Annotated in this window: 110 protein-coding genes, 1 tRNA gene and 1 pseudogene (2 of these 112 only partly in view); 80 read left to right on the top strand and 32 right to left on the bottom strand. The window is 63.7% G+C overall.

Annotated elements, in window-relative coordinates; genetic code table 11:
• Both IVB31_RS04005 and IVB31_RS04010 read right to left on the bottom strand, forming a co-directional pair.
• On the bottom strand, positions 1–1,051 hold the start of the coding sequence (locus tag IVB31_RS04005) for a molybdopterin cofactor-binding domain-containing protein (protein WP_247318769.1). The gene continues 2,480 nt to the left of window position 1, outside the view; only the first 1,051 of its 3,531 coding nucleotides appear in the window; it begins with the start codon at positions 1,049–1,051; its stop codon lies off the left edge, out of view.
• A complete protein-coding gene (locus tag IVB31_RS04010; RefSeq protein ID WP_247318770.1) occupies positions 1,051–1,533 on the bottom strand; it encodes a (2Fe-2S)-binding protein in 483 nt (160 codons plus the stop codon). The genes IVB31_RS04005 and IVB31_RS04010 overlap by 1 nt, the downstream gene beginning before the upstream one ends.
• Before the next feature lie 233 nt (positions 1,534–1,766).
• Between IVB31_RS04010 and IVB31_RS04015 the strand changes: the two genes are divergently transcribed.
• The 8 genes from IVB31_RS04015 (at position 1,767) to IVB31_RS04050 (ending at position 9,956) form a co-directional block, all read left to right on the top strand.
• Positions 1,767–3,224, top strand: a complete 1,458-nt coding sequence (locus IVB31_RS04015) for a 6-hydroxynicotinate reductase (RefSeq protein ID WP_247319421.1) — start codon at positions 1,767–1,769, stop codon at positions 3,222–3,224.
• Positions 3,221–4,117 carry a UPF0280 family protein gene (locus IVB31_RS04020; RefSeq protein ID WP_247318773.1) on the top strand — a complete coding sequence of 299 codons (897 nt, stop codon included), beginning with the start codon at positions 3,221–3,223 and terminating at the stop codon, positions 4,115–4,117. The genes IVB31_RS04015 and IVB31_RS04020 overlap by 4 nt, the downstream gene beginning before the upstream one ends.
• Before the next feature lie 27 nt (positions 4,118–4,144).
• Positions 4,145–4,729 (top strand): amino acid synthesis family protein, encoded by a 585-nt coding sequence (locus IVB31_RS04025; RefSeq protein WP_195798716.1) that lies wholly within the window; start codon positions 4,145–4,147, stop codon positions 4,727–4,729.
• A gap of 23 nt (positions 4,730–4,752) precedes the next feature.
• Complete coding sequence (locus IVB31_RS04030) at positions 4,753–5,955, top strand: ABC transporter substrate-binding protein (RefSeq protein WP_247318776.1); 1,203 nt, start codon at positions 4,753–4,755, stop codon at positions 5,953–5,955.
• A gap of 152 nt (positions 5,956–6,107) precedes the next feature.
• Positions 6,108–7,997, top strand: coding sequence for an ABC transporter permease (locus IVB31_RS04035; protein ID WP_247318780.1), 1,890 nt, complete (start codon positions 6,108–6,110; stop codon positions 7,995–7,997).
• Entirely contained in the window at positions 7,994–8,785 is a 792-nt protein-coding gene (locus IVB31_RS04040) for an ABC transporter ATP-binding protein (protein WP_247318783.1), read from the top strand. Before IVB31_RS04035 ends, IVB31_RS04040 begins: the two co-directional genes overlap by 4 nt.
• Entirely contained in the window at positions 8,782–9,486 is a 705-nt protein-coding gene (locus tag IVB31_RS04045) for an ABC transporter ATP-binding protein (protein WP_247318786.1), read from the top strand. Before IVB31_RS04040 ends, IVB31_RS04045 begins: the two co-directional genes overlap by 4 nt.
• A 14-nt stretch (positions 9,487–9,500) precedes the next feature.
• Positions 9,501–9,956, top strand: a complete 456-nt coding sequence (locus IVB31_RS04050) for a MarR family transcriptional regulator (RefSeq protein ID WP_247318788.1) — start codon at positions 9,501–9,503, stop codon at positions 9,954–9,956.
• Between the two features lie 101 nt (positions 9,957–10,057).
• On the opposite strand, the gene IVB31_RS04055 is transcribed toward IVB31_RS04050, so the two are convergent.
• A complete protein-coding gene (locus tag IVB31_RS04055) occupies positions 10,058–11,254 on the bottom strand; it encodes an amidohydrolase family protein (protein WP_247318791.1) in 1,197 nt (398 codons plus the stop codon).
• A 156-nt stretch (positions 11,255–11,410) separates the two neighbouring features.
• Here IVB31_RS04055 and IVB31_RS04060 point away from each other — a divergent pair, with 156 nt between their 5' ends.
• The 7 genes and pseudogenes from IVB31_RS04060 (at position 11,411) to IVB31_RS04090 (ending at position 14,571) form a co-directional block, all read left to right on the top strand.
• On the top strand, positions 11,411–12,184 hold the full coding sequence (locus IVB31_RS04060) for a ferredoxin--NADP reductase (protein WP_247318796.1): 774 nt from the start codon (positions 11,411–11,413) through the stop codon (positions 12,182–12,184).
• Positions 12,185–12,289: 105 nt separating this feature from the next.
• Positions 12,290–12,613 carry a hypothetical protein gene (locus IVB31_RS04065; protein ID WP_247318798.1) on the top strand — a complete coding sequence of 108 codons (324 nt, stop codon included), beginning with the start codon at positions 12,290–12,292 and terminating at the stop codon, positions 12,611–12,613.
• An 89-nt stretch (positions 12,614–12,702) separates the two neighbouring features.
• Positions 12,703–13,464 (top strand): annotated as a pseudogene (locus IVB31_RS04070) (cytochrome P450).
• 137 nt (positions 13,465–13,601) lie between these two features.
• Positions 13,602–13,787 carry a hypothetical protein gene (locus tag IVB31_RS04075; RefSeq protein WP_247318800.1) on the top strand — a complete coding sequence of 62 codons (186 nt, stop codon included), beginning with the start codon at positions 13,602–13,604 and terminating at the stop codon, positions 13,785–13,787.
• Positions 13,788–13,814: 27 nt separating this feature from the next.
• Positions 13,815–14,015, top strand: a complete 201-nt coding sequence (locus IVB31_RS04080; protein ID WP_247318803.1) for a hypothetical protein — start codon at positions 13,815–13,817, stop codon at positions 14,013–14,015.
• 16 nt (positions 14,016–14,031) lie between these two features.
• On the top strand, positions 14,032–14,295 hold the full coding sequence (locus IVB31_RS04085; RefSeq protein WP_247318804.1) for a hypothetical protein: 264 nt from the start codon (positions 14,032–14,034) through the stop codon (positions 14,293–14,295).
• Positions 14,296–14,331: 36 nt separating this feature from the next.
• On the top strand, positions 14,332–14,571 hold the full coding sequence (locus IVB31_RS04090) for a hypothetical protein (protein ID WP_247318806.1): 240 nt from the start codon (positions 14,332–14,334) through the stop codon (positions 14,569–14,571).
• Between the two features lie 50 nt (positions 14,572–14,621).
• Here IVB31_RS04090 and IVB31_RS04095 read toward each other — a convergent pair whose 3' ends face one another.
• Positions 14,622–15,872: a DUF763 domain-containing protein gene (locus tag IVB31_RS04095; RefSeq protein ID WP_247318808.1), complete on the bottom strand. Its 1,251-nt coding sequence runs from the start codon at positions 15,870–15,872 to the stop codon at positions 14,622–14,624.
• Between the two features lie 126 nt (positions 15,873–15,998).
• Here IVB31_RS04095 and IVB31_RS04100 point away from each other — a divergent pair, with 126 nt between their 5' ends.
• On the top strand, positions 15,999–17,144 hold the full coding sequence (locus IVB31_RS04100) for a mechanosensitive ion channel family protein (RefSeq protein WP_247318810.1): 1,146 nt from the start codon (positions 15,999–16,001) through the stop codon (positions 17,142–17,144).
• Positions 17,145–17,159: 15 nt separating this feature from the next.
• Here the strand turns inward: IVB31_RS04100 and IVB31_RS04105 are convergent, their stop codons facing one another.
• Positions 17,160–17,954: an ABC transporter substrate-binding protein gene (locus IVB31_RS04105; RefSeq protein WP_247318812.1), complete on the bottom strand. Its 795-nt coding sequence runs from the start codon at positions 17,952–17,954 to the stop codon at positions 17,160–17,162.
• A 10-nt stretch (positions 17,955–17,964) separates the two neighbouring features.
• Entirely contained in the window at positions 17,965–18,945 is a 981-nt protein-coding gene (locus tag IVB31_RS04110) for a tripartite tricarboxylate transporter substrate binding protein (RefSeq protein WP_247318815.1), read from the bottom strand.
• 116 nt (positions 18,946–19,061) lie between these two features.
• On the opposite strand from IVB31_RS04110, the gene IVB31_RS04115 reads away from it, so the two are divergent.
• The 7 genes from IVB31_RS04115 to IVB31_RS04145 all read left to right on the top strand — a co-directional run bounded on the left by IVB31_RS04115 (position 19,062) and on the right by IVB31_RS04145 (position 25,253).
• Entirely contained in the window at positions 19,062–19,772 is a 711-nt protein-coding gene (locus IVB31_RS04115) for a TetR family transcriptional regulator (protein ID WP_247318817.1), read from the top strand.
• 28 nt (positions 19,773–19,800) lie between these two features.
• Positions 19,801–20,685: an amidohydrolase family protein gene (locus IVB31_RS04120; RefSeq protein WP_247318819.1), complete on the top strand. Its 885-nt coding sequence runs from the start codon at positions 19,801–19,803 to the stop codon at positions 20,683–20,685.
• Entirely contained in the window at positions 20,682–21,980 is a 1,299-nt protein-coding gene (gene dctA / locus IVB31_RS04125) for a C4-dicarboxylate transporter DctA (protein ID WP_247318821.1), read from the top strand. Before IVB31_RS04120 ends, dctA begins: the two co-directional genes overlap by 4 nt.
• Positions 21,981–22,047: 67 nt before the next feature.
• Positions 22,048–22,761 (top strand): PIG-L deacetylase family protein, encoded by a 714-nt coding sequence (locus IVB31_RS04130; protein WP_247318823.1) that lies wholly within the window; start codon positions 22,048–22,050, stop codon positions 22,759–22,761.
• Positions 22,758–23,441, top strand: coding sequence for a 4-carboxy-4-hydroxy-2-oxoadipate aldolase/oxaloacetate decarboxylase (locus tag IVB31_RS04135; RefSeq protein WP_247318825.1), 684 nt, complete (start codon positions 22,758–22,760; stop codon positions 23,439–23,441). The genes IVB31_RS04130 and IVB31_RS04135 overlap by 4 nt, the downstream gene beginning before the upstream one ends.
• Positions 23,442–23,460: 19 nt before the next feature.
• On the top strand, positions 23,461–24,330 hold the full coding sequence (locus IVB31_RS04140) for a hypothetical protein (protein WP_247318827.1): 870 nt from the start codon (positions 23,461–23,463) through the stop codon (positions 24,328–24,330).
• On the top strand, positions 24,330–25,253 hold the full coding sequence (locus IVB31_RS04145; RefSeq protein WP_247318829.1) for an NAD(P)-dependent oxidoreductase: 924 nt from the start codon (positions 24,330–24,332) through the stop codon (positions 25,251–25,253). Before IVB31_RS04140 ends, IVB31_RS04145 begins: the two co-directional genes overlap by 1 nt.
• 12 nt (positions 25,254–25,265) lie before the next feature.
• Here the strand turns inward: IVB31_RS04145 and IVB31_RS04150 are convergent, their stop codons facing one another.
• Both IVB31_RS04150 and IVB31_RS04155 read right to left on the bottom strand, forming a co-directional pair.
• Entirely contained in the window at positions 25,266–25,577 is a 312-nt protein-coding gene (locus IVB31_RS04150) for a hypothetical protein (protein ID WP_247318831.1), read from the bottom strand.
• A gap of 212 nt (positions 25,578–25,789) precedes the next feature.
• A complete protein-coding gene (locus IVB31_RS04155) occupies positions 25,790–27,031 on the bottom strand; it encodes an amidohydrolase family protein (protein WP_247318833.1) in 1,242 nt (413 codons plus the stop codon).
• 144 nt (positions 27,032–27,175) lie between these two features.
• Here IVB31_RS04155 and IVB31_RS04160 point away from each other — a divergent pair, with 144 nt between their 5' ends.
• From IVB31_RS04160 to IVB31_RS04180, 5 genes are all read left to right on the top strand, one after another.
• Complete coding sequence (locus tag IVB31_RS04160; RefSeq protein ID WP_247318834.1) at positions 27,176–27,595, top strand: nuclear transport factor 2 family protein; 420 nt, start codon at positions 27,176–27,178, stop codon at positions 27,593–27,595.
• 152 nt (positions 27,596–27,747) lie between these two features.
• The gene (locus IVB31_RS04165) at positions 27,748–28,656 is read left to right on the top strand and encodes an amino acid ABC transporter substrate-binding protein (RefSeq protein ID WP_247318836.1); all 909 of its coding nucleotides are present in this window, start codon (positions 27,748–27,750) and stop codon (positions 28,654–28,656) included.
• Positions 28,657–28,919: 263 nt separating this feature from the next.
• A complete protein-coding gene (locus IVB31_RS04170; protein ID WP_247318838.1) occupies positions 28,920–30,971 on the top strand; it encodes an FUSC family protein in 2,052 nt (683 codons plus the stop codon).
• Positions 30,968–31,174 carry a DUF1656 domain-containing protein gene (locus IVB31_RS04175; protein WP_247318840.1) on the top strand — a complete coding sequence of 69 codons (207 nt, stop codon included), beginning with the start codon at positions 30,968–30,970 and terminating at the stop codon, positions 31,172–31,174. The genes IVB31_RS04170 and IVB31_RS04175 overlap by 4 nt, the downstream gene beginning before the upstream one ends.
• Entirely contained in the window at positions 31,171–32,037 is an 867-nt protein-coding gene (locus tag IVB31_RS04180; protein ID WP_247318842.1) for an HlyD family secretion protein, read from the top strand. Before IVB31_RS04175 ends, IVB31_RS04180 begins: the two co-directional genes overlap by 4 nt.
• Before the next feature lie 21 nt (positions 32,038–32,058).
• On the opposite strand, the gene IVB31_RS04185 is transcribed toward IVB31_RS04180, so the two are convergent.
• Both IVB31_RS04185 and IVB31_RS04190 read right to left on the bottom strand, forming a co-directional pair.
• A complete protein-coding gene (locus IVB31_RS04185; protein ID WP_247318844.1) occupies positions 32,059–33,270 on the bottom strand; it encodes an acyl-CoA dehydrogenase family protein in 1,212 nt (403 codons plus the stop codon).
• A gap of 43 nt (positions 33,271–33,313) precedes the next feature.
• Positions 33,314–34,939 (bottom strand): long-chain fatty acid--CoA ligase, encoded by a 1,626-nt coding sequence (locus tag IVB31_RS04190; RefSeq protein WP_247318847.1) that lies wholly within the window; start codon positions 34,937–34,939, stop codon positions 33,314–33,316.
• 177 nt (positions 34,940–35,116) lie between these two features.
• On the opposite strand from IVB31_RS04190, the gene IVB31_RS04195 reads away from it, so the two are divergent.
• The 14 genes from IVB31_RS04195 to IVB31_RS04265 all read left to right on the top strand — a co-directional run bounded on the left by IVB31_RS04195 (position 35,117) and on the right by IVB31_RS04265 (position 49,554).
• Positions 35,117–36,970: an NAD(P)/FAD-dependent oxidoreductase gene (locus IVB31_RS04195; RefSeq protein WP_247318849.1), complete on the top strand. Its 1,854-nt coding sequence runs from the start codon at positions 35,117–35,119 to the stop codon at positions 36,968–36,970.
• Positions 36,971–37,007: 37 nt separating this feature from the next.
• Positions 37,008–37,841 carry a lytic murein transglycosylase gene (locus IVB31_RS04200; protein ID WP_247318850.1) on the top strand — a complete coding sequence of 278 codons (834 nt, stop codon included), beginning with the start codon at positions 37,008–37,010 and terminating at the stop codon, positions 37,839–37,841.
• Between the two features lie 112 nt (positions 37,842–37,953).
• Entirely contained in the window at positions 37,954–38,175 is a 222-nt protein-coding gene (locus tag IVB31_RS04205) for a hypothetical protein (RefSeq protein ID WP_247318852.1), read from the top strand.
• Positions 38,176–38,187: 12 nt separating this feature from the next.
• Complete coding sequence (locus IVB31_RS04210; RefSeq protein WP_247318858.1) at positions 38,188–38,610, top strand: hypothetical protein; 423 nt, start codon at positions 38,188–38,190, stop codon at positions 38,608–38,610.
• A gap of 379 nt (positions 38,611–38,989) precedes the next feature.
• Positions 38,990–39,436, top strand: coding sequence for a MaoC family dehydratase (locus IVB31_RS04215; RefSeq protein WP_247318860.1), 447 nt, complete (start codon positions 38,990–38,992; stop codon positions 39,434–39,436).
• Positions 39,437–39,528: 92 nt separating this feature from the next.
• Positions 39,529–40,041, top strand: coding sequence for a hypothetical protein (locus IVB31_RS04220; protein WP_247318862.1), 513 nt, complete (start codon positions 39,529–39,531; stop codon positions 40,039–40,041).
• Between the two features lie 305 nt (positions 40,042–40,346).
• Entirely contained in the window at positions 40,347–41,507 is a 1,161-nt protein-coding gene (locus IVB31_RS04225) for a LuxR C-terminal-related transcriptional regulator (RefSeq protein ID WP_247318864.1), read from the top strand.
• A 231-nt stretch (positions 41,508–41,738) separates the two neighbouring features.
• Positions 41,739–42,713, top strand: a complete 975-nt coding sequence (locus tag IVB31_RS04235) for a helix-turn-helix transcriptional regulator (protein WP_346730848.1) — start codon at positions 41,739–41,741, stop codon at positions 42,711–42,713.
• Positions 42,714–42,810: 97 nt separating this feature from the next.
• Positions 42,811–43,059 carry a hypothetical protein gene (locus IVB31_RS04240; RefSeq protein WP_247318867.1) on the top strand — a complete coding sequence of 83 codons (249 nt, stop codon included), beginning with the start codon at positions 42,811–42,813 and terminating at the stop codon, positions 43,057–43,059.
• A 222-nt stretch (positions 43,060–43,281) separates the two neighbouring features.
• A complete protein-coding gene (locus IVB31_RS04245) occupies positions 43,282–45,657 on the top strand; it encodes an autotransporter outer membrane beta-barrel domain-containing protein (protein WP_247318868.1) in 2,376 nt (791 codons plus the stop codon).
• A 144-nt stretch (positions 45,658–45,801) separates the two neighbouring features.
• A complete protein-coding gene (locus IVB31_RS04250) occupies positions 45,802–46,920 on the top strand; it encodes a helix-turn-helix transcriptional regulator (RefSeq protein WP_247318869.1) in 1,119 nt (372 codons plus the stop codon).
• 112 nt (positions 46,921–47,032) lie between these two features.
• Positions 47,033–48,151, top strand: coding sequence for a helix-turn-helix transcriptional regulator (locus IVB31_RS04255; protein ID WP_247318870.1), 1,119 nt, complete (start codon positions 47,033–47,035; stop codon positions 48,149–48,151).
• Between the two features lie 230 nt (positions 48,152–48,381).
• Entirely contained in the window at positions 48,382–48,639 is a 258-nt protein-coding gene (locus tag IVB31_RS04260; protein ID WP_247318871.1) for a hypothetical protein, read from the top strand.
• A 186-nt stretch (positions 48,640–48,825) separates the two neighbouring features.
• A complete protein-coding gene (locus IVB31_RS04265; protein WP_247318873.1) occupies positions 48,826–49,554 on the top strand; it encodes a sulfite exporter TauE/SafE family protein in 729 nt (242 codons plus the stop codon).
• Here IVB31_RS04265 and IVB31_RS04270 read toward each other — a convergent pair.
• A complete protein-coding gene (locus tag IVB31_RS04270) occupies positions 49,551–52,751 on the bottom strand; it encodes a multidrug efflux RND transporter permease subunit (RefSeq protein ID WP_247318876.1) in 3,201 nt (1,066 codons plus the stop codon). The genes IVB31_RS04265 and IVB31_RS04270 overlap by 4 nt on opposite strands.
• Positions 52,752–52,902: 151 nt before the next feature.
• Complete coding sequence (locus tag IVB31_RS04275) at positions 52,903–54,147, bottom strand: efflux RND transporter periplasmic adaptor subunit (RefSeq protein ID WP_247318879.1); 1,245 nt, start codon at positions 54,145–54,147, stop codon at positions 52,903–52,905.
• 200 nt (positions 54,148–54,347) lie between these two features.
• On the opposite strand from IVB31_RS04275, the gene IVB31_RS04280 reads away from it, so the two are divergent.
• Positions 54,348–54,953: a TetR/AcrR family transcriptional regulator gene (locus tag IVB31_RS04280; RefSeq protein ID WP_247318881.1), complete on the top strand. Its 606-nt coding sequence runs from the start codon at positions 54,348–54,350 to the stop codon at positions 54,951–54,953.
• Positions 54,954–54,989: 36 nt separating this feature from the next.
• Here the strand turns inward: IVB31_RS04280 and IVB31_RS04285 are convergent, their stop codons facing one another.
• Positions 54,990–56,486, bottom strand: coding sequence for an amidase (locus IVB31_RS04285; RefSeq protein WP_247318883.1), 1,497 nt, complete (start codon positions 56,484–56,486; stop codon positions 54,990–54,992).
• A gap of 160 nt (positions 56,487–56,646) precedes the next feature.
• On the opposite strand from IVB31_RS04285, the gene IVB31_RS33515 reads away from it, so the two are divergent.
• Both IVB31_RS33515 and IVB31_RS04290 read left to right on the top strand, forming a co-directional pair.
• On the top strand, positions 56,647–56,781 hold the full coding sequence (locus IVB31_RS33515) for a hypothetical protein (protein ID WP_256464283.1): 135 nt from the start codon (positions 56,647–56,649) through the stop codon (positions 56,779–56,781).
• Positions 56,782–56,800: 19 nt separating this feature from the next.
• Positions 56,801–57,703 (top strand): ribonuclease Z, encoded by a 903-nt coding sequence (locus IVB31_RS04290; protein WP_247318885.1) that lies wholly within the window; start codon positions 56,801–56,803, stop codon positions 57,701–57,703.
• Between the two features lie 15 nt (positions 57,704–57,718).
• Here the strand turns inward: IVB31_RS04290 and IVB31_RS04295 are convergent, their stop codons facing one another.
• Complete coding sequence (locus IVB31_RS04295) at positions 57,719–58,552, bottom strand: IclR family transcriptional regulator (protein ID WP_247318886.1); 834 nt, start codon at positions 58,550–58,552, stop codon at positions 57,719–57,721.
• Positions 58,553–58,718: 166 nt separating this feature from the next.
• On the opposite strand from IVB31_RS04295, the gene IVB31_RS04300 reads away from it, so the two are divergent.
• From IVB31_RS04300 to IVB31_RS04325, 6 genes are read left to right on the top strand one after another with little or no spacing between them, the layout of a single operon-like run.
• Positions 58,719–59,603 carry a dihydrodipicolinate synthase family protein gene (locus IVB31_RS04300; protein ID WP_247318888.1) on the top strand — a complete coding sequence of 295 codons (885 nt, stop codon included), beginning with the start codon at positions 58,719–58,721 and terminating at the stop codon, positions 59,601–59,603.
• 24 nt (positions 59,604–59,627) lie between these two features.
• The gene (locus IVB31_RS04305; protein ID WP_247318889.1) at positions 59,628–61,073 is read left to right on the top strand and encodes an FAD-binding oxidoreductase; all 1,446 of its coding nucleotides are present in this window, start codon (positions 59,628–59,630) and stop codon (positions 61,071–61,073) included.
• On the top strand, positions 61,070–62,176 hold the full coding sequence (locus IVB31_RS04310; RefSeq protein ID WP_247318891.1) for a four-carbon acid sugar kinase family protein: 1,107 nt from the start codon (positions 61,070–61,072) through the stop codon (positions 62,174–62,176). The genes IVB31_RS04305 and IVB31_RS04310 overlap by 4 nt, the downstream gene beginning before the upstream one ends.
• Positions 62,173–63,207 (top strand): 4-hydroxythreonine-4-phosphate dehydrogenase PdxA, encoded by a 1,035-nt coding sequence (pdxA, locus tag IVB31_RS04315; protein ID WP_247318892.1) that lies wholly within the window; start codon positions 62,173–62,175, stop codon positions 63,205–63,207. Before IVB31_RS04310 ends, pdxA begins: the two co-directional genes overlap by 4 nt.
• A 16-nt stretch (positions 63,208–63,223) precedes the next feature.
• A complete protein-coding gene (locus IVB31_RS04320; RefSeq protein WP_247318895.1) occupies positions 63,224–64,354 on the top strand; it encodes an iron-containing alcohol dehydrogenase in 1,131 nt (376 codons plus the stop codon).
• Positions 64,355–64,412: 58 nt separating this feature from the next.
• The gene (locus IVB31_RS04325; RefSeq protein ID WP_247318898.1) at positions 64,413–65,384 is read left to right on the top strand and encodes a tripartite tricarboxylate transporter substrate binding protein; all 972 of its coding nucleotides are present in this window, start codon (positions 64,413–64,415) and stop codon (positions 65,382–65,384) included.
• 48 nt (positions 65,385–65,432) lie between these two features.
• On the opposite strand, the gene IVB31_RS04330 is transcribed toward IVB31_RS04325, so the two are convergent.
• The 3 genes from IVB31_RS04330 to IVB31_RS04340 form a co-directional block, all read right to left on the bottom strand.
• Positions 65,433–66,413: a G1 family glutamic endopeptidase gene (locus IVB31_RS04330; RefSeq protein WP_247318901.1), complete on the bottom strand. Its 981-nt coding sequence runs from the start codon at positions 66,411–66,413 to the stop codon at positions 65,433–65,435.
• Positions 66,400–67,233 (bottom strand): phosphatase PAP2 family protein, encoded by an 834-nt coding sequence (locus IVB31_RS04335; protein WP_247318908.1) that lies wholly within the window; start codon positions 67,231–67,233, stop codon positions 66,400–66,402. The genes IVB31_RS04330 and IVB31_RS04335 overlap by 14 nt, the downstream gene beginning before the upstream one ends.
• 131 nt (positions 67,234–67,364) lie before the next feature.
• Positions 67,365–69,566, bottom strand: coding sequence for a BTAD domain-containing putative transcriptional regulator (locus IVB31_RS04340; protein WP_247318910.1), 2,202 nt, complete (start codon positions 69,564–69,566; stop codon positions 67,365–67,367).
• Positions 69,567–69,975: 409 nt separating this feature from the next.
• Between IVB31_RS04340 and IVB31_RS04345 the strand changes: the two genes are divergently transcribed.
• From IVB31_RS04345 to IVB31_RS04365, 5 genes are all read left to right on the top strand, one after another.
• Positions 69,976–70,296 carry a hypothetical protein gene (locus tag IVB31_RS04345; protein WP_247318912.1) on the top strand — a complete coding sequence of 107 codons (321 nt, stop codon included), beginning with the start codon at positions 69,976–69,978 and terminating at the stop codon, positions 70,294–70,296.
• A gap of 129 nt (positions 70,297–70,425) precedes the next feature.
• A complete protein-coding gene (locus tag IVB31_RS04350) occupies positions 70,426–72,516 on the top strand; it encodes a hypothetical protein (RefSeq protein ID WP_247318915.1) in 2,091 nt (696 codons plus the stop codon).
• Complete coding sequence (locus IVB31_RS04355) at positions 72,513–73,208, top strand: hypothetical protein (protein ID WP_247318917.1); 696 nt, start codon at positions 72,513–72,515, stop codon at positions 73,206–73,208. The genes IVB31_RS04350 and IVB31_RS04355 overlap by 4 nt, the downstream gene beginning before the upstream one ends.
• 149 nt (positions 73,209–73,357) lie before the next feature.
• A tRNA-Gln gene (locus tag IVB31_RS04360) sits at positions 73,358–73,431 on the top strand.
• Positions 73,432–73,598: 167 nt separating this feature from the next.
• The gene (locus IVB31_RS04365) at positions 73,599–73,961 is read left to right on the top strand and encodes a DUF1428 family protein (RefSeq protein WP_247318919.1); all 363 of its coding nucleotides are present in this window, start codon (positions 73,599–73,601) and stop codon (positions 73,959–73,961) included.
• Positions 73,962–74,123: 162 nt separating this feature from the next.
• Here IVB31_RS04365 and IVB31_RS04370 read toward each other — a convergent pair whose 3' ends face one another.
• A complete protein-coding gene (locus tag IVB31_RS04370) occupies positions 74,124–75,179 on the bottom strand; it encodes a hypothetical protein (RefSeq protein ID WP_247318921.1) in 1,056 nt (351 codons plus the stop codon).
• 229 nt (positions 75,180–75,408) lie between these two features.
• Here IVB31_RS04370 and IVB31_RS04375 point away from each other — a divergent pair, with 229 nt between their 5' ends.
• The 4 genes from IVB31_RS04375 (at position 75,409) to IVB31_RS04390 (ending at position 77,406) form a co-directional block, all read left to right on the top strand.
• Positions 75,409–76,338 carry a polysaccharide deacetylase family protein gene (locus IVB31_RS04375; protein ID WP_247318932.1) on the top strand — a complete coding sequence of 310 codons (930 nt, stop codon included), beginning with the start codon at positions 75,409–75,411 and terminating at the stop codon, positions 76,336–76,338.
• A 107-nt stretch (positions 76,339–76,445) separates the two neighbouring features.
• Complete coding sequence (locus IVB31_RS04380; protein ID WP_247318934.1) at positions 76,446–77,054, top strand: hypothetical protein; 609 nt, start codon at positions 76,446–76,448, stop codon at positions 77,052–77,054.
• Positions 77,051–77,236 carry an ATP-binding cassette domain-containing protein gene (locus tag IVB31_RS04385; RefSeq protein WP_247318937.1) on the top strand — a complete coding sequence of 62 codons (186 nt, stop codon included), beginning with the start codon at positions 77,051–77,053 and terminating at the stop codon, positions 77,234–77,236. The genes IVB31_RS04380 and IVB31_RS04385 overlap by 4 nt, the downstream gene beginning before the upstream one ends.
• A complete protein-coding gene (locus IVB31_RS04390) occupies positions 77,197–77,406 on the top strand; it encodes a hypothetical protein (protein WP_247318939.1) in 210 nt (69 codons plus the stop codon). Before IVB31_RS04385 ends, IVB31_RS04390 begins: the two co-directional genes overlap by 40 nt.
• Here IVB31_RS04390 and IVB31_RS04395 read toward each other — a convergent pair.
• From IVB31_RS04395 to IVB31_RS04405, 3 genes are all read right to left on the bottom strand, one after another.
• Complete coding sequence (locus IVB31_RS04395) at positions 77,399–77,965, bottom strand: invasion associated locus B family protein (RefSeq protein WP_247318940.1); 567 nt, start codon at positions 77,963–77,965, stop codon at positions 77,399–77,401. The two genes, IVB31_RS04390 and IVB31_RS04395, sit on opposite strands and share 8 nt — an antisense overlap.
• A gap of 64 nt (positions 77,966–78,029) precedes the next feature.
• Complete coding sequence (locus IVB31_RS04400; RefSeq protein WP_247318945.1) at positions 78,030–81,176, bottom strand: efflux RND transporter permease subunit; 3,147 nt, start codon at positions 81,174–81,176, stop codon at positions 78,030–78,032.
• Positions 81,173–82,345 carry an efflux RND transporter periplasmic adaptor subunit gene (locus IVB31_RS04405; protein WP_247318948.1) on the bottom strand — a complete coding sequence of 391 codons (1,173 nt, stop codon included), beginning with the start codon at positions 82,343–82,345 and terminating at the stop codon, positions 81,173–81,175. The genes IVB31_RS04400 and IVB31_RS04405 overlap by 4 nt, the downstream gene beginning before the upstream one ends.
• A gap of 392 nt (positions 82,346–82,737) precedes the next feature.
• Between IVB31_RS04405 and IVB31_RS04410 the strand changes: the two genes are divergently transcribed.
• From IVB31_RS04410 to IVB31_RS04435, 6 genes are all read left to right on the top strand, one after another.
• A complete protein-coding gene (locus tag IVB31_RS04410; RefSeq protein ID WP_247318951.1) occupies positions 82,738–82,977 on the top strand; it encodes a hypothetical protein in 240 nt (79 codons plus the stop codon).
• 224 nt (positions 82,978–83,201) lie between these two features.
• Positions 83,202–85,601 (top strand): TonB-dependent receptor, encoded by a 2,400-nt coding sequence (locus tag IVB31_RS04415; protein WP_247318952.1) that lies wholly within the window; start codon positions 83,202–83,204, stop codon positions 85,599–85,601.
• A gap of 2 nt (positions 85,602–85,603) precedes the next feature.
• The gene (locus IVB31_RS04420) at positions 85,604–86,293 is read left to right on the top strand and encodes a Fe2+-dependent dioxygenase (RefSeq protein WP_106943132.1); all 690 of its coding nucleotides are present in this window, start codon (positions 85,604–85,606) and stop codon (positions 86,291–86,293) included.
• Entirely contained in the window at positions 86,290–87,183 is an 894-nt protein-coding gene (gene exbB / locus IVB31_RS04425; protein ID WP_247318956.1) for a tonB-system energizer ExbB, read from the top strand. The genes IVB31_RS04420 and exbB overlap by 4 nt, the downstream gene beginning before the upstream one ends.
• Positions 87,184–87,186: 3 nt before the next feature.
• On the top strand, positions 87,187–87,642 hold the full coding sequence (gene exbD, locus IVB31_RS04430; RefSeq protein ID WP_247318959.1) for a TonB system transport protein ExbD: 456 nt from the start codon (positions 87,187–87,189) through the stop codon (positions 87,640–87,642).
• 9 nt (positions 87,643–87,651) lie between these two features.
• Complete coding sequence (locus IVB31_RS04435; protein WP_247318962.1) at positions 87,652–88,467, top strand: TonB family protein; 816 nt, start codon at positions 87,652–87,654, stop codon at positions 88,465–88,467.
• On the opposite strand, the gene IVB31_RS04440 is transcribed toward IVB31_RS04435, so the two are convergent.
• The 8 genes from IVB31_RS04440 to IVB31_RS04475 form a co-directional block, all read right to left on the bottom strand.
• The gene (locus IVB31_RS04440) at positions 88,455–88,877 is read right to left on the bottom strand and encodes a hypothetical protein (RefSeq protein ID WP_247319422.1); all 423 of its coding nucleotides are present in this window, start codon (positions 88,875–88,877) and stop codon (positions 88,455–88,457) included. The genes IVB31_RS04435 and IVB31_RS04440 overlap by 13 nt on opposite strands.
• 64 nt (positions 88,878–88,941) lie before the next feature.
• The gene (locus IVB31_RS04445) at positions 88,942–89,622 is read right to left on the bottom strand and encodes a site-2 protease family protein (protein ID WP_247318964.1); all 681 of its coding nucleotides are present in this window, start codon (positions 89,620–89,622) and stop codon (positions 88,942–88,944) included.
• Positions 89,623–89,775: 153 nt separating this feature from the next.
• The gene (locus IVB31_RS04450) at positions 89,776–90,168 is read right to left on the bottom strand and encodes a GFA family protein (protein WP_247318965.1); all 393 of its coding nucleotides are present in this window, start codon (positions 90,166–90,168) and stop codon (positions 89,776–89,778) included.
• 3 nt (positions 90,169–90,171) lie between these two features.
• Positions 90,172–91,305: a serine hydrolase domain-containing protein gene (locus IVB31_RS04455; protein ID WP_247318967.1), complete on the bottom strand. Its 1,134-nt coding sequence runs from the start codon at positions 91,303–91,305 to the stop codon at positions 90,172–90,174.
• A gap of 50 nt (positions 91,306–91,355) precedes the next feature.
• Positions 91,356–92,102 carry an SDR family NAD(P)-dependent oxidoreductase gene (locus tag IVB31_RS04460; protein WP_247318969.1) on the bottom strand — a complete coding sequence of 249 codons (747 nt, stop codon included), beginning with the start codon at positions 92,100–92,102 and terminating at the stop codon, positions 91,356–91,358.
• Positions 92,103–92,119: 17 nt separating this feature from the next.
• On the bottom strand, positions 92,120–92,851 hold the full coding sequence (locus IVB31_RS04465) for an SDR family oxidoreductase (protein WP_247318971.1): 732 nt from the start codon (positions 92,849–92,851) through the stop codon (positions 92,120–92,122).
• A gap of 126 nt (positions 92,852–92,977) precedes the next feature.
• On the bottom strand, positions 92,978–94,807 hold the full coding sequence (locus tag IVB31_RS04470; RefSeq protein WP_247318974.1) for an IlvD/Edd family dehydratase: 1,830 nt from the start codon (positions 94,805–94,807) through the stop codon (positions 92,978–92,980).
• A gap of 122 nt (positions 94,808–94,929) precedes the next feature.
• A complete protein-coding gene (locus IVB31_RS04475) occupies positions 94,930–96,030 on the bottom strand; it encodes a LacI family DNA-binding transcriptional regulator (protein WP_247318979.1) in 1,101 nt (366 codons plus the stop codon).
• Positions 96,031–96,232: 202 nt separating this feature from the next.
• Between IVB31_RS04475 and ugpC the strand changes: the two genes are divergently transcribed.
• The 12 genes from ugpC (at position 96,233) to IVB31_RS04535 (ending at position 107,683) form a co-directional block, all read left to right on the top strand.
• A complete protein-coding gene (gene ugpC, locus IVB31_RS04480) occupies positions 96,233–97,294 on the top strand; it encodes a sn-glycerol-3-phosphate ABC transporter ATP-binding protein UgpC (protein ID WP_247318982.1) in 1,062 nt (353 codons plus the stop codon).
• Between the two features lie 56 nt (positions 97,295–97,350).
• Positions 97,351–98,664 (top strand): ABC transporter substrate-binding protein, encoded by a 1,314-nt coding sequence (locus IVB31_RS04485; protein ID WP_247318986.1) that lies wholly within the window; start codon positions 97,351–97,353, stop codon positions 98,662–98,664.
• Between the two features lie 77 nt (positions 98,665–98,741).
• Positions 98,742–99,680, top strand: coding sequence for a sugar ABC transporter permease (locus tag IVB31_RS04490; RefSeq protein WP_247319423.1), 939 nt, complete (start codon positions 98,742–98,744; stop codon positions 99,678–99,680).
• Positions 99,681–99,682: 2 nt separating this feature from the next.
• Positions 99,683–100,558: a carbohydrate ABC transporter permease gene (locus IVB31_RS04495; protein ID WP_247318989.1), complete on the top strand. Its 876-nt coding sequence runs from the start codon at positions 99,683–99,685 to the stop codon at positions 100,556–100,558.
• 59 nt (positions 100,559–100,617) lie between these two features.
• A complete protein-coding gene (gene denD / locus IVB31_RS04500; protein ID WP_247318993.1) occupies positions 100,618–101,604 on the top strand; it encodes a D-erythronate dehydrogenase in 987 nt (328 codons plus the stop codon).
• Between the two features lie 24 nt (positions 101,605–101,628).
• Positions 101,629–102,603: a sugar kinase gene (locus IVB31_RS04505; RefSeq protein ID WP_247318994.1), complete on the top strand. Its 975-nt coding sequence runs from the start codon at positions 101,629–101,631 to the stop codon at positions 102,601–102,603.
• A gap of 16 nt (positions 102,604–102,619) precedes the next feature.
• Positions 102,620–103,270, top strand: a complete 651-nt coding sequence (eda, locus tag IVB31_RS04510) for a bifunctional 4-hydroxy-2-oxoglutarate aldolase/2-dehydro-3-deoxy-phosphogluconate aldolase (RefSeq protein ID WP_247319011.1) — start codon at positions 102,620–102,622, stop codon at positions 103,268–103,270.
• A gap of 58 nt (positions 103,271–103,328) precedes the next feature.
• Positions 103,329–104,498 (top strand): acetyl-CoA acetyltransferase, encoded by a 1,170-nt coding sequence (locus IVB31_RS04515; RefSeq protein ID WP_247319013.1) that lies wholly within the window; start codon positions 103,329–103,331, stop codon positions 104,496–104,498.
• Positions 104,499–104,640: 142 nt separating this feature from the next.
• The gene (locus IVB31_RS04520; protein ID WP_247319015.1) at positions 104,641–104,847 is read left to right on the top strand and encodes a hypothetical protein; all 207 of its coding nucleotides are present in this window, start codon (positions 104,641–104,643) and stop codon (positions 104,845–104,847) included.
• A gap of 123 nt (positions 104,848–104,970) precedes the next feature.
• Positions 104,971–106,194, top strand: a complete 1,224-nt coding sequence (locus IVB31_RS04525; RefSeq protein ID WP_247319016.1) for a CoA transferase — start codon at positions 104,971–104,973, stop codon at positions 106,192–106,194.
• Positions 106,191–107,327, top strand: coding sequence for a thiolase family protein (locus tag IVB31_RS04530; RefSeq protein WP_247319017.1), 1,137 nt, complete (start codon positions 106,191–106,193; stop codon positions 107,325–107,327). Before IVB31_RS04525 ends, IVB31_RS04530 begins: the two co-directional genes overlap by 4 nt.
• Positions 107,324–107,683, top strand: coding sequence for an OB-fold domain-containing protein (locus IVB31_RS04535; RefSeq protein WP_247319018.1), 360 nt, complete (start codon positions 107,324–107,326; stop codon positions 107,681–107,683). Before IVB31_RS04530 ends, IVB31_RS04535 begins: the two co-directional genes overlap by 4 nt.
• Before the next feature lie 345 nt (positions 107,684–108,028).
• Here IVB31_RS04535 and IVB31_RS04540 read toward each other — a convergent pair whose 3' ends face one another.
• A complete protein-coding gene (locus IVB31_RS04540; RefSeq protein ID WP_247319019.1) occupies positions 108,029–108,199 on the bottom strand; it encodes a hypothetical protein in 171 nt (56 codons plus the stop codon).
• Here IVB31_RS04540 and IVB31_RS04545 point away from each other — a divergent pair.
• Positions 108,198–108,725, top strand: a complete 528-nt coding sequence (locus IVB31_RS04545) for a carboxymuconolactone decarboxylase family protein (RefSeq protein ID WP_247319021.1) — start codon at positions 108,198–108,200, stop codon at positions 108,723–108,725. The two genes, IVB31_RS04540 and IVB31_RS04545, sit on opposite strands and share 2 nt — an antisense overlap.
• Positions 108,726–108,751: 26 nt before the next feature.
• Positions 108,752–109,054, top strand: a complete 303-nt coding sequence (locus IVB31_RS04550) for a nucleoside triphosphate pyrophosphohydrolase family protein (RefSeq protein WP_247319023.1) — start codon at positions 108,752–108,754, stop codon at positions 109,052–109,054.
• Between the two features lie 5 nt (positions 109,055–109,059).
• Here IVB31_RS04550 and glsA read toward each other — a convergent pair whose 3' ends face one another.
• On the bottom strand, positions 109,060–110,907 hold the full coding sequence (gene glsA / locus IVB31_RS04555; RefSeq protein WP_247319025.1) for a glutaminase A: 1,848 nt from the start codon (positions 110,905–110,907) through the stop codon (positions 109,060–109,062).
• Between the two features lie 21 nt (positions 110,908–110,928).
• Positions 110,929–112,344 carry the 3' portion of a TRAP transporter permease gene (locus IVB31_RS04560; RefSeq protein ID WP_247319029.1) on the bottom strand. 660 nt of this gene lie beyond the right edge of the window, so only the last 1,416 of its 2,076 coding nucleotides appear in the window; its start codon lies off the right edge, out of view — the gene reads right to left on this strand; it ends in the stop codon at positions 110,929–110,931.

Here is a 112,344-nt window from a genome sequence, read left to right on the forward strand (position 1 = left end):
GCAGCAAATGCGGGTTCTGCGTGCCCGACCAGACGCGGATGTTACCGTCCCGGACGTCGGCGACCGCGCAGGACGGGCCGATCGAGGCATGCATCTGATACGGCCAGACGTAAGTACGCTGCATCGGCTTGGCTGCGCCGGCGATTGCCGCATCGACGTCGCCCTTGTCGATCAGCGTGCGCGGCGTCGACGGATTGGCGCGCAATGCAGTCTCGACGTCGGCGAGATCGGTCAGATCAGGCGTCGGCTTCCAGCTCACCGCGAGCTGCTCCGCCGCACGGATCGCGTTCTCCTCGCGCTCGGCAACCACGCCGACGAAATCGCCGATGCGTACGACGGCAACGAGGCCCGGAATGTCCCGCACCGAGGATTCGTCAACGGCGATCAGGCTGGTGCCGACGAACGGGCCGGCATCGACGCCGGCATAGGGCGGACGCACCACGCGGCCGTGCAGCATGCCGGGCACGCGGATGTCGTGCACGAAGGTCAGCTCGCCCGTGGCCTTGGCGGGCAGGTCGACGCGCGGCATGGACTGGCCGACGATGGCGTAATCGCCGACGGGCTTGACCGCGACGTCGTCGGCAAGCTCGAGGCGGATGGTCTCGCCGCCGATCAATTCGCCATAGCTGACGCTGCGATTGTCGTGGCCGCGCACGAGACCGTCGTCGATCCTGAGGTCGGCCGCCGGCAGCTCCAGCCGCTCCGCCGCGCGCGCGATCAAAAACTGTCGCGCCTGCGCTGCGGCCTTGCGCAGGGGAACGGCGGTGATCTGGATGGTTTCGCTGGCGATCGTCGCGCCCTGGTTCGGCACCATGGCGGTATCGCCGAGCACGACGACGACGCGCGCAAAGGACACGTCCAGCTCCTCGGCGACGATCTGGCCAAGCGCGGTGCGGATGCCGGTGCCGAGATCGACATGGCCGTTATAGGCCGTGACCGAACCGTCCGCGGTGATCCGCACGAAGGTCTCGGATGTGATCTCGTCCAAGGTGCGGACGACGACGAGCGAACCTGCTTGCCGCTCAGCTCGGTTCGAAACAGGGGAGGCCATCAGTCCGCGGCCTCGGCAAGCTGGCCAGATGCGCGCATCACGGCGCGCAGGATTTCGACATGCGTGCCGCATCGGCAGAGATTGTAGCGCAGCGCCGCCAGCGCCTCCTGTTCGGTCGGCCGCGGATTGATCGCAAGCAGTGCCTTGGTGGTCATGATCATGCCGTTGAGGCAATAGCCGCATTGCGCGGCCTGCTCGTCGATGAATGCCTGTTGCACGGCATCGGGCTTGTCGCGCGTGCCGAGCCCTTCGAGCGTGACGATGTCGCGTCCTGCGCAGCCGCCGATCGGGATGACGCAAGAGCGTGCCGCGGCGCCGTCGATCAGGACAGTGCAGGTGCCGCATTCGCCGAGGCCGCAACCATATTTCGGCCCGTTGAGCGCGAGATCGTTGCGCAGCACGTAGAGCAGCGGCGTTTCGCGTGCCGCCATGACGTCGTGGATCCCTCCGTTCACGGTGATGCGGATCGGTGTCTGCGTCATCCTCGTTCCCAAGCCCGTGTAAAATTCTGCGTCGCGACGATACCGTTTGTACACAAACGTGCAAGCCGCGCATTCCGCACTGCAGCGTGACTGCCCGCTTTGTGCACAAAGCGGATAGGCAAATGAGGTTTTATGCGGCAGGCGCATCTTTTGCGCCGCATCGCCGCTTGACAGGCTTGAGGACCGCGCGCAACATCGTTCGTATACGAATGATAATCGCAACCTCCGCTGGCTTGCACATGGAAACGACGAGCGCCGCCATCGACAAGATCCGCTGCGATGCCTGTCCGGTGATGTGCTACATCAAGCCGGGCGCGGCGGGCGCCTGCGACCGCTATGCCAATCACGACGGCAAGCTCGTCCGCGTCGATCCCCATGTGATCCTGGAGCGTACAGTCTCTCATGGCGGCAAGCTCGTCCCGTTCAGCCGCACCGAAGATTGGGACGGCACGATCGTCCATGAACCCTCGACCTTCGTGACCGCGATCGGTGCGGGCACGACCTATCCCGATTACAAGCCGGCGCCGTTCATCGTCTCCGCGGAAGTCGACGGCGTCGACATGGTGACCGTCGTTACCGAGGGCATCTTCTCCTATTGCGGCATCAAGGTGAAGATCGACACCGACCGCTATCTCGGCCCGGAAACCGCGACTGTCCGGGCGCAGGGTGAGGCGGTCGGCCATGTCACCACCAGCGAATACGGCTCGCAGATGCTGTCGCTCGGCGGCGTGCATCATCTCACCGGCGGCTCGAAGAAGGAAGGTCGCGTCACCTGCGACACGCTGATGGACCTCGCCAATTGCAAGGCGGTCGAGCTCACCATCGACGGCGGCGCGAGCGTGGTGGTGCAGGCTGGCCAGCCGCCGATCGTCAATGGCATGAAGGAAGAGCGCATGCGCGTCGGCTGCGGCTCGGCGACGATCGGCATGTTCGCAAAGCAGTGGCACGGCAAGGTCGACGAGGTCGTCGTGGTCGACGACCACATCACCGGCGTGCTCAGCGAGCACCAGGCCGGCAAGCTGCTCGACATCGCCGACACCGGCATCAAGATGAAAGGGCGCCGCTCGACGCCCGGCCGCTATTTCCAGGTCGCCGATCCCGGCACGGGCTGGGGCGGGACCAACATTTCCGATCCGCTGGCGATCCTCGGGCCGTTCGACGCCAAGGAGGCCAGGGCCGGTCTCTCGATGCTGATGGTCTCCACGACCGGTGAGCATTCGTCCTATTACGTGCTCGACGAGGCCCTGAAGCCGGTCGAGACCGAGATGCCTGATGACCTCAAATTCTCGGTGGAGCGCATCCAGGAGAACTGCGAGCCGGCGCTGTGCACTGTGCTGTTCATGGCCGGCGCCGGCGGTTCGCTGCGCGCGGGCGTGACCGACAATCCGGTGCGGCTGACGCGCTCGGTCAAGGACGCGCTGACACGCGTCACCAGCGGCGGTGCGCCGGTTTATGTCTGGCCGGGCGGCGGCATCACCTACATGGTCGACGTGACGCAGATGCCTTCAGGAGCGTTCGGCTACGTGCCGACGCCCGCGCTGGTCGCGCCGATCGAATTCACGATGAAACTGTCCGACTACGCCGCGCTCGGCGGCCACATGGATTATGTGAAGCCGCTGTCCGAGGTGCGGGGTGGCGACGATGTCCGCCAATTGCCCTGGCAGAACCCGATTCCGGGGCCCCGGGCATGACGAGGCTCCCGCAAATCGCATTGCTGTCTGATGGCCGGCGGCTGCATTTGCAGGATGGACCGATTGACCTGATCGTCGAGGCGAAGGGGCGCGCGGACGACGTGCGGGCTGCGTATGAAGCGGCGGCGCGCCGTTTCACCGGGCTGCTCGACGAACTCTGCACGGAGCTGGCGGAATTGCGGACGGCCGCGGTGGCGCGGACTTCGCTGAAGGGTGTTGTAGCTCGTCGCATGCACGCCGCTGTCGCGCCCTATGCCGCCGATTGCTTCATCACGCCAATGGCTGCCGTGGCAGGCAGCGTGGCGGAGGAGATTCTGGGCGCGATGCTGGACGCTGCGACGCTTGATCAGGCTTACGTCAATAATGGCGGGGACATTGCGCTGCATCTCGGGCGGGGTGAGCATTTTTCGATTGGCCTGATGGATCGGCCCGACCGCGACGGCGTGATGCGGACGATGAGGGTCGATGCGGATGACCCCGTGCGCGGCGTTGCGACCAGCGGGCGCCACGGCCGCAGCTTCTCGCTCGGCATCGCCGACGCGGTGACGGTGCTGGCAGTAACCGCATCGCAGGCGGATGCGGCGGCGACGGTCATCGCCAACGCCGTCGATCTGCCCGGGCATCCCGCCATCGTCCGAAAGCCTGCGAGCGAGCTTCAGCCCGAAAACGATCTCGGCGCACGTCTCGTCACTCGCGCGGTCGGTGAATTGTCGCAAGAGGAGATCGCGGCAGCCCTGGAATCTGGCGCGGAATGTGCACGGAAATTGTTCGATCGCGGATTGATCGAGGGTGCCGTGTTGCAGCTTTGTGGTGATATGCTTGTCATCGGAGCAAAAGATACTGAACGGCAACGATCGCGCCCGCTCACGCTGGAGAACGCGGTTCATGCCTGAGCAGGGAAGAGCCTTAAGGAAACAATCATGAGCGCGATCATCCGCAAGATCGTCACCGTTGTCGAAGAGACGCAGATGGAGATGGGCCGCCAGGTCTCGCCGCCGACGCGGCGTGCGGCGGCCATCGCCGTGATCGAAAATCCCTTTGCCGGAAAATACGTCGAGGATCTCTCGCCGCTGATCGCGATCGGCGAGGAGCTTGGTGAGCTGCTGTCGAAGCGCGCGGTGGCTGCGCTCGGCATCGATGGCGCGAAGGCGCAGAGCTATGGTAAGGCCGCAGCCGTCGGCGAGAACGGCGAGCTGGAACATGCGGCCGCCATCCTTCATCCGAAGATGGGCGCGCCGGTGCGGAAAGTTCTCAGCAAGGGCGCGGCGCTGATCCCGTCGTCGAAGAAGCGCAGCGGTCCCGGCACGACACTCGACATTCCCCTTGGGCACAAGGATGCCGCCTTCGTGCGCAGTCATTTCGACGGCATGGAAGTGCAGATCAACGACGCGCCGCGCGCCAACGAGATCATGGTCGCGGTCGCCGTCACCGACAGCGGCCGTCCGCTGCCGCGCGTCGGCGGGCTGACGGTTGCGGAGATCAAGGGCGAAGACGGCCTGAAATAATCAGTTCAAAACTGGAGGTTGGGATGCGAACAAGAAACTATTTCGTCGGCGCGGCTTTTGCGCTTCTGGCGGGCGGCATTACTCATTCGGCCCTGGCGCAGGAGATCAAGATCGGCGAGATCAACAGCTACTCGCTGTTGCCGGCGTTCACCGAGCCCTATCGCAAGGGCTGGCAGCTCGCGGTCGAGGAGATCAACGCGGCCGGCGGCATCAACGGCAAGAAGCTCGTCGTCATTTCCAAGGACGATGGCGGCAAGCCGGCGGATGCGCAGACCGCGGCGAACGAACTGGTCTCGAGTGAAGGCGTGGCGATGCTGACGGGTACGTTCCTGTCGAACATCGGTCTCGCCGTCAGCGACTTCGCCAACCAGAAGAAAGTGTTTTTCCTGGCAGCCGAGCCGCTGACGGACGCCGTGACCTGGTCCAAGGGCAACAAGTACACCTTCCGCCTGCGTCCCTCCAACTACATGCAGGCGGCAATGCTGGTGGAAGCAGCCAGCAAGCTGCCGGCCAAGCGCTGGGCGACGATCGCACCGAACTACGAATACGGCCAGTCGGCGGTCGCGGTGTTCAAGAAGCTGATGTCGGAGAAGCGGTCCGACATTCAGTGGGTCGACGAGCAGTGGCCGCCGCAGGGCAAGATCGATGCGGGTCCGGTGGTGCAGGCGGTTGCCGCGGCCAATCCCGAAGCGATCCTCAACGTCACCTTCGGCGCCGATCTTGTGAAGCTCGTGCGTGAAGGCAACACCCGCGGCCTGTTCAAGGGACGCGAGGTCGTCTCGTTCCTGACCGGCGAGCCCGAATATCTCGACCCGCTCAAGGAGGAGACACCCGAGGGTTGGATCGTCACCGGCTATCCCTGGTACTCGATCAAGACGCCCGAGCATGACGCGTTCCTGAAGGCGTATCAGGCCAAGTATAACGACTATCCGCGCCTCGGCTCGATCGTCGGCTACCAGACTATCAAGTCGGCGGCGGCGATCCTGGCGAAGGCCGGCTCCACCGATCCGGAGAAGCTGATTGCCGCGGCGGAAGGGCTGTCGATGCCGTCGCCGCTCGGCGAGATCACCTTCCGCAAGATCGACCACCAGTCGACACTCGGCGCCTATGTCGGCAAGACCGCGTTGAAGGACGGCAAGGGCGTGATGGTGGACTCCGTCTACAAGAAAGGTTCGGACTATCTGCCGAGCGACGCTGAAGTCGAGAAGCTGCGTCCGAAGGATTGATGCGAAGAGAGACCGGGGCCTCGTGGTTCGAGACGCGCGGCGCTGCCGCGCTCCTCACCATGAGGGTCCCGGACCTCATCCTGAGGAGGCGCGTAGCGCCGTCTCGAAGGATGAAGCCGAATACTGAGACTCTTGCTTAACCCGGACCGCCGATGGCCTTTTATGTCGTACAGTTTCTGACCGGTCTCGCCAGCGCAGCGTCGCTGTTTCTGGTGGCCTCGGGCCTGTCGATCATCTTTGGCGTGACGCGGATCGTGAATTTCGCGCACGGCGCCTTCTACATGATCGGCGCCTATATCGCCTTTACCTTGACGGAGCGGTTGTCGGGTGCGTTCGGCTTCTGGGCGGCGATCGTCATGGCAGCGTTCGCCGTGGCGTTGATCGGTGTCATCGTCGAGATGGTGCTGCTCCGGCGCATCTATCATGCGCCCGAACTGTTCCAGCTGCTCGCGACCTTCGGCCTGACCTTGATGGTCGAGGATCTCGTGGTCCTGATCTGGGGGCCCGACGATCTCGTCGGGCGCCGCGCGCCCGGCTTCAAGGGTGCGATCGACTTCTTCGGTCAGAACATCCCGAGCTACGATCTGTTCCTGATCGTGCTCAGCCCGGTCGTGCTCGGCATTCTCTGGCTGCTGTTCCAGCGCACGCGCTGGGGCGTGCTGGTTCGCGCGGCGACGCAGGATCGCGACATGGTGGCGGCGCTCGGCGTCAATCAGAAATGGCTGTTCACCAGCGTGTTTGCGGTTGGCGTCTTCCTTGCGGCCCTCGGCGGTGCGCTCCAGATCCCGCGCGATGCCGTGCATCACGCCATGGATCTGCGCATCATCGTCGAGGTCTTCGTCGTGGTCGTGATCGGCGGTCTCGGCAGCATCGTCGGTGCGTTCGTCGCGGCGGTGCTGGTCTCCGAGCTCAATGCCTTCGGCATCCTGATTTTTCCAAAGATCTCCATCATCCTGGTCTTCCTGGTGATGGCGGCGGTGCTGATCGTGCGGCCCTGGGGCTTGTTCGGCAGGCCGGAGGCGCCCGCGCGCAAGACGCCGGGTCTCACCGTCAATCCCTGGCGGCCGTTGACGTCGAACGAACGGCTTGCCGCGCTGGTCGCGCTCGTGATCGCGGCGACGCTGCCGCTGTTCGCCGGCAATTACGCGCTGACCGTGGGCTCGGAGATCGCGATCTTCGTGATCTTCGCCGTCAGCCTGCACTTCCTGATGTCGGTCGGCGGGCTCGCGTCGTTCGGCCACGCCGCCTATTTCGGTCTCGGCGCCTACGGCGTCGCCTTCCTCGCCAAGATGGCGGGGCTGCCGATGATCGTGTGTCTCCTGCTCGGACCGCTGCTCGGCTGCATGGGCGCCGCCGTGTTCGGCTTCTTCGCCGTGCAGCTCTCGGGCGTCTATTTCGCGATGCTGACGCTCGCTTTCGCACAGATCGTGTGGTCGATCGCATTCCAGTGGGTGAGCGTGACAGGTGGCGACAATGGCATACTCGGGGTCTGGCCTTCGAGCTGGGCGGCAAGCCCATCGCATTTCTACTGGCTGGCGCTCGGCGTCGCGGCGCTCGTCACCATCGCGTTGCGGGCCATGGTGTTCTCGCCGTTCGGCTACGCGCTCCGGGCCACGCGCGACTCGCTGCTGCGCACCGAAGCGGTCGGCATCAACGCCAAGCGCATCCAGTGGACGGCGTTCGTGATCGCAGGCACCACCGCCGGCATCGGCGGCGCGCTATTCGCCTACCTCAAGGGCAGCGTCTTCCCGGACAATCTCGGCATCTCGCTTTCGGTCGATGCGCTCGTCATGGTGCTGCTCGGCGGCGTCGAGACGGTGTCGGGCGGGGTGATCGGCGCGATCGTCTACAAAGCGCTCAACATCTGGCTGGTCAGCCAGACCGACCTGTCGAAGCTCGTGCTCGGCGGCTTCATCGTTCTGATTGTCGTCGTCTTCCCCAAGGGCATCGTCGGCATGCTGGAAATGCTGGCGCAGCGCCGCCGGAAGGCCTCGCCGCCGGGATCTCCCTTGCTTGCCAAGCCGATCGAGTCTGCCGAATGAGCCTCGCCCCCCCACTTCTCGCGGTCGAAGGCCTCACCAAATCCTATGGCGGCATCCATGCCGTGCGCGGCGTCTCGTTCTCGCTGCGCGCCGGAGAGATTCTGGCGCTGATCGGCCCGAACGGCGCGGGCAAGAGCACCTGTTTCGACATGCTCAACGGCCAGAACCGGCCTGATACCGGTCACGTCCGGCTGCTCGGCGAAGAGACCACCGGCAGGAAGCCGCGTGAGATCTGGCGGATGGGCGTGGGCCGGACCTTCCAGATCACCGCGACCTTCGCCACCATGACGGTGCGCGAGAATGTGCAGGTTGCGCTGATCTCGCATGGCAAGCAGTTGTTCAATCTCTGGGGCTCGGCCCCGAATTTCGACCGTGGCGAGGCCGGCCGTCTGCTGGAACTCGTTGGCATGGGCGGCTATGCGGATCGCCCCTGCGGCGAGCTTGCCTATGGCGACCTCAAGCGGCTCGAGCTTGCCGTCGCGCTCGCCAACCAGCCGAAATTGCTGCTGATGGATGAGCCGACCGCCGGCATGGCGCCGCGCGAGCGCGTCGATCTGATGCGGCTGACGGCGCAGATCGCGCGCGAAAAGTCGATCGGCGTGCTCTTTACCGAACACGACATGGACGTCGTGTTCGAGCATGCCGACCGCATCATCGTGCTCAACCGCGGCACGCTGATCGCCGAGGGCTCGCCGGCCGAGGTGCGCGCCAATCCGCAGGTTCAGGCGGTCTATCTCGGCGAGGGCCTGCTTTACGATGCCGAGCATCGCGAGGGAGCCTCGGCATGAAGCTCACGGTCGAGGGGCTCAACAGTCATTATGGCCCGGCCCATATCCTGTTCGACATCGGTTTCGAGGTCGGCGAGGGCGAGGTGGTGGCGCTGTTGGGGCGGAACGGCGCCGGCAAGTCGACGACCTTCCGCTCGATCGTCGGCCTCGTCGCCCAGCGCTCGGGACGGATCATGTTCGAAGGCAAGGACGTCTCGGCACGTCCGACCCACGAGATCGTGCGCGATGGGCTTGGCTACGTGCCGGAGGAGCGGCGAATCTTCACCGATTTGACGGTGGAAGAGAATCTCGAAGTCGGCCGGCAGCCGAAGCGCCCCAACGCCCCCTATTGGACGCGGGACAAGCTATTCACGCTGTTTCCAAATCTCGGTGAAATGAAGAACCGCCCCGGCGGCCGCATGAGCGGCGGCGAGCAGCAGATGCTCACCATCGCGCGCACGCTGATGGGCAATCCGTCGCTGGTGCTGCTCGACGAGCCCTCGGAGGGCCTCTCGCCGAAGATCGTGGAGCAGATGGTCGATGCCATCCTGACCATGAAGAAGGAGGGCGTCAGCATCGTCGTCTCCGAGCAGAATTTGCACTTTGCGCGGCTGATCTCCGACCGCGCCTATATCATCGAGCGCGGCCGCATCTGTTTCGGCGGCACCATGGCCGAGCTCGATGCGCGTCCGGATATCCGCGACGCGCATCTGTCGTTGTGAGGGGCGGGGAGCGGATGGCGAGAAGCGTCGCGGCGAAGAAGAGCGCCAAACCGGCAAAACCGTCTTATGTGCTTGACGAGCAGGTCGGCTTCATCCTGCGCCAGGTCTCGCAGCGCCACGGCGCGATCTTCTCCCGCGACATCGGCACCAACATCACGTCGACGCAATGGGCGGCGCTGTCGAAGCTCGCCGAGACCGGTCCGTGCTCGCAGAACCAGCTCGGGCGTCTCACGGCAATGGACGTCGCGACCATCAAGGGTGTGATCGACCGCTTGACCGCGCGCGGATTGACCGAGACGAGCCAGGATCCCGAGGATGGGCGCCGGCTGCTGGTCAGCCTCACGCGCGCCGGCCAGCAGCTTGCGGAGAAGCTGGCGCCGAACGCGCTTGCCATCACCCGTGAGACGCTGGCGCCGCTTGATGCAAAGGAGCGCGAGATGTTGATGGCGCTGTTGAGCAAGTTGCGGTGAATTCATCTTGTAGGGTGGGTTAGCTGAGGCGTAACCCACCATGCTTCCACGATTGCGGAGCGAAGTTGGTGGGTTACGCCCTGCAGCAGAGGTGCATGCCGCTACTTCGCCACCACCTCCGGCACCCGGCCCGCCGGCGGGGTGTTGCGGCTGCGCTGGGTGCGCACGATGCCATCGATGATGGTCATGCCGATTCCGGGAAGGTCGCCGAGCTGCACGCTGTCCAGGATGTTCTTGCCGGCCGAATGCTGGGCCTTGTCCATGATGACGAAATCGGCGGAACGGCCCACTTCGATGAGGCCGCAATCGAGCTCGCGCATCCGCGCCGTGTTGCCGGTGGCGAGACAAAACGCGATCTCTGCCGGCAGGTCACCGAGCGAGGACAGCATCGAGACCATGCGCAAAATGCCGAGCGGCTGCACGCCGGAGCCGGCGGGCGCGTCGGTGCCGAGGATCACCCGATGCAGATCGCCCATCTCGCGCGCGATGCGCAGCGTGAACAGGGCCGATCGCTCATTGCCGTTGTGCACCAGCTCGAGGCCGCGCTTGCAGCCCTCACAGATGCAGCGGATCTGGTCGTCGGGAAGGGCGGTGTGGCCGCCATTGATGTGGCCGACCACATCGGTATCGGCCTCCAGCACCACGTCCTTGTCGATCAGGCCGGAGCCGGGAATCGAGGGGCCGCCGGTGTGGATCGTGCTCTGGATACCGTATTTGCGCGCCCAGCCGACCATTTTTCGCGCAGTCGGGCCGTCCTTGACGCCGCCCAAGCCCACTTCGCCGAGCAGCTTGACGCCCGCCGCGGCCAATTCCTTGAAGTCTTCCTCGACCATCTCGCATTCGATCACCGGCGCGCCAGCGTGAACCTTCACGCCGCCCGGACGCAGATTCCAGAATGCGCGCTGGGCGAAGATCGCCATCGCCTTCAACCCGACGACGTCACGCGGGCGGCCCGGCATATGAACTTCGCCGGCGGAAATCATGGTGGTGACACCGCCATGCAGATTGCTGTCGATCCAGCCGATCTGGTTCTGCCGGGGCGTCCAGTCGCCCGCGACAGGGTGGACATGGCTGTCGATCAGGCCCGGCGCGACGGTCGTGCCGTTGGCCTCGACGATGGTGGTCGCGCCTTCGGTGTTGACGTCCTTGAAGCGGCCGATGGCGGTGATCTTGCCGTTCTCGGCAACAATGGTGTCGCCATCCAGGATCGGCTTTTCCAGCGCGCCGGACAGGATCAGGCCGATATTCCGGATCACGAGCTTCGAGGGTCCGGTGGCCTGGGGTGCGTCATGCGCCATGGAAGGGGTCCTTATTCCTAACTGCAACGCTCGCGATCTTGGGCAGCCTTGACCCCGGGAGCAAGCGGGATTATTCATTAGTATACGAATGATCGTATACTAACGACGCATAGCTGCCCGCCTCGGAACCGCAATAGACGCGACAGGGAAGGTGAAATGAGCAATTTCAATCAGGAAAGCGTTTTGAGCGTCCACCACTGGACCGACACGCTGTTCTCCTTCAAGACCACCCGCAGCCCGACCTTCCGCTTCCGAAACGGCGAATTCACCATGATCGGGCTCAAGGTCGGCGAGAAGCCGCTGCTGCGGGCCTACAGCGTCGCCAGCGCCAATTACGAGGACACGCTGGAGTTCTTCTCGATCAAGGTGCCGGACGGCCCGCTGACCTCGCGGCTCCAGCACCTGAAGGAAGGTGATGAGATCATCGTCAGCCGCAAGGCCACCGGCACGCTCGTCATCGACAATCTGGAGGAGGGGCGCAACCTCTACCTCATCGGCACCGGCACGGGCCTCGCGCCATTCCTGAGCGTGATCAAGGACCCCGAGACCTACGAGCGGTTCCATAAGGTCGTGCTGCTGCACGGTTGCCGGCAGGTGAAGGAACTCGCCTATGGCGAGATGATCACCGAGACGCTGCCCAAGGACGAATTGATCGGCGAGTACATCCGCAATCAATTGATCTACTATCCGACCGTGACCCGCGATCCCTTCCGCAACCGTGGCCGCATCACCGACCTCATCACCTCGGGTAAGCTGTTTTCCGATATCGGCCTGCCGGCGCTCGAAGCCGCCCATGACCGCGTCATGATCTGCGGCAGCCCGGCGCTGGTGGCTGACACCCGCGTGCTCCTGGGCGAGCGGGGCTTCGTCGAGGGCAATCACGGCGAACCTGCCCAATTTGTGGTCGAAAAGGCCTTCGCCGAGCGCTAGCCCGGGATGGTCTCGCAATAAGACCGTATTTCCGCCGTCGAGAGCCCGTTGCGGCGCCGATTCGGCACACGATACTATGGGGGAACGAATCAGCGGAGTTCCCACATGGTTGCGGACAGCGACAGCAACATCGCCTGGCACCGGGTTCAGTTGAAGAAGAATCGCGCCGAGCTGAAGGCGCTCGAGACCGCGCGCTTCACGATGGGCGAGATCGCAACCGCGAAGCGGAACGGTCAGACGCAGAAGGCGATTGCGGAACTCAAGCGCAAGATCGCGCAATCCGAGCGCGTGATCGCTGATCACGACAAGCGCACGCGCCGTCCGCTCACCACCGACCTGCAAAGCCTCAGCAGCGGCAGCTGGAGCAATTGGGACGCTTATACCAATCAGCAGCGCAAGACCGGCCCGCGTTCGACGGGGCGAGGGTAGACTCGTCTCACGTCTGCACCGAAGCGAAGCGGAGGTTCCGTATCCCTAACGTCGGCCGTGTGAGACGCCCTCAACCCCTCCGGTGACACGTGGCACCACGCCTCGACTTCACCAGCGAGGCCTTCTTTCGCGATCCGCCCAAGGCGATCGCGGCGTTGCGCATGTCCGGCCCCGTGGTCGCTGCGCGATTTCCTCTCGTCGGCAGATGTCTGGATCACGACGACCCATGAGGCCACGGCGCAAGTCCCGAAGGACGGCGCCAATTTCACGCAGCGCAAGGAGGATGGCGACTCCCAGGTTTGCGCTGGTCGATGCTGAACTACGTCAGGACCATCGCCAACACATGCTGACGATGGACGAGCCTGATCACACAAACGCTGCGCAGCATCGTGGACGAGGCTTTCCGCCGCCGCGCGATCTTCGTGTCGCCGGTGCAGTTCTCCAAGCCGCGCTGTGTGTGGCGGAATGTGGAGCTGGAAGGTGTGCGTCTGAAGAAGGGCGATCGCGTCATGGTGATGCTCGCCGCGGCGAATATGGATCCGGCGATGCATGACCGTCCCGAGAGCCTCGATCTCGCGCGTAAGCCGAATCGCCACATCTCCTTCGGGACGGGGATCCATTTCTGCCTCGGCCACCAGCTTGCGCGGATCGAGGCGGCCAGCGCGCTGGAAGCACTGTTCGCGCGATGGCCGAAACTTGGTCTGGCCGTCGATCCCGCGCAGATCCGCTGGCGCAGGCGGCCAGGACTCCGTGCCATCGCGAAGCTTCCTGTTACGGCAGAGGCCCAGGGAACACATGTCGCGGCATCTGCGCAAGCGATGGTTGATCGTTCCGTCGCACAGGCGGACTGACGTGTCCTGCTCTTCGGCAAATCGTCGCGACCATATCAGCCGGGAACGGTGTGCCGTGATGGCTGTTGTCCGGGAGACCTCGGCCCGTAAAGAATAGTTCCGTGCCGCAGGATTCCACATCTCGTCGGGAGACGATCATGACCAGCAGAATGCCACCTGTTCCGCCGGACAATCAGAGCCAGAAGGGAACTGGTGACGCCAAACAAGCGTCGTCCAATCAGACCGCGCGCGGCCAACAACGCGCGGAAAATCCGAATCAGCAGGGAGAGCAGGGCAACATCAAGCAGAACACGACCAATCAAGGCTACCAGCAAGATCGCTAACCAGATCGCTAAGGAGGGCGACAATCGATGTCGACATCCACCAAGACACCAAACAGCATCCGTCAGGGCGGACCCGGTGCATCACATGAGAATGCGAAGGCACCGCTGGAGGTGAAGAAGCCGCCCGCAGACGACTCACAGCGAAACCACAGCCGCATCTCTGGTGGCGGAGGCGAGCACGACTCCCATCACACGCACGATAGCGCCGGCAAGGGCGGAGGCAGGTGAAGATTGGAGAACGAGCATGCAAGGCAAAAAGACCCACGAGCAGCAGGTGCGCATCCTCGAGCGTAAACCTGACGTGCCTGACGGACGAGAGCTGGATCGGGCGTCGGGCCTTAACGTCGAGGATACCGCCGTCCATCGTGCGCGCCCCGAGGCGCGGCACAGTGAATTTCCGGTGAGCCGCGGCGGTCTCAACCAGGAAAGCGACCACAACAAGCACAACCACGCTGGCCAGAGCGGTCACAAGCCGCCCAAACCAACGCCGGCGCAACAGAAGCACTGAGCCTTGAGGGGGCGATCACTGCAAGAGGAGAGACCGATGCCAAGTGGGCACGGCAGCAAGACGCATTTCAGATCCGGCATGCATGGCAAGGGCGACGGCACCGGTGCCATGGCCGACATTCCCAAGGACAAGATCGGCGACAACATGGTCCTGTCCAACCGCGACAAGGCTCAGCACTCGGATATTCGGGGCATGGATGGCAAGTCTATCCAGACCGATCAATATCAGGATCACTCGGCCAACCGGCTGGTGGATGACGAGAGCGACGACACCTAGGGATCAGACCTGAGCGAGACTATCCTCCCGACCAACTGGCGGGCCGGCGCTCAGCCGGCCCACTTTTTTGTCGCGGCGAGGTCGCGCTCCCAGCCGAACACCGAGCGACCATCGAGGTCAGGTGAGGCCACGCGCTCGCCGGCAATGAACTCGTCGACCGAAGGCCCGTGCGCACTGCGCTCCAGCCGCCGCGCCTGGTCGTCGAGGCGCTTGATCGCCTGCATCTCTTCCTCGCGTCCGAGCTTTGCGTTCTGGATGGCGCCCTTCAGCACGCGAATGGTCTCGTCATAGACCTTGATCGGAACGGGGTAAGGATGCCGGTCCTTGCCGCCATGGGCGAGCGAGAAGCGGGCGGGATCGTTGAAGCGATAGGGCGCGCCGTGCACGACCTCGGCAACCATCGCCAGCGAGCGCACGGTGCGTGCGCCGACGCCCGGCGTCAGCAATAGCTCCGGGAAGTCGACCGGGCCGCGCTCGGCTGCGGCCGCGAGCGTGCCGTGCAGGCGCCGTGCGAATACGTCCTTCGGCCTGACGTCGTGATGCGCGGGCATGATCAGGTGCGGCAGCATCGCCTGCGCCGGCTCGGGTTTGGTTCCGGTCAGCCGCTCGAATTCAGTGAGGATGCGATCGGGGCCGAGATCGCTCAGCAGCTCGAGTTGCGCGCTGCGCGAGACGTCGGCGCGGTGGTCGGTGAGATTGACGATCTCGCCCTGCAGCGGCCCGTCGATCGCGCTGTGTGGCGCATCGACAAAACTCTTTAGCGCCTCGGAATGCCAGTGATAGCGGCGGGCCTGCCGCTTGTCGCCATTCATGCCCTGCTGCACCACCGTCCATTTGGCATCGGAAGTGACGAAGAAGCCGTGCAGATAGAGATCGAATCCGTCCTGGACCGCGGCGCTGTCGACCTTCGCCACTAGGCGGCTGGCACGCGTGAGTTTCGCGCCGTCGAAGCCGACACGGTCGCCGAGCTGCAACAGCTCGTCCGGCGTCTTGCGCGAATGCTGCCCGCGTCCGCCGCAGACATAAATGCCGAGCTCGTCCTGCAGCGGTCCGAGCCCGCGCTTCAACGCGCCGATCACGGAGGTCGTGATACCCGAGGAGTGCCAGTCCATTCCCATCACGGCGCCGAACGACTGGAACCAGAACGGATGCGAGAGGCGCTGCAGGAATGCATCGCGGCCATAATGATGCACGATCGCTTGCGTGACGATCGCGCCGAGCGAGGCCATGCGGGTCGCGAGCCAGGGTGGAACCCGGCCGGAATGCAGGGGAAGGTCGGCGCTGCCGGTTCGTCGAGTCATGATTGCCGCAAAATAGCGCAATTCGGCGACGGTTGCACCAGAGGGATGCTGCATTGCACCAGGTGCGGGAGCGAAGCTGACAGGAGTGCGTTGAGGGCGTACGCGAACGCAATTGCGGGGACATGGATGAATTTGCAAGCCCTTATGACCGACATCGACAAGATGTTCGGATGGATACCGTCGTGGCTGATCGGTCTCAGCCTGATCGCCGGCGCGATTTTGCTTGCCCTGTCCATCTATCGGTTTGCGGTCTGGCTGCTCAATCGCGCCTTCGGAACCCGTATTCCTCTGATGGGTGTATTCATTGAACGCACAGCCGGTCCGGCCCAACTGGCGCTCTGCCTTGCCGCCGTCGCCTTGGTGCTGCCGCTTGCGCCGCTCGACGACATCATCCGTACGCCGCTCATGCGCCTGTTCGTGGTCGCCTTCATTGCTCTGATCGGATGGATATCGATCCGGATCGTGGACATGAGCGCGGCGCGCTATCTCCAGAATTTTCGCGATGTCACCGAGAACTTCGTCGCGCGCAAGCATGTCACCCAGGTGCGCGTGTTCAAACGCGTGACCGACACCATCATCGTGGTCATCACGATTTCGACGGCGCTGATGACGTTCGACTCGGTGAAGCAATATGGCGTCAGCCTGTTCGCCTCTGCCGGGGCCGCCGGCATCATCGTCGGTCTTGCCGCCCGGCCGCTGCTCAGCAACCTGATCGCCGGTTTGCAGATCGCGATCACCCAGCCGATCCGCATCGAGGATGCCGTCATCATCGAGAACGAGTGGGGCTGGGTCGAGGACATTGCAGCGACCTATGTCGTGATCCGGCTATGGGACTGGCGCCGCATGGTGGTGCCGCTGTCCTACTTCATCGAAAAGCCGTTCCAGAACTGGACCCGCGACACCGCGTCCCTGATCGGCGTGATCGCGCTCCATGTCGACTACCGCGCCGACGTGCCGCGCATCCGGCGCTGGCTGGAGGGGGCGGTGAAGGAGGCCAAACTGTGGGACGGCGCGGTGGTCAATCTCCAGGTGATCGATGCGGATTCGCGCACCATCGAGTTGCGCGCGCTGGTCAGCGCGCGGAATGCGCCGCAATCCTGGGATTTGCGCTGCGAGATGCGAGAGAAGCTGATCGCCTTCATCCGCGACGAGATGCCGGAAGCCCTCCCGCGCGAGCGCGCGATCCTGATCCCGCAGGGAGGGAGCGACGACACGGAGTTCCTGCAGCGCTCCGCCGCGCCGGAGAAGATGCGGGCGAACGCACGCAATTGAAAAGGCGGCCCCTTCCTATTGAGCCTTAGTCGCGCCACGCAGGCCAGCCTGGCTCTGGATCGTGTCCAGCTTGCCAGACGACTGCTCGTCCGCCACGAAGCGGTTGAGCACCGGCAGCGCATCCTCGCGTCCCTTGGGAATGGCAATGGCCAAATGCTCGGTGCCCCAATTGCCGTCAAGGATTTTCGCGCCAGGCAGCTGGTCGGACATTTCGAACAGGGTCGGCTTGTTGGTCGCGTAGAGATCAATCTCGCCGCGACCGAACATGCCGATGGCGACCTTGACGCTTTCGGCAGGCACAATGGTCGCGTTCTTGAATCTGGCCGGCAACGTACGCTCGGAGGTCGAGCCCTTGGTGACGCCGATCTTCACGCCCGGTTTGTCGATATCCTCGGCCTTGCTGATCGGCGAATTCATCGGAACGAGATAGCCGAGCTCGATCGCCAGCACCGGCTGGCTGAAGCTGACCTCGTTGGCGCGGGCCGCTGTAGCGTTGGTTATCGTGAAGTCGACCTGACCGTCATGGATTGCGCTCACGATGTCCGCGACACGCTGAAACCTGACGTAGTCGACGCCGACGCCGAGCCGCTTTGCCAGTTCGGCGCCGAGATCATAGGCTAGGCCGTGCGGCTCGCCGGACGCATCTGTTACCATGGAGGTCGGGCTGCCCGGATAGATGCCGACGCGCAAGGTGCCGCTCGGCGCCAGCAGCCTTGCTTCGCCGTCGGCGCGCGCTGGCGCGCCGGGCATGCTGATGACAGCAAAAGCGAAGAGGGCGGTGCGCGCAAGGCGCTGAGAGGACGTGCTCATGTCAAGAGCCTCACTGCGCGCGGATGTCGGCGGCCTTCAGCACAGGCTCCCATTTGATCGCCTCGGCACGCATGTAGGCGTCGAACTCCTTGGGCGAAGAGCCGACCGGGGCCGCGCCGATCTTGCCGAGCGTCGACAGCACGTTCGCATCCTGCAGCGCCGCCTTCAGATCGGTTTCGAGCTTCGCCACGATTTCCGGCGGCATCTTCGCCGGGCCGAGGATGCCCCACCAGACCGAGACGTCGTAGCCTGATACACCGGACTCCGCGATGGTTGGCACATTCGGCAGCGCCTTGGAGCGTTCGGCCGAGGTCACCGCGAGCGCGCGCACCGGGCCGCCTTCGAGCTGGCTGATCGCTTCCGCAAGCGGGTTGATGCTGAGCGGGATGTCGCCGGCGATCACGGCGGTCAGCGCCGGTGCACCGCCCTTGTAGGGGATCGCGACGATCTTGGTGCCGGACATGTATTTCAGCAACTCGCCGGCGAGATGCGCCGAGGTGCCGTTGCCCGACATGCCATAGGAGAGCTTGTCCGGCTCCTTCTTGGCGGCGGCGAGGAGATCGCCGAGCGTCTTGTAGGGGCTGTCCTTGGCGACGACGATGGCGAGCGGCGAGGAGGCGACTTCCGTGATCGCGGTAAAATCCTTGAACGTGTCATAAGGCACGCTCGGATAGATGAACTGGTTGAGCGGATGTCCGCTCGCAACAAGGATCAGCGTGTAGCCGTCAGGCGCGGCCTGCGTTACCGCCTGCGAGGCGACGATGCCGCCGGCGCCGGGACGGTTGTCGATCACCGGCTGCTGGCCCCAGTTCTTGGCCAAGGCCTGAGCGAGCGTGCGCGCGAGCACGTCGACCGCGCCGCCGGCGGCATAGGGCACGAGGATGTGAACCGGTTTGCTTGGATAATTGTCGGCGGCCTGCGCGGCGCCGCCCGCCAGCAGCAGACCGGCGCCCAGCATCCAGCCGCCGATCTTCTTGTTCAAACCCAGCATTTTCCAGCACTCCTTGCGGGCGTTTGCGCGCCTGTCGTCGGCCTTCCGAGCCGTCCGGACGCCGCCCATGGTTTTTGTTGACGAGACCTGATCTTTTGTACGATAGTACAAATCACATGGTACGCAAGCCCACCAGCAAGGAAACGGTTCGCAAGCCGAATATGCGCGAGGCGATCCTCGCTGCGGCCGAGGAGCTGTTCGCGACCAACGGCTTCAACGCCGTGTCGGTGCGCGACATCGCGCATGCCGCCGGCGCCAATCCCGGCAGCGTCACCTATCACTTCAAGACCAAGGACGGCCTGCTGCTGGAGATCTACCGGCGCCATTGCGGGCCGATGAATTTGCGCCGCTCAGAGCTGCTCGCCGCCGCCAGGCGTGTGCGCGATCTCCAGGACCGGCTGGAAGCCGTGGTGCGGGCCTATGTGTTGCCGGCTTTCACCTCGGGCAGCGATCTCGCCGGCGGCGGGGCGCGCTTCACGCGATTGCGTGCGGTGATGTCCGCGGAAGGCAACGAGGTCGCGCGGAAAATCATCGCCCAGACGTTTGACGATACCAGCCACGCCTTCATCGATGCGATCCACGACAGCCTGCCGCACGTTCCGCGCACCGACATCGTCTGGCGCAGCCACTTCCTGCTCGGCGCGCTCTATTATTCGCTGGTGACGCCGGACCGCGTCTCGCGCCTGTCGCGTGGCGAGGCCGACGGCAGCGATGCCGCCAGCGCGATCGAGCAATTGGTGCAGGCTACGGTGGCCGCGTTCCAGGCGCCGGCGCTGGATCAGGCCGCGCCGGCGCGGCGGCGGCCGGTCGTCAGCAGCAAGACTTGAAGAGGCGGTTTCGCTCGGCGGTTCCCTGATGACCATGATATACAAGCCGACCATCCCGCCACCCGATCCGAACACGCGCACGCCAAAATTCAAGCTGCCGAAGCTGTCTTGCGACGCGCATTGCCATATCTTCGGGCCCGGATCGAAATATCCGTATGCGCCTGACCGTTCCTACACGCCGCCGGATGCGCCGCTGGAGGATTTCAAGGCGTTGCACGCCAAGCTCGGTGTCGAGCGTGCCGTCATCGTCAATGCCAGCGTGCACGGTACCGACAATACGGTGGCGCTCGATGCCATCGCGCAGAGCAACGGCGCCTATCGTGCGGTTGCCAACATCGACGACACCATCACCGACCACGGGCTTCGCGTGCTGCACGAAGGCGGCTTCCGCGGCTGCCGCTTCAATTTCGTCCGCCATCTCGGCGGCGTAACCGACAAGGCCGTGTTCAACCGGGTCATCGCCATGGTCGCGCCGCTTGGCTGGCACATCGACCTGCATTTCGACGCGATCGACTTGCCCGAATATGCAGACATGCTGGCAAAGCTGCCGCTGACCTACACCATTGACCATATGGGACGGGTAAAGGCCTCTGAAGGGCTCGATCAACTGCCGTTCAAGATCCTGATCGAGCTGATGCAGCGCGACGAGAAGTGCTGGGTCAAGATCTGCGGCTCGGAGCGGGTGTCCTCGGCCGGACCGCCCTTTACCGACGCGGTGCCGTTCGCGCGAAAAATCGTCGAGACGGCCCCCGACCGTGTCATCTGGGGCACCGATTGGCCGCATCCCAACGTCAAGGCGATGCCGAATGACGGCGATCTCGTCGACCTGATCCCGCTGTTCGCGCCGGAGCCCGAGTATCAGCAGAAGATCCTCGTCGACAATCCCACGCGCCTGTTCGAGTTCGACCAATGACGACGCTTGCGATCGACAAGCCGCGCGGCCGCGCCTGGTGGAAGGAGCTCTGGATCCAGGTGCTCATTGCCATGGCGGCGGGCGTTTTGCTTGCGATCGTCAACCCCGAGGCGGGCGCCAGGATGCAGCCGCTCGGGGATGCCTTCATCAAGGCGATCCGGATGCTGATCGCGCCGATCATCTTCTGCACCGTCGTGCATGGCATCGCGCATATGGCCGACATGGCCCGTGTCGGGCGCGTGGCCGTCAAGGCCATCGTCTATTTCGAGATCATGACCACGATCGCGCTGATCATCGGCCTGGTCGCGGTCAATCTGCTCAAGCCCGGCGTCGGCATGAACATCGATCCCGCCGGCATCAATGCCAGCGCGATCGAGCCCTATGTGAAGCAGACCGCCGTGATCGGCTTCGTGCCGTTCCTGATGAACATCGTGCCGGCAACCTTCGTAGGCGCCTTTGCCGAGGGCAACATCCTCCAGGTTCTGTTTATCTCCGTGCTGTGCGGCTTTGCGCTGGTACAGCTCGGCGAGCGGGCTGCGCCGTTGGTCAACCTGGTCGATATGGCCGCCAAGATGGTGTTCGCCGTCGTCGGCTTCGTGATGTGGGCGGCACCGATCGGCGCGTTCGGCGCCATCGCCTTTACGGTCGGCAAGTTCGGCGTCGGCTCGCTGGCATCCCTCGGCAAGCTCCTTGGCGGCTTTTATCTCACCTGCGTGATCTTCATCATCGTCGCGCTTGGCCCGGTGGCGCGGATCTGCGGCTTCTCGCTGCTCAAGCTGATCCGCTATATCTGGGAAGAGCTGCTGATCTGCATCGCCACGACTTCGTCCGAGACAGTGTTGCCGCGGATGCTGACCAAGCTGGAGAAGGCCGGCTGCGAGAAGAGCGTGGTTGGGCTGGTGATCCCGACCGGCTATTCCTTCAATCTCGACGGAACCTGCCTCTATCTTGCCGCCGCCTCGGTGTTCCTGGCGCAGGCGACCAACACGCCGCTCGGGGTCGCCGAACAAATCGAGCTGCTCTTGATCCTGCTCGTGACCTCCAAGGGCGCGGCGGGAATCGCGGGCGCCGCCTTTGTCGTGCTGGCGGCGACGCTGTCGGCCACCGGCACCATCCCCGTGACGAGCGTCGCGCTGGTGCTCGGCATTCATCGCCTGATGTCGCAGGGGCTGACGCCGACCAATCTGATCGGGAACGCGGTTGCGACGATTGCGATTGCCAAATGGGAAGGCGCGCTCGATGGCGAACGCCTGAAGCGCGTGCTCGATGGCGAGGAACCTGCCGCCGCAGCTTGAGGAAATTGCTGCTTGCATGAGGCCGGCGGCCTAGACTGCTGACGAACAAAAGAGGGAAGTTTGTCCCATGAAAACAGGTCTCGTGATTACCGCCCATCCGGGCGATTTCGTCTGGCGCGCGGGCGGCGCCATCGCGCTGCATGCGAAGAAGGGTTATCGCATGAAGATCGTCTGCATGTCCTTCGGCGAACGCGGCGAGAGCCAGTTCGCCTGGAAGGAGAAGGGCGCAACTCTGGAATCGGTCAAGGCCGGCCGCAAGGACGAGGCGGAGCGTGCGGCAAAACTGCTCGGCGCCGAGATCGAGTTCTTCGACTGCGGCGACTATCCGTTGAAGCTGACCGAGGCGCATTTCGACCGCATGGTCGACATCTACCGCGAGCTGAATCCGAGCTTCGTGCTGACGCACGCGCTGGAAGACCCCTATAATTTCGACCACCCGAACGCGGCGCATTTCGCGCAGGAAACCCGCGTGGTCGCGCAGGCGATGGGTCACAAGCCCGGCGCGCAGTACCAATATTCAGCGCCGCCGGTGTTCCTGTTCGAGCCGCACCAGCCGGAGCAGTGCAATTACAAGCCGGACCTGCTCCTCAAGATCGACGAGGTCTGGAAGGAGAAGTACGAGGCATTCCAGATCCTCGCCGCGCAAAAACATCTCTGGGGCTATTACGAGCGCGTCGCGCTCAACCGCGGCATCCAGGGCAGCCGCAACACCGGCGTGCCGATGACGTATGGCGAGGCCTATCAGCGCCTGTTCCCAACGGTTGCGGAGGTGCTGGCATGAAGCCGGTCGTCGTTCGCAATATCAAGCGTGCCGATCCCGGCGGCATGGCGGAGTACGGTGTCTCGACCGTGCACGAGGCCTATGGCCGCATCGGCCTGATGAAGCCGTATCTGCGCCCGGTCTGGGCGGGTGCGTCGATTGCTGGCCCCGCGGTTACCGCGCTGGCGCAGCCCGGCGACAACTGGATGATCCATGTCGCGGTCGAGCAGTGCAAAAAGGGCGACATCCTCGTCGTCGGCTGTACCACCGACAACACCGACGGCATGTTCGGCGAGCTGCTCGCAACCTCGCTCAGGGCGCGCGGCGTGCAGGGGCTGATCATCGATGCCGGCTGCCGCGACGTCAAAGCGCTGCACGAGATGAAGTTTCCGGTGTGGTCGCGCGCGGTCTCGGCCAAGGGGACGGTCAAGGCCACGCTTGGCTCGATCAACATCCCCGTGGTCTGCGCCGGCGTCAACGTCGATCCTGGCGACATCATCGTGGCCGATGACGACGGCGTCGTGGTGGTGCCGAAGCGCTATGCCACTGAGGTCGCCGAGAAGGCGAGGAAGCGCAACGCGGATGAGGGTGGCAAGCGCACGCGGCTGGCCTCGGGCGAGCTGGGCCTCGACATGTACAGCATGCGGGAGGCCTTGGCGAAGGCCGGGCTGGTTTATGTCGACAATCCCGAGGACGTCTAAGACGAAGAGGAGCGGGCGGATGGATCGTCTCAAGCTGAAGGTCGTGCTCGGCAGTCACCCCCATGTCCAGGCGGTGAAGAGCGGCGAGCTTCGCTCCGACCTCGTCGACCTCGACTTCGTCGATTACACGCCGACCAACACGGCGTTCAAGCCGATGGTGCGCGAGCAGGCTTTCGACGTCTGCGAGATGGCGATCGTCACCTACCTGATGGCGAAGGCGCATGGCAAGCCGCTGGTGCTGCTGCCGGCGACCATGCTCGGCCGCTTCCAGCATTCCTACGCGCTGTACAATCCGGCGCGGGGAACGCTCGGGCCGTCCGATCTCGAAGGCAAGCGTGTGGGCATTCGCTCGTTCACGACGACGACGGGCGCCTGGATCAGGGGTATCCTGGCCAATGATTATGGCGTCAATCTCGACGGCATCCGCTGGGTGACCTTCGAGGATCCGCATGTCGCCGAATATGTCGACACCACCGAGCGGGCGCCGAAGGACAAGAAGATCCTGCAGATGCTGGTCGACGGCGAGCTCGACGCCGTCCTTGGCGAGACCTCGAACGATGCGCGCCTGAAACCGCTGTTCCCGGATCCCGCTGCGGAAGCGGCGACATGGTACGCCCGCCGTGGCGTTGTGCCCGTCAATCATCTCGTGGTCGTGACCGAAACGCTGGCGAAATCGCGTCCCGATGTGGTCGCGGGCGTCTATGATCTGCTGAAGCGGAATAAGGAGCAGATGGGCACTGTGGCTACGCCAGACCTTGTTCCGTTCGGAATCGAGGCGAACAGGAAGCCGCTGGAGCTGATCGTCGACTACGCATTCCAGCAGGCGTTGATCCCGCGTCGCTACGCGATCGAGGAGCTCTTCCACGAGACGACACGAGGGCTGAACTGATGGCGGGTGATCCCAGGCGATGGCAGATCGGGCTGGTCGGTTACGGCGAGGTCGGCAGGATTTTGGCCGAGGATTTGCGCCAGCAGGACATCAAGGTCGCTGCCTATGACATCAAGCTCGGAGGCGAGCACGCCGCTTCGCTGAAAGAGCATGCGGCGAAATTCAGTGTCGTGCTCACGGCGTCTCATGCAGAGCTGACCGCGAGATCCGATTTCATCATTTCCGCCGTCACGGCCAGCCAGGCCGTGCCGGTCGCAAAGGCCTGCGCGGCCGCCATCAATCAAGGCACCTGGTTCCTCGATTTCAATTCGGCGTCTCCGGGCGCGAAGCAGCGCGCCGCCGCGCTGATCGACGCCGCCGCCGGGCGCTATGTCGAGGGCGCCGTGATGACCTCGGTGCCGCCTTATCGCATCAAGGTGCCGCTGCTGCTCGGTGGTCCCGGCGCGAAGGAGCTGGAGCCGCTGCTGAACGCGATTGGCTTCGCGGCCAAGGTCGCGAGCGATAAGCTCGGCGTGTCCTCGGCGGTGAAGATGTGCCGCAGCATCATGATCAAGGGCCTGGAGGCCATGGTGATCGAAAGCTTCACCACCGCGCGCGCCTATGGCGTCGAGGATGCGGTGCTGGCTTCACTGGCGGAAACCTTTCCCACGATCAATTGGGAGAAGCAGGGTGCTTACTTCTTCCAGCGCGTGATCGAGCATGGCCGCCGCCGTGCCGAGGAGGTGCGCGAGGTCGCCGAGACCGTGCGCGAGGCGGGGCTGACGCCATGGTCCGCGCAGGGCACGGCCGAGCGTCAGGCCTGGGTCGCCGACCTCGCCGATCAGGGTCTGTTCGGAACGAAGGGCACCAAGGAGTTCGCCCGCAGCGCCGACTGGCGCATCGAGGCGGACCGCATCCTGGCGAAGATCAATCGCGACAAATAAGGCGGCTCGCGCTCAGGATTTTGCCGTGCGACAGCCGGTGAGCTCGTCGCGGGCGCGTTCGATCAGCGCCGTCAGGTTTTCGGCCTTGCGTGCCAGCCGATCGCTCGCGACTTCAGTGCGGAATTCTGCGCGGATCGACCGAATGCACTTGTCGGCGATATCGAGCGTGAGGAGCGTGCGCGTCAGGTCGTCCTGGGTACGGACACCCGCTAGATCAAGATCCGACAGGACATGCCCGATTCCGTCGAGCCGCTTCGCGGCAGCCTCGCTGGGCGTTCTCGCTCGGTTGGCGTGAGTGTCGATGCTGCTGAATGCGTTGAACATGTCGATGCTTCCCCGTTGAATGCAGACTTCAATGCCGGTCTGGCTATGACCGGCACCGCGGGACTTGCAGTACGCGCAACTATCGGGAATCGGAGAGAATCTACTATCCGGGAATCTACAGGATTCGGAATTTTGGAACGATCGGCGGTAACATCGAACGGAATTGGCGCGACAATCAGTCGCCCTTCAATGCAGATATGCGTCGGGAGCGGTCAGGAGCCCGGGCGGAACAGGGTCGGCCGCTGCCGCGCAAACGTCTGCCGTCCCGCCTTGAAGCCCAGCAAGATATCCGGCAGCTCGGCGATGGCGAAGCGGCTGTCCTGGCTGTCGAGCACGACGAGATCGGCGGGGTTGCCGACCTTGATGCCGTAGTCCCCGAGGTTCATCAGCCGCGCTGGCAGCTCGGTCACGAGATCGAGGCAGGTATCGAAGTCGTTGACCGAGGCATGCGCGACATTGGCGTAGAAATTCGCCATTCGCAGCAGTGAGGCGTCGCCGAACGGCGTGAAAGGATTGAGCACGTTGTTCGTCGCGACCGAGCACACGACGCCGTCGCCGGCGAGCTTGTGGGCGAGCGTCAGCCCGCGTGGCGCGTTGTGGGTGGCCTCGCGTCCCATCAGGTAGAGATCGGTCGCAGGCAGCACGGTGACGGCAACGCCGGCTTTTGCCAGCCGCGTCGTGGTGGCCTTCAGCCGCTCCGGCGGCAAGGCCGAGAGTTTTGTCGCATGGCCGATGGCCACGCGCCCCCCATAGTTGCGCCGCTCGGTCTGCCGGCAGACTTCGTCGAGGTGCGACCAGGAGGGATCGAGATCGAAATCGAGGTGGAGATCGACGTCGACGTCGAACGCCTGGGCGAGGTCGAAGATGCGCTCGAGCTGCGCGTTTGGATCGGTGTCCGTGTACGGGCAGCCGCCGATCACGTCGCCGCCGTCACGCAAGGCCCGGATCAGCAGCTCCTCGCTACCGGGATCGTTGGTCAGGCCTTCTTGCGGAAAGACACAGAGCGACAGGTCGATTGCCCAGGCATAGTCGCGCTTCAGCGTCTTGACAGCCTCGAAGCCGCGCAAGCCGATGCGCGGATCGATCTCGACATGGGTGCGCATGCGCGTCGTGCCGTGCACGATGGCGCGTTCCAGCACCCTGGCGCCACGCGCGTAGACGTCCTCGACCGTGAAGTCGCGTTTCATCGCCGATACGGCCCGGATGGCGTCGCCGAGATTGCCGTGATCATGCGCGCAGCGACCGAGCAGGCAGGCCTTGTCGAGATGGATGTGGCTGTCGACGAGGCCGGGCAGGGCCAGACGTCCGCCGACATCGACCTCGGCAGCATCGCAGGCGAGCTTCGGCTCGATCGCGGCAATCCGCCCGCCGGCAACGCCGATATCCACGGGGCTGGCAGCACCGCGCAACATGGCGTTGCGAAAAATCAGGTCGAAGGCGGATTGTATGGTCATGGCTCTCGCGGACGGAATTTAGAGCAATCGGCCGGAATCGGCGGCTCCAGATTGTCGGCAGTGTAGCGAGGGAAATGTTCAAAATATATGCACGGATTCCCGGCGAGCGGCGTTAGTATTGCGCAAACCCCGGGAGAATGAACCATGTCCGTTGCCGCAAGAGCCGAAGCCGGTCCGCTGTCCGATGCCGGGATCGTGGAAGCCTATCTGACGGCATCGATGATCCCCGATCCAGACGCTGCGGCGGCCTATATGGCGCCGGGCACGGTGATCACCTTCACCGGCGGGCGCGAGTTCGATCATCCGCGCGGCCCGACCGGTTTCAACGCCAAGCGCTACCGCTGGGTCAAGAAGAAGATGGACCGGTTCGACGTCTGTCCCGGCGACGGAGAAACCGTGGTGTATAGCGTCGGCACGCTCTACGGCGAATGGACGGACGGGACCCCGTTCGAGGGCAACCGCTATGTCGACCGCTTCGTGGTGCGCAACGGCCAGATCACCAGGATGGACGTCTGGAATGACAGCGCCGAGCGCATTCTGGTCCAGCGCGGCATCGACGCGTAGAGCCATCCCGCTCGAGCCGGCTCGATTGCCATATCGCAAGCGGCGATAGCTGATAGACGCAGGCTCGTCTGGCGGCTGGCGAGCGTCTGCGCTATCAACCTTGCGATTGCTGCGCCCCGGCATGGAGGCGCAAGTTCCCTTAGGAGCCCCCGATGCGTTTACCTACCGTTGTCCTGGCCCTCGCATGCCTTGCGACCGGCGCCTCGGCCGAAGACCTCACGGGCACGCTCCAGAAGATCAAGGAGACCAAGAAGATCACGCTGGGCTATCAGGAGGCGTCCGTTCCCTTCAGTTATCTCGACGGCAACCAGAAGCCGGTCGGCTTCGCCATGGACATCTGTCTCAAGATCGTTGACGCCGTGAAGAAGCAGCTCGGGATGCCCGACATCGCTGTCGACTATCTCGCCGTGACCTCGTCGAACCGCATCCCGCTCATGGTGAACGGCACGCTCGACCTGCATTGCTCGGCGACCACCAATAATGCTGACCGCCAGAAGCAGGTCGCCTTTACCAACACGCACTTCCTCAGCGCGACGCGGTTCGCCGCCAAGAAGGCTGCAAAAATCAACACGATTGACGATCTCAAGGGCAAGGCTGTCACGGCGGTCGCGGGCTCGGTCAACCTGAATCAGCTCGCCAAGGTCAATACCGAGCGCAATCTCGGCATCCAGATTATGCCGGCCGTGGATCAGGCCGAAGCGTTCCTGCTGCTCGAAACCGATCGCGCGCAGGCCTATGCACTCGACGACGTGCAGCTCGCGGTCGCCATTGCGCGTTCGAAGGAGCCGGCGCTGTTCATGATCAGCGAGGAGACGTTTTCGAAGGCCGAGCCCTTCGGGATCATGCTTCGACGGGAGGACGCGCCGTTCAAGGCGCTGGCCGATCGCGCCACCGCCGAGCTTTATGCAAGCCCGGAGATAGAGGTGCTCTACAGGAAGTGGCTGGAATCGCCGACGCCGCCGAACGGCCTCAACTACAACGTCCCGATCTCACCGGCCTTGCGCAACGCGTTCAAGAAGCCGAGCTCGAGTTTCGATCCTGATGCCTACGTGGTGAACTGAGCGAGGGCGCCGGTCGCGCACTCCGCGGCTGCGGAACCCGCTTTCATCCCGGAACGGTCCTCGTTCGCCTTTTCGTGATTTCCAGCGAGGCCAAGGTCGAGAAGATTAACGAGTCCAGGGGCGGATACGGGCCGGCCTCCTGCGGGATAGCGGTCCCGAGGAACTTGTGGTCACCTTTACGACTCTCCAGCGCATAGCAAAGCGGGCGAACCGCCTGCAAGATGCCAAGACTGAGGTTAAGGCTGCCCCGAGACGAAATAATCATGCGCGCAGACGAGCCGTTCCTGGTCCGCCACGCGGACCTCATTTTCGCTTTGAAAACGTTTGCGGCGTCGATCCTGGCGCTCGTCATCGCGCTGGCGATGGACTTGCCGCGGCCCTATTGGGCGATGGCCACCGTCTACATCACCTCGCAGCCGCTGGCGGGTGCGACCAGCTCCAAGGCGTTCTTCCGGGTGATCGGCACGCTGGTCGGCGCGATCATGACGGTGGCTTTGGTGCCGAACCTGATCACTGCGCCCGAGCTCCTGTGCCTTGCGATCGCGCTCTGGGTCGGGCTCTGCCTCTATCTGTCGCTGCTCGACGGCACGCCGCGCAGCTATGTCTTCATGCTGGCCGGATATACCGTTGCGCTGATCGGCTTTCCCGCTGTATCTGAGCCCTCCGCCATCTTTGACACAGCGGTATCTCGGGTCGAGGAGATTTCGCTAGGCATCATCTGCGCCAGCCTCGTCTCGACCATCATCTTCCCTCGCGGTGTTGCACCTGCAGTTGCGAACCGTGTCGATCTCTGGCTGTCTGATGCGCGCCGTCTCAGCCAGGCCGTACTGTTGCGCGAGGGCACCAGCGAATCCCACCGCCCCAGGCGCCTCAAGCTCGCAACCGACATCGTCGAGATCGACACGCTCTCCACTCATCTTGCCTATGACCGGCTGACCGATCGCAATGCAGTGAATGGCCTTGGTGAAATCCGCTTGCGCATGCTGATGCTGTTGCCGGTGATCGCCTCACTCGAGGATCGGCTGGCCGCGTTGGGGGAGGAGGCACTGCGCCGGGAGCCCGAGCTGAAGCGGCTGCTGGAAGATCTGGCGCAATGGATCACGAGCGATGTCAGCGCCCGCCAGCCGGCCGATCGGATCCGCGCCGTGATCGCGGAGCGGCAGGCGGTGCTCGACGACAGGGCCTCCTGGGAGCGGATCCTCACCACGAGCCTGCTGTCGCGGCTGCGCGAGCTGGTCGACCTCTCTCGCGACTGCCGGGCGTTGATTGAGGCGATTGCCGAAGGCAGTAATGTTTCAACCCTCGATCTGGCGTTTCATTCCGAGGCCGGCGCCGCACCCGTGCGCCACCGCGACCGCGGCCTTGCTTTGTGGTCGGCGGCCGGTGCAGCCACGGCCATCCTGATCTGCTGCGCGTTCTGGATCGGGACCGGCTGGCCCGACGGCGCGTCTGCGCCGATGATGGCTGCGGTCGCGTGTTCCTTCTTCGCCGCGCAGGACGAGCCCGCACGCTTCATCCGCAGCTTTGGCCTGTGGTCGCTGGTCGCCATTGCGGTTGTCGCGGTCTATTTGTTCGCGCTGGTGCCCGCGATTTCCCATCTCGAGGTGCTCGTCGCAGCGCTCGCGCCGATCTTCCTGCTCTACGGCTTCCTGATTGCGCGGCCGGCGACAGCCGGCACCGGCATGGCGCTCGCGGCCAACACGGCGACGCTGTTGGCACTGCAATCGACCTACAGCGCGGATTTTGCGTCTTACGCCAATTCGGCGGTCGCTTTCTTCGTCGGAGTGGTCATCGCCGAACTCGTGACGCGCATCGCACGTGGGGTGGGCGCCGAGTGGATCGCCAATCGCCTGGTGCTGTCTAACTGGACGACGCTCGCGGTTGCCGCCGAGCGCCGCGGCAAGCGCGACCGGGCGGAGTTTGCCGGCCTCATGCTGCACCGGCTCGGGTTGTTGGTGCAACGCATCGCTTTTCTGTCCGAGAGCGATCGCCGCGATACCGATAGCCTCGTTCAGCTTCGTATCGGGATCAACATCATCGACCTGCGACGCGCGCGCTATGGCCTCGCGGCATCGACCATCTCCGTCATCGACGACATGCTCGACCAGCTCGCCATCGCATGCCGCAAATATGCCGGCGATGGAATGCCGGTCGAACTCCTGGCCAGCGTCGATCGGGCGCTGGCCCGCGCGGTGAAGGATCCCAACGCAACGGCGCGCGAGGATGCTCTGATTGGCCTGGTCGGCATCCGCCGCGGCCTTTTTCCGGACGCACCGGCCTATCGGCCGCGCGCAGGCGAGAGTGTTGCGGCATGAGATATCAGATCGACATCTACGGCGTGCTCGTGCCGGCGCTGCTGTTGTGGATCATCGTCGCTTTTGCATTGAGCGCCGTGCTTCGCCGGCTCATGCAACGCTTCGAGCTTTATCGGCTGGTCTGGCACCGCGCGTTGTTCGATTTCGCGATCTTCGTCTGCCTTCTCGGCGGCGTCGTCTATCTCTCGGAGTTTTTGCCATGAAGGGGAATTTTGCTTGGCTCGGTCGCCTCGTACTCACCGCGCTTGCCATCGTCGCGGCGCTCGCTGTCGGCCGTGAGCTCTGGGTCTATTATATGGAGCAGCCATGGACCCGCGACGGCCGCGTGCGCGCCGATGTCATGCAGGTCGCGCCCGATGTGTCGGGCTTCGTGACCGAAGTGCTGGTGAGGGACAACCAGAAGGTCCATCGCGGCGACGTGCTGTTCCGGATCGACCGCGAACGGTTTGCGCTGGCGTTGCGGCAGGCCGATGCATCGGTGGCCGGTCATCAGGCGACGCTCGACCAAGCCAATGCCGATCTGAAGCGCTACAACGCGCTGACGACCGACGCCGTGTCGCAGCAGAAACAGGAGCAGGTGCTGGCCACACAGCTCCAGGCCAAGGCGGCGTTCGATGCGGCCGTCGCCGATCGTGCGGTCGCCCAGCTCAACCTCGATCGCAGCGAAGTCCACGCCTCCGTGAATGGCGTAATCACCAACATGGATCTGCGCCCTGGTGCTTACGTGACGGCCGGGAAAGGCGTGATGGCACTCGTCGATACCGACACATTGCATGTGGAAGGTTATTTCGAAGAGACAAAGCTCGCGCGCATTCGCATCGGCGACAAGGTGCAGGTCCGCCTGATGGGCGAGAAGGTCACGCTGGCAGGCCATGTCGAGAGCATCGCCGCCGGCATCGAGGACCGCGACCGTGCCGAAGGGGCAAGCCTGCTTGCGAACGTCAACCCGACCTTCAGCTGGGTGCGCCTCGCCCAGCGCGTGCCGGTACGCATCGCGCTGGATCCGGTGCCTGAGAATATGTCACTGGTCGCGGGACGCTCGGCGACGGTGGAGGTGCTGAACTAGGCGCGATTGTCATCGCCCGATCTACGCGTTGGAATATTTCTTCAGCTCGAACCGTGCGATCTGATTGCGATGGACCTCGTCCGGGCCGTCGGCGAGACGTAGCAGCCGGGCGGTCGCATAGGCCTGCGTCAATCCGAAATCGTTCGAGGTGCCGCCGCCGCCATGCGCCTGGATCGCCCAGTCAATGATCTGGCAGGCCATGTTGGGCACGGCGACCTTGATCATCGCAATCTCGGCTTTCGCCACCTTGTTGCCGACGATGTCCATCGCGTAGGCAGCGTTGAGCGTCAGCAGCCGGGCCTGCTCGATCATGATGCGAGCTTCGGCGATGCGTTCCTGCGTCACCGTCTGCTCGGAAACCGGCTTGCCGAAGGCGACGCGGCTGCGCACCCGGCGGCACATCTTTTCCAGCGTGCGTTCGGAGAGCCCGATCAGCCGCATGCAGTGGTGGATGCGGCCGGGGCCAAGGCGCCCTTGCGCGATCTCGAAGCCGCGGCCTTCGCCGAGCAGCATGTTCTCTTTGGGTACCCGCACATTGGTGAAGATGACCTCCGAGGCACGGTCGGGCACGCCGTAGAATCCGAACACCGGCAGGGCACGTTTCACCTCAATGCCCGGCGTGTCCATCGGCACCAGGATCATGGATTGCTGCTTGTGGCGGTCGGCATTGTCAGGATCGGTCTTGCCCATGAAGATGCAGATCTTGCAGCGGGGGTCGGTGGCGTTGGTCGTGTACCATTTGCGGCCGTTGATGACGTAATGGTCGCCGTCGCGCACGATCGAGCTCTCGATGTTGGTCGCGTCCGATGAGGCGACGGCAGGTTCGGTCATGGCGAAGCAGGAGCGGATTTCGCCTGCGAGCAGCGGCTTCAGCCAACGTTCCTTGTCCTTCTCCGTGCCGTAGCGCTGCAGCACCTCCATGTTGCCGGTGTCGGGCGCCGAGCAGTTGAACACTTCGGGCGCGAGATGCGAGCGGCCCATGACCTCGCAGAGCGGGGCATATTCGAGATTGGTCAGGCCCGCGCCGTGGCCGGATTCCGGCAGGAACAGGTTCCAGAGACCCTCCGCGCGCGCCAGCGGCTTCAACTCCTCGACCACGGGATAGACCTTCCAGGGGCCGAGTTCTTCCGCCTCGCGATAGAAGCGCTCCTCGTTCGAGTAGATGTGCCGGTCCATGAAGCTCTCGAGCTTGCGCTTGAGCTCGACGACTTTTGGCGACATCGGGTAGAGCATCTCGGGTCTCCTCGATCGATGGACGGGCCGCTGCGCGATCGGCTCAGGCGACGCGGTACTCCCGGAATTTCTCGCGCAGCGCCGATTTGAGCACCTTGCCGGTGCCGGTCATCGGGAATTCGTCCAGGAATTCGACGGCATCCGGCATCCACCAGTTCGCGATCTTCGGGCGCATGTGGTCGAGCAGCGTCTTGCCGTCGACGGTCGCGCCCTTCTTGCGGACGACGAGGAGCAGGGGCCGCTCCTGCCATTTGTCATGGGCGATCGCGACCACGGCGGCCTGCAGCACATCGGGATGCGACAGGGCGACGTCTTCGAGCTGGATCGATGAGATCCATTCGCCGCCGGACTTGATCACGTCCTTGGAGCGGTCGGTCAGCGTGACGTGGCCCTGCGGATCGATCACCGCCATGTCGCCGGTGATCAGCCAGCCGTCGCGGTCGAGGCCTTCGTCGAGCTTCATGTAGCCGGATGCAACCCACGCTCCTCGCGCGCGAAGATGGCCGACGCTCTTGCCGTCGCGCGGCAGCTCGTTGCCGGCGTCATCGACGATGCGCAAGGCGGTGCCGAAACAGGCGCGGCCGGATACCTGGCGGCGGTCGAATTTCTCCTTGTCGCCGAGATGCTCCGAGCCCGGCCGCAAGCCCGGCATCGAGCAGCCCAAGGCCTCGGTCATCCCCCACGCCTGGATGTAGTCGATGTCGTATTCGCGCTTGAGCTTCTCGACCATCGCGCGCGGCGGCGCCGAGCCCGACGACAGCGTCGCGCGCAGGGTGGAGAATTTGTTGCCGGTACGTCCGAGCCAGTCGAGCAGGATCAGCCAGAAGCTCGGCACACCCGCCGACAGCGTCACCTTCTCGCCTTCGAGCAGTTCATAGAGCTTGTCGGGTTCGTAATTGCGGCCGGGCAGCACCAGCTTCGAGCCGGTGTAGGGCGCGGTGAACGGCATGTTCCAGCCGTTGCCGTGGAACAGCGGCGCCATCGGCATCATCACCTCGCGCACGCCTTCGAGATGGCCCGGCAGAAAGTCGAAGCTGGAGCAGGTCATGGTCTGCAGAATCGCGGCGCGGTGCGAATAGATCACGCCCTTGGGATTGCCGGTGGTGCCGGAGGTGTAGCAGATCGTGGAGGCCGACTTCTCGTCGAACTCCGGCCAGGCGAAGTCGGCGTCGTTCTCCCTGTCCAGAAGCTCCTCGTAGCAATGGACGTTGGCAAGCTTCGTCTCCGGCATCCGCTCGCGCGAGGACATCACGACATAGGCTTCGATCGACTTGAGCTGCGGCGCGATCGCCTCCACGATCGGCAGCGTGGCGCGGTCGATGAACAGCAGCCGGTCCTCGGCGTGGTTGACGATGTAGACGAGTTGTTCGGGAAAAAGCCGCGGGTTGACGGTGTGAAGCACATAACCCATGCCCGGTGCCGCGTAGAACATCTCGAAATGGCGGTGGGTATTCCAGGCGAGCGTGCCGACGCGGTCGCCGGGCTTCATGCCGAGCCGCTTCAGGGCCAGCGCCATGCGCTTGATGCGCGGATGGGCGTCCGCATAGGTGTAGCGATGGATGTCGCCCTCGATCTCGCGCGCGACGATCTCCGCTTCGCCGTGATAGTCGGCGGCATACTGGATCAAGCCGCTGATCAGGAGCGGCATGTCCATCATCAATCCCTGCATCGTTTCCTCCGGACCGCCATGTCGTTGCATGGCGTACGCTTGTGATTGCGCGCGAGGTTAGCGGAACGCCGCGCGACGTTCACCCAAAAAGCGAGGGATGTGATTGCGTGCGTCACTTTTTCAGGGCTAACGTGACGCGAGCTGCCGGCGAAGCAGCGTTCGCCGGGGAGGAAACGGATGCCAGCGGAAAGACACAAGACCGGTGCAGCCGGCGAATCTACGATCGACATCACGGCCCTCCGCGCGCGCTATCGCGACGAGCGCGATCGCCGCCTGCGTACCGAGGGCAAGGCGCAATATGTCGAGGTAACAGGCGAGTTCGGGCGCTATCTCGACGATCCCTGGGCCGATTCCGGATTCGCGCGGGCACCTCTCAGCGAACAGACCGAGGTGCTCATCGTCGGCGGCGGCTTCGGTGGTTTGCTGTGCGGCGCGCGTCTGCGCGCGGCCGGCATCGATGATTTCCGGATCGTGGAAAAGGCCGCCGATTTCGGCGGCACCTGGTACTGGAATCGCTACCCCGGTGCCGCCTGCGATACCGAGAGCTACATCTATCTGCCGCTGCTGGAGGAGACCGGCTACATGCCGGTGCGCAAATATGCGCGGGCCCCCGAAATCTACGAACACTCGCGCCGCATCGGCCGTCACTTCGATCTCTATGAGCGTGCGCTGTTTCAGACCGTGATCTCGCGCATGGCATGGCAGGAGCAGGACGCACGCTGGCTGGTCGAGACCGATCGCGGTGATCGCATCCGCGCGCGCTTCGTCATCCTCGCCGGCGGGCCGCTGAGCCGACCGAAGCTGCCGGGCATTCCCGGTATCGAGAGCTTTAGGGGACACAGCTTCCACACCAGCCGCTGGGATTATGGCTACACTGGAGGCACCGCTGAAGGCGGTCTCACCGGACTTGCCGACAAGCGCGTCGGCATCATCGGCACCGGCGCCACCGCCGTGCAATGCGTGCCGCATCTCGGCCGCTCGGCCAAAGAGCTCTACGTCTTCCAGCGCACGCCATCGGCGATCGGCGTGCGCGACGATCGCCCGACGGATCAGGGCTGGGCGCAGGGGCTCAAGCCCGGCTGGCAGCGCGAGCGCATGGACAATTTCACCGCGGTGATCTCGGGCGAGCCATTCGAGCAGGATCTCGTGCAGGATGGCTGGACCGGGCTGCTCGGCGAGATCCTGCTGGCGCCGCGCCGCCAGCCGCAGCCGGTGACCTCGATGGAAGAGGCGCTGAAGGTCATCGAGCAGGCCGACTATCGCAAGATGGAGGAGATCCGCGCGCGCGTCGATTCCATCGTGAAGGACGAGGCGACTGCTTCGGCGCTAAAACCCTGGTACAAGGCGTTCTGCAAGCGGCCATGTTTCCATGACGAATATCTCGACACATTCAATCGTCCCAGCGTGCATCTCGTCGATACCAAAGGGCAGGGCGTCGAGCGGATCACCGGGAATGCCGTCGTGGTCGACGGCAAGGCTTACGAGCTCGACTGCCTGATCTATGCCAGCGGCTTCGAGGTCGGCACCGATTACGCCCGCCGCATGGGCTTCGAGGTGTATGGGCGCGACGGCATCAGCCTGTCCGAACGATGGCGTGACGGCGTCAAGACGCTGCACGGCTTCTACAGCTGCGGCTTCCCGAACTGCTTCCAGATCGTCACGGTGCAGGCCGGCCAGAGCGCCAACTTCCCGCACATCATCGACGCGCAGTCGCAGCACATCGCCTATGTGATTGCCGAGGCGCGCAAGCGCAAAGCCCGGACGCTGGAGCCGACTCCCGCCGCCGAGAATGCCTGGGTCGAGGAGGTCGTGAAAGCCGCGCTCGGCCGCCAGACCTATCTCGCCGAATGCACGCCCGGCTATTACAACAACGAAGGCGTGTTCGATCCCATCGCAGCCAGAAACAGCCAATATTGGCGCGGCCCGGTGGCGTTCCTGCGGCTGCTCGAAAGATGGCGCAAGGACGGCGATCTGGAAGGCCTCGAATTGTCGTATGATCCAGCCATGGAGTCGCCGCCTTCGAGCGGCTAAGCTCGGGCATCGGATTGCGGCGGAACGGGAGGAATATATGATCAGGGGCAGTGCCGTTGCGGGAGTGGTTTTTGGCGCAGTGGCGCTGCTCTTTTGTCTGGCGCCCATATCCTTGATAACCACGGCCGAAGCCGCGCAATGCGGCAGCTCGCCGGCCGGGTTTGAGGCCTGGAAGCGCGAGTTCGGCGCGGAGGCGCAGGGCAAAGGCATCGGCCAGGCCGCGCTCGCGGCCTTGATGCAGACCAATTACGCCAGCGCCACGATCGGGGCCGACCGCAGCCAGCACAGCTTTTCGCTGTCGCTCGAGCAGTTCCTGGCCAAGCGCGGCGCCACCACCATCGTCGCGCGCGGCCGGTCGCTGAAACAGTCGCAGGCCGCGCTGTTCGCTTCGATCGAGCAACGCTACGGCGTGCCGCCCGGGCCGCTGATCGCGATCTGGGGGATGGAGACCGGTTTCGGCAGCCAGCGCGGCAACCAGAACATGCTGTCGTCGATTGCGACCCTTGCCTATGACTGCCGCCGTCCCGAATTCTTTACCGAGCAGCTCTATGCGGCGCTGAAGCTGATCGATCGCGGCACGCTGTCGGGATCGACCCGGGGCTCCATGCATGGCGAGGTCGGCCAGACCCAGTTCATGCCCAAGAACATCCTGGCCTATGGCACCGGCAATCTCGAGGTCGCCGCCAACGCGTTGAGCTCGACCGCGAACTTCCTGAAGGCCAATGGCTGGCGGGCGGGAGCCGGTTACCAGCCGGGCGAACCGAATTTCGCCGCCATCCAGGCGTGGAATGCGGCCGGCGTGTACCAAAAGGCAATTGCGCTGATGGGGCGCCAGATCGACCAAGGTGGCGGCGCGGCGGCGTCCCGTTGAGTTTTTCTTGGGGTCCTGCCGGGCTGCACAAAGAGAAAGTTCATGCGGTCAGGAACTGACGGCATGAGGTTTGCTTTGAACAGGTTCAGGGCTGGGCATGAGGAGACTCAAGATGGCAACCCAGATTGTGATGGATCAGACCGGCGACACGCGCCACGAGTTTGATCCCGACAATGCCGAAGCGCTGGCGCGAGCCGAACAGCGTTTTCGGGAGCTGACCGGCGCCGGCTTCACCGCGGCCTTTCGAACCGGGCCCGGCGAAGTCACCCGTATCAGATCGTTCGACCCCACCGCGCATGAAACGCTGTTCTATCCTCGCCTGGTCGGCGGTTGATCTGAGCTGCTCATGATCGCGGCAATCTGGCTCCGCGCGCCGGCGCGTGCGCGTCTGCATGCGCTGCGCGAACTCTACCGGCGGTTCTTCGGCGAGAACACGCCGGATGCGCGCGGCCGCCGGCTTCTGGCCGAATGGCTGTCGCCGGCGCAACGCGCGCAATTCGAGCAGTATCGGTATTTCGATGTCACCGGCTGTGATAGCGGCAAGACCTATCGCATCCATTATGGCACGGCCGCCAATGTCCACGAGGTCGACGAGGCCGGAATTGCAACGATGGGGTGGTGCTTCGTCCCGTCGGGTTTCCTCGTTCCGGGCGACGTAATGCTCGCACAGAAAATCGCACTTGAGACGGACGAGAGGGGTGCACTCGCACTCGCCAACCGGTTTCCCCCGGCGACGCATTCCGAGCACTTCTACCGGCGGCCGTTCTAGCCCCGAAGTGCGAGGCGGTCAGAAGTGCGTGGTGCGATAAGCATCCAACGCGTGCGCTGCAAAAATGCCGATGCTGCAAAGGGCGAGCAGGGCCGAGATCAGCTCGATCATAGTTCGTCCTCCAGCGGCTGCAGTGCGACGAGGTGCTGACAACAGGAATAATCGCAGATCAGGTCGAGGAGAAATTGCATGGTGGCCGTCCCTGTATGATTTTGACAACGAGATAACCGCCCATCGGTTTCAGGCGTGTTTCGTCGCATCGGGAAACGGGTTTCGTGGGGAACCCCGGGGCTGGTTTGTGCGCCGCGGAGCCGCTACATCGCGCTGGTACTCAGCCCATTAGCCGCGAAGGCGGCGCATCACATTGCGAGGCAAAATCATGGCTCAGATCGCCTGGTTCGACGATCTCACCATCGGAATGCGGTTCAAATCCCCCGAGATTCACGTCACCGAGGCCGACATCAAACGTTTCGCAGCCGAGTTCGATCCGCAACCGATGCACCTCGACCACGAGGCCGCCAAGGAAACCCTGTTCAGGGGTCTCGCCGCCTCGGGCTGGCACACCGCGGCGATGGCCATGAACCTCGCGATCCAGACCCGCCCCTTCGGCCCGCATCCGCTGATCGGCGCCGGCGTCGACGGGCTGCGCTGGACGATCCCGGTGCGGCCCAATGACCGCCTGCATCTGGTCGGGGAGGTCATGAGCCTGACGCCGTCGAAGTCCAAGCCGCAGGGCATTGCGCTGGTGAAATGGACGATGTTCAACCAGAACGACGAGGAGGTTTACACCTTCACCCCGATCGCGATCGTGCCGCGGCGGGAGTAGGGCTCGGGCGCTGCTCTGCGCAGGCGCCTGAAACGCTTGCGGGCCACCGGCAGAGATGGTCATCTCAGCCTGGGCAACCGCTGGAGGCTGACATGAAACGATTCCTTTTCGCCGCCGGGTTGCTTGCGGGGGCCTTGAGCGCAGCCGCTTTGACTGCAAGGCCGGCAATGGCGCAACAATCCAAGGTCGGCGACTGGACCATCGAGAAGCGTACGCAGGACACCCACTGCAATGCGAGCCGCGGCTACAAGGACAAGGATGACGAGAACCGCGACTACGTCATCGTGATTACCTATTCCGAGAAGGCCATCGTGATCGTGATGATCTATGACGGCTGGGAGTGGGACAAGGTCGGTGAGATCCTCCGGGCCGATGTCGCGACCGATGACGCCGACATCATGAAGAAGGCGAAGTGGGAGGTGATGGACAAGACCACCGTGCGCGGCATCTTCGAGTATGACCAGTCGATGATGGACCGGCTGTCGAAGGCGAAACGCCTCTCGATCGATTTCGAGGACGATGACGACGACAGCATCGAGATGCAGATCCCGCGTGCCGGAGAAGCGCTGGCGGCGCTGAAATTCTGCGAGGAGAATCGGAAATAAACTGCCCGAGCCGACTGCGGAGCCGGCGGAATGGGCAGCGATAGAATGATGCGGCGCGCGCTGGCACGTGACTCGTCGCACACAGCCCGCGCGCTGTTCGCAATTATCCTAGTCTTTGGCGAAAACGTCCAAGCCGCATCCTGCGGTTGACGTTACGCAAGGACGATGTTCGATATTCCAGCATTTCGTTGCAACGTTTTCCCATCGTCGAAGGCGACGATTGACCGGCCCGTCTCCTCCGCCCGTTCCCGGTTCGCGCTCTCTCTCGCGTGCGCAGGCAACACGCAGATTGCGTCGCCCGGCCGATGACGATCCTCCAGGCAAATCGGTTCTCGTCCCTGCTCGGCGAGATCTACGACGCGGCGGTCGATCCTACGCTGCGCAGCGGGGCCTTGAAACAGGTTTCGCATTTCGTCGGCGGGTGTGCCGCGACCATCCTCTCCAGGGATTCGGCCAGGCTCTCGATCGAGATTCATCAGCATTTTGGAACTGAATCCCGCTTTCGTCAGCTTTATCGCGACCGATATGTCGAACTCGACCCTCTGCTCGATCGTCATCTCACTTTCGAGGCCGAGCAGACCATCGGGGTGACCGACGTCATGCCCCATGCCGATTTTCTGGCGACGAGCTTCTATCGCGAGTGGGTGGAACCGCAAGGGGCGATAGACCTTGCAACCGTCGTGCTCGAGAAGTCGGACGCGCGCACCACGATCCTGCAGGTGTTGCGCCACCGGTCGCGCGGGACGGTCGATGAGCCGATGCGAGAGCGCATGCGGCTGCTTGCTCCGCACATCCAGCGTTCCAGGATCATGGGCCGGCAGATCGGGGCTCGCTCGCATACTGTGGACGACCTCGCCGATGTCCTTGACGGGTTGAGCACGGCGATCTGCCTGCTCGACGCGGACGGCCGGGTCGTGCATGCCAACGCAGCCTGTCGCCGGCTGTTCGCCGATGCCAATCTGCTCGCAATGGTCGGCGACCGGATCGTGGCCCGAAACACCCAGGCTGACAAAATATTCCGCAGCCTGTGCGAAATCGATAATGGAGACCGCGGAGCACATTCCGCTGCTCGCCGTCAGATCGAGCTTGCGACATCAATTGATGGGCAGCATTATCTGCTCCATGCCCTTTCGCTGAAGCGGGATCGCAGCCTGCCGCGAGATATTGCAGCCACGGCGCTCTTCGTTCAGAGGGCTTCCATGACGCCATTGCTCGCAGCCGATGCGATCGCGACGGCCTTCAGGCTGACGCCGTCCGAACTGCGCGTGCTGATGGCCATCGTCGAGATTGGCGGCGTTCCCGAGATTGCGGCAAAGCTCGGCATCGCCGAGACGACGGTGAAGACGCATCTCGGCCGCCTGTTCGAGAAGACCGGCGCCGGCAGGCAGGCCGACCTGGTCAAGATCGCAGCCGGCTTTGCCGTTCCATTTGCGCGACGAACGAATGGCGGTGATGAGTCCGTGTGATCCATTTCATATGGTTCGCCGTTACGCGCCCCGATCTCAATCCATTGTGATGAGCTGAGCTTCCGGGTGTCCTCCGAATGTAGGACGCGCGGCATCTGCGACTTTCGTATACGCGCTCCTGAAAAGTGAAAGAGCAGCGAGCGCCGCAAAGGGATGCCGCGAGGGCATCAAACGCGAGTGAGAGGAAACGACAGCGTGTGGCCGGGCCTGCTCGTCGGTTGGGAGATTGCAGTGAACAGCAAGTTTGATTTTTCCGTTCTCAATGTTTCGACGAACGAAATTCCAGAAAACGAACGCATCCCGCTCCTTCGCGATTTCTATTGCCGCGGGGTGTTGAAGGCGGAGGTCGAGGCAAGGGAAGGAAAGCCGGCCGCAGCGAGCTTCACATCCCACGTCTTGCCGGAAGCGCAGTTGCTGATCGGAGGGTTGTGCGGAGCGCGGGTCATTCGCACCAAGCCGCTGGTTGCCGATGGCGACGACAGCCTCGCCCTGGTCGTGAACAGATCCGGCGTTCTCGGAATATCCGAGCGAGGGCACGATTTGAGCCTTCATGCAGGAGAGGCGGTCCTGACGAGCGCGGAGGACGTCACGACGTTCGAGCGATTGTCGCTGGGCAGCTGCTTCTCGCTGCGCGTGCCGAGACGCGTGCTGGCGCCGATGATCGTGGATGTCGATGACGCCGTGATGCGTGTCATGCCGGAGAGCACGACGGGACTTCGACTGCTGGTCGACTACGCGGTGACGCTGGTGCGAGAGAAGGTGTTCGCGTCGCCCAATTTGCGGCAGCTCGGGGTCGGGCATCTGCACGACCTTCTGGCGCTCGTCCTCGGTGCCACCGGTGAGACGCGGGAGCTGGCCGGACGGCGCGGCCTCAAGGCGGCTCGGCTTCAGAAGGCAAAAGTCTCCATTGCCAACAATTGCTGGCGGCAGGATCTGTCGGTGGCCACCGTGGCCCAGGAGCTCGGCGTGACGCCGCGTTATCTCCAGCGCCTGTTCGAGGCGGACGGCAAGACGTTCTCCTCCTTCCTGATCGATCAACGCGTCAAGCGCGCCCATCGCATGCTGCGGGAACCGGAATACGCCGAGCGCACGGTGAGCTCGATCGCCTACGACGTCGGCTTCGGCGACCTCTCTTATTTCAACCGCTGCTTCCGGCGGACCTATAACGCGACGCCAAGCGACATCAGGAGCGGCGAGATGCCGTGACGGCGCGCGACTGAATTGCGGACCACACAAGGCGGCCCGGCGCGCGGAGTAAATCATGATGCAGCGTTGCGTGCGGCGTCGGCAGCCGGAGAATTGAATGCGCCGTTTCTTCTTCGACCTTCTGGTCGGCAATATCGTGAAGATCGACCCGGGCGGCATGGTCTTCGAATGCGCCGAAGCAACGTTCGTGGTGGCCAACGAGATGGCAAGCCATCTCTTCGTCTGGCGCGACGATCTGCGCGATCGTGATGCCTGGATCCGCGTGCGGGATGCTGGCGGGCGCGAGATCTATCGCGCCGCGGTCTGGTCGGAGAATGCGGAGAAGATCGGCTGGGATCAGGCATGAGCTCGCCGGCGACAGTGTCGCAACTCTGCATCAGTGCTCCACGAAACGGCTTCTGTTCGTTCTGAGCCGTGGTCCGGTCGCCTCCGTCCAAGTCGAATGCGACTGACAGTTCTACTTTAGCGAATGGCGAATCCAATTCGCGGCGACCGGCCTCGTCCGGTCGGAGGAGGCCGGCTGCAATGGGCCTGCATGCTGGCCAAGGGTGTCGACCGGGGAATGGATATGAAGCGAAAGCTCCTTGCGAGCGTCAACCACCGCCTGCTGCGGATCTCCGCACTAACGCTGCTGCTGGCGCCGTGGATCGCGATCGAACATGCGGAAGCCGCCTGCACGCCGCCTGCACCCGTTAACGATGCGATTGTGACCTGCACGGGCGCGACCCTCAATGCCAACGGCACTGTCGGCTACGGTACGGTCAACGACAGAGGCAACACTTACAGAATCGATCAAGGCGCTTCGGTCACTGGCGACAACACGGGCCTGAGTCTCAACTTCGGCACGGTCGTGAATTCCGGCGCCATTCTTGGTAATGGCTTTTTCGGAATCGATGCCGCGTCCGTCAATCTCACCAACAACGGCAGCATCCGGGCGATGAACCTTGGTGGTGTCGGGGTCTCGGCCGATGCCGTCACGATCACCAACTCAGGCACGATCGAGGCGCCCGCCTTCGGCATCCGGGGTGCGAACTCCGCGAACGTGACCAACGCCGTCGGCGGGACCATCCGGGCGACCGGCGTAGACGGCATAGCCGTAGCCAGCCAAAAGGCGGTCGTAGTGAACTCCGGAGCCATTTCAGCCACGCTTGACGGCATACGGGCTGACGACACGGCGACAGTGACCAACGACGGCGGCACGATCACGGGCGGCAGATATGGGGTCTGGGCCGGCCAGACTGCGAACGTCGTGAATAGCGGCACCATATCGGGTGTCGCGGCCGCCATTCTGGCGACAACAGTGAACGTGAGGAACACAGGACAAATATCCGGGGGAACGGGCTCGACCGCGGCGCTGAGCGGGGTCACGGTCAATCTTGACAATGCGGGGACTATTTCCGGGGAGTTTGGAGTCAGGGCGATCTTCGCGAACGTCACCAATACGGGAACAATCACGGCCCTTGCCAACGGCGTCAATGCGAACCAGGCCAATGTAATTAACACCGGCGTCATCAGAGCGACGGCCAGCGGTGGCACCGGCATTCTGGCGACGGGCGCGAATGTCAACAATGCGGGAATCATTGCCGGCAACACGGGCATCGAGTCGATCAACGGGGCGTCTATCGTCAATTCCGGCACGATCACAGGTACCGGTGGTACGGCGATCAAGTTGTCCAGCTTTGCCGACACGCTGACTCTGCTGCCCGGCTCGAAGATCAACGGCGTGGTCGATTTCGGCTTCGGCAATGACGTCGTCAATGTCAATCTTGTCGCGCCGAATACGAAGGTATCCTCGTTGACCACCGTCGCGCTGCCGACCTTTGTCAACTTCAACGGAGCCATCAACATCAATACGTCTGCTGGCAGCTTCACCGGCCCGTCGGTTGTCTCCGGCACCACGCTGGCAACGCTCGATCCCACCGCGCTGGCGCAGACCGACCGCACGCTGATGGATTTTACGAGCGGCGCGTCCTCGCTGGTGCAAGGCCGTCTGAATGGCGGTTCCGGGCCCGCCGGCAGCAACATGATGGCAATGGCCTATGCGCCCGAGACGGCGCAGGCTGGTCCTTTCGCCAAGGCGCCGCATAGCCCGTGGACCGATCCCGCGCCGATCACGGTCTGGGCCAACAGCTTTGGCGGCCAGCGTATCCAGGACGAGACCGCCTCGACGTTGCGCGCGACTTCAACGGCCTGGGGCGGGGCGATCGGCATCGATCGCAAGGTGCTGCCGAACTGGATGGTCGGCGCTTTCCTCGGTGGCGGGCAGGGTGGTCTCTCGGTCGCTCTCAACTCGCAATCGGTCGACACCAACTACGTCTTCGCCGGTGTCTACAGCCGCTTCGAATGGGCCGCGCAGTTCTTCGACTTCACGATCCAGGGCGGCAATGCCAACAACAGATCGCGCCGTCTGGTGCTCAACAATGCCGCGGTCGGCGGCATGGAGACGGCGACCGCGAATTACAGCGGCTGGTACGTCAGCCCGGAGGCTGCCTATGGCTACCGGCTCAACATCGGCAATGGCTATCTGCTGACGCCGACAGCGCGGCTGCGCTACGTCGCGGGTCGCTTCGACGGCTACAACGAGACCGGTTCAGCGCAGGGGCTGTCGGTCAGTGGCCGCACGCTCCAGGATTTCGAGGAGCGCGGCGAAGTCGATCTCTCGCGCATCACCAGCCTCGCCGGCGGTGAGCTCAAGGCCAATGTCCATGGCGGCGTCATCGCGCTTCAGCGCGTCGGCGACACCAACATCAACACCGTGCTGCTCGGGCAGAACCTGTCGTTCGTGACGCCGGGCAGCCGCAGCACCGTCGGTGCGGTCGCCGGCTTCGGCTTCGACTACCGCACGGGCCAGAACGTGTCCGTGTTCGGCGCGGTCGAGGGAATGGTGATGTCCGACCAGAGCCGCACCGGCACGGCGAAGGGTGGCGTTCGCGTCGCGTTCTGAGCCGGCATTAGCCCCGGCGGCTTGAGCGCGACGCCCGCCGGCCGGGCTGCATCCGCCCGGCCGGCGTGTCCTCCGATCGGAGGATGCCGCATCTTTTGGCTGTGGTATGCTGGGTGATATTGATCACTCAGGCCATTTATAGCCATGCACGGACCACGGAAGCTGCCCGATCTGGTCGAGGCCATCTACGATGCCGGGCTCGATCCCTCGCTGTGGAATAATGTCGTCACCGGCATCCGCGACTTCGTCGGCGGCCAGGCCTGCGGGCTGTTTTCCAAGGATTCGATCAGCAAGTCCGGCGTCACGCACTATTATTGCGGGGCGGACCCACATTACATCCAGCTCTATTCCGAGACGCATTCGAAGTTCGACCCGCTCACGGTGCTGCCGCCGCACGGCCGGATCGTCAGCATCCCCGAGCTGGTCAATTTCGATGAATATCGGCGCGGGCGCTTTTACCGGGAATGGATGCAGCCGCAGGGCTGCAGTGATGCGGCCAATGTGGTGCTCGAGAATTCGAATGCGAGCTGCCCCGTGATGATGACGGTGCTGTCGGGCCGCCGGATGGTGGATCCGGTGATGAAGCACCGCCTCTCGCTGATCGTGCCGCACGCCAGCCGCGCGTTGCTGATCAACCGCGCCATGACCTCGCAACCGACGCTGGCGACAGCGTTGGCGGATGTCCTGGACAATCTGGCCTGCGGCATCTTCCTGCTCGATGCCTTCTGTCGGGTGGTGCACGCGAATTCCGCAGGACGCGCCTTGCTCGCGGCCGACGATCTGGTTCGGTCCGTTGCCGGGCAACTCGTGACCAGCAGCGCGGAGGCTAACCAAGGACTGCGGGAAGCGTTCGCGACCCGCAATGAAATTGCCCCGCTAGCCGCAAACAGTCCTGCGTTTCCGCTGCTCTCACCCTCGGGTGAGCGCTATGTCGCGCACATCCTGCCGCTGTCGTCCGTCCTGCGGGACGGCAGCGAGCGGGTGGTCGATGCTGTCGGTGCGCTTCTCCTGCGCAAGGTCGCGCTCGGCGGACAATCGTACGGCGAATTGATCGCGCGGACCTTCGATCTCACGCCGGCCGAGCTGCGCGTGGTCCTGTCGATCGTCGAGGTCGGCGGCGTCCCGGAGACGGCGGCAGCGCTCGGCATCGCCGAAACGACCGTGAAGACGCATCTGCATCGCGTGTTCGCCAAGACCGGCGTTTCGCGTCAGGCCGATCTCGTCAAGCTTGCGGCTGGATTTTCAAACCCGCTCGTCAACTGAGCCGTTAATTATTCCTTCAGGGTTGAACCTTTCGCTGCCGCGACAGACTCACAGAAGCCACCGGGCATGAAGAATATCTCGCCATTTCCATGTGTCACTACTGGCTCTTCCGATGCCCCGACCTCCGAAACCGTCCGAGTTGATCGAGACCATCTATGATGCGGGCCTACACCCTGAGTTGTGGAGCGATCTCGTTATCAAGCTCAACGCTTTCATCGGCAGCCAGGCCTGCGGTCTGATCTCGAAGGACCCCGTCAGCAAATCAGGCGCGACGCATTATTACTGTGGGGTCGATCCGCGCTACATTCAGCTCTATGCCGAGACCTACGCCCGGTACGACCCACTTGCCCGGCTTCCGCGTTATGGCGAGGTGCGCAATATCCCCGATCTCGTCGATTTCGACGAGTATCGCGGCGGCCGCTTCTATCAGGAATGGCTGCGCCCCCAGGGCTGCGTCGATGTCGCCAATGTGGTGCTAGAGCAGTCGAAGTCGCCGTGCCCGATGCTGATGACCGTGATCCCGGGCAGGGAAATGCTCGACGCCGAGCAGCGGGCACGGATGCAGTTCCTGGTTCCGCATGCGAGCCGGGCGCTGCTGATCAACCGGGCGATCGAGCGGAAGCAGCAGCGCGCGATCGCACTCGCCGACGTCGTGGACCGACTGAATGCCGGCGTCATCCTGCTCGATTCCGCCTGTCATATCGTCCACAGCAATCCGGCCGCGGAGACGATCCTGGCCGCCGATGACGTCCTGCGGTCTGTCGCGGGCCGGCTGGTGGCACGATCCTCCGCTGCAAATTCGGCCCTGCGCGATATCTTCCGTGACGCAGCCGAAGTCGCGTTGGCGGCATCGTCGGGGCGGAAAATTCCGCTGCTGTCGCATGACGGTTCGTACTACGTCGCGCACGTCATCGCGCTGCCGTCGCTGCTGCGCGAAGGTGCGGCGGAGCGCAGTTCGGCCGTCGGCGCCTTGTTCGTCTTGAAAGCGGAACCCGACGGCCGCTCGTCTGCCGGCGTGATCGATCGCGCGTTCGACCTCACGCCTGCGGAGCTCAGGGTCTTGCAGTCGATCGTCGAGGTCGGCGGCGTGCCGGAGACGGCAATTGCGCTCGGCATCGCGGAGACGACGGTGAAGACGCATCTGCATCGCGTGTTCGCCAAGACCGGCGTTTCTCGTCAAGCCGATCTCGTCAAGCTCGCAGCTGGATTCTCCAATCCGCTCGTGCACTGACGCGTCTCCGAGGCGCGATGCGAGTCGCACCAGCTCGCAACAGGTTCAATCAGAAGCATCATTAGAAAGTTATCGCGCGTCGTTCGATCGAATGACGCGATTTTCGGCGTTCTCGCCTACGAAACGTCCCACGATCTGTTGTTCGGCGCTTTCCATCGTTGTGTGAAGCAACTCACTGCAAGCGAAACTGAATCCCGGCAATCTCTCGTACAGGTTGAGAGGAGATCGTCATGCGAACGATGTCACCTGGTTTGGCCGGCAAGTTCCGCAGCATTGTCGCGCGGGTAGGCGCGGTGTTCCGCGCACAGCGCGAGATCGACGCGCGGCGCGCGTTGCGGCGCTATCGACACCTGGTGCAGCCGCCGCATGAAACATTGCCTTTGAATGAAATCATTCCGGTCAGCAACGAAAAGGATATTTCAGGACATGCCCACGGATTTGATGCGTGCAAGCAGGCCGCCGGCCAGCCAAAATTCGAACGTGCGTAACGTCAACATCGTCGCTCTCGCGCTGACCGCGGCGCTCGTCGCCCTTCAACTGGTTGGCCTCGCGATGCTGGAACGGTCTCACGCTCACGCGATGCATGTGTCGCTTCCACGCGAGCCGGCCGTTTGCACCGAGAGCGCCGACGTTCCTGTCTCGCAAATTCCTTACGATTGACCGGAGGGCGCATTGTGCCTGATGTCACGACTCTGATTCTACTCAGTGTTGCCGTATTCGCCGGAGCGTTCGTCTCGGGGCTCTCGGGTTTTGCATTCTCAGCGGTGGCGGGCGCCATTCTGCTCCGGGTGTTTCAGCCGCTCGAAGCCGTGCCGCTGATGATGGCGTGCAGCATCGGCGTGCAGGCCACCAACCTGTGGGCGCTTAGGCGCAGCATTCGCTGGGAGGGCAGTCTGCTGCTGATCGTCGGCGGCTTGATCGGCGTTCCCATCGCTGTCTCGCTGTTGCAGAGCACGGACACGCACCTGCTCAGGCGCGGTTTCGGCATCGTCGTCGCGCTCTATGCCGCCTACATGCTGCTGCGGCCGACGCTGGTGACGGCCGGCGAGGCGGTCGGGCGGCACTGGGTCGCGCTGATCGGGTTCGGTGGAGGGCTGGTCGGCGGGCTGACCGCGATGCCCGGCGCGATCCCGACGATCTGGTGCGATATGCGCGGCATGCCCAAGAGCGAGCAGCGCGGCCTGGTGCAGCCGTTCATCGCCGCGATGCAGCTGTTCGCGATCGCGCTGCTGGTCGGACACCAGGATCTGTCGTCAAAAGTGTTCGTCGATCTCGCGGTCAGCCTGCCGGCGCTGTTCGCAGGCTCCGCGCTCGGCGTGATCGCCTTCCACAGGGTCAACGAGACGGTCTTTCGCAAGACCGTGCTCGTTCTGCTGTTGCTATCAGGGATCTCGCTGATCTAGTGCCCAGGATTGGTGATTGAGCCTTGAACCGGCGCCGCGCTGGTGCCGCTGCCATGATGCACCAGCGGCTTCATGCCGGTGACGGTCCGCAGCAGTACATAGAACACCGGCGTCAGGAACAGGCCGAAGACGGTGACGCCGATCATGCCGGAGAACACGGCGACGCCCATCGCGCGGCGCATCTCCGAGCCGGCGCCGGTCGAGAGCACCAGCGGCAAGACGCCCATGATGAACGCCATCGACGTCATCAGGATCGGGCGTAGCCGTAAGCGGCTCGCCTCGATCGCGGCCCGGATCGGCGTGCGGCCCGCGAATTCGAGCTCGCGCGCGAATTCGACGATCAGGATCGCGTTCTTGGCCGAGAGGCCCACCAGCACGATCAGGCCGATCTGGGTGAAGACGTTGTTGTCGCCCTTGGAGATCCAGACGCCGAACATCGCCGCCAGCAACCCCATCGGCACGATCATGATGATCGAGAGCGGCAAGGTCAGGCTTTCATAGAGCGCGGCCAGCACCAGGAACACCAGCAGGATCGCCAGCGGGAATACCCAGAGGCCGGAATTGCCGGCGATGAACTCCTGATAGGTCAGGTCGGTCCATTCGAAGGCAAAGCCGGACGGCAATGTCTCCGCCGCGATCCGCGTCGCGACCTCCTGTGCCTGGCCCGATGAATATCCGGGCGCAGCCGCCGCGTTGATGTCGGACGACAGGAACCCGTTATAGCGGATCGCGCGCTCGGGGCCCGCGCTCTGGCGGATCGTCATCAGTGCGGACAGCGGCACCATGTCGCCGGAGGACGAGCGCACCTTCAACTGCCTGATGTCGTCGGCCCGCGCGCGGAACGGCGCATCGGCCTGGACATAGACTGAGTAGGTGCGGCCAAACTTGTTGAAGTCGTTGACGTAGTAGGACCCCAGATAAATCTGGAGGGTGTTGAAGACCTCGGTTACGGGCACGCCCAGCTGCAGCGCCTTGGTGCGGTCGATGTCGGCGAACAGCTGCGGCACGTTGACCTGGAAGCTCGAGAACACGCCGGCGATCTCCGGCGCCTTCTGCATCGCCGCCGTGAACGCCTTCGTCGCCTCGTTCAGCGCCTCGTAGCCGAGACCGGCGCGGTCCTCGATCTGCAGCTTGAAGCCGCCGATCGTGCCGAGACCGTTGACCGGCGGCGGCGGGAACATGGCGATGAAGGCTTCCTGGATGCCGGCGTATTTCTTGTTGAGGTCGGCGGCGATGGCGTTGCCGCTCAACGCCGGATCCTTGCGTTCGTCGAACGGTTTCAGCGTCGAGAACACGATGCCGGCGTTGGACGAGTTGGTGAAGCCTGAGATCGACAGGCCTGGGAACGCGACCGAGCTCTCGACACCGGGCTGGGTCAGCGCGACGTCGCTCATCTTGCGGATCACCTCTTCGGTGCGATCCAGTGCTGCGCCGTCGGGCAGCCGCGAGAAGCCGACCAGATATTGCTTGTCCTGGCCCGGCACGAATCCGCTCGGCACCTGCTGGAACAGGAAGACGGTCACGCCGACCAGGACCAAATAGAGGCCCATCACGGCCGCCTTGCCTGAGATCACTTTGGTGACGGTGCCGCTGTAGTTTTCGGACGAGCGCGTAAAAGCCTTGTTGAAGCCGCGGAAGAACCAGCCGAGGCCCTTTTCCATGATCAGCGTCAGCCAATCCTTCGGCTCGTTGTGCCCCTTGAGCAGGAGTGCCGACAGCGCCGGCGACAGGGTCAGCGAGTTCACCGCGGAGATCACCGTCGAGATCGCGATCGTCAGTGCGAACTGCTTGTAGAACTGCCCGGTGAGGCCGGAGATGAAGGCGAGCGGCACGAACACCGCGATCAGCACCATCGCGATGGCGATGATCGGACCTGACACCTCGCGCATCGCCTGATAGGTGGCGTCGCGCGGTGACAGTCCGCCCTCGATGTTGCGCTCGACGTTCTCGACCACGACGATGGCGTCGTCGACGACGATGCCGATCGCGAGCACCAGGCCAAACAGGCTGAGCGCGTTGATGGAGAAGCCGAACAGATGCATCACCGCAAACGTGCCGACGATCGAAACCGGCACCGCCAGTAGCGGAATGATCGAGGCGCGCCAGGTCTGGAGGAACAGGATGACGACCAGAACCACCAGGGCGATCGCTTCCAGCAGCGTGTGGATGACCGCCTCGATCGAGGAGCGCACGAACTGGGTGGGATCGTAGACGATCTGGTAGGACACGCCCTCCGGCATGTTCTTCTTGATCTCGGCCATGGTGGCGCGGACGTGGTCGGAAATCTCCAGCGCATTGGAGCCGGGCGCCTGGAAGATCGGGATCGCCACGGCCTGCTTGTTGTCGAGCAGCGAGCGCAGGCCGTATGAAGAGGCGCCGAGCTCGATGCGCGCGACGTCGCGTAAGCGCACGACCTCGCCACGGGTGCCGGTCTTGACCACGATGTCGCCGAACTGCTCCTCGTTTGCGAGCCGGCCTTCCGCATTGACGGAGAGTTGCAGGTCGATGCCCTGGACGTTGGGGGAGGAGCCGACCACGCCGGCGGCGGCCTCGACGTTTTGTGCCTGGATCGACTTGACGATGTCGCTTGCGGTCAGGCCGTGCTCGGCGGCCTTCTGCGGATCGACCCAGACCCGCATCGAATAGTCGCCGGCGCCGTAGAGCTGGACGTCGCCGACGCCGTCGATGCGCGCCAGCCGGTCCTTGACGTTGAGCACCGCGTAGTTGCGCAAATACGTCATGTCGTAGCGGCCATTCGGCGACAGCAGATGCACGACCATGGTGAGGTCGGGCGACGACTTCTTGGTGACGATGCCGAGCTGGCGCACCACTGCGGGGAGGCGCGGCTCGGCCTGCTGCACGCGGTTCTGCACGAGCTGCGTCGCCTTGTCGGGATCGGTGCCGAGCCGGAATGTCACCGTCAGCGTCATCGCGCCGTCGGTGGTCGCCTGGCTCGACATGTAGAGCATGTTCTCGACGCCGTTGATCTGCTCCTCGATCGGCGTCGCAACGGTCTCCGCGATCACCTTGGGATTGGCGCCGGGATAGGTCGCGCGGACCAGGACCGAGGGCGGCACCACGTCGGGATATTCCGAGATCGGCATCGCGAACAGCGAGATCAGGCCGGCGAGGAAGATCAGGACCGACAGCACGCCGGCAAAAATCGGACGATCGATGAAGAACTTTGAGAGATTCATGGCCTTGCCCCTGCGCGAGAGACGACTCTCCCGTCATCCCGGGGCGCAGGCGAAGCCCGCGAACCCGGAATCAAGAAGTGACGTCCTGGTAGTTCAACGATTTCGTCATTCCGGTCCGCGCCGCCCGCGTGTACCGGAATGACGGAGAAAGCTAACGCTGCACGACGTCCTGATTGCTGTGGTTGGATGCCTGCTGCGGCCCCCGCGCGCCCATCGCCGCGACCTCCGTCTTGAGGAGGGCGCCCGGACGCACGCGCTGGAGGCCGTTGACGATGATGCGGTCGCCGGTCTTCAGCCCGGCGGTGACGATACGCAGCCCGTCGACCGAGCCGCCGAGCGTGATCGGCCGGTAGACTGCACGGCTGTCGTCGCCGACCGCCATCACGAACTTCTTGTCCTGGTCGGTGCCGATCGCACGCTCGTCGATCATCACCAGCGTCTGCTGCTTGGGCTGGCCCATGCGGACGCGGGCGAACTGGCCGGGGATGAGACGCCCGTCCTCGTTCTGGAATACCGCGCGGACGCGGATGGTGCCGCTCTGGCCGTTGACCTGGTTATCGATGAGCTGGATGTGTCCCTTCGCCGAGAGGCCGCCTGAGGTCGCCATCTCGACCGGGATCTGGTCGAGCTTGCCGCGCAGGCCGGAGGTATCCGCGATCGAGTTCAGTGCACGCAGCACGACCTCTTCATCCGCATCGAACGACGCGTAGATCGGGTTGACGGAAACCAGCGAGGTCAGCACCGGGGAGGCGGTGCCGGCTGCGACGAGATTGCCGACGGTGATCTCGAACTTGCCGACACGGCCGTCCACCGGCGCGCGCACCTCGGTGTAGTCGAGATTGAGCTTTGCCGTCTGGAGTGTCGCCTCGGCGGCCTTGACGTTGGCGATGGCTTCGCGATTGGCGTTGTCGCGCTGGTCGTAGTCGCGCCGCGTGACCACGGCGTTGCCGACGAGCTGCGCGCCGCGCTCGAGCTCACTCTGGGTGAACACGACGCGCGCCTTGGCAGCTTCGAGCTGCGCGTTGGCCTTGTCGACCTCCGCCGCATAGGGCGCCGGGTCGATCTTGAACAGCACATCACCGGCTTTCACCAGTGCGCCCTCGGTGAAGTTGGTCGACATGATCGCGCCGGCCACGCGCGGGCGAAGCTCGACGCGTTGGATGGCCTCGAGCCGGCCGGAGAAATCGTCCCACAGCACGGTCTGCTTTGGCTCGATCATCGCGACGGTGACGGAGACGGCCTGTTCAGCGGCGGCGGCCGTTGCGGCGGCTTGCGCTGCACGGAAGTAGTGACCGGTCGCGATCGAGCCGCCGACGGCGAGGGCGCCCACGACGGCGACGCCACCGAGAAGACGGCGAAAACGGCCGGTGCGGGCAGTATTGTGAGAGGGATGCATTTGCGCGCTCCAGATATGTAGTGTTCACTACAGATGTGGGTCTGGATGCCGCAGTGCAAGATACTTATGTACCATTCACTAAGAAAATTGTAGCGGCATACCGCAAGCATTGGAAGTGGCTGAGAAAATAAAGCTAGAACAAATAGATAGAGTCAGGCGTTAGATCCAGGGACGACGCCGATTCCGAGGAGGACAGGCAGATGGGCATGGGACGCCCCCGCGAATTCGACGCCGAAACGGCGTTGGACCAGGCGATGGAAGTGTTTTGGCGCCACGGCTATGAGGGCGCCACCATCGCCGAGCTCACGGAGGCCATGGGCATCAATCCGCCCAGTCTTTACGCTTGCTTCGGCAACAAAGAAGGCCTGCTGAAGGCCGCGCTCGACCGCTACACCAAGCTGCGCGGCGTCTGGATGGACGAGGTGGTGGCAGCGCCGACCGCCCGCGAGGTCGCCGAGCGAATGCTGCTCGGCATCGCCGACAAGCAGACCGACCCCGCCAATCCGCCCGGCTGCCTGCTCGTGCAAGGCGGCATCGCCTGCGGCACCGGCTCTGAAAGCGTCCCCTTCGAACTCGCCGCCCGCCGCGCCCAGAACGAAGACCAGCTCCGCGACCGTTTTGTGCGCGCCAAGGCCGAAGGCGATCTCAAGGAGAGCACAGATCCCGCAGCGCTGGCGCGCTACGTCTCGGCCGTCGCGGTCGGCATGGGCGTGATGGCGTCGTCGGGCGCGGATCGCGAAGCGCTGCGGCAGGTGGCGAGCGTCGCGGTGCAGGCAGTCGAGATGCAGGCGGTTGAGCGAACGTGATGGCTGCCACGCCACTGGCCTCTATCACCTCGCGGACTACATCGCAGAGAGCGCCGGCGGCGGGACGAAGCCGCCGAACTCGCGTTCGATCAACCCAGCCAGCGCGATCGTCGTGCGGTCCTCGAGATAAGGTCCGATGATCTGGACGCCGACCGGCAGGCCCGAAGGCGTACGCTCGATCGGAACGGCGGTCGCGGGCAGTCCGCAGGTCGATGCGGGGTCTGCCCAGATGAAGCACGCATCGGCGTAGGGATGTGCCTTGCCATCGATGTCGAGCTGCCGCGCGTCGAACGGCTCGGATTGGTCCTGTGGAAAGGCTGGCACGGCGGCAGCGGGGTAGATCACTGCGTCGAACTCGCGGAAGAGCTGGTACCACTGCTGTTGCAATTGCAGGCGGATAGCGTCGGTCGCCAGCCACTCACGATGGTTCATGCCCCATCCGCGGGCGCGCTCGGCCTGCAAGCTACGGTCGTCGGGCAAGAGTGCCGCAGCAAGCCCTTGCGCCTCTGCGAGTGCGGCCGGTGTCAGACGTGGACTTCTCGCTCCGTTCAACAGCTTCATGTAGAGCCGTGCCGAGTCCGCAAGATCAGGCAGCGACGTGCTCGCGCGAGCCAGCCGCGCGCCCGATTGCTCGAGGCGCTCGGCCAATCGTCCGATGGCTGAGCGCACCGCGTCACCCGTCGGCATCAGCGGATGGGTATCGATCACGAGGATCCTGAAATCCTTGAGATGGTCATGGCGCGGGGCGGGCAGCGCAAGGCGATAGCCGATCCCGTCGCGGGTCTCGTCGGGGCCGGCAATCACGTCGAGCGCCAACGCAAGGTCCGAGGCAGTGCGCGTCATCGGCCCGACGACAGCCAGATCACCCTGGCCCGGGACAGGCGGTGCCGGCGGCATGCCGTATCCGCGCAGCGGGACCAGGCCGAGGCTTGGCTTGTGTCCGAACACGCCACAGAAATGCGCCGGCACCCGGATCGAGCCGCCGATATCCGAGCCGATCGAGAGTGGACCGAAACCAGCCGCCAGCGCCGCGCCCGATCCGCCTGAGGAGCCACCGGGGGAACGGCCGAGGTCCCACGGGTTGTTCGTCGTCCCGTAGATCTCGTTATAGCTCTGGAAATCCCTCAGACCGATCGGGATGTTGGTCTTGCCGATGATGATGGCGCCCGCCGCCTTGAGCCGCGAGACGACAAGGGCGTCTTCCGCCGGTTGAAAATCCTTGAAATGCGGAAAGCCCCATGTCGTCGGCAGGCCGACGACATTGAACGGTTCTTTGAGGCTCACGGGGATGCCGAGCAACGGCAGCCGCTCGCCGCGGGCAAGCGCGGCATCGGCGGCGCGCGCGGCGTCTCTTGCGCGATCGAAATCGCGAACGATGACCGCGTTGATTGGCCCGTCCAGCGCCTCGATGCGCGCGATCGTATGCGCGAGCAGCTCTGACGCAGAGACCTTGCGCGAATGCAGGGCGCCCAGCAGTGCGCCAATCGAGCCGTAGTTCAAGTCAGCGGCATCTGAGGTCATCACGAACTCCATTGTATCTCATCGCCGTGTCGATCCTGTCCGGCCGAAATCTGACGCGGACATCGAACATGCAATATTGAGAGCGGGATGAGGAGGCGGCGCAACGGGAACCAGATCTGCCCGCCGGTCGGGGCGGGAGCTGGTCGCGACCAGTGTGCCTTCCGAACGGTTAATGGCATCGCACTGGTGGATCACGCCGAAGGCGGCGCTCCGTCGCCAGATCGCGGGATACGCGCTCCTTGCCGCGCTCTATGCGGGATCGATGGGCCTGTACGCGCTGCTGCTCGCGTGGCATTGGGGAGGGTGAAGCCTGGATACCGACCACCATGTTCGCCCTGACATTTCTCGGGACCTCGGCAAGCGTTCCATCGGCTGAGCGCAACCATCCGGCCCTTCTCGTCGAGGCCGCGGGCAAGCGCATCCTGATTGATTGCGGCGAGGGCACGCAGCGCCAATTGCTGCGCAGTGGCGCCGGCTTTCGGCGGCTCGACCGCATCCTGTTGACGCACGGCCATTTCGATCACGTGCTCGGCATCCCCGGCCTGTTCTCGACGCTGGGGTTGCGCCAGAGCGCCGACGCGATGACCGTTCACGCGGGACCGAGGACGCTCGACATCGTCACCCGCATGCTCGCGGGCCTGTGGGGCGAGGGCAGGGCGCCGATCCCCGTGCAATTCGTAGCCCTGACCGAAGGGCAGGTCATCGACGCCAGCGACTTCACCATCGACAGCTTTCCGATCCGCCACCGCGACACCGACAGCTTCGGCTTCGTCTTCAAAACGCCCGCACGTCGCCATCTCTTGTCCGACCAACTCTTGGCGCTTGGTGTCCCCGACGGCCCCCTGCGCGGAGAACTGGCCGCGGGACGGCCGGTCGTGATCGCCGATCGAACGATCGATCCCGAGGAGGTTTTGGGACCGCCCAGCGGCGGCAGGAAGCTCGTCGTGATCGGCGACACCGAAACCACTGACGGGCTCTCGAGACATGTCGCCGACGCCGATCTGCTGGTGATCGAGGCGACGTTCCTCGACCGGGACGCCGCGACCGCGCGGAGCTACGGCCATCTCACCGCGACCGAAGCCGCTTCGTTTGCCGCTGCAAACAATGTGGGGCAGCTCGTGCTGAATCACATGTCGGGGCGCTATCGGGACGGAGAGATTTTGGCCGAAGCGACAAGGATTTTTCCGAACACGCGGATCGCCGCCGACTTCGATCAGGTAGTGATTTAGGCGCGGCAGGCGCACTCATCTCGTCAACCCCGATTTGATCGCGAGATCCTGCACCTCCCGCGTCACCTGCATCAACCTTGGCAGCGCCTGGTCGCGGAAAGTGGGCATGTCCATACGCATCGCATCAACGGTGACGCTCAATCCGCCGATCACAAGACCCTGGGCGTCGAAGATCGGCGTTGCCAGCGTGCGTAGGCCATAGGCGTTCTCGCCGTCGGAGACGGCATGGCCCTTCTTCTTCACCTGATCGAGCCGGGCTAGCAGGGCATCGAGATCGGTCAGCGTCCGCTCCGACAGCTTTACGCGGGGCCGTGTCTCCAACCGCTCGATCTGCTCGTCTCGCGTCAGATGCGCCAGCATGGCATGGCCGAGGGCGGCACTGTAGGCAGGAATGCGCGTGCCGGGCCTGCGATCCATCTTGTGGCGGTCGAGGCCCGCGCCGATCCGCGCGAGATAGATCACGTCGCCGCCGTCGAGGATCCCAAGCGAGGCCGCGTCGCCGACATCAGGTACGAGATCGCGCAGCAGCGGCTCGACGATCGGCCGCAACGATCCGTGCGACAGCACGGTATAGCCGAGGTCGAGGCAGGCGACCCCGAGGCGGAACCGGCGGCTCTGCGGAACGGCCTGGACATAGCCGAGTTCGACCAAGGTCTGGATCAGCCGGAACGCCGTCCCGCGATCGAGATCGGCGCGTGCGGCAATCTCACTCAGGGTCAGCTCGAAGGCCTCGCTGGTGAAGCTCTTGAGCACGGCGAAGGCCTTGCCGACCGAGGCGACGTAATTCTTGGGGTTCTTTGCGCCCATTTCTGATGCGCGCTTTGTGGCCTTCTTTTCGATCCTGGCCATGCTCTAATGCCTCGCCATGACATGTCGCCCTTGACGTGGCGGCAAGCTGATTTTACGACAGGCCAAGCTAATAACAAATGTTCGCATTCCGAACAACATCGATTTGACGATCGGAGGAAGTTTGTCGACATCATCGCTGCCCCCCCAATCTTTGCACCCTCATGGCGTGTTCTCCGCCGCGCTGACGCCGCTCGACGCCGAGCTCGCCCCTGATCATGCGCGCTTCGTCGCGCACTGCCGCTATCTGCTCGACGAAGGCTGTGATGGCATCGCGCTGCTCGGCACCACCGGTGAGGCCAACTCCTTTTCGGCCGCCGAGCGCACCGCGCTGCTCGAAGCGGTGGTCGCCGCCGGCATCGCGCCGCAGCGGCTTCTGCCCGGCACCGGCGTCGCCGCGCTCAGCGAGACTATCGCCCTGACGCGTCATGCGCTCTCGGTCGGGGTCGATACCGTGGTGATGCTGCCGCCGTTCTACTACAAGGGCGTCACCGATGACGGCATCTATGCTTCCTACAGCGAAGTCGTGCAGCGCATCGGCGATGCCAGGCTCAAAATCGTGCTCTATCATATCCCGCAGATGTCGGCGCAGCCGATCTCGCATGCGCTGATCGAGCGGTTGCGCGCGGCTTACCCGGCGACGTTCACCGGCATCAAGGATTCCTCCGGCGACTTCGCCAACATGACCGCGATGGTCGAACGCTTCCCGGGCTTCTCGGTCCTGGTCGGAGCTGATCCGTTGCTGCTCCCGCTGCTGCGCAAGGGCGGCGGCGGCTGCATCACCGCAACCTCCAATCTCATCGCGCGCGACCTAGCCTATGTCTACAAGCACTTTCGCGATAGCGACGACGACGCGGCACTGAAAGCGGCGCAGGCGCGCATCGTCAAGGCGCGCGAGTTGGTCTCGCGTTTCCCGCAGATGGCCTCGCTGAAGGCGCTGACGGCCGACCGTACCGGCCACGCCGGATGGCAGCGCCTGCGGCCGCCGCTGGAATCCTTGCCGCCGGGACAGGTGAAAGAGCTGCTCGCGAATGCGACGGCATGCGCCGCCTAGCGCGGCGCGCGACGAGGCGATCCGATGTCCGACTCTTTCCCTGATGCGTTGACCGGGCTTGCCGCCATCGTCGGCGACAAGCACGTGATCGCGTCCGGGCCCGACCAGGAGCCCTATGTGGTGGACTGGCGCGGGCGCTACCACGGTCGCGCCGCCGCTGTGGTGAAGCCCGGCTCGACCGCCGAGGTCGCCTCCGTCGTCAAATACTGTGCCGGGCGGGGGCTCGCGATCGTGCCGCAAGGCGGCAACACCGGCATGTGCGGCGCCGCGACGCCGGACGAGCGTACGGCCAACGTCGTGATCCGCCTCGACCGCATGCGGGCCGTGCGCGACGTCAGTCCGCTCGCCAACACCATCACCGTCGAGGCCGGCTGCATCCTCGCCGAGGTGCAGAATGCGGCCCGTGCGGTGGATCGCTACTTCCCCTTGAGCCTGGGTGCCGAGGGCTCCTGCCAGATCGGCGGCAACATCTCGACCAACGCCGGCGGTACGGCCGTGCTGCGCTACGGACCGATGCGCGATCTCGTGCTCGGGCTGGAGGTCGTTCTGCCCGACGGGAGGATTTTCAACGGCCTCCGTGCGCTGCGCAAGGACAACACAGGTTACGCGCTCAAGCAGCTCTTCATCGGCGCAGAGGGGACACTCGGCATTGTCACCGCTGCCGTGCTGAAATTATTCTCGCCGCCGCGCAGCTCCGCACTGGCGCTACTCAAATTGCAGAGCGTCGAGCAGGCGCTCGAGATCATGCAACGCCTGCGCGGTGCAGTCGGCGACCGGCTCGGCAGCCTCGAGATCATGTCGCGATCGCAGATCGAGGCGATCGCGGAGACCGTGCCTGATGTTACGATCCCGTTCGAACTGACGACGCCGTGGTATCTGATCGTCGAGCTAACCGACACGCTCGCGGGCGTCGATCTCGATGAGCCGCTCGCCACAGTGCTCGCGGCCGCAATGGAGGCCGGGCTCACTGAGGACGTCATCCTGGCGTCCAACCTCGCGCAGGCGAAGGCGATCTGGGCGGTCAGGCACAGCGTGTCCGAAGGCAACAAGCGCAGCGGCTATGTCGTGTCGCACGACAGCGTGGTGCCGCTGGAACGTCAGGCTGCCTTCGTCACCAATGTCGAGGCCCGGATCAACGCCGCCGTGCCGCATGCGCGCGTCGTGATGCACGGGCATATCGGCGATGGCAATATTCACGTGATCGCGCTGATCGACCGCGCGCGTTGCCAGGACCCCGCGGCGACCGCCGCGCTGGTGGCTGAGATCAACGAGATCGTCGACGACGAGACCGCGGCGCAGGGCGGGGCGATCAGTGCCGAACACGGCATCGGCATCACCAATCGCGGCCGGCTTGCCCGCGTCACCGATCCCCTCGATATCGAACTGATGCGCGGCATCAAGCAACTGCTCGATCCCAAGGGCCTGATGAACCCGGGCAAGATTTTCAATGCCGGAGGCGCGGGGAGATGACGAGCGTCCGCCTGCTTGCCGACGATCTCACCGGTGCGCTCGACACCGCCGCGGAGTTCGTCGGTCTGTGCGGACCGTTCAACGTCACCTGGCCGGAAGCGTCCACTCCGCAGGATTCCGGAAGCCTCGCGATCGACAGCGGTAGCCGCGAGCGGTCGAAGGCCGAGAGCGTCGAGATCGTCAGTCGGCTGGCGCCGTTGCTCCGCGAGGCGACCATCGCTTACAAGAAGGTCGATAGCCTGCTGCGCGGCGCATGGGCCGCCGAACTCGGCGCCTGTCTGCGTAGTGGCCATTGGGCGTCGTGCGTGGTTGCGCCTGCCTTCGACTATCAGGGGCGCCGCACCGTTGGTGGCCAGCAATTTGCGCGTACCGTGCAAGGCGATTGGCATCGGGTCGGAGATAGTCTCCTGACCCAATTGCAAATCCAGGGCATCGAAGCGCGGCAGGGCCGGGCCGATACGCTCTCGCAAGGCGGCGTTCAGGTTTTCGATGCCGAGAGCGATATCGAGCTCGACCGTGTCGTCGACATGGGACGGCGGATGCCGGGGCCCCTGCTCTGGTGCGGAAGCGGCGGGCTGGCCGGGGCGCTCGCCCGCAGCCATCGCGCCGATGCGCCGGGCCGGTTGAAGCTGCCGGTGCTGGGGCTGTTCGGCTCCGACCAAATTGCCACCGCCTCTCAGCTGGCTGCCTGCGGTGATGCCACCGTTGCGCTTGCGGAAAATGAGGGCGCGATGCGTGTCCAACGCAAGCTGGCCGATGATGGCGTGGCGCTGGTCAAGTTCTCCCTCGCCGACGGTCTGACCCGCGCCGAGGCGGCGCGGCGGATCGCGCGCGAGATGACGGCGCTGATCGCGGCACTTGAACCGCCGGGCACGTTGATCGTTGCCGGCGGAGAGACCTTGAAGGCCGCCTGCGTTGCCTTTGGCGCTCATGCCCTGCAGGTGACAGGACGCATCGTGCCGGGGTTGCCGCGCTCGGTCTTGCAGGGCGGTCGCTGGGCCGGCGTCGATGTGATCTCGAAATCCGGTGCATTTGGCACCAGCGAGCTCTGGCGCGATCTGCTCCGCACCAATCATTTGCTCAACATGGAGAGCCCGACATGACCTCTCGCCATCTTGCCATCACCATGGGCGATCCGGCCGGGATCGGGCCGGAGATCATCATCAAGGCCTGCGTCGGGCTGAAGGACCGGATCGCAACGGGCGATCTGCGTCTGCTGATCATCGGCAGTGGCGCAGCGCTCAATGGCGCGAAGGCCACGATCGGTGCCGGCATTGCGATTCCGGAAGTGAGCGCTGAGGATCGCGACTGGCCGAACCTCTGCTTCCTCCAGGCCGACGTCGAGGGCGACCCGATCAAGCCCGGCGTATTGAGCGCCGACGGCGGACGCTTCGCCTACAAGGCGATCGAGCAGAGCGTGCGCCTGACGCAGGCGGGACGGACGGCGGCCATCGTCACGGCGCCGCTCAACAAGGAAGCCCTCAACAAGGCCGGCTATCATTTCCCTGGCCATACCGAGATGCTGGCGCATCTCACCGGTGTGCGCGGCTCGGTGATGCTGCTCGCCCACGGCAACATGCGCGTCAGCCATGTCTCGACCCATGTGGCGCTGGAGGACGTGCCGAAGCGTCTGACGCCGGAGCGCCTGCGCCTGGTTATCGACCTCACCAACGATGCTCTGCTTCGGCTCGGCATCGCCAACCCGAAGATCGCCATCGCCGCGCTCAATCCGCACGCCGGCGAGGGCGGTCTGTTCGGCCGGCAGGACATCGACGTGTCAGCGCCGACGATTGCGCAAGCGGTCGCCGACGGCCTCGATGTCGTCGGTCCCGTGCCCGGCGACACCATCTTCGTCAAGCTGCGCGCCGGTCAGTACGATGCCGCCGTGGCGATGTATCACGACCAGGGACACATCCCCGTCAAGCTGCTCGGCTTCCAGATCGATCCCGCGACCGGCCGCTGGCAGGAGCTCTCCGGCGTCAACATCACGCTGGGCCTGCCGATCATCCGCACCTCCGTCGATCACGGCACCGCCTTCGATATCGCAGGCAAGGGTATCGCCAACGAGCACAGCCTGATCGAGGCCATCGACTATGCCGAACGGCTGGCCGCTGGCGCCTCCGCATCCAAGTGACGAGATCGAGCCCACGATGACCAACGCTTTCACGCCCATCGAAATCCTTCGCCCCACCGTCCTCGAATTCGGCTGCGGCACGATCACCGCAGCGGCGCGCTTCGCCGAGCGCATCGGCGCCAAACGACCGCTGGTGATTGCCGACCCCTTCAACGCGCGCCGCGTCGACACGCTGGCGCTGCCGGGTGCAGTGAAGGTGTTCGGCGAGGTGAAGCCCGAGCCGGACCTGCCCAATCTCGACAAGGCCGTGGCAATGGCACGCGACGTCAAGCCCGATCTCGTCATCGGCTTCGGCGGCGGCAGCGCGATGGATCTCGCCAAGCTGGTGGCAGTGCTCTGTACTTCCGAGGTCGCCTTTGCCGATATCGTCGGTCCCGAGAAGGTGGCCGGCCGCAGCGTGGCGCTGATGCAGATCCCGACCACGTCGGGCACCGGCAGCGAGGCCGGCACCCGCGCACTCGTCACCGATCCCGTCAGCCAGAACAAGCAGGCGGTGCAGAGCCGCTTCATGCTGGCTGATATCGCCATCGTCGATCCGGATCTGACGATGACCGTGCCGAAGGAGATCACCGCGGCGACCGGCGTCGATGCGCTGGCGCATTGCGTCGAGGCCTATACCAGCCGCAAGGCGCATCCGGCGATCGACCTCTACGCGCTCGAAGGCGCCCGGCTGGTCGGCCAATATCTCAAGCGTGCGGTCGCCGATGGCGGCGATCGCGAGGCGCGCGCGGGTCTGGCGCTGGCCTCGCTGTATGGCGGCTATTGCCTCGGGCCTGTGAACACGACCGCCGGCCATGCGGTGGCCTATCCGCTCGGCACGCGCCATCACGTGGCGCACGGGCTCGCCTGTGCGGTGATCTTCCCGCACACGCTGGCGTTCAACATGCCAGCGGCCGAGGCGAAGACGCTGGCGGTGCTGGCGGCACTCGGACTGCCGGCGCAGAGTGATGCGAAGCTCGCGTTCGAGGCGACTTACGGGTTCTGCAAGAATCTCGGCATCGAGATGCGGCTGTCCGCGCTCGGCGTGCCCCGGGACGATCTCGGCGTGATGGCCGACGAGGCGCACGCCATTCGTCGCCTGCTCGACAACAATCCGCGCGACCTCGGACGGGATGCGATTCAGACCATGTACGAGGTCGCGTTCTAGCCATCTCCGCGCACGCGCGCGGCAGCCGATCAACAACAGGAAATGCAGAGGAACTTCGATGAGATCGATGTGGCTTGTTCTTGCCTCAGTCGTGATGCTGGCGACGTCGCCGGCGAACGCGCAGGACGCTTATCCGTCCAAGCAGGTAACGGTGATCGTTCCCTTCGCTGCCGGCGGCACCGCGGACATTTTCGCGCGGATGGTCTCGAACCATCTGCAAGTGAAGTTCGGCAAGCCGTTCGTGGTCGAGAATGTCGGCGGCGCCGGCTCCATCCTCGGCGTGACACGGCTGGCGAAGTCCGCCCCCGACGGCATCACGCTCGGGCTTGCCAGCACGTCCGCACTTGCAATCAACCCTTCGCTCTACGGGCCGAAGCTCAGCTACCAGCCGGACAGGGACCTCGCGCCGGTCGCCCAGATCAGCGTCGTGCCCAACGTTCTCGTCGTCAACCCCGACAAGATCAAGGCGCGCACTGTGCCGGAGCTGATCGCCTTTCTGAAGGCGAATCCGGACAAGGTTTCGTTCGGCTCGGCCGGCGTCGGCACCTCGCAGCATCTCGCCGGCGAGCTGTTTCAGCAGATGACCGGCACCAGGATGGTGCACGTGCCCTACAAGGGCTCGAGCCAGATGCTGACGGATCTGCTGGGTGGCCAGATCGATCTCGCCTTCGACAACGTACCGTTGCTGCTGCCGCAGGTGAAGACCGGCCAGCTCGCGATGCTGGCGACGGCAACGCCGAAGCGCGCAGACTTCGATCCGCAAGTCCCCGCGGTCGCCGAATTTTTGCCCGGCTTCGAGGCGGTTGCCTGGCACGGCTTCTTCGTCCCCGCGGCGACGCCGAAGCCGATCGTCGAAAAGCTCTCGGCCGAGATCCGCGCCTTCATGCAGCAGCCCGAGACGGTGCAGAAGATGGCCGGGCTCGGCGCAGCCGCGGTCGCGGTGGATTCCGAACCGTTCGCGGCCTACATCGCCGCGGAAACCGCGCGCTGGAAGAAGGTGATCGAAGCCGCGAACATCAAGCTGGATTAGGCGGCAAGCGTCCTGCTGGCGCGACAATCGTGTATGCGCAGTGGGTGCTTATGTCGGCTCCTGGAACGTACATCTGACGCCAACCGAGCCGTCCTTGTCCTGCCTTGGCTCCGGGCTCGAGACGGTGACGGTACGATAGGGATCCGCGAAAGCCTCGCGCATGGAGATCATGTGTGCGCTGTCGTCCAGCGTCATCAAGCGGCCGGGCGCGAGTGGTCCATCGGCTGCTCGCGCCATGCAGTGCCTGAAATCCACGAAGCCATAAGCGGGAAGCGCAAAGAGCTGGCCGCTGGGCGGGTCCGTCGGCCGCTCCATTACCCATTCCACCGATGATCCGAGCGGCTCGATCACGCCGGGTGGCTGGGCGAGGAACGAGCGAAACTCGCCGGTGCTCTGGTTCTTGATGAAGTACAGGACGTCGCCGCTGACCTGAACCGCAAGACCGGCGAGGATCTCGTCGCCGGTATTGACTGGCAAGTTGTCGATCAGCGTGATTCCCTGTTGTGGCGTGTCTGTTACCTCATCCGCCGCGGAGTTGCGCCACCACTCCCACCACGCAAAGTGCTGGGGCTTGTGATTGGGCCAGTGGCCGGTACCGATTTGAGCAAGGGAAATGTTCGGTACCGTGCCGTCGTGGCCGTCGAGGCCGACCCATAACAGCGATCTTGGATCGTCCGAGGGCGTGAAGAGTGGGGGTGTTGACGGGAGACGGACGTCCGGCGCACTCCATCCGGCCGCTGCGAATACGAACCGGTCTGGTGAGGGCGAAGAGATTAGCGCTCCCGACCAATTCTCCAGCGATTCGCGCGGACCTGCCAGCGACGGAGGATCGATGTCGCTGAAGGTCGGTCGCCTTGCCGTGAAAGGCGGCGAGACGAGTCTTTTCCAGAACGCGTACAAGCGCGGCTCGTTGGCGGCATCCGGTCTTTGCGGAATGCCGTAGAGGTCGAGCTTGTCGGCCGCCGCGTCGAGAAGATTGAAGCCGGCCGGCACGACTTCGTAGAAGCCGTGGCCATTATTCTTGGACATGTTTCCCTCCTGGGAAGGCGCCAGTTTTGCCCCACTCGCTCCTGGCGTTGTCGACGAGGTCTGCGAACTTCGGCAGATATGTCCGATCCAGGAGAATTTTGCCGGTAATAGCCGCCGCGAGCGTCACCCCGGCCCTGGAATCCGATGGATAGTGAAGACCGGCGATTTCGCGATTCCGCGCGATCCTATCGGCAAGAGCGCCAAGCGACTTTCCGATCGTGGTTCGCTCGGGCGCCGCCGGTGTAGGAGCCGGGTCCCCGAGCCAATTCGGCATCACTTCCGTGAGAAGCGCCGCAAAGACGTGGGCCTGGGTCGCGTGTCCGCTTGGGAATGAAGCGTGCCCCCCGTGCTGGATCGGCGACATGAATCCCGGGACCACCTGCGTGGGGCGTGGACGATTGAAATGAGCTTTGTAGTGCATCGAGATCAGCGCCGTGAGCGCGTCGGCGACGATCAGCATGCGCGATGTCGCCGGGTGTGTCGTCGCCGTCGCGGACACGAGATGCAGGAATTTGCTGATGAATTCGTCAGCCTCGGTTACGATTTCGTCGATCGCCTCAGGGCGCTCGGTGAATGCCATCTCTTTCAACTTGGCGATGTCGGTATCGAGGGCACTGTCCCATGGGGTTGGTCCGGCCCCGAGCAGCGCAAACCCGCCCAGTCTGTCGAGCCAATCGGCCCGACGGGCAAGATCGGACATCACCACCCACGCATACCAGCGGGTGGACCACAGGGACATGCCAAAGCCCTTGGCATTGAACCTGACGCCGGCGATTTCTGGATCCTTTCCGAATTGGAGCCGGGCACGATCGGCGAACATGACGCCGCCCGCTCCGCCACTACCGCCATATCCGCCGTAGCCTCCATATCCCCCGTATCCGCCGTACCCGCCGTATCCCCCATATCCGCCTGCCATATCGACCTCCTCTGTTGCGATCTGTTGGTACCGCCTTAGGTGCTTCCGTGCCGAAGCGTCGACGCCAGCCGGGAGAGCGCCGCTTCGATGCGCGTCAAGGCCGGCTTCGGCCACGGCGACAGCGCGATCCATCCCATGTCGATCTCGCCTGCCTTCATGAGCAAACGGGCATGGGCCTGCGCCTCGGCGAGACGTCCGCTCTCCATGAGAGCAGCGACGAGAACCCGCAGGTTCACCTGATTGTTGGGCAGGAGTGTCGCGACCCGCATCGCGTGCTCGATGGCGGGGGCAATATCCTTCATGGCAAAGTGCGCCTGAGCCGAAATCATCTCCGCGAACCAGGCGTGCCGGTCCCGCGGCGAAAGGCGCAGATTGATGGCCGCGTCGCGTAGTGCGTCCTGGTAGTTTTCGCAGCGAACATGCACGGCGGCCCGGTACGCGAATGCGAGTGCCAGATTCGGCGTGAGCTCGAGCGAACGGTCGAGCTGCTTGAGTGCGCCGGTATGGTCGTGCTTGCACTGCGACAGCGTGTAGCCGCCGACGGCATTGGCAAGCGGATCGGCCGAATTGCGCTCCAGCGCTCGTTCGGCAAGCGCCCGCGCGGTCTCGCGTTCGTTCAGTGCGTTCGCAGACCACCCGCGCGCCACGCGCTGCATGTGCCAGATGGCGCTGTAGGACAGCGGCGGCGCCCAATTGGGACTGAGGACATGCGCCCGTTCGAAATTGGTTCGCGCCGTCACGAATGTCGTGTAGTCCGGACTGAACATCTGGTCGTAGCCGACCAGGGCCAGCTGGTAGGCGTCGAGATCGTCTGGTCTCTTCTGCATCGCGCGATGAAGCTCCCGGTCGCGGACTTGAGGCGCCAGCGAGCGGATGACCTCGACGGCGATGCGGTCCTGCAGGTCGAAGACGTCGGCCGCAGTTCCGCTGAGGCGATCGACGCGGACGACTTCGACTGTTTCGGCGGCCACCAGTTCGGTCGAGATCCGGATCTGGTCGCCGGCGCGCTGAATGGTTCCATGAAGCAGATATTGCGCATTGAGATCACGGCCGATGGCGCGCAGATCCAGCGTCTGCGACATCGGGATCATCGTCGATCCCCGGGATATGACGAACAGCTCCTTCAAGCTCGACAGGGCCTGGACGACACTGTCCACGATACCGATCGTGAATTGAGGCTCCAGCGTTGGCGACAGCGCGCGAAAGGGAAGAACGGCAACCGATGGTCGGCTGGCGTCAAATCCGACCAGGCCGACGGCCGGTGCCGCTACAAAGGGCAGCGCCGGGCGTACGACGGTCTCGGGCTGCTGCTGTCGCAAGCCGGCAATCAAGTCCTGCGTGAGCTTGTGCGGCTCGATGTCGTAAGTATCTTCGAGCTGGCGCCAGAGCCGGGCATAGACCGCCAGCGCGGCACCGATGCTTCCAGCCGCGATGTGGCTCCTGATGAGAACACGAACGGCCCGCTCGTTCTCGGAGTCCAGTCGGTACATGGCCTTCGCCGCAGCTTCCGCGGTGGCCGTGACGATCGTTTGCCCCTCATCCGGCAGCAGCCTCGCCAGTGCATCGATCAGCCGTTCGTGAATCAGCGGCCGTGTCTCGGCCAGCCAGTCCGAAAATGCCGGGTCGACACCTTCGAGATCGTCGAGAATATCGTCGGTCAGGCGTTCGTGTGCGAGCAGGGTTGGATGGACGACACCGCGCTCGGCATCCGAGATGATCTCCATCACGTCACACGCCACCCGTTCGATATCGAGCGCCACGTGCATCTGGTCTGCATGGAAGTGCGAGCAGCCGCGCGCCTTCAGTTCGCGCTGGATCTGACTGAGCGATTGACGCAGCGAACCCTTCGCGAGCGGGTCTTCCTTCTCGCTCCAGAGTAGCCCGATCAATTTGGTCCTGGGCAAGTGGCGTGCGGAGGAGAGCATCATGTAGCCGAGAAGCGCTTGCGCCTTTCGGCCGAGTCCGATCTCGTGCCCGTCCACCGATGCCGAAAATGCTCCGATGATATTGAGCCTGAGGCGGCCGGACGCGCTTTCGCCAACCGCCGTATCGCCGTTGACTCCCGACATCTCGTCCCATCCCCCGTCGACATCGTCGACGACAGTGTAGGAGGGCAGGTCCCGGGAGCCGATGCTTGGTGGAATGCAGATGATCGGTTCGCGTTGTCCGCGAAGCCAATGACACGTGAGCTCAGGAATGCAGCCCGCCGGATGTGGTGCAATGCGCAAATGGTACATCTTGGGTTGCCAGATGGTCAAGGGTTGCGGATTGATCGAAATGCGACCTGACGGGCGAAATGGAAAACGCTCCTCACTTCGACCCGACCGGCGTGAAACGAGCGTGAATGGCCGTTTTTCAGCCGCCTGCGCCCGCCCGTGAGCCAGTTGCCACGTCGCCGGCAACTCGTGCGCGAGTGGGATTTGCCTTGTTCGCGTCGCCCGACATGCCGCTGTCAGCGGCACAAGGTGTCGTCACGGTCCGACGACGTTCCTCAGCCTGCGGCGCGCGGGCATCAAGGTCCGGCCATCGGCACGGAGTCTGGCCCGCGCATCGCATTCACGGGCCATTCACGTTCGGCTTCGCGTCGCCGGTCTATGTTGGCTCCAGCATCGAACGATCGCGCAACTTGGCAGAGGGGAGAGCGTCATGACTGTCCTGCTGAGAGACACATTCAAGGCTTGGATCGACCGCGCCCCGGGCGCGCCGCCCAAGCTGATCATGATTGGCCACGTGCGGGTACCGACCAATGGCTGGCAGGCCCGCCTGACCAAGCGCTCGCCACAGGGCGTCAACCCGAAGATCCTGATCCTCGACGTGAACACGCTGCAGCAGGGTGGTGAAGCACAGGACGCGATCACGACGATCCCGCTCCGCTACGAAGAGAGCCCGCCGCAGGACGAATATGGCCAGGTGATGATCGCGAACGGCAAGGGTGAAATCGTCGTCCGCATCTGTGACGCCCACTGAATGACGTGTTGACGGTCGGCTCACGCTCAAATCACACGTCAATGGAAATGTAATCGCGGCAATTGAATTTGGATATGGCTCCGCCACGGCGGAGCCAAACAAGCATGGCTGGAAACAGGAGTACTCGCCATGATGCTCGATAGCGCCGGAAAATGGATCATCGCGTTCGCCTTCGGCGCCGTCATGGTCGGAATGTACTCGTGGTCTCGCTTCGACGAGCCCAGTTGCGACAGCCAGTCGGAATACTTCTCCCGCTACAAGCCTCGGTTCTCCACCTCTTACGGTCGGTACGCCCGCGCCAAATGGGCCTATGTCGGAGCGATGATTGTCATGTACGTGGCTTTTTCGCTCATGCCGGAGCTCTTTACTACGGTTTCCAGCATTGGTGCGGGTAGCGATGCGTCGAAGACGATCGACGGGCTGCCGTTGGCAGTCGCGCTGGCGTTGGTCACGCTTCAGAACGTGCCGGGCCTCAAGGAACTGGAGAAGCGCATCCGCGGATTCCTGCATTCTGTCGCGCGCATCCCCGACTGCGTTCGCCGAACCGTCGCGCAGATGCGCAGTTCGCCGTTCACTTTCGAGCAAGGCGTTTACCAGTGCCAGACCAGAAAGCTGGTGGGCCAACCCGGAGCGGCGACCGCGCTGACCGGCGATCTCGGCAAGCTGAGAGAGGACGACGAGATTCTCCACACCTGGTACTGCGTCGGAGGCGTGCTCGCCGCGCTGTCAGAACGAAGGCGGGACGGTGCCGGTATCGATCCGATCTTCTTCGCCAATTACAGAGACGAGCTCGACAGCATCGCCGCAAAACATATCGCGCTTGTCGAACTCGTGCGCGAGCACGTCGGCGAGTTCTTGAAGGGCGGCAACCCCACGGATCTCGGAACGCTCAGCGAAGTTCGCGATCTTCGCGATCGGCTGTACACGTTTGTCGCGTGCGGCGTTCATTCCACCGTCAGGAACGAGGCTGACAGCCTGGATGTCGTGGCGCGCCTCGGCTTCGTCATCGCCGATGAGCCTGGCAAGGGGCAGGGTCACGCCATTGGTCCGCTCGCCGGCTTGTCATTCATCTCCCTTGCGATGTTGTCGATCTTCACCGGCTATTCAACCCAGGCCTTCAGCGAGTTTGTCGTGCAGCATATCGGCAGCGACTGGCTCCCCGGGCTAGGCATCCCGACGGGTACGCTTGGACTTTTTGCGTGGACGTGGCTCACGGCGGCATTCTATTTCTCCACGATTTTCGGGGCGCTCGCGGTTCGAAACGCGAGAATTGCGCGACGCGAATGGTTCGATCTCAACGATTTGAATCGCGAAAGACCGTTGCTCCGCTATGTCACGCCGATCATGGTGGGAACCGCGCTCGGCAACACCACGCTGTCGATCATTGCGGTGATCGGCGCCAGGATGTCTTCGGGCGAGACAGGAGCTGCGATCGCCGGGGCGCTTCCGTGGTTTCCGCTCGCAACGGTCATGGCAGCCATCGTCGTCGTGCTGAGCGACGGGCGGTTGATCGAAGACGGATTTTGGCGCAGCACGGCGGCCCGAGCCGCATTGGGAGCGCTGATCATGGTCTTGATCGGCTTTCTGACCAGCCGGTTGAGCATTCCGATGAGCCTCGCGGCGTTCGCGGTCGGCAACAAGATAGACCTTACACCGGCGGTGCTTCGGATCGGGACCTACACGAGCCTTTTCATCGCGGCCCAGATCGGTCTGTTTGCATTCGTCCTGTGTGTCATTGCGCAGGTTGCTGAGCGCTACATCACGCGCGGTCGGCTGCCTGCGGCTGCTGGAAAGCTCGTCGAACTGATCACGCGACAAGGACCCGAGTTCTCCGTTGTCCTGGACGATGCGTGCGAAGCGTCCCTGTTTGCTGCGAACAGGACCGAAAAAAACATTACGGCGGCGGGCTGCCGGGGCCGATGGCAACTCTTCCCTGAAGGCATGGCAGTGAAATGGAGTGCGGGCTCGGGGGAAGGCTATTGCAAAGTCGGGGAGTTTGGCTTGATCCGCCGGTACGGGGACGCCGTGATCTACGAAGGCTATGTCGGCCAGTTCTCGGCCAAGAAGAAGCCGGTCTTCGACGCCCGGGTCGATGAGCGCAGCAATGACAATCGCATGTCGTCAAAGCGGCGGCGCGAGGTGCGGGCGTCCGCAGGTGTGCAACCGGTTCTGAAGACCGCCGCCGCCGTGGGATCTGTAGTCGAGGAGATACGGACATGACTCTGCAGGACCGATATTTCGTGCCGGTGTGCCTCTATCCCCACACCAAATATCGCACGGCGGCCGGCGTGACGGCGCTCTTTGAAAAATACATCGTGCAATCCCAAGAGTACCTGATTGTCGTCGCCGACCGCCTCCTGGTCCTGGATCGCCTGATCACGGGACGCTACTTCACCGTCAATTCGGCGACCAACAAGGCAAGAAAGGAGGCAGAGCAGGTCTCCAGTCTCATTGAGCGGATTGCCCGCAAGGCCGGCGCAGGCACAAAGGGTCGGGTTGCCTTTTGGGATGAAGTCGCGGAGACGGCCGAGTTCAGCGATTTCGCGCCGCGGCTGCGGGAGGCGGTGTCGGCGGACGCATTTCTCGTGCGGGCTATCGAGGAGTTCATCGACCGTCGGGTCAAGCGGTTTGGCTCGGGCAGCGAACCCGATCGCGAGCGTGAGCACGAGCGCGACTACCTTCTTTCGGAAGTCTGTATGAGTGTCTACAGCACGGAGGTGCTGGGGTTCGGCAACGAGGTGTGGGAGCGTCCTCCGGCACCGGAAATTCCCGATCCGCTGAAACTGCTCTATGCGCACCGACCCGAGCTGGTCACCCGGGTTACCGGCCGGCCGGTCATTCGCAAGCTTCATTTCCTCTATCCGGAAGCCGATCGGTCCGCCGATCAGATCGACAAATTGGCCCAGGCCTGAAGCCTCACAGGCTCATCCACCGCCGTGCTTGCCAGCCCAGAGCCGAGCGGGTAGAACGCTGCCACGCCTGAGCCGTGATTTGCGCCAAACGCGCTTCCGGCCGCAGTCGGGCAAGTCAATAAGCCATTGAATTTGTTCGGCTATTCCGTTGGGGAATGGTGTAACGGTAGCACAACAGACTCTGACTCTGTTTGTCTAGGTTCGAATCCTAGTTCCCCAGCCAATTCCGGCGCTTGTCTCAGACCGTAATCCGATCCTGCCGCCGGCTGCAAAGCCTGCTCGACGCGCCGCTGCGCGCGGCGGTTTGCCTCATCTGAGCTCGCGTCGCCGGTGTCGGATCGCACCGCGCCCCATCGTCCTTGGACATATGCAACTCCAAGGAGATTCGTGATGCCCTATGTCGATGGTTTCGTGCTGGCCGTGCCGAAGGACAAGATCGAGGCCTACGAGGCGCTGGCGAAAACGGCCTGTGCGATCTGGATGGAGCACGGTGCGCTCGACTATGTCGAATGCATCGGCGACGACGTGCCCTATGGCGAACTCACCTCTTTTCCGCGCGCGGTGATGGCGAAGGAGGACGAGATCGTGGTGTTCTCCTGGATCGTCTATCGCGACCGGGAGACGCGCGACGCCGTCAACAAGAAGGTGATGGCAGACCCGCGGCTGAAGTTGGACGGCATGCCGTTCGACGGCAAGCGCATGATCTATGGCGGCTTCAGGACGCTGCTGAGGGCCAGCGACGTGATCGGGTGAGCCCACGATTGCAGGATCGCCAGATGCCGCGATCCTAGATCAGATCAAGGCTCGCCTCGGTGCAAGGCAGGCGGGCGCCGCGATGATGATCTTGCGCCAGATTGGCCCATAGCTGCTCCCGCCTCGAAGAACAACAAATCCTACAGATGGAAGCGAAGGCAATCAAAACATGGACGTCGCATTTTGGGCGGGACGGTCTTGGTCGCTATCGCCTTTGACAATCCTATAGGCTTGCCCTGGGGGCAGGCTAATGCAGTAGTCAATTTCAACATTAGCTTTGAAGAACGGCTCAAAATAATTGGGGACAATGATTGCGTCTCCCATTTCTCGGCGAACAAATCCTGACGCCCGTAGATGGTTGTCATCAATTCCCTGGTTATAGAAATCGATATACTCGGCATTCGTCGACTTCAGCAGATAATTCCACTCGTCGCAAAGCCCGCTCAACGCGTCAGAGGGGCCTATGAAGTCGACTATTCTTATGGCTTTGGCTCCCGCATGACTGCAAATCCTGGTGACCACGATGCCCGTCGTCTCGCTGCGGTCGCGGATCAAGTAAATCTGATAGTGATAAACGGGATGTCGAAGATAGCGATTGATAAGGTAGCGCGGACTTTTAGGCGGAAAGTCTATTTGGGCGCGAAAGCAATTTTCAGTGTCGGCAATGATATCGTTTTCGAAGGCCGGCTGAAGTCTCTTATTGGCATCGCTTGTTCCCGCTTTGTCGGGAATCCTTTTTGTGTCTTTCACCGCGATGAGGCTGAAGTTTGATTGCTCCGAATTGAGAATATAATACTGACTTAGGCGCCCTGTTTGATAGCCTCTGGCCTGATACATAGCCAACGTCATTTCGCTGGCCCCAACGGTCGAAATGACGTCTGGCTTTACGCTTTCCTCCAGGTAAGAAAGGAGGCGCCGTCCCAATTTATGTCCTCTGGCCGCATCCTGAGTCATCCAGATGGCCATCCAACAAAGACGCTCAAATGGAATTTCAGAATCAAAATGCGCCAGCGGTATAAAGCCGAGAACGCCATGAATCGCTTGGGTCGCGCGCTCTACGCCAATAATGAAGTTGTATTTTCCGCTGATGCGGTCGAAATGCTGCCAATCAAATATTTCGTCGGATGTGACGAAGATATGGTTCTTTTTCCAGTGCTGATCGATGAATTGAATGAGGGCTGCTCGATCGCTTTTTTGCGCTAGACGAATTTCATGCATGTGCGCCTCGCGTCAAACTTCTTCGCCAAAAACCGCAACGCTGATGCACGATTTGACTATCGTGACGAATCATTCGCCGTCATCAAAAGTGTCGACACTCTGCGAAGAGCAGAATTATTGGCTTCGCCAAATGTGATAGTCAAGTTGGGGTGGAAAATTTATTACAAGAGAACGAGGGAAATGTGCTATAGGCGCCTGTCCTCCGGGGGTTGAGGCGCGGTGAAGACAGATGTCGCTGACCATCGTTATGTATCATTATGTCCGTGATCTGGCGCGTAGCCGATATCCCGCGATCAAAGGACGTGACATTCAAAGTTTCCGGCGCCAAATGGATTATCTGGCGCATCATTACAAAGTTGTAACCGCTGAGCAGGTCGTCGCCGCGGCACACGGTGACGGCGTGCTCCCCGAGAATGCGGCGTGGCTAACGTTTGACGATGGCTATATGGATCACTACCAGGTTGTGTTTCCTCTCTTGCACGAGCGCGGTTGGCAAGGTTCCTTTTTTCCTCCCGCGCGAGCTGTCGCCAATCGCGAACTCCTGGACGTGAACCGCATCCATTTCGTTCTTGCTAGCACGTCGGACCATCAATCGCTTGTGACTGAGATCCGCGCTTTCGTCGCGGCGCATCAGGGCGTCAATGGTGTGCGGACGTTTGAGGACTATTGGACCGAATTAGCGCATGCGTCGCGCCTGGATTCAGAGGTTGTGATTTTCATTAAGCGCATGCTGCAGCATGCGCTGCCCGAAGATCTGCGGCACGAATTGGCTACGAGACTGTTTAAACAATTCGTCGGAATCGATGAGGCGGCCTTTGCACACGAACTGTATATGTCGCCCGACCAGTTGCGCATGATGATTCGGTGCGGAATGTATGTTGGAAGCCATGGGGCCGCGCATTACTTTATGGATCGTCTAGAACCGGCGAAGCAAGCAGATGAAATCGATGCATCGCTGGCATTCCTCAACGATTTGGGTGCAAGCACAAATGGCTGGGTGATGTGCTATCCCTATGGTGTCTACAATCAGACGCTTCTCGAGTTGTTGAAAGAGCGTAGTTGTGCCGTCGGAGTTACGACAAAGGTCGAAGTAGCTCGCCTGGGACACGATCATGCCCTCACGTTACCTCGCCTGGATACGAACGATCTCCCGGGGTAGGATGATCGAGTTGCTGAAGGAGAAGACCCATGGCGTCATCTCTCACGCAGTCACCAAGGGCCTCGCCCCAAAAGCGCCAATGAAACACTCCGGCATGGAATGGGTCGGTGCCGTGCCCGCACGATTGGGAAATCGGGGCACTCAATTTGGTGTCGCGACCGATCATCAACGGTCCAGCGATCTCATCGGCGCGTGGATATGTGCGCGATGACGTTTTGCCGCGCCTGAACGGCCGCCGCCTGCTCCCCCTCTCAGCGCGATTGCCTCCGCAGTCAGAGGAGCGTCTGTCTTGCCCGCTCGCTGAGGAAGGCATTGCGGGGATACCCGCAGCCCGGGCGAGCGAAAGCTACATCCGGGAACGCCTGCTGAGACTGTCCCGGGTATCGCTTCGCTCACCCATAGGATCTACCGGTTCGGGCGGGACTGCGCTTGCGTGGTCTCGGCAAAACCAGGCGACGTCGGATCGAACGCTGCTGAATGCGATCGCGGGCCTCATCCCGGTCCATTCCGGCACGATCAGCTTTCGCGGCGAGGACATCGCCGGCGAGAGAGCGTTTGCGATCGTGCGCAAGGGGCTCGCGCTGTCGCCGGAAGGCTGGCGGCTGTTCGTGCAGCAGTGCGTTGAGAACAACCTCATGCTCGGCGCGACGCCGCTGCACGACAGGTCGCGCAGGGTCACATTGCTCGAGCGCGTCTACGAGAGTTTCCGCGGTTGAAGGAGCGGCGCAACCACCGCACCGGCACCAAGTCCGGCGGTGAGCCGCAGCTGCTCGCGGTCGGCCGCGCGCTGATCAGCGACCCGAAATTTTTGATGCTGGATGAGCCGTCACTTGGCCTAGCCCCGCGGTGCTCGGGCCCATGTACGAAACCTTCGGCCGCCTGCATCGCGAGGGCCTGACCATCCTGCTCGCCGAGCAATCGATCGAGCTCGCGCTCGAAGTCTCCGACTTCGCCACCGTGCTCCGGGTCGGCAAGAGCGTGCTGTCAGGCACGGTGGCGGCGCTGCACAGGATCCGCAGGTGCAGGAGGCCTATTTGGGCGGGTGACGGATTTCGCCTCGCTACTTGATCTTGTCGTAAGCCGCCGCGAAGTCGGTGAGCGGCATTGGGATCGCGATCGACTCCTTGGCCATGTTCTGGAAGGAGACCTTCAACTGCTTGCCCGAGCGCAGGGCCGCAAGCAGGTCCGCCGCGATCGGCGTCGAGGCGTAGCAGCCGCGGTTCTCGCAGGTCTGGATCTGGAGATCGACCGTCTTGCCCTCGTCGACCTGGAGCTTGGCGCCGATGGGAAGGTTGAGGCCGAGCGGCAATTGCAGCAGCGCGACCGGCGAGCGGGTATCGGGCGCGATGCGGATGTTGATCAGGACGATGGTCTGGCCGGTCTTGGTCAGCACCGCGTTCTGCTCCATCGCGCATTCGAGCGGGGCGTCGCGGCTGACGCTGGTGCAGCGCACGACCCAGCCGGCCTGCTGCGCCGGAGCGCCGTCAGCCTGTGCTTGCGTCGGGGCCGGCGCGGGCTGCGCGGCAGGGGGAGCTGCATTCTTCTTGGCCCCCTGCTGGGCATGCGCGGCGCCGGTCGACAGCAGGAGAGCGGCGGCGAGGGCGACAAGTCTGGATTGCATGGGCATGGCGAGACCGCGTTGGCGTAGACCGAGCGCCTCGCTGTAGCGTCGCGCGCGGCGCGGCGCAAGCCTACTCGGCGGCTTGCTTGACGCTGCCGTGCTCGACCGTCTCGTCGCCTTCGCCGTCATCGGGACGGCCCCATCTCGAGAACCAGTTGTTGAGCTCGTCGAGATAGAGATAGACGACAGGGGTGGTGAACAGCGTCAGCGCCTGGCTGACGATCAGGCCGCCGACCATGGCGTAGCCGAGCGGCTGGCGGATCTCGGCGCCGGTGCCGTGACCGAGCATCAGCGGCACGCCGCCGAGCAGGGCGGCCATCGTCGTCATCATGATCGGACGGAAGCGCAACAGCGCGGCCTGGCGGATCGATTCCGCCGGCGTCTTGTGCTCGTCGCGCTCCGCGGCGATGGCGAAGTCCACCATCATGATGCCGTTCTTCTTCACGATGCCGATCAGCAGAATCACTCCGATCAACGCAATGAGGCTGAACTCGAAGCCGGCCGCCATCAGGATCGCCAGCGCACCGACGCCGGCCGAGGGTAATGTCGACAAGATCGTGATCGGATGAATGTAGCTCTCGTAGAGGATGCCGAGGATCAGATAGACCACGACCAGCGCCGCGAGGATCAGCAGCGGCACGGTGCCCAGCGACTGCTGGAACGCCTGTGCCGTGCCCTGGAAGCTCGAATTGAGCGTCGGCGGCGCGCCGAGATCGGCCATCGACTTCTGCACGGCCTCCGTGGCCTGGCCGAGCGCGACGCCCTGCGCAAGGTTGAAGCTGATCGTGATCGCCGGGAACTGGCCCTGGTGACTGATCGAGAGCGGCCGGACCGGATCGGTGCTCCAGGTCGCAAACGTCGACAGCGGCACCTGGTCCCCGGTCAGTGGCGATTTCAGATAGAGCTTGTTCAGGCTTTCGAGGCTGCCCTGCATCTCCGGCAGGATTTCCAGGATCACCTTGTAGGTGTTGAGCTGGGTGAAATACTGCGTGACCTGGCGCTGGCCGAAGGCGTCGTACAGCGTGTCGTCTATCAGCTGAGGCTGGATGCCGTAGCGCGCTGCGGTATCGCGGTTGATCTTGAGCTGAACCGTGGTGCCACGGGTCTGCTGGTCGGTCGCGACGTCGCGCAGTTGCGGCAACGTCTGCATCTTGGCGAGAATCTTCGGCGCCCAGTCATTGAGCTCGGCCAGATCGGCGTCCTGCAACGTGAATTCGAATTGCGTACGTGTCGGCCGGCCGCCGAGCCGGACGTCCTGGGCCGCCTGCATGTAGAGGCGGGCGCCGGACACCTTCTCGAGCTGGGGACGCAGCCGCGCGATGATCTGCTGCGCCGAGGCCCCGCGCTCATTGCGTGCCTTCAATGTGATGAACATGTTGCCGTTGTTGCCGGCGCGGCCGCTGCCGCCGATGTTCATCGCGATCGTTGCGACGTCGGGATCGTCCATCACGATCTTGCCGAGCTCGACCTGGCGGCGCTGCATCTCCGCGAACGAGATGTCCTGGGAGGCTTCCGACGTCGCGGTGATCAGGCCGACGTCCTGCTGCGGGAAGAACCCTTTCGGGATCAGGACGAACAGATAGACCGACAAGGCAAGGGTCGCGAAGAAGATCGCGAGCGTCGTCCGCCGCCAGGCCAGGGCATGGTCGAGCACCCATTCGTAGCCGCGCAGCATCGAGTCGAATCCGCGTTCGCTCCACTGGTAGAACTTGCCGTGGGTCACCTCGCCATGGGCGCGCAGGAAGCGCGAGGCCATCATTGGCGTCAGCGTCAGCGACACGAACATCGAGACGAAGATCGTCATCGCCAGCACGACGGCGAATTCGCGGAACAGGCGTCCGATGATGCCGCCCATCAGCAGCAGCGGAATCAGCACCGCGACCAGCGAGATGCTGATCGACACGATGGTGAAGCCGATTTCCTTGGAGCCCTTGAAGGCGGCCGCCATCGGCGATTCGCCTTCCTCGATGTAGCGGGTGATGTTCTCGAGCATCACGATGGCGTCGTCGACGACGAATCCCACCGCGATCGTGAGTGCCATCAGCGACAGATTGTCGAGCGAATAGCCGACCACCCACATCAAGGCGCACGCGCCCAGCAGTGCCAGCGGCACAGTGATGGTGGGAATGACGGTCGCCCAGAAGCTGCGCAGGAAAATGAAGATGACCATCACCACCAGTGCAATGGTCAGCAGCAGCGTGAACTGGACGTCCTCGACAGCGGCGCGGATCGTCGTGGTCCGGTCGCTGATGAGCTCGATCTTGATCGCGGGCGGGATCGCGGCCACGAGGCGAGGCAGGGTGGCCTTGATCCGGTCGACGGTCTCGATGACGTTTGCGCCTGGCTGCTTGAATATCACCAGGAACACGCCGCGCTTGCCGTTGGCCCAGGCCGCCTGCTTGGCGTCCTCGGGGCCGCTGACCGCCTGGCCGATGTCGCGGATTCTGAGCGGACCACCGTTGCGATAGGCGATGACCACGTCGTTCCAGTCCTTCGACTGGGTGAGCTGATCGTTGGCGTAGATCGTGTAGGCGCGCTTCGGGCCGTCGATGTTGCCCTTCGGGCTGTCGACCGTGGTGATCGCGATCTGGCTGCGCACGTCCTCCATCGACAGACCCTTGGCGACGAGTTTGGCCGGGTCGATCTGAATGCGGATGGAAGGTTTCTGCTGGCCGCCGATGAACACCTGCGCCACGCCTGCAAGCTGACTGATCTGCTGGGCGAGCTGGGCGTCGACCGCGTCGCTGACGCTGGTCAGCGGCAATGTCTCGGAGGTTGCCGACAACAGCAGGATCGGGGCATCTGCCGGGTTGACCTTACGGTAGGTCGGCGGCGAGGGCAGGTTCTTCGGCAACTGGCCGCTGGCGGCGTTGATGGCGCCCTGCACGTCGTTGGCGGCGCCGTCGATGCTGCGGTTGAGGTCGAATTGGATAGTGATCGAGGCGGTGCCCAGATAGCTGGTCGAGGTCATCTGGGCGATGCCCGGGATCTGGGCGAATTGCCGTTCGAGCGGCTGGGCTACCGACGAGGCCATGGTCTCGGGGCTGCCGCCCGGCAAATTGGCGGTGATCTGGATGGTCGGGAAGTCCACCTGTGGCAGTGGCGCGACCGGCAGCAGGGGATAGGCGACGAGACCGACAAAGAGAATGCCGGCCATCAGCAGCGAGGTGCCGATGGGATAACGGATGAAAGGTGCCGAAATCCCGCCCGCGTTCATTCCCGTCGAACCTTGTTCTGGGCCGGATCCGAACTCGCCACGGCCGTGGAGACGAGGCTTCCGGGCTGGACCTTGAATTGACCGCCGGTGATCACCTGCTGCCCGGGCGCCAGCCCTTCATCGATGACCGAACGTCCGTCGATGGCGTAGCTGACCTTGATCTTGTGCACTTCGGCCTTGTTGTCCTGATTGACGGTATAAGCGTAGAGGCCGTTGGTGGAGTGCTGGACCGCGTCATCCGGGACAACGGTCGCATCTTTCAGGGTGCGCACCAGAAGACGGGTCGATACCGACTGCCCCGGCCACAGCGCGTGGTCCTTGTTGTCGAACACCGCCTTGAGGCGAATAGTCCCGCTGGTCGTGTCGACCTGGTTGTTGATGACCGCGAGCTTGCCCTCGGCCAGCGTCTTCTTGCCGTCGGTGGTGAAGGCGATCACCTTGAGCGCGCCGGCCTTCTGGCCCTCACTGATATAGGGGAGCTGGTCCTCCGGCGCGGTGAAGATCACCGAGATCGGCTCGACCTGCGAGATCGTGACGATGCCGGTTTGCGTCGAGGCGTTGACGATATTGCCGATGTCGACCTGGCGCAGGCCCGCGACGCCGGTGATCGGCGCCTTGACCTGGGTATAGTCGAGCTGGGTCTGCGCGTTGGCGATTGCAGCTTCGTCGGCGGCGATCTGGGCGTTGAGCTGGGCGACTGTCGAGCGCTGGGTGTCGACCCGCTGCGCGGTGGCGAATTCGCCGAGCTTCATGGCGCGCTGGAGCTCGAGATTGGCGTTGGCCAGATTGGCCTCGTCCTGGGCCTTCTTGGCCTTGGCCTGGTCGAGCGTGGCCTGGTAGGGGCGGGGATCGATCGAAACCAGAAGGTCGTCCTGCTTGACGATCTGGCCTTCGGTGAAGGCGATCTTGTCGATCTGGCCATCCACCCGGGTGCGGACTTGCACGGTGTTGAAACCCTGAACCGTGCCGAGACCGGTCAGGTAGACCGGGAAGTCGACCTTCTCGACCGGCGAAACGCTGACCGGGACGGCGGGCGGGCGGGGCGGACCCTTCTGTGCGGTCTGGGTTTTTCCGGCCTCGGGCGAGCCGAATTTCTGCCAACCGTAGTAACCCGCGGAGGCCACGGCCGCGATGATCAGAATCCAGAGGATCGGCCGGGACTTTTTCATATCGTCTCGTGTCGGCTCGTGTGCCCTAAGCTACGAATTATGGCGCCATCATAGGGTTCCAGGGCGCTTGTATAATACACGCCAAGTTCCAGTGTAAACAGCACTATCGGTTGAAAATCCTAAACAATTGGAAAGCTTTGCACCGCTTAGGCAACTCTCTGGCGCGCCTGTGTGCAGTGCTGCATTTTCCCGGCGCGAACGAGCAGCGTGCAAACCTTGTGCGATGCTCGAAAGCGGTGTGCGCGGGATTGAACGACGCCGCGCAAGGTCGCGAGGCGGGCGCCTCGCAACAACGGTTCTAACAAGAACGGTTCTAAATCGCGTAGCGGCCGTTTCGGTTGTCAGGAAATTCGGCATCGGTCATATCGGCCCCGCCACAAAGGGAGCGCAGGATGGACGAGCTGAACGGCAAGCTGATCGCGTGTCAGATTCTGATCACGGGACTGATCGCACGCGTCGCCAACGAGCAGCGCGATCCCTTGCGCTTCCTCACCGACTTCCGCGATGAGATCAGAGCCGTCGTCAGCGGCGTCAACATCGCCGGCATGGACGACAGCGATCGCGTGCGCGCCGTGGCGCAGAAGACCGTCGACGAATTGTTCTCGCTGATGAAGCCGCCGAGCAGCGATTGATGCTGCGCGCGGGATCCTTGTTTCGCAGCATTTCGGGATCGTTTTAGAACGACTCCAATCTCGATTTAGAACGATTTCAAACTACAGTTTAGAATCCCTTTGATCTGGACTTATTCAAGCGTTCTCGCGGCTTGCTCGCATTGACCCGCTATTTTGCGGCCGATACCACCATCCCAATCGTTCATCGAAGTGAATGGGCGAACAGGAATATGGGGCGTGTTGTAATGGGGCAGGTGGTCGCACCGAAATCGTTGCGTTCGGTCGCAGCATTCGATCCGATGGAAGAAAAGTCCGCGGGCGTTTCCGGCAAGAAGGCGTCGGCAGTCGCGAGCTTGATCGCGGTGGCGTCGGTGTCGAGCGGCGCACAGGCGCAGCAGTCGAACCTGCCGCCGGTGACGGTCGATGCGCCGATCCAGCGTCCGCGTCCGGTGGCGTCGAAGCCGACGGCGGATCAGGTCCGCGCGCGCAATGCGCTTCGTCGCGCAGCACAGCGTCAGCAGGCGGCGCAGCAGGCCGCTCCCGCGGTTCCAGCGGGCGAGGTCGATCGCAATCCCTATTCAGATCCGGCGGCGCCCTACAAGGTCGACCACGTCCAGGCCTCCGGCAAGTTTCCCGAGCCGATGCTGAACACGCCGAAGAGCATCACGGTGCTCAGCAAGGAAGTGCTCGAGGACAAGAACGCCACGACGCTGAAGGAGATCGGCCGCTCGACCGCCGGCGTGACGCTGGGATCGGGTGAGGGCGGCAATGCGTTTGGCGACCGGTTCTTCATCCGCGGCTTCGACGCACGCAACGACGTCTTCATCGACGGCATCCGCGATCCCGCGGTCTCGATCCGCGAGAACTTCTTCACCGAGCAGATCGAGATTCTGCGCGGACCAGCATCCTCTTACGCCGGCCGCGGCACCGCCGGCGGCGCCATCAACATCGTCACCAAGCAGGCCGGCGACGTCAATTTCAAGCGAATGGATACCGAGTTCGGCACCGACCGGACCAAGCGCGTCACGCTCGACGTCAACCAGGTCATCGACCCGACCTTCTCGGTGCGCGTCGGCGGCCTGTTCCAGGACGCCAACGTTGCCGGCCGCGACTACGTGACCGACAATCGCTGGGGCAGCTTCATCTCGACCAAGTACACCCCGACCAACGACATCAAGATCACGACGAACTACGTCCATACCGACCTCAGCGGCCTGCCGGATTTCGGCGTGCCCTACTACAAGCAGGGCAACGTGCCGGTGACGTCGGCCGGCATTCCGCGCGGCAACTGGTACGGCTTCCTCAACCGCGACTTCCAGACCGCGCGGCAGGATTTCGGCACCGGCACCATCGAGTACAAGGTCAACGAGGCCATTACGCTGAGCAGCAAGGTGCGCGGCGAGCATTCGCTGCTGAACTATATCGGCACGCTGCCGCAGAACCCGAATACGACCAGCTCCAATCCGTTGCTCTGGACCACGACGGCCAGCGCCCAGAGCCGCTATCAGAACGTGGACGTGTGGGCCAACCAGAACGAGGCCACGTTCAAGCTCGACACCGGCGGGATCAAGCACACGGCGGTGTTCGGCGTCGAATATTCGAACGAGAACATCTCGATCGATCGCTACGCCGGCCTTGCGTCGGAACTGTCGGGCTCCGCTTTCACGAGCAGCGGCGCCGTGACGGGGGTCAATCTCTACTCGCCCCAGTACACCAACATTCCCTTCGGTTCGCCGTCGCTGGTCGGAAACCCGACACGCTATGGCGTCAACACCAGCAGCGTGTATGTCATGGACACTGCCAACTGGCAGGACACCATCATCGTCAATGGCGGCGTGCGCTACGACGGCTACAGCCAGAGCGCGTCGACCAATGCGGACTATCTGAAGCAGAACAATGATCTGGTGAACTACAACGTCGGTCTGGTCTACAAGCCGATGTCGATCGGCAGCGTCTATGCAGCCTATGCGACTTCGGCCAATCCGTTCGGGTCGGAGCTTGACGCAACCGGCACCGATTACGGTGGCGTTCCAGCCAACTCGACTGTCTTGCTCGGGCCCGAGCGCAACAAGGCGATCGAACTCGGCACCAAATGGGAGCTCGCTGATCGCCACTTGCTGGTGACCGGTGCGCTGTTCCAGACGACCAAGGACAACGCGCGCGAGACCGTCAGCGGCCTGCTGACGTCGGGCGCTGCCTATCGCATCCAGGGTATCGACCTCGAAGCCGAGGGTAAGATCACCGATCGCTGGAGCATCTTCGGCGGCCTGGTGCTGATGCAGTCGAAGGTCACGCAGAGCGGCGTTGCCTCCAATCTCGGGCTGCAGATTGCCAACATTGCCCACCAGTCGTTCAGCATGCTGACCAAGTACAAGTTCGACGACGGCTGGGAGCTTGGCGGGCAGGCGGTGTACCGCTCGAAGGTCTATGGCGGCACGTTCGCGGCCAACACCAACGAGTTGCCGGGCTATTGGCGCTTCGACGCATTCGTCGAAAAGAAGATCGACAAGAACTGGACCATGAAGTTCTACGCCCAGAACCTGACCAACAAGCTCTATTACGACTCGTTCTATCGCAGCAACGTTCCGTTCGTGGCAGTCGCACCGGGCCGGGCGTTCTACCTCGTCACGACGGCGAAGTTCTGATCATGTTGACGTGCCTGCCTGGCGTTCTCAGCAAGGATGATGTGGCGGATTTCCGCCGCATCATGGACGCCAGCGCATGGGAAGACGGGCGCTCCACCGCCGGCTCGCAGTCGGCGATGGTCAAGCGCAACGAGCAATTGCCGCCGGACAGCGAGGTCGCGCGCAAGCTCGGCAACCGCATCATTTCGGCACTGACGTCGAACCCGCGCTTCATCGCGGCGGCGATCCCGCTCCAGATCTTCCCCCCGCTGTTCAACCGCTATGCGGCCAGCAGCGGCCACCATTTCGGCCTGCACGTCGACAACGCGATCCGCGGCGACCGCCTGACCGGCCTTCGCATCCGCACGGACCTGTCGGTCACGCTGTTCCTCGCCGAGCCGGAGGAGTACGATGGTGGCGAACTTGTGATCGAGGACAGCTACGGTTCGCACGAAGTCAAGTTGCAAGCAGGCGACTGCGTGCTCTATCCCTCGACCAGCCTCCATCTGGTCACGCCGGTGACGAGGGGAACGCGGGTTGCGTCTTTCTTCTGGCTTCAGAGCATGATACGGGACGATCAAGCCCGGAGCATGATCTTTGACCTCGACACCGCGATTCAGGCGCTGGTGGAACGGCTCGGGCGTGACGATCCCGAAACGGTCAAATTGACGGGTATCTATCACAACCTCATTCGCTACTGGGCCGAAGTATGAAGATCATATCCTACCAAGCAAGCCTTGCCGCAGCCTTGATGCTGGCGGCTGCCTGGCTCGCATCCCCTGTTTCTGCCCAGACCCAAACCCCGTCGGCGGCACCGGCACAGTCGACGGCCCAGCCGGCGGCGCCTGCCGCTCCTTCGGCGATCGCGCCCGCGGCCGCAAAGCCCGATACGGCGACGGGCATCGCACCGGCCATGAAGGAGCTGTCGCCCTGGGTGATGTTCCAGTCGGCGGACATCATCGTGAAGGCCGTGATGATCGGGCTCGCCTTCGCATCGCTGATGACCTGGACGGTCCTGATCGCCAAATCGATCGAGCTGTCGGTTGCCTCGACAAAACTTCGTTCGGCGCTGAAGAAGATCGCGGAGGCCCGCTCGCTCGCCGAAGCGCAGATGGCGCTCGGCGCCAGGGAGGGCATCCTGCCGTCGTTCCTGGCGGCGGCGCTGCGCGAGGCGCGGATGTCGGCCGGCCTGTCCAGCGATTCCGGCATCAAGGAGCGCGCGGCCTCGAGCTTCCAGGAGATCGTGCGCGCGGAGGCGCGGCGCATCCGCGTCGGCATGGGTGTGCTCGCGACCATCGGCTCCACGTCGCCCTTCGTCGGCCTGTTCGGCACGGTGTGGGGCATCATGAACAGCTTCATCGGCATCTCGAAGTCGCAGACCACCAATCTCGCGGTGGTCGCGCCCGGCATCGCCGAGGCGCTGCTCGCCACCGCGATCGGTCTCGTCGCCGCCATTCCCGCGGTCATCATCTACAACCACTTCTCGCGCGTGACGAAGAGCTATCTCGAGCTCGTCAGCCGTGCCTCGGGCGCGGCCGGGCGGTTGCTCTCGCGCGATCTCGACCGCAGCCACGGCAGCGTGCATTCGCGCGCGGCGGAGTGAACCATGGGTGTTTCGCTCGCAGACAATGATGACGACGACGATTTCGGCGAGACGCATGACATCAACGTCACGCCGTTCATCGACGTCATCCTGGTGCTGCTGATCATCTTCATGGTCGCGGCGCCGCTCTCCACCGTCGACCTGCCGATCGATCTGCCGACGTCGAGCGCAACGCCGCAGAAAAAGCCGGACAAGCCGACCTATCTCAGCATCAAGCCGGATTTGACGCTTGCGATCGGAGAGAACCCGGTCCACCGGGCCGAATTGATCGGCACCCTCGACGGCCTGTCGGACATGAGCAAGGACAAATATGTCTTCCTGCGCGCCGATCGCTCGGTGCCGTATGGCGAGTTGATGGGAGTCATGGAGCTGTTGCGCTCGGGCGGCTATTCGCGGGTGAAACTGGTTGCGCTGGAAGGCGCCCCGGGGGCGCCTGCGGCAGGCGCCGCTCAGCCTTAGAGGCCCGCTATGTCGGACGAATCCAGACCATCCCGGAAGCTTTGGATTTTGGCCGCAGTGGCGGCGCTCGCGCTTCATCTGGGCGGCGCCGCGCTTGCGCTGGCCCATTTGCGTACCGATGACGGCGACGACGGCCTGGGCGCGACCGGCGCGGAGTTCGCGGTCGAGATGGCCTCGCCGAAGGCGCCTGACACCGACCTTCCGCCAGGACCGGACAGCGAAGCGATGCAGGAGCAGCAGGCGCTTCCCGAGCAGAAAGCCGAGACCAAGGAAACCGAGCTTCCAAAGGATCGGTCGCAACAGGTCGACGATCCCGATCGGGTCGTCACCGAAAACATCTCGAAGAAGCCGCAGGACGAGGATCCGAAGATTGCGGCGGTCGAAACCCCCGCGGCGGAGGCCTCGCCGCAGTCGGTTGCGACGGCGCGACAGACACTCGATGAGGATGCCCGCGAGGCCGAGAAGGCGCTGGCGCCTTTCCTTGGCATTGGCAAGGACACGCTGAAGCTGACGGCCGACTGGAACCGCAAGATCAGCGCGCACCTGACGGCCCACAAGGTCAACCCTGAGGGCAAGGAGCCCAACAATCAGAAGGTCAAGGTCAGCTTCGCGATCAACCGACGGGGCAACGTGCTTTCAGTCGACGTTGTGGAGTCGTCCGGGGATGCAGCTTACGATGCAGCCGCGATCTCGATTGTCCGCAAGTCCGATCCCATCCCGCAGCCGCCTGCCAGCCTGACTGACGACCGGTTCGAGCGCACCGTCGACATCATCTTCACACCGCCGGACGCGAAGAAAAAGAAGAAGACGGCTCAGCGCCAGTAGAGCCGGATACCGACATAGACCACGACCAGGCAGGCGAAGATCAACGCCACCGGGAGCGGCCGTTTCTGGGCTCCGCCTGATGTCCCCGCCCCGAAGAAACTGGCCTTCTTCGGCTTCGGTTCAGGGCGGCGGAAAGCGGTAACATTGTCCGCAGCCGACTCAGTCGCGCGGGGGCGGACGTCGGGCGGGGTTCCCGCGCCGCCCATCTCGGCATAATAGGCCTTGTAGATTGCGCCGATGGTGGCCTCGGAGGCATCGCCCTCGTTCGTCTGCGCCAACAAATTCTTGTAGCTGACGAGGAAATCCTGCGCCTCCGGGGGCAGCGCGGACGACCCGTTGAGCTTGGCCATCATCTTCCAGGTGGCAAAATCCGCGCGGGCGCGGGTATCGGCGCGTCGCGCGATCAGCATATCGGCAGCTTTGACCAAGTCGGCCTCGAGCCCTTCGGCTATGTTCGGGTGTGTGGCCCTTCAACTACGCATTGCCGGTCAGAATGAGAACAGCCTGAATCACATAACCGGTCAACGTTCGCAGTATTGCTGAAATAACATCAAGATTTAGACCGAACTGGGAGCCTGCCAGCGGTAGCAGGATCAGCAAGCCGATCAGAATCAGCATCCCGAAAGGCTCGAGCCGGGCCAGCGGCAGGGCGAGCGGGCGCGGCAACAGCCCCACCGCGACGCGTCCGCCATCGAGCGGCGGGATCGGCATCATGTTGAACACCGCCAGCACCGCGTTGATCAGCAGTGCATTCTTGAGGTTGTCGAAGATCCACTGCGCCGAGCCGGCCGGCGCCCAGGGCAGGGCGTGCAGGGCAAGAGCTGCAGCGAGCGCCAGCAGGATGTTGGTGACGGGCCCGGCCAGCGCCACCCAGACCATGTCGAGCCGGGGATTATTGAGATTGCGGTAATTCACCGGCACCGGCTTGGCATAGCCGAACAGGAACGGCGAATGCGCAAACAGCAGCATCGCCGGCAGGATCACAGTGCCGAATGGGTCGATATGCTTGAGCGGGTTGAAGCTGACGCGGCCGAGCTGCCAGGCCGTGTTGTCCCCGAGCCGGTGCGCGACGAAAGCGTGCGCTGCCTCGTGGAAGGTGATGGCGAGCACGAGCGGCAGCACCCACACGGAGAGACTATAGAGCGAAATATCCACGGCTTATCCGTCCCGGTTTGCCTGCGGCCTTGCAGGCGACCCGGCCAAACCGGCAGTGCAGCAACGCTTCTGATCAAAATAGGGTAGCCGGTTCAGAAATGCCACGCCGCAGATGATCCGCGTCGCCCGAAGCCGCGATGCTGCCGCAAGAATTCATGCAGGAATCGTCCCCGGATATTGCGTCAGCCCATCGTCGAGCTTCAGCCAGGCGAGCTTCTCCGAGACCCAGATGTGCTCGGTCGGCGCGAAGGCGTTGCGATCGTCGAACGTGGTGAGCGCGACGCCCGCCAGCGTGCCGTTGCGCCGCCAGGAGAACAGGCGTGTGCCGCAGCGCTTGCAGAACACGCGATCGATGTTCTCGGACGACGCATAGCGCTCAGTGTCGCCCTCGACGGTCAGCGCGCGCTGGTCGAACTGCGCGCGGACGAAATAGGGCGAGCCCATCGCCTTCTGGCACATGCGGCAATGGCAGATGCGGACGTTAAGGGGCTCACCCTCCGCCTTGAACCGCACCGCGCCGCACAGACATCCACCCTCTCTGATCATGGCTCAGGCCACCCGCCATTCGCCGACCTGGCGCGCCATGGTCCAGTTGAGGTTGTCGAGATCGCCGTCCATGTTGGAATTCCCGCGCCTGGTGTTGGTGAAGGCGGCCCAGCAAAAGCCGCCATGGGTTCTGACCGCAATGGTACTGGTACCCGGCAGGCTGCCATTGTGCCACCAATTGTCGGATTTGTTGATGCAGAAGCCCTTGGCATAATCCGGGCTGTAGCCGGGCGCGGTGGTCATGACCTCGATGGTGCGTGGTCGCAGGATGTTCGCCGGCCGGGAATAGCCGTCGACATGCATCAGGAACTGCACGAGGTCTGTGGGCGTCGCGATCCAGCCGCCATGGGAATCCATCCGCCTGACATTCATGTCGTAGGGATTTTCGCCCTGGCCGTAATAGGCGACTTCTCCGGCCTGGCGCTGGTCGCGTGTGTTACCTCCAATCGTCATGTCGGTGACGCCGCAGCGCGCCAGTATCTCGGCGCGGACGTGCTCGGCATAGGCCTGGCCGGTAAGCTTCTCGATGACGCGGCCGAGCACGCAATAGCCAAAATTCGAGTAGGCGTAGTGCTGGCCCGGCGGACGGTCCAGCGGCCGGTTGGCCAGCGTCCAGGCAATCAGTTGCGCGTGATCCATCCGCGGATGCGTGAACATCGGATCGCGGTTGTCGTTGCTCCAGCCGCCACCGGTATGCGTCAGGAGATGCTCGAGCGTGATCTGGTCGATGCCGGCGGAATAGGGCGGCTGCCCGTAATCGTTGCCGAGCAACGCGCCCGGGCCGAACACGCGGTCCGTCAACTTGAGGCGGTTCTCCTCGATTAGGCGGAAGATCGTGACCGAGGTGATCATCTTGCTGACGCTGGCGATCCGGAACAGATGCCGCGGCGTCACGGCCTCGTTCCGCTCGCTATCGGCCAGACCGAAGGCGTCCTCATGGACGATCGTGCCGGCATAGCCGATCGCAAAGGACAGTGTCGGCACGCCGTACCTGTCCATGAAGCTATGCGCGAGCCGCGCCATGGCGCTGCGCTCGGCCGGCGAGGGCGGGCGGATGCTCGGTGGATTGGGTGCGAGTTGCGCGAGTGCACCGCGGGACATCAGCGGCAGCGCGCCTGCGCCCGCAGCGAGCTTCATAAAATCCCGGCGCCCAAACTGCATGGTCTGCCCCCTCGGCGCCCCATGCTTCAGTAGGTCGCCCGTCCCCCGGAAATATCAAACACCGCGCCGGTAGAGAAGGCACAATCTTCGGATGCAAGCCAGGCAGCCATGGCGGCGAGCTCTTCCACCAGCACGAAGCGCGCTTTGGGGATTTTCGACAGCATGAAGTCGATATGCTGCTGCGTCATCTGGTCGAAGATCGCGGTCTTTGCGGCCGCCGGCGTCACCGCATTCACGAGGATGTCATGCGCCGCCAATTCCTTGCCGAGCGATTTCGTCAGTGCGATCAGACCGGCCTTGGAGGCCGAATAATGCGCGGCGTTCGGATTGCCTTCCTTGCCGGCGATTGAGGCGATGTTCACGATCCGCCCGTATTTCTGCTTGAGCATCGCGGGCACGATGGCCTTGCAGACGATGAAGGGACCGTCGAGGTTGATGCGCAGCACCTTGCGCCATTCCTCGAGATCGGTCTCCCAGACCGGCTTGTTGATGCCGGCGATGCCGGCATTGTTGACGAGGATGTCGATCTTGCCGAAGGCGGCAAGCGTCGCATCGCGCGCCTGCTCGACGCCTGCGGTGTCGGTGACGTCGACCTTGATGACGCGGACGTTGTCCCCGATTTCCTTGGCGGTCTTCTCGGCCAGCGCGGCGTCAAAATCCCAGATCGCGACCTTGGCGCCGGAATCGACAAAGCGCTGGGTGATGGCGCGGCCAAAGCCCTGCGCGCCGCCGGTGACGACAGCGACGCGACCCTGGAGATCGATCTTGTTCATGCCGGGGCCCTCTGGCGTCAGAGCATGTAGCCGCCATCGACGACGAGGTCGACGCCGGTGGTGAAGGCGCTTTCGTCGCTGCCGAGATAGACCGCCATGGACGCGATCTCGTCGGCGGTGCCGAGCCGGCCCATCTTCTGGCGGGAGACGAACATCTCCTTGCCCTGCGGCCCTTGGGCTGCGGCACGGTCGAGCATCGAGGGCGTCTCGACGGTGCCGGGGCAGATGCTGTTGCAGCGGATGCCCTTGGTGATGAAGTCGAGCGCGACCGCGCGCGTCAGAAGCGATACCGCCGCTTTCGAGGCGCTGTAGACATAGCGGTTGGCCGGCGGCCGCAGCGCCGCGCAGGACGAGATGTTGACGATGCTGCCGCCGCCGCCCGCGAGCATCTCCGGCAGGAAGGCCCTGATGGTCCGGTGCATCGACTTGACGTTGAGGTCGAACGAGAAGTCGAAATCCTCTTCCGAGCACTCCAGGATGGTGCCGTGGTGCACGAAGCCGGCCGCATTGAGCAGGATGTCGACCTTGCCGATGCGCTTGGCGAAGGCGTTGACGTCGGCGGTATTGCGCACGTCGAGCTTCGCGGTTTCTGCGATGCCTTCCTTGCTCAGGCTCGCGATGCCGCTCTCGTTGATGTCGGTGGCGATGACGGTTGCGCCTTCACGCGCGAATGCGATGGCGCATGCGCGTCCGATGCCTGCCGCTGCAGCCGTGATGACGGCGCGCTTGCCCTTGAGGCGATCTGCCATTTTATTTCTCCTCGATTTCCTTATTGCCGTAGCGCTGTAGCCGGGATGGAGCGCAGCGTAATCCGGGACAGCGTCGGACGATCCGAATCGCGGATTGCGCTACGCTCCATCCGGGCTACGTGAGCCTTAGTGATTATCCCGCGCCACGCCAAACGTGCCGGCCACGTTCTGGTAACGCGTGGCGAGCTCCATGCAGGCGCCGGTCGACTGCTGGCCGACGGTGTTGCGATAGAGCTCCTGCCACGGCGTCTGGTTCGGCGGATGCTTGAAGCCGCCATCGGCCGCCAGTTCGGCGTGGCGCTTCCTCACCTCGTCGTCGGAGATGAGAATGTTGGCGCTGCCCTTGTTCAGATCGACGCGCACCTTGTCGCCGTTCCTGAGAATTGCGAGCCCGCCATTGGCGGCGGCTTCCGGCGAGGCATTGAGGATCGAGGGCGAGCCCGAGGTACCGGATTGGCGGCCGTCGCCGATGCAGGGCAGGGCGAGGATGCCGCGCTTGATCAGGGCTGCCGGCGGCTGCATGTTCACGACCTCGGCGCCGCCGGGATAACCGATCGGACCGGTGCCGCGGACGAACAGCACGCAATGCTCGTCGATGTCGAGCGAGGCATCGTCGATCCGCGCGTGATAATCCTCCGGACCCTCGAACACGATGGCGCGGCCTTCGAAGGCGTTCGGGTCCTTCGGGTTGCTGAGATACCGGTCGCGGAATTCCTTCGAGATCACGCTGGTCTTCATGATCGCGGAATCGAACAGATTGCCCCTCAGCACCAGGAAGCCGGCGTCCTTCACCAGCGGCTTGTCGTAAGCCCAGATCACGTCGTTGTCTGGCGTGGGCGCATCCTTGCAGTTCTCGCCGATGCCGCGGCCGTTGACCGTGACCGCGTTCTCGTGGATCCGCTTGTGCTTCATCAATTCGCGCACCACGGCCGGCACGCCGCCGGCGCGGTGGAATTCCTCGCCGAGATAGAAGCCGGCCGGCTGCATGTTGACCAGCAGCGGCACGTCGTGGCCGACCTTCTGCCAGTCGTCGATGGAGAGCTCGACGCCGATATGGCGCGCCAGCGCGTTGATGTGGATCGGCGCGTTCGTCGAGCCGCCGATCGCCGAGTTGATCACGATGCAGTTCTCGAACGCCTCGCGGGTCAGGATGTCCGAGGGCTTGAGATCCTCCCAGACCATCTCGACGGCGCGCTTGCCCGTCTCGTAGGCGATCTGGCCGCGCTCGCGATAGGGCGCGGGGATGGCAGCACAGCCCGGCAGCGAGAAGCCGAGCGCTTCGGCAAGCCCGTTCATGGTCGAGGCGGTGCCCATGGTGTTGCAATGGCCGACCGAGGGTGCCGAGGACGCCACGATCTCCATGAATTCCTCGTAGTCGATCTCGCCGGCGGCGAGCCGCTCGCGCGACTTCCAGACGATGGTGCCGGAGCCGGTGCGCTCGCCATTGTGCCAGCCGTTCAGCATCGGGCCGCCCGACAGCACGATCGCGGGCAGGTTGACGGTGGCCGCCGCCATCATGCAGGCCGGCGTGGTCTTGTCGCAGCCGGTGGTCAGCACCACGCCGTCGAGCGGATAGCCGTAGAGGATCTCGACGAGGCCGAGATAAGCGAGGTTGCGGTCGAGCGCCGCGGTCGGGCGCTTGCCGGTCTCCTGGATCGGATGGGTCGGGAATTCCATCGCGATGCCGCCGGCCTCGCGGATGCCTTCGCGGACACGATGAGCAAGCTCGATATGGTGGCGGTTGCAGGGCGAGAGGTCGTTGCCGGTCTGCGCGATGCCGATGATCGGCTTGCCGGACTGGAGCTCGGCGCGGGTGAGACCGTAGTTCAGATAGCGCTCCATATAGAGCGCGGTCATGCCCGGATTATGCGGATTGTTGAACCATTCCTGCGAACGAAGGTGGCGGCGAGCGCCGTTGCCGGCGGGGGCATGCCCGTTGGTTGGCTTTTTTGTCATTGGTTTCTCCTGCAATGCAAACGCACTGGCGTCCGTTCTATAGTGTCGGCTTGTGCGATGCCCAACGGCGCGAGCGATGATTTGCCTGCCCGCTGGTGGGTCGTTTCCTCACAAATCCGATACTAATCGTGGCCACTTGGTAACGCTACCATTTTGTTCGCGGCGCCCGCGCCTGAAGCGGCTGGCCTGCTGTCCGGACGCCTCGCCGAGGAACTCTGTCGCTCGACCACCTTGAAGCCGAGGTCGAGCACCGGATGCTCCGGGCGCCGCCCGTCGATCGCCTCGATCAGCATGGTGGCGGCCGTATTGCCCATCTCGTAGCGGTTGGTGCGCACGCTGGTGAGGGTCGGGACGGCGGAGGCCATGAATTCGAGATCGTTGAAGCCGACGATCGCGATCTGTTCGGGGATCGCGATTTCCCGGCGCCTGCATTCGAACAGCACACCGAGCGCGAGGTCGTCATTGGCGCAGAACACTGCGTCCATGCCGGGCTCTCGCGCCAGGAGATCGGTGAACAGGGCGCCGCCGAGCGTCACCGAGGTCGGCGTCCCCGTCGTGACGACGAGGCGCTGCTCGAACAGGCCGGCGTCCTTCATGGCCGAGACATATCCGTCGAGCCGCCGCTGCACCCGCGGATCCATGCGGGCGCCGACGAAACCGATCCTGCGGTGGCCTTGCGCGAACAGGTGCGCAATCGCCGCACGGGCTGCGTCATAGTGCGAAAAGCCGATCATCATGTCGACCGGATTGGGCCCCATCTCCATGATCTGCACGATCGGGCAGTCGGCGGCCTCGAGCATCGCGCGCGATTCCACGGTCTGGTCGATGCCGGTGACGATTAGCCCGGCCGGCTTCTGCGCAAGAAACAGGCGCAGCAGCTTCTCCTCCTGGAGGATACTGTAGCGTGTGTTGGACAACTGGATCGAGTAACGGCTGCTTTCGGAGGCGTCGTAGATGCCGCGCAGCACGTCGGAGAACACGTTGTTGGTCAGTGACGGAATCAAGACACCGATCACTTCAGTGCGATGCGAGGCCAACGCGCGTGCCGCAAGATTCGGCACATAGCCGAGCTCCTTGGCCGCGCTCTCGACCCGTGTCCGCTTGGCGACCGACAGCGCCTCGGGATTGCGGAAGAAACGGGACGCCGTGATCGGGCTGACGCCGGCAAGCTCGGCGACTTCCGCCAGCCGGATTTTGCCTGACTTCGTGCGTTTTCGACCCATTCGCTGCTCTTAACACACTCACTGTCGCAAACAAAGGAACGTTGACAGCGCTACCAGCACGGACTAACCAAAGACAAATTGCCAAAACCGCACAAACTGCCGACAATGTCGCTCGCTATGGTCGGGCTTCGTTCGGTGAAGTCTGAAAAAACAAGACGGTCGCGGCGCAAAAGGCGTCGTGGACTTTCGAGGAGGGAGCTAGATGTCGTCTGTGCAAATCCGCGACGTGCGGAAATCGTTTGGCAATTTTGAAGTTCTGCACGGCGTCTCGATTCCGATCGAGGACGGCCAGTTCGTCGTCCTGGTTGGCCCCTCCGGCTGCGGCAAGTCGACGCTTCTGCGCATGCTCGCCGGCCTCGAGAACATCACCTCCGGCACGATCTCGATCGGCGACCGCGTCGTCAACAATGTCCAGCCCAAGGAGCGGGACATTGCGATGGTGTTCCAGAACTACGCGCTCTATCCGCACATGACGGTCGGCGAGAACATGGGCTTCTCGATGAAGCTGCGGGGCGAAAGCAGCGACGAGATCAACAAGCGCGTCAAGCGCGCCGCCGAAATTCTCGCGCTGTCGCCGCTGCTCGATCGCTATCCCCGCCAGCTCTCCGGCGGCCAGCGCCAGCGCGTCGCCATGGGCCGCGCCATCGTGCGCGATCCGCAGGTGTTCCTGTTCGACGAGCCCTTGTCGAACCTCGACGCCAAGCTGCGCGTCGCGATGCGCACCGAGATCAAGGAGCTGCACCAGCGGCTGAAGACCACGACCGTCTACGTCACCCACGATCAGATCGAGGCCATGACCATGGCCGACAAGATCGTCGTCATGCATGACGGCATCGTCGAGCAGATGGGCACGCCGCTCGAGCTCTACGACAAGCCCGAGAACCAGTTCGTCGCCGGCTTCATCGGCTCCCCGTCGATGAACTTCCTGAAGGGACATGTGCGCGTCAACGGCGTCGCGGCCTTCGAGGGTCCGAACGGCGTCAAGCTGCCGCTCCAGAACGCGCCGGTGGCGTCCGACGGCCGTCCTGCGGTCTATGGCGTGCGGCCCGAGCACTTCACCATCGCCGACGACGGCGCCGAGGCTGAGATCATCGTGGTCGAGCCGACCGGCTCGGAGACGCAGGTGTTCGCCAAGGTCGGCGGCGAGCAGGTCGTCGCGATCTTCCGCGAGCGTCACCAGTTCAATCCCGGCGATAAGATCCGGTTGAAGGCCGATCCGTCACTGGTTCATCTGTTTGACGAGGCGACAGGCAAACGCTTGTAGCGACACGTAGTTACGTAAGACGACCAAATACAAAATATAAAATTAGGGAGAGAACGATGAGCGATTTCGACAGGCGAAGTGTGCTTAAAGTCGGCCTGGGCGGCGCAGCGTTGCTGGCCGCCCCGGGCATCGTCCCGGTGCGCGCGGCGGAGTGGACCAACACGCCCGAGCCGAACGCATCCATTCGCGTGCTGCGCTGGAAGCAGTTCATCCAGGCCGAGTTCGACAAGTTCGCCGAGCAGACCAAGAAGTTTTCCGAAAAGACCGGCGTCAAGGTGAAGCTCGAGGCCGAGAGCTGGGATGACATCCGGCCGAAGGCCGCGGTCGCCGCCAATGTCGGCGCCGGTCCCGACCTCATCATCGGCACGCTCGACGATCCCCACAAATTCCCGGAAAAGCTGATCGACATGACTGACGTTGCCGACTATCTCGGCAAGCAGTATGGCGGCTGGTATCCGGTTGCTGAGCGCTATGGCAAGAAGGGCAATAGCTGGATTGCCGTTCCGCAGGGCGCGACTGGTGGCTGCCTGAATTACCGCATCAGCCATGTGAAGGCCGCGGGCTTCGATGAATTCCCGAAGGACACCGACGGCTTCCTCAAACTGTGCCAGGCGTTGAAGAAGAACAACACACCGGCCGGTTTCGCGCTCGGCCATGCCACGGGCGACGCCAACGGCTGGTGCCAATGGGCGCTGTGGGCGTTCGGCGGCAAGGTCGTCAACGACAAGAACGAGGTCGTGATCGACTCGCCGGAGACCATTGCGGCGCTCGAATACGTCAAGCAGCTCTATGCGACGTTCATCCCGGGCGTGCTGTCGTGGAACGACTCGAACAACAACAAGGCGTTCCTCAACGGCGAACTCAGTCTGACCCTGAACGGCATCTCGATCTGGACGGTCGGCAAGAACTCGCCCGATCCGAAGCAGCAGGAGATCGCCAAGGACATGAACCACGCGCCGATGCCGATCGGTCCCGTGGGCGTGTCCACCGAGCAGCAGAACATCCTGGTCTACTACGGCTACAAGCACTCGAAGTATCCGAAGGCGGTGAAGGAATTCATCAAGTTCATGATGGACAAGGAGAACTACGACGCTTGGGAAGTCGCCTCCAACGGCTACGTCTCGCCGCCGCTGCCGGCCTACAACGACAATCCGGTCTGGGTCTCCGATCCCAAGATCACGCCGTATCGCGACTGCCTGAAGCGTTGCCGCGACAACGGCTATGCCGGCGATCTCGGCTACGCCTCGGCCGCCGTCATGGGCGACTTCGTCGTGGTGGACATGTTCGCGGAAGCGGCGACCGGTTCGGCGACGCCGAAGGAAGCTGCGGCGCGCGCCGCCGAGCGCGCCAAGCGCTACTATCAGGTCTGATCAGGCTCCAATCTGCACGGCGTCCGGTTTGCCGGACGCCGTGACTGTTCGTTGAGGGGAAGTCCGACATGGCAGTTATGGCCGAGCCCGTTGTCGTGCCTGCAAGGCGCAGCAGTCTGTGGTCGAGAGCTTTCGAAAGCCGAAATTTTCTCGGCGCGATGTTCATGGTGCCGGCGATCGCCATTCTCATTCTGTTTCTCGCCTATCCGCTGGCGCTGGGCCTCTGGCTCGGCATGACCGATACCAAGATCGGCGGGGTCGGGCGCTTCATCGGCTTCGGGAACTTCGTCTCGCTGGCCAAGGACTCCGTATTTTGGCTCTCGGTGTTCAACACCATCTTCTACACGGTGGCGGCCAGCATCGTGAAATTCGCGATCGGCCTTTACCTGGCGCTGCTGCTCAACGAGCGGCTGCCGTTCAAGTCGATGGTCCGCGCCATCGTGCTGTTGCCCTTCGTGGTGCCGACGGTGCTCTCTGCGATCGCGTTCTGGTGGATCTATGACAGCCAGTTCTCGATCATCTCCTGGGTGCTGCTCAAGGCCGGCCTGATCACACGCTACATCGACTTCCTCGGCGATCCCTGGAATGCGCGCTGGTCGGTCGTCGCCGCCAATATCTGGCGCGGCGTGCCCTTCGTGGCGATCACGCTGCTGGCGGGACTTCAGACCATCTCGCCCTCGCTCTATGAGGCCGCCAATCTCGACGGCGCCACCAATCTGCAGCGCTTCCGCCACATCACGCTGCCGATGCTGTCGCCGATCATCGCGGTGGTGATGACCTTCTCGGTGCTGATGACCTTCACCGACTTTCAGCTCATCTACACCATCACGCGGGGCGGGCCGATCAACGCCACCCACCTGATGGCGACGCTGTCGTTCCAGCGCGCCATCACCGGCGGCAATCTCGGCGAGGGCGCGGCGATCTCGAACGCGATGATTCCGTTCCTGGTCGCGGCGATCCTGCTCAGCTTCTTCGGGCTTCAGCGTTCCCGCTGGCAGCAGGGCGGGAGGGACTGACCATGACCACGACGGACGACCAAAGCGTCGGAATGGACTACCTCGAGAGCTTTCCGCGGAGGTTTCTCCGCATCTACCTTCCGCTCGGCCTGATCATCTTCTTCCTGCTGTTCCCGTTCTACTGGATGGCGATCGCCACGTTCAAGCCGGACGCGGAGATGTACGACTACGAGAAGTACAATCCGTTCTGGATCGTGCATCCGACATTCGAGCACATCAAGAAGCTGTTCTTCGACACCGACTATCCGCTCTGGATGTGGAACACCGTGATCGTCTCGGTGTCCTCGACCTTCATCTCGCTGTTTGCCAGCGTCTGCGCCGCCTATGCCATCGAGCGTCTTCGCTACAAGGGCTCGCGCTATGTCGGCCTGGCGATCTTCCTGGGTTACCTGGTGCCGCCGTCGATCCTGTTCATTCCGCTCGCGGCGACGGTGTTCCAGCTCGGCCTGTTCGACGGCAATCTGGCGCTGATCCTGACCTATCCGACCTTTCTGATCCCGTTCTGCACCTGGCTCCTGATGGGCTATTTCCGCACCATCCCCTATGAGCTGGAGGAGTGTGCGCTGATCGACGGGGCGACGCGGATCCAGATTCTGACCAAGATCACGCTGCCGCTGTCGCTGCCGGGGGTGATCTCGGCGGGCATCTTCGCCTTCACGTTGTCCTGGAACGAGTTCATCTACGCGCTGACCTTCATCTCCTCGTCCGAGAACAAGACCATCCCCGTCGGTGCCATCACCGAGCTCGTCAACGGCGACGTCTACCATTGGGGCGCGCTGATGGCGGCAGCCCTGACTGGCTCGGTCCCCGTAGTTATCCTTTATTCCTTCTTCGTGGAGTATTATGTGTCGGCGATGACCGGCGCCGTGAAGGAATGATCGCGGGGCCGCAATGAGGGCGCGCTGAGGGCGGCGCGCCAATAAGAAGGAGTAGGCTCTTGCACATTCTGGTTTTGGGCGCCGCCGGCATGGTCGGCCGTAAACTCTGTGAACGGCTGCTGCGCGACGGCCGGCTCGGCAAGAGCGACATCACCAAGCTGACCATGCATGACGTGGTCGAGCCGAAACAGCCGGAAAAGGCCGGTTTTGCCGTCGAGACCGTGTCGGGCGATTTCGCCGTGCCGGGCGCTGCCGAGAAGCTGATCGCGGGCCGCCCGGACGTGATCTTCCATCTTGCCGCGATCGTCTCGGGCGAAGCCGAGCTCGATTTCGACAAGGGCTACCGCATCAATCTCGACGGCACGCGGATGCTGCTCGATGCTGTCAGGCTCGTCGGCGGCGGCTACAAGCCGCGCGTGGTCTTCACCTCCTCGATCGCGGTGTTCGGCGCGCCGTTCCCCGACGCCATCGGCGATGAGTTCTTCCACACGCCGCTGCTCAGCTACGGCACCCAGAAGGCGATCGGCGAACTGCTGCTGGCCGACTATTCCCGCCGCGGCTTTCTCGACGGCATCGGCATCCGCCTGCCGACCATCTGCATCAGGCCCGGCCTGCCCAACAAGGCGGCATCGGGCTTCTTCTCCAACATCCTGCGCGAGCCACTCGCCGGCAAGGAGGTCGTGCTGCCGGTGTCCGAGGATGTGCGCCACTGGCACGCCACGCCGCGCTCCGCCGTCGGCTTCCTGCTGCATGCCGGCACCATGGACCTCGCCGCGGTCGGCCCGCGCCGTAACCTGACGATGCCGGGCCTGTCGGCGACGGTGGGCCAGCAGATCGCAGCGCTCAAGCGTGTCGCGGGCGACAAGGTCGCCGCCCGCATCAAGCAGGAGCCCGATCCCTTCATCGTCGGCATCGTCGGCGGCTGGCCGCGCAACTTCAATGCAAAGCGATCGCTCGAACTCGGCTTCACCACCGCCGAGAAAACCTTCGACGACATCATCCGCATTCACATCGAAGACGAGCTCGGCGGCAATTTCGTCGCTTGACCTCAGGCTGAGCGGGTATCAGTGATGGCGAGCGTAGCTTGCATCGGCGAATGCATGGTCGAGCTCCGGCAGGCCCAGGGTGGGGCGTCCTCGGCGCAAGGGCAGGGCGGTGGCCTCTACTCGCGCGGCTTCGGCGGCGACACACTCAACACGGCCGTGTATCTGGCGCGGCTGGAGGTCAAGGTCGACTATCTCACCGCGCTCGGCGATGACGCCTTGAGCGATGAGATGATCGCGGCCTGGACTGCGGAAGGCGTCGGTACTAGGCGCGTCGCGCGGCTGCCGGGCAAGCTGCCCGGTCTCTACATGATCCAGACGGATGCGAAGGGCGAGCGCCAGTTCTTCCACTGGCGCGACAGTGCGGCGGCGCGCCAGCTGATGGATCTGCCGGAGACGGACGAACTCCTCAACTCGCTGATGAGCTATGACATCGTCTATCTCTCCGCGATCACGCTCTCGATCTACGACGCGGCCGGGCGCGCGCGCCTGTTCGCGGCGATCAAGCGCGCGCGCCTGCTCGGCACGCGCTTCGTGTTCGACACCAATTTTCGCGCGCGGGGGTGGCTCGACCGCGATGTCGCGCGCGAGGTGTTTTCAGCGGCCTTCGCGGCCGCCGACATCGTGCTGACCTCGACCGAGGATCTGCTCGCCCTCTATCCCGGCGAGAGCCATGACCAGTTGATGGCGCGCATTCCCACGCCCGAGCTGGTGTTCCGCCTCGCCGAGCCCGTCAGCCTGCTGCGCTTCCCCGGCGGGACCAGCGAAGTCCGTGCCGAACCCATGACCAAGCCCGTGGTCGACACCACCGCCGCCGGCGACAGCTTTGCGGCGGCTTATATTGCGGCGCGGCTGTCCGGTTCCGACCCGGTCGAGGCGGCCCAGGCCGGGCATCGCCTCGCCAGCCTCGTGATCTGCTATGCCGGCGCCATCATTCCGGGCTATGCCATGCCGCCGAAGAAGCGGCACCGGCAGGCCTCCTCTCGTCAAGCGACCAAGTAAAGAAGCGACATCAACGATGACCACGAGTGCCCAACAGAACCATCTCGTCGCGCTGTTCAAGGCCGCGACCGTTATTCCCGTCCTCACCATCGAGCGGATCCAGGATGCTGTGCCGCTGGCGCGCGCGCTGGTCGCCGGCGGCGTCCGGACGCTGGAGGTGACCATGCGCACCCCGGTTGCGATCGAGGCCGCGAGGGCGATGATGGCCGAAGTCCCCGAAGCGGTCGTCGGCATCGGCACGATCCTCAATCCGGCCGACTTCACCCGCGTCGAGAAGCTCGGCGTCGCGTTCGGTATCAGCCCGGGCCTGACCCCGGATCTGCTGAAGGCCGCCGCCCACAGCTCCCTGCCGTTTGCGCCGGGCATCGCCACGGCGTCCGAGCTGATGCTGGCGCTGTCCTACGGGCTCGATGTCGCAAAGTTCTTCCCGGCCGAGCAGGCCGGCGGCATCAAGGGCCTGCGCGCGCTTGCCGGGCCGTTCCCGAATGTACGGTTCTGCCCCACCGGCGGCGTCGGCGAGGCCAATGCCGCGACCTGGCTTGCCGAGCCCAACGTGGTCGCGGTCGGCGGTTCCTGGCTGTGCCCGACGGCGGAGATCAAGGCCGGGAACTGGGCCGGCATAACTGCCATCTGCCAGCGCACCCTCCAGGCCCTTAAACCTGCGTGAAGTCTTGCCATCGATCGGCTAAGACTTAGCTCAAGGTGAGACCCAGGGAGACAAGACCATGACCGCCAGCATCGTCGGATGGGCGCATACGCCGTTCGGCAAGTTCGACACCGAAACCGTCGAAAGCCTCGTCACCCGCGTCGCCAACGAGGCGATGGCCGATGCCGGCATTTCGGCCTCCGACGTCGACGAGATCGTGCTCGGCCATTTCAACGCGGGTTTCTCGCCGCAGGATTTTACCGCGTCGCTGGTGCTCCAGGCTGACCCAAAACTGCGCTTCAAGCCCACGACCCGCGTCGAGAATGCCTGCGCCACCGGCTCCGCTGCCGTCCATCAGGGCGTGCGCGCGATCGCGGCCGGAGCAGCCAAGATCGTGCTGGTCGTCGGCGTCGAGCAGATGACGCGCACGCCCGGACCTGAGATCGGCAAGAACCTGCTCAAGGCATCCTATCTTCCTGAGGACGGCGACACCGTCGGCGGCTTCGCCGGCGTATTCGGCAAGATCGCCAGCTCCTATTTCCAGAAATACGGCGACCAGTCCGATGCGCTGGCGATGATCGCGGCCAAGAACCACAAGAACGGCGTCGCCAATCCCTACGCGCAGATGCGCAAGGATTTCGGCTTCGACTTCTGCCGCGCCGAGAGCGAGAAGAACCCGTATGTCGCGGGTCCCCTGAAGCGCACCGACTGCTCGCTGGTCTCTGACGGCGCCGCGGCGCTGATTCTGGCCGATGCCGAGACCGCCAAGACCATGAACAAGTCGATCGGCTTCCGCGCCACCGCGCACGCCCAGGACTTTTTGCCGATGTCCAAGCGCGACATCCTCCAGTTCGAAGGCTGCACGGTCGCCTGGCAGCGCGCGCTGGAGCAGGCCGGCGTCACGCTGTCCGATCTCTCCTTCGTCGAGACCCATGACTGCTTCACGGTCGCCGAGCTGATCGAGTACGAAGCGATGGGCCTGACGCCGAAGGGGCAGGGCGCCCGCGCCATCAAGGAAGGCTGGACGCTCAAGGACGGCAAGCTGCCGGTCAATCCGTCCGGCGGTCTGAAGGCCAAGGGCCACCCGATCGGCGCCACCGGCGTCTCCATGCATGTGATGACCGCGATGCAGCTCGCGGGACAGGCGCCCGAGGGCATGCAGCTCAAGAATGCAAAACTCGGCGGCATCTTCAACATGGGCGGCGCGGCGGTTGCCAATTACGTCTCCGTGCTGGAGCCGTTGAAGTAGGCTCTCGTAGATATCGTAGGGTGGGTTAGCCGAAGGCGTAACCCACCGCTTCTGTCGCTGCAGAAATCAAAGGGGTGGGTTACGCTTCGCTAACCCACCCTTACGGCTCTCGGCTCCTGATCGATTTGCAGGGACATGCATCATGAGCAATGACTACGAAGCTTCGCTGTCGATAGACGCGCTCAACGACCGCATCGCGATCCTCGAGGACAATATAAGGCAGCTCATCGAGCAGGCCGCGGCCGCCTCGGGCGAGCAGAACGAGTCGCGGATCGCAGACCGCATCAATCAGCAGAACGACGAACTCGACCGTCTCCTCAAGATCCGCGAATCCCGCCAGAAGAAATAGCGGCCGCATCGGCCTGCGCATGCGGCCATACGCCGACCGCCCTTGCGCGCGCGGCTTCAGTGCCTTTAGCTGGACCGAAATCGCGGGGCCGCTTCCAGAGCCCGCGCAATCGGGAGCCAACCAATGGGGCCGCTGAAGGGCATCAAGGTCGTCGACATGACCACCGTGCTGATGGGGCCTTATGCGACCCAGATGCTCGGCGACTACGGTGCCGACATCATCAAGGTGGAATCGCTCGACGGCGACGTCACCCGCCTGATCGGCCCGATGCGTCATGCCGGCATGGGTCCGGTGTTCCTCAACACCAATCGGAGCAAGCGCTCGATCTGCCTCGACCTGAAGAAGCCCGCGGGCCGCGAGGCCGTGCTGCGGCTGCTGAAGGACGCCGATGTGCTCGTCTACAACGTCCGCCCGCAGGCGATGGCACGGCTCCAGCTCGGCTATGAAATTGTTTCCAAGATCAATCCGCGCCTGGTCTATGCCGGCGTGTTCGGCTTCGGCCAGGACGGGCCGTATGCTGCAAAGCCCGCCTATGACGATCTGATCCAGGGCGCCACGGCGCTCCCAGCATTGATGGCGCAGACCGGGGACGGCGTGCCGCGCTATGTGCCCAACGCGCTGGTCGACCGCATCGTCGGGCTCACCGCCGTCGGCGCGATCTGCGCCAGCCTCGTGCATCGCGACCGCACCGGCCGCGGCCAGCGCGTCGACATCCCGATGTTCGAGACCATGGCCGGCTTCGTCATGGGCGACCACATGGGCGGGCTCACCTACGAGCCGCCGCTCGACAAGGGCGGCTATGCCCGCCACCTCTCGCGCGACCGCCGGCCCTACAAGACCTCGGACGGCTATCTCAGTGTCATCGTCTACAACGACAAGCAGTGGGAGAACTTCTTCAAGGCGACGGGCCGCGACGATCTGCGCGCCGATCCCAAATTCGCGAGCTTCGCCGGCCGCGCCGCCAACATCGACGTCGTCTATGCCGAACTGGCGCGCATTTTTGAGACGCGCGCCACCGCCGAGTGGATCGAGTTGCTGACCAAAGCGGATGTCCCTGTGATGCCGATGCACGACCTCGCGTCGATGCTGCATGACGAGCACCTCGAGGCGACGAATTTCTTCCCGGTCGTGAACCACCCGACCGAGGGCCCGATCCGCAGCATGAAGGTCACGGCGACCTGGTCGGAGACGGAAGCCGAGCCGGTGCGGCTGGCGCCGCGGCTCAACGAGCACGGCGCGGAGATTTTGCGCGAGATCGGCTATTCCCAGGACGAGATCGACGCCATGGTCCGCGATGGCGTCACCCGTACGCCGCCTCGAAATGACGATGCGCAGGTGCTGCCGTGAGCTTCATCACCGGCGTCGGACTCACATCTTTCGGCAAGCACGAAGGCTCATCCTCGCTCGACCTGATGAGCAAGGCCGCGCAGGCTGCGCTCGATGATGCCGGACTCAAGCGCGTGGACATCGACGGCGTCCTCTGCGGCTACTCCACCGTCTCGCCGCACATCATGCTGGCCACCGTGTTCGCCGAGCATTTTGGCATCCGTCCAAGTTACGCCCACGCCGTGCAAGTCGGCGGCGCCACCGGGCTTGCGATGACCATGCTCGCCCATCATCTCGTCGAAGCAGGCGTCGCCCGCAATGTGCTCGTCGTCGCCGGTGAGAACCGCCTCACCGGGCAGAGCCGCGATGCCTCGATCCAGGCGCTGGCGCAGGTCGGTCATCCCGACTACGAGGTGCCGTTGGGGCCGACCATTCCCGCCTATTACGGGCTCGTCGCTAACCGCTACATTTATGAGTACGGCGTGACCGAAGAGGATCTCGCCGAGTTTGCGGTGCTGATGCGCGCCCACGCCTGCAGCCATCCCGGTGCGCAATTCCACGATCCCATCACGGTCGCCGACGTCATGGCCTCGAAGCCTGTGGCAATGCCGTTAAAACTGCTCGATTGCTGCCCGGTGTCCGACGGCGGCGCCGCCTTCGTCATCAGCCGCGAGCGGACCGGAGAGGCCGGCGTGCGCATTCGCGGCTGCGCCCAGGCCCATACCCATCAGCATGTCACCGCAGCGCCGCGCTTAAGCGAGCTCGGCGCCGAAATCTCCGTCGCCCGCGCCAAGGAGGCCACGGGCCTTGCGATCTCCAACGTGCGCTACGCCGCCATCTACGACAGCTTTACCATCACGCTGGCCATGCTGCTGGAAGACCTCGGTCTTGCGGGCAGGGGCGAGGCAGCCGCACGCGTGCGCGCCGGCCATTTCGGTCGCGACGGCGCGATGCCGATGAATACCCATGGCGGCCTGCTCAGCTACGGCCATTGCGGCGTTGGCGGCGCCATGGCGCATCTGGTCGAAGCGCATCTGCAGATGACGGGGCGGGCGGCTACCCGCCAGGTGCGCGACGCCTCGATCGCGCTGCTGCATGGCGACGGCGGCGTGCTGTCGTCTCACGTCAGCATGTTCCTGGAGCGGGTGCGATGAGCGAGCGTCTGGCGGATTGGACCAGGAGCGAGGAAGCCGTCACCTATCAGACCTGCACCGCATGCGGCCATGTGCAGTATTTTCACCGCGCTTTTTGCGCGGCCTGCGGCGCGTCCAATCCGCGCGTGGCGCGGGCCAGCGGCAAGGGCAGGGTCTACGCGACCTCGCTGGTCTGCCGTGCCGCCACGCCTGAGACGCGGGCGCACGTGCCTTACAATATTCTGCTGGTCGATTGCGCCGAGGGTTTTCGCATGATGGCGCATGGCGAAACCGATCTTGCCATCGGTGACGAGGTCACCGCCAGCTTTAAGCCGTTCGCGGGCAAGCTCGTGCCGTTCTTCGCGAAAAGAAAATAGCAGGATTCGTCATTCGGGGGCGGTCCAAGGGACCGAGCCTGGAACGGGAATTCTGGGCCTGGCTTGCTAGGGCCGCGCTAAGCGCGGTCCCGGGAGAGCCACCCCGGAATGACGAAAACACTCGCTACGCAACTCTTGCTAACGCCCGTAGAACAGGATGCTGGCGATGACGAGCATCGCCATCACCGCCAGCATATGCGCGAACGCTTCCGAGGCCGCCCCCTTGGTGGCTTCCTTCATGCCATTTTCTCCCTAGACTTGGGCGTGACTCATCGTTGCGCGACTAGCGCACCCGACGGCCAATTGTTTTTTACTCGGAACACCCCTTGCGAGTATTCGCTGCGATCAAGTCCCCACGCAGCGAATATCGACTGTGCCAAGGTCGATCAGCAATGCGGCGGCATTTTGACTCGATGTTGTTGCTCCTGCGGACGCGCAAGAATAGAGTTTCGAGGAATTTTCGCCGCTAACGACAAAAAGCATCAAAGGCTCAGGGAAAAACTTCAGGAAAATCATGGCCCGCATCAACTACAGCGACCCGTCCAAGGCATCCGACCGCACCCGCGAGATCCTCGACAAGAACCGCAATGCCAACATCTTTCGAATGATGTCGCATTCGCCGAGCTATTTCGAACAGTACTGCCGGCTCGGCGGCGCCATCCGCCACAAGGGCGAGCTCGATCCGATCGTGCGCGAACTCGCGATCACCCGCACCGGCATTTTGTGCGAGGCGCCGTATGAGATTGTCGCGCACAAGCGGATCGGCAAGAATGTCGGCGTCACCGACGAGCAGAACGAGGCGCTCGAGAACTGGCAGGTCGCGAACTGTTTCAATGAAGTGCAGCGTGCCGCGCTCGCCTTCACCGACGAGATCGTGAAATTGAACAAGCCTGCGGATGCGACCTTCAAGGCGATCTCGTCGAAGCTGTCGCCGGCCGCGCTTGTCGAGCTGCAGCTCTCGGTCGGCTTCTACATCATGACGTCGAAGTTTCTGGAGACCTTTGAGATCGACCTTCAGCCGGTCACCGAAGTGGTAGGCTGATCGAGGCATTGCTGTGAGGGATGCTCATGACGATCGATGAATATGCCGCCTGGGCTGCAACGATTGCGAAAGTCGATGGGCATCCGTCCAACGAGCGGTTGTCCTATCTCGGGCTCGGCCTTGCCGGAGAATCCGGCGAAGTCGCCGAGCACATCAAGAAGCTGCTGCGCGACGACTGGCTCGATCAGGCGGGGCTCGTCGATGAGCTCGGCGATGTCATTTACTACTGGGCCTGCCTGTGCGTGGCGACTGGCCGGAAGCCGTCCGAATTGCTCGACGCGAGCGCGGCGAAGATCAACCGGCGGCTAGGTGAGGCCGCGAGCCGTTGAACTGCTCAGGTGGAAGTCAAAATATCCACCTTGGCGTTGGCGACGATCAGGCGGTCGGCGAGGAGCTGCGCCAAATTGCGCATGATGCGCTCGCTGGCATGCGGGTGCTGCTTGCGGAATCGTTCGAAGTCCTTGAGGGGCACTTCGTACGCCGTCGCCGCCATGTCGGCGAACACGTCGGCGGAGCGGGTGGTTTCGATCAGCGCCATCTCGCCGAAGGCCATGCCGGCGGTGAGGGTTGCGAGCCGCACCCCGTCGGGCAGGGTGACATGCACCGCGCCGCTGCGCAGGAAGAACAGGGAATCGGCTGCCGTGCCCGCGGTGAGGATCTTTGCGCCGGATTGATAGGTCCGGATCGCGCAGATCGAGGCGAGGGCGGTCAGCTCGCCCTCGCTCATGCCCGATAGCAACGGCTGCTCGGCAAGCTCGGTGGTCTCGTGAAAGTCGATCGAGCCGCCGTGACGATAGACGATCTGGTCTTCGGCCCATTCGATCGCGGTGTCGAGAAGGTAGAAGTCGCGGACGTTCTTCAGCTCCGCCGTCCATTCCCGCAGCGTGTTCCATTCTTTCGAGGCGCGCCGGACGCCTGACAGGACGACGGTCACATTCAGCGCCGCGAGCTCCTCGAACGCCTCGGCGACCAGCCGCGCCCCGGCGCGTGTGGTGGAGGTGACGCGGTGCAGATCAAAGATCACGAATTGCGGTCGCGGCCGGCCCGCAAGCCGGCGCGAGACATAGTCGACCGCCGACAGCGACAGCGTGCCGACCAGCTCGATGACGCGCACCTCCTGCTGATGGGCTGCGAGAATGTCGCGCTCCTGCGGGCGGCGCACGCGCCGCGACGGGCTCCTGCCGATGTCGTAGTCGGCGATGACGGCGTTGCGCGCGTCGTCGCTGCGGTTGAGCATGTGAAGGTCGTAATGCGAGGACAGCGCCTCGCAGACCTTGATGCCGCGCACGCTGTTGCCGTGCTTGTCGAGCTTTGGCGAATAGCTGCCGAGGCCGAGACGCGCGGGGAGCGCCGCCAAAATCCCGCCGCCGACGCCGCTCTTGGCGGGAATGCCGATCCGGTAGATCCATTCGCCGGCATAATCGTACATGCCCGACGATGTCATCACCGACAGCGTGCGCGAGATTGCGTAAGGCGTCATCACCTGTTCGCCCGTCACCGGGTTGACGCCGCGGTTGGCGAGCGTTGCCGCCATCACGGCGATGTCGCGCGCCGTGACCAGCACCGCGCATTGCCGGAAATAGACGTCGAGGACGCCGGCGACATTGTCGGAGATCACCGCATTGGTCTTGAGGAGATAGCCGATGGCGCGGTTGCGGTCGCCGGTCTGGCTTTCGGAAGCGTAGACGGCCTCGTCGACAGCGAGATCGCGTCCGGCAAAGCGGCTGAGCGCGAGGCGGATCTCCTCGAAGGCCTTCGGGCCCTTGCTGTCGTAGATCAGTCCGGTGCAGGCGATCGCGCCGGCATTGACCATCGGATTGAACGGATGGTTTTCGGAATTGAGCCGGATCGAATTGAAGGGGTCCCCCGAGGGCTCGACACCGATCGCGCTCTCCACCCTGTTTGCGCCGAGCAGATCCAGCGCCAGCGCGAACACGAACGGTTTTGACATCGACTGGATGGTGAAGGGCACCCTGGAGTCGCCGACCTCGTAGACATGGCCATCCAGGGTCGCGAGGCTGATGCCGAAATAGGCAGGGTCGGCCTTGCCGAGCTCCGGAATGTAGTCGGCGACCGCGCCCGAGGTCTCGGCCGAGAATTCGTTGAGGCAAGTGTCGAGAAACCGCATCAAAGGTGGCTTTGAGCGGGTCCAGGCGGAGGCGAGAGGCGATTGCGGTGTCATCGGCTCTCTTGTGCAATGCAATCAGGGCACGCGCAACCCGTCCGGCACCACGGTCTGCCGCCGAACCAGCAGGAGGGCGAGCAAAACCGTGGGCACCAGGATGGTGAGGCCGAGCAGCGTCACCTGCAGCTGCGACAGCGGCATGATCCCGCCGCCGGGGGTGGCGACCACGAAGCCGCCGATCACCAGCAGCACGCGGATCGGCCATTCCAGCGCGCCGGCGCCGCGCAAGTCTCCGACGAAGGGCTGGTAGCCCTGGATGCCGCCGCAGATGAACAGCGTGCCGAACGCCGCGAGGGCCATCAGACCGAGACCGGCCAGATACGGGCTCGGCCCTTGCAGCACCAGCGCCGGATTGAGCACGAAGAAGAACGGTATGAAATAGATGATGCTGCCGACCCACATCGATTCCCAGCCCGTCTTCATCGCCGGCGAGCCGGCGATGCCCGCAGCTGCAAAGGACGCGATCGCGACCGGCGGGGTGATCGACGACAGCATGCCCCAGTAGAAGATGAACATGTGCACGGCCATCTTGTTCAGCCCGAGCTTCTCCAGTGCCGGGGCGATCAGGATGGCGAGGAAGATGTAGCAGGCCGTCGTCGTCAGCCCGAGCCCGAGGATCAGGCTGGTGAGGGCGCACATGCCGAGCAGCAGGAACGGATTGTCGCCGGCGATGTGCAGGAGATCGTTGGCGAGGCTCGACACCACGCCGGTCATCGAGAAGGCGCCGATCAAGAGACCGCAACCGGCGAGGATGCCCACGAGCTCGACGAAGGTGCGGCCGTTGACCTCGAGGAATTTTGAGATCGTCGCCACGGTCCAGCGCGTGTCCTTGGAGAACAGCTGGTTGAGCACGAGCAGCAGCGCCGTGGCGTAGAACGGCGCGTGGCTCTCGCGCTTGAAGTAGAGCAGCATCACGATCAGCAGCGCGATGACGAACACGTAGTACCAGCCGTCCTTGATCGTATCCATGACCCGCGGCAGGTCGGCGCGCGGAATGCCCTTGAGCCCGTGGCGCGCGGCGTAGGCGTCCACCTGCATGAACAGGCCGATGTAGTAGAGCGCTGCCGGAATGATCGCGGCGATGGCGACGTCGGCATAGCTGACATTGAGGAACTGCGCGATCACGAAGGCGGTCGCGCCCATCACCGGCGGCGCCAGCACCGCGCCCGTCGAGGCGCAGGCCTCGATCGCGCCGGCATAGGAGGCGCGAAAGCCGCTCTTCTTCATCACCGGAATGGTCATGGTGCCGGCGGTCAGCACGTTGGAGATGATCGAGCCCGACATCATGCCGAGCAGGCCGCTGGCAAAGATGCAGACTTTTGCGGCGCCCCCGCGAAAAGTGCCGCACAGCGCGAAGGCGAGGTTGATGAAGAATTTTCCGGCGCCCGTCATCATCAGCGCCGTGCCGAACACCAGGAAGCCGATTACGGTGTC

Origin of the sequence: Bradyrhizobium sp. 21 (genome assembly GCF_023073335.1) — a bacterium.
Lineage (GTDB): Bacteria > Pseudomonadota > Alphaproteobacteria > Rhizobiales > Xanthobacteraceae > Bradyrhizobium.

What these genes read in the sequence shown, in the direction of transcription:
- IVB31_RS04185 (WP_247318844.1), bottom strand. Translation starts at nt 33,270, where the DNA reads ATGCTCTACCCGATGTCGCCAAAAGTCGTCGAGCTCAAGCGCAAGCTC.
- IVB31_RS04035 (WP_247318780.1), top strand. Translation starts at nt 6,108, where the DNA reads ATGGCCTTTTATGTCGTACAGTTTCTGACCGGTCTCGCCAGCGCAGCG.
- IVB31_RS04395 (WP_247318940.1), bottom strand. Translation starts at nt 77,965, where the DNA reads ATGCCCATGCAATCCAGACTTGTCGCCCTCGCCGCCGCTCTCCTGCTG.
- IVB31_RS04280 (WP_247318881.1), top strand. Translation starts at nt 54,348, where the DNA reads ATGGGCATGGGACGCCCCCGCGAATTCGACGCCGAAACGGCGTTGGAC.
- IVB31_RS04180 (WP_247318842.1), top strand. Translation starts at nt 31,171, where the DNA reads ATGAAGGGGAATTTTGCTTGGCTCGGTCGCCTCGTACTCACCGCGCTT.
- IVB31_RS04485 (WP_247318986.1), top strand. Translation starts at nt 97,351, where the DNA reads ATGAGCGATTTCGACAGGCGAAGTGTGCTTAAAGTCGGCCTGGGCGGC.
- IVB31_RS04215 (WP_247318860.1), top strand. Translation starts at nt 38,990, where the DNA reads ATGGCTCAGATCGCCTGGTTCGACGATCTCACCATCGGAATGCGGTTC.
- IVB31_RS04505 (WP_247318994.1), top strand. Translation starts at nt 101,629, where the DNA reads ATGGCGAGCGTAGCTTGCATCGGCGAATGCATGGTCGAGCTCCGGCAG.
- IVB31_RS04010 (WP_247318770.1), bottom strand. Translation starts at nt 1,533, where the DNA reads ATGACGCAGACACCGATCCGCATCACCGTGAACGGAGGGATCCACGAC.
- IVB31_RS04170 (WP_247318838.1), top strand. Translation starts at nt 28,920, where the DNA reads ATGCGCGCAGACGAGCCGTTCCTGGTCCGCCACGCGGACCTCATTTTC.
- exbB (WP_247318956.1), top strand. Translation starts at nt 86,290, where the DNA reads ATGAAGATCATATCCTACCAAGCAAGCCTTGCCGCAGCCTTGATGCTG.
- IVB31_RS04335 (WP_247318908.1), bottom strand. Translation starts at nt 67,233, where the DNA reads ATGTTCGCCGATCGTGCCCGGCTCCAATTCGGAAAGGATCCAGAAATC.
- IVB31_RS04475 (WP_247318979.1), bottom strand. Translation starts at nt 96,030, where the DNA reads ATGGGTCGAAAACGCACGAAGTCAGGCAAAATCCGGCTGGCGGAAGTC.
- IVB31_RS04095 (WP_247318808.1), bottom strand. Translation starts at nt 15,872, where the DNA reads ATGACTCGACGAACCGGCAGCGCCGACCTTCCCCTGCATTCCGGCCGG.
- IVB31_RS04110 (WP_247318815.1), bottom strand. Translation starts at nt 18,945, where the DNA reads ATGCTGGGTTTGAACAAGAAGATCGGCGGCTGGATGCTGGGCGCCGGT.
- IVB31_RS04535 (WP_247319018.1), top strand. Translation starts at nt 107,324, where the DNA reads ATGAGCGAGCGTCTGGCGGATTGGACCAGGAGCGAGGAAGCCGTCACC.
- IVB31_RS04375 (WP_247318932.1), top strand. Translation starts at nt 75,409, where the DNA reads ATGTCGCTGACCATCGTTATGTATCATTATGTCCGTGATCTGGCGCGT.
- IVB31_RS04105 (WP_247318812.1), bottom strand. Translation starts at nt 17,954, where the DNA reads ATGAGCACGTCCTCTCAGCGCCTTGCGCGCACCGCCCTCTTCGCTTTT.
- IVB31_RS04090 (WP_247318806.1), top strand. Translation starts at nt 14,332, where the DNA reads ATGCCAAGTGGGCACGGCAGCAAGACGCATTTCAGATCCGGCATGCAT.
- IVB31_RS04025 (WP_195798716.1), top strand. Translation starts at nt 4,145, where the DNA reads ATGAGCGCGATCATCCGCAAGATCGTCACCGTTGTCGAAGAGACGCAG.
- pdxA (WP_247318892.1), top strand. Translation starts at nt 62,173, where the DNA reads ATGACCTCTCGCCATCTTGCCATCACCATGGGCGATCCGGCCGGGATC.
- IVB31_RS04150 (WP_247318831.1), bottom strand. Translation starts at nt 25,577, where the DNA reads ATGTTCAACGCATTCAGCAGCATCGACACTCACGCCAACCGAGCGAGA.
- IVB31_RS04175 (WP_247318840.1), top strand. Translation starts at nt 30,968, where the DNA reads ATGAGATATCAGATCGACATCTACGGCGTGCTCGTGCCGGCGCTGCTG.
- IVB31_RS04325 (WP_247318898.1), top strand. Translation starts at nt 64,413, where the DNA reads ATGAGATCGATGTGGCTTGTTCTTGCCTCAGTCGTGATGCTGGCGACG.
- IVB31_RS04220 (WP_247318862.1), top strand. Translation starts at nt 39,529, where the DNA reads ATGAAACGATTCCTTTTCGCCGCCGGGTTGCTTGCGGGGGCCTTGAGC.
- IVB31_RS04030 (WP_247318776.1), top strand. Translation starts at nt 4,753, where the DNA reads ATGCGAACAAGAAACTATTTCGTCGGCGCGGCTTTTGCGCTTCTGGCG.
- IVB31_RS04250 (WP_247318869.1), top strand. Translation starts at nt 45,802, where the DNA reads ATGCACGGACCACGGAAGCTGCCCGATCTGGTCGAGGCCATCTACGAT.
- dctA (WP_247318821.1), top strand. Translation starts at nt 20,682, where the DNA reads ATGACGACGCTTGCGATCGACAAGCCGCGCGGCCGCGCCTGGTGGAAG.
- IVB31_RS04415 (WP_247318952.1), top strand. Translation starts at nt 83,202, where the DNA reads ATGGGGCAGGTGGTCGCACCGAAATCGTTGCGTTCGGTCGCAGCATTC.
- ugpC (WP_247318982.1), top strand. Translation starts at nt 96,233, where the DNA reads ATGTCGTCTGTGCAAATCCGCGACGTGCGGAAATCGTTTGGCAATTTT.
- IVB31_RS04130 (WP_247318823.1), top strand. Translation starts at nt 22,048, where the DNA reads ATGAAAACAGGTCTCGTGATTACCGCCCATCCGGGCGATTTCGTCTGG.
- IVB31_RS04295 (WP_247318886.1), bottom strand. Translation starts at nt 58,552, where the DNA reads ATGGCCAGGATCGAAAAGAAGGCCACAAAGCGCGCATCAGAAATGGGC.
- IVB31_RS04320 (WP_247318895.1), top strand. Translation starts at nt 63,224, where the DNA reads ATGACCAACGCTTTCACGCCCATCGAAATCCTTCGCCCCACCGTCCTC.
- IVB31_RS04260 (WP_247318871.1), top strand. Translation starts at nt 48,382, where the DNA reads ATGCGAACGATGTCACCTGGTTTGGCCGGCAAGTTCCGCAGCATTGTC.
- IVB31_RS04210 (WP_247318858.1), top strand. Translation starts at nt 38,188, where the DNA reads ATGATCGCGGCAATCTGGCTCCGCGCGCCGGCGCGTGCGCGTCTGCAT.
- IVB31_RS04200 (WP_247318850.1), top strand. Translation starts at nt 37,008, where the DNA reads ATGATCAGGGGCAGTGCCGTTGCGGGAGTGGTTTTTGGCGCAGTGGCG.
- IVB31_RS04460 (WP_247318969.1), bottom strand. Translation starts at nt 92,102, where the DNA reads ATGAACAAGATCGATCTCCAGGGTCGCGTCGCTGTCGTCACCGGCGGC.
- IVB31_RS04465 (WP_247318971.1), bottom strand. Translation starts at nt 92,851, where the DNA reads ATGGCAGATCGCCTCAAGGGCAAGCGCGCCGTCATCACGGCTGCAGCG.
- IVB31_RS04195 (WP_247318849.1), top strand. Translation starts at nt 35,117, where the DNA reads ATGCCAGCGGAAAGACACAAGACCGGTGCAGCCGGCGAATCTACGATC.
- IVB31_RS04190 (WP_247318847.1), bottom strand. Translation starts at nt 34,939, where the DNA reads ATGCAGGGATTGATGATGGACATGCCGCTCCTGATCAGCGGCTTGATC.
- IVB31_RS04255 (WP_247318870.1), top strand. Translation starts at nt 47,033, where the DNA reads ATGCCCCGACCTCCGAAACCGTCCGAGTTGATCGAGACCATCTATGAT.
- IVB31_RS04155 (WP_247318833.1), bottom strand. Translation starts at nt 27,031, where the DNA reads ATGACCATACAATCCGCCTTCGACCTGATTTTTCGCAACGCCATGTTG.
- IVB31_RS04525 (WP_247319016.1), top strand. Translation starts at nt 104,971, where the DNA reads ATGGGGCCGCTGAAGGGCATCAAGGTCGTCGACATGACCACCGTGCTG.
- IVB31_RS04120 (WP_247318819.1), top strand. Translation starts at nt 19,801, where the DNA reads ATGACCATGATATACAAGCCGACCATCCCGCCACCCGATCCGAACACG.
- IVB31_RS04225 (WP_247318864.1), top strand. Translation starts at nt 40,347, where the DNA reads ATGACGATCCTCCAGGCAAATCGGTTCTCGTCCCTGCTCGGCGAGATC.
- IVB31_RS04390 (WP_247318939.1), top strand. Translation starts at nt 77,197, where the DNA reads ATGTACGAAACCTTCGGCCGCCTGCATCGCGAGGGCCTGACCATCCTG.
- IVB31_RS04060 (WP_247318796.1), top strand. Translation starts at nt 11,411, where the DNA reads ATGAGCAATTTCAATCAGGAAAGCGTTTTGAGCGTCCACCACTGGACC.
- IVB31_RS04420 (WP_106943132.1), top strand. Translation starts at nt 85,604, where the DNA reads ATGTTGACGTGCCTGCCTGGCGTTCTCAGCAAGGATGATGTGGCGGAT.
- IVB31_RS04100 (WP_247318810.1), top strand. Translation starts at nt 15,999, where the DNA reads ATGAATTTGCAAGCCCTTATGACCGACATCGACAAGATGTTCGGATGG.
- IVB31_RS04140 (WP_247318827.1), top strand. Translation starts at nt 23,461, where the DNA reads ATGGATCGTCTCAAGCTGAAGGTCGTGCTCGGCAGTCACCCCCATGTC.
- IVB31_RS04405 (WP_247318948.1), bottom strand. Translation starts at nt 82,345, where the DNA reads ATGAAAAAGTCCCGGCCGATCCTCTGGATTCTGATCATCGCGGCCGTG.
- IVB31_RS04345 (WP_247318912.1), top strand. Translation starts at nt 69,976, where the DNA reads ATGACTGTCCTGCTGAGAGACACATTCAAGGCTTGGATCGACCGCGCC.
- IVB31_RS04540 (WP_247319019.1), bottom strand. Translation starts at nt 108,199, where the DNA reads ATGATTTTCCTGAAGTTTTTCCCTGAGCCTTTGATGCTTTTTGTCGTT.
- IVB31_RS04160 (WP_247318834.1), top strand. Translation starts at nt 27,176, where the DNA reads ATGTCCGTTGCCGCAAGAGCCGAAGCCGGTCCGCTGTCCGATGCCGGG.
- IVB31_RS04370 (WP_247318921.1), bottom strand. Translation starts at nt 75,179, where the DNA reads ATGCATGAAATTCGTCTAGCGCAAAAAAGCGATCGAGCAGCCCTCATT.
- IVB31_RS04045 (WP_247318786.1), top strand. Translation starts at nt 8,782, where the DNA reads ATGAAGCTCACGGTCGAGGGGCTCAACAGTCATTATGGCCCGGCCCAT.
- IVB31_RS04400 (WP_247318945.1), bottom strand. Translation starts at nt 81,176, where the DNA reads ATGAACGCGGGCGGGATTTCGGCACCTTTCATCCGTTATCCCATCGGC.
- IVB31_RS04080 (WP_247318803.1), top strand. Translation starts at nt 13,815, where the DNA reads ATGTCGACATCCACCAAGACACCAAACAGCATCCGTCAGGGCGGACCC.
- IVB31_RS04305 (WP_247318889.1), top strand. Translation starts at nt 59,628, where the DNA reads ATGTCCGACTCTTTCCCTGATGCGTTGACCGGGCTTGCCGCCATCGTC.
- IVB31_RS04450 (WP_247318965.1), bottom strand. Translation starts at nt 90,168, where the DNA reads ATGATCAGAGAGGGTGGATGTCTGTGCGGCGCGGTGCGGTTCAAGGCG.
- IVB31_RS04085 (WP_247318804.1), top strand. Translation starts at nt 14,032, where the DNA reads ATGCAAGGCAAAAAGACCCACGAGCAGCAGGTGCGCATCCTCGAGCGT.
- IVB31_RS04065 (WP_247318798.1), top strand. Translation starts at nt 12,290, where the DNA reads ATGGTTGCGGACAGCGACAGCAACATCGCCTGGCACCGGGTTCAGTTG.
- IVB31_RS04245 (WP_247318868.1), top strand. Translation starts at nt 43,282, where the DNA reads ATGAAGCGAAAGCTCCTTGCGAGCGTCAACCACCGCCTGCTGCGGATC.
- exbD (WP_247318959.1), top strand. Translation starts at nt 87,187, where the DNA reads ATGGGTGTTTCGCTCGCAGACAATGATGACGACGACGATTTCGGCGAG.
- IVB31_RS04165 (WP_247318836.1), top strand. Translation starts at nt 27,748, where the DNA reads ATGCGTTTACCTACCGTTGTCCTGGCCCTCGCATGCCTTGCGACCGGC.
- IVB31_RS04020 (WP_247318773.1), top strand. Translation starts at nt 3,221, where the DNA reads ATGACGAGGCTCCCGCAAATCGCATTGCTGTCTGATGGCCGGCGGCTG.
- IVB31_RS04365 (WP_247318919.1), top strand. Translation starts at nt 73,599, where the DNA reads ATGCCCTATGTCGATGGTTTCGTGCTGGCCGTGCCGAAGGACAAGATC.
- IVB31_RS04290 (WP_247318885.1), top strand. Translation starts at nt 56,801, where the DNA reads ATGTTCGCCCTGACATTTCTCGGGACCTCGGCAAGCGTTCCATCGGCT.
- IVB31_RS04520 (WP_247319015.1), top strand. Translation starts at nt 104,641, where the DNA reads ATGAGCAATGACTACGAAGCTTCGCTGTCGATAGACGCGCTCAACGAC.
- IVB31_RS04115 (WP_247318817.1), top strand. Translation starts at nt 19,062, where the DNA reads ATGGTACGCAAGCCCACCAGCAAGGAAACGGTTCGCAAGCCGAATATG.
- IVB31_RS04470 (WP_247318974.1), bottom strand. Translation starts at nt 94,807, where the DNA reads ATGACAAAAAAGCCAACCAACGGGCATGCCCCCGCCGGCAACGGCGCT.
- IVB31_RS04240 (WP_247318867.1), top strand. Translation starts at nt 42,811, where the DNA reads ATGCGCCGTTTCTTCTTCGACCTTCTGGTCGGCAATATCGTGAAGATC.
- IVB31_RS04515 (WP_247319013.1), top strand. Translation starts at nt 103,329, where the DNA reads ATGACCGCCAGCATCGTCGGATGGGCGCATACGCCGTTCGGCAAGTTC.
- eda (WP_247319011.1), top strand. Translation starts at nt 102,620, where the DNA reads ATGACCACGAGTGCCCAACAGAACCATCTCGTCGCGCTGTTCAAGGCC.
- IVB31_RS04410 (WP_247318951.1), top strand. Translation starts at nt 82,738, where the DNA reads ATGGACGAGCTGAACGGCAAGCTGATCGCGTGTCAGATTCTGATCACG.
- IVB31_RS33515 (WP_256464283.1), top strand. Translation starts at nt 56,647, where the DNA reads ATGGCATCGCACTGGTGGATCACGCCGAAGGCGGCGCTCCGTCGCCAG.
- IVB31_RS04270 (WP_247318876.1), bottom strand. Translation starts at nt 52,751, where the DNA reads ATGAATCTCTCAAAGTTCTTCATCGATCGTCCGATTTTTGCCGGCGTG.
- IVB31_RS04495 (WP_247318989.1), top strand. Translation starts at nt 99,683, where the DNA reads ATGACCACGACGGACGACCAAAGCGTCGGAATGGACTACCTCGAGAGC.
- IVB31_RS04040 (WP_247318783.1), top strand. Translation starts at nt 7,994, where the DNA reads ATGAGCCTCGCCCCCCCACTTCTCGCGGTCGAAGGCCTCACCAAATCC.
- IVB31_RS04050 (WP_247318788.1), top strand. Translation starts at nt 9,501, where the DNA reads ATGGCGAGAAGCGTCGCGGCGAAGAAGAGCGCCAAACCGGCAAAACCG.
- IVB31_RS04275 (WP_247318879.1), bottom strand. Translation starts at nt 54,147, where the DNA reads ATGCATCCCTCTCACAATACTGCCCGCACCGGCCGTTTTCGCCGTCTT.
- IVB31_RS04075 (WP_247318800.1), top strand. Translation starts at nt 13,602, where the DNA reads ATGACCAGCAGAATGCCACCTGTTCCGCCGGACAATCAGAGCCAGAAG.
- IVB31_RS04545 (WP_247319021.1), top strand. Translation starts at nt 108,198, where the DNA reads ATGGCCCGCATCAACTACAGCGACCCGTCCAAGGCATCCGACCGCACC.
- IVB31_RS04440 (WP_247319422.1), bottom strand. Translation starts at nt 88,877, where the DNA reads ATGCTGATCGCGCGACGCGCCGATACCCGCGCCCGCGCGGATTTTGCC.
- IVB31_RS04550 (WP_247319023.1), top strand. Translation starts at nt 108,752, where the DNA reads ATGACGATCGATGAATATGCCGCCTGGGCTGCAACGATTGCGAAAGTC.
- IVB31_RS04055 (WP_247318791.1), bottom strand. Translation starts at nt 11,254, where the DNA reads ATGGCGCATGACGCACCCCAGGCCACCGGACCCTCGAAGCTCGTGATC.
- IVB31_RS04490 (WP_247319423.1), top strand. Translation starts at nt 98,742, where the DNA reads ATGGCCGAGCCCGTTGTCGTGCCTGCAAGGCGCAGCAGTCTGTGGTCG.
- IVB31_RS04285 (WP_247318883.1), bottom strand. Translation starts at nt 56,486, where the DNA reads ATGGAGTTCGTGATGACCTCAGATGCCGCTGACTTGAACTACGGCTCG.
- IVB31_RS04340 (WP_247318910.1), bottom strand. Translation starts at nt 69,566, where the DNA reads ATGTACCATTTGCGCATTGCACCACATCCGGCGGGCTGCATTCCTGAG.
- IVB31_RS04455 (WP_247318967.1), bottom strand. Translation starts at nt 91,305, where the DNA reads ATGAAGCTCGCTGCGGGCGCAGGCGCGCTGCCGCTGATGTCCCGCGGT.
- IVB31_RS04205 (WP_247318852.1), top strand. Translation starts at nt 37,954, where the DNA reads ATGGCAACCCAGATTGTGATGGATCAGACCGGCGACACGCGCCACGAG.
- IVB31_RS04310 (WP_247318891.1), top strand. Translation starts at nt 61,070, where the DNA reads ATGACGAGCGTCCGCCTGCTTGCCGACGATCTCACCGGTGCGCTCGAC.
- IVB31_RS04355 (WP_247318917.1), top strand. Translation starts at nt 72,513, where the DNA reads ATGACTCTGCAGGACCGATATTTCGTGCCGGTGTGCCTCTATCCCCAC.
- IVB31_RS04350 (WP_247318915.1), top strand. Translation starts at nt 70,426, where the DNA reads ATGATGCTCGATAGCGCCGGAAAATGGATCATCGCGTTCGCCTTCGGC.
- glsA (WP_247319025.1), bottom strand. Translation starts at nt 110,907, where the DNA reads ATGACACCGCAATCGCCTCTCGCCTCCGCCTGGACCCGCTCAAAGCCA.
- IVB31_RS04435 (WP_247318962.1), top strand. Translation starts at nt 87,652, where the DNA reads ATGTCGGACGAATCCAGACCATCCCGGAAGCTTTGGATTTTGGCCGCA.
- IVB31_RS04145 (WP_247318829.1), top strand. Translation starts at nt 24,330, where the DNA reads ATGGCGGGTGATCCCAGGCGATGGCAGATCGGGCTGGTCGGTTACGGC.
- IVB31_RS04135 (WP_247318825.1), top strand. Translation starts at nt 22,758, where the DNA reads ATGAAGCCGGTCGTCGTTCGCAATATCAAGCGTGCCGATCCCGGCGGC.
- IVB31_RS04330 (WP_247318901.1), bottom strand. Translation starts at nt 66,413, where the DNA reads ATGTCCAAGAATAATGGCCACGGCTTCTACGAAGTCGTGCCGGCCGGC.